Source organism: Micromonospora sp. C28SCA-DRY-2 (genome assembly GCF_030519475.1).
Lineage (GTDB): Bacteria > Actinomycetota > Actinomycetes > Mycobacteriales > Micromonosporaceae > Micromonospora.
In genome coordinates this window covers 1-111437 of the sequence record NZ_JAUMKD010000010.1, presented here as the reverse complement: position 1 = coordinate 111437, position 111437 = coordinate 1, and the positions used below count along the sequence as shown (strand labels likewise).

Annotated in this window: 118 protein-coding genes, 1 tRNA gene, 1 pseudogene and 1 riboswitch (1 of these 121 running past the window's edge); of the genes and pseudogenes, 57 read left to right on the top strand and 63 right to left on the bottom strand. The window is 74.9% G+C overall.

The genetic code is table 11. The features are described from left to right. Together Q3W71_RS29190 and Q3W71_RS29185 are read right to left on the bottom strand one after the other, a co-directional pair. Window positions 1-908, bottom strand: partial view of a hypothetical protein gene (locus Q3W71_RS29190; protein WP_302922681.1) — the 5' portion only. It extends 265 nt beyond the left edge of the window; only the first 908 of its 1173 coding nucleotides appear in the window; it begins with the start codon at window positions 906-908; the stop codon falls past the left edge of the window. A 57-nt stretch (window positions 909-965) separates the two neighbouring features. Next, window positions 966-2315 carry an MFS transporter gene (locus Q3W71_RS29185; protein WP_302922680.1) on the bottom strand — a complete coding sequence of 450 codons (1350 nt, stop codon included), beginning with the start codon at window positions 2313-2315 and terminating at the stop codon, window positions 966-968. A 78-nt stretch (window positions 2316-2393) separates the two neighbouring features. Here Q3W71_RS29185 and Q3W71_RS29180 point away from each other — a divergent pair, with 78 nt between their 5' ends. Genes Q3W71_RS29180 through Q3W71_RS29170 form a run of 3 tightly spaced genes read left to right on the top strand, consistent with a single transcriptional unit; the run spans window position 2394 to window position 5258 of the window. Beyond that, a complete protein-coding gene (locus Q3W71_RS29180) occupies window positions 2394-3035 on the top strand; it encodes a TetR/AcrR family transcriptional regulator (protein ID WP_368051363.1) in 642 nt (213 codons plus the stop codon). A 58-nt stretch (window positions 3036-3093) separates the two neighbouring features. After that, window positions 3094-4437, top strand: a complete 1344-nt coding sequence (locus tag Q3W71_RS29175) for an NAD(P)/FAD-dependent oxidoreductase (protein ID WP_302922678.1) — start codon at window positions 3094-3096, stop codon at window positions 4435-4437. Continuing rightward, the gene (locus tag Q3W71_RS29170) at window positions 4434-5258 is read left to right on the top strand and encodes an SDR family oxidoreductase (protein ID WP_302922677.1); all 825 of its coding nucleotides are present in this window, start codon (window positions 4434-4436) and stop codon (window positions 5256-5258) included. Before Q3W71_RS29175 ends, Q3W71_RS29170 begins: the two co-directional genes overlap by 4 nt. A gap of 21 nt (window positions 5259-5279) precedes the next feature. On the opposite strand, the gene Q3W71_RS29165 is transcribed toward Q3W71_RS29170, so the two are convergent. Then, window positions 5280-5930: a LysE family translocator gene (locus Q3W71_RS29165; protein ID WP_302922676.1), complete on the bottom strand. Its 651-nt coding sequence runs from the start codon at window positions 5928-5930 to the stop codon at window positions 5280-5282. 219 nt (window positions 5931-6149) lie between these two features. On the opposite strand from Q3W71_RS29165, the gene Q3W71_RS29160 reads away from it, so the two are divergent. After that, window positions 6150-6698, top strand: coding sequence for a GNAT family N-acetyltransferase (locus tag Q3W71_RS29160; RefSeq protein WP_302922806.1), 549 nt, complete (start codon window positions 6150-6152; stop codon window positions 6696-6698). A gap of 79 nt (window positions 6699-6777) precedes the next feature. Further along, window positions 6778-7257: a DUF1992 domain-containing protein gene (locus Q3W71_RS29155; RefSeq protein ID WP_302922675.1), complete on the top strand. Its 480-nt coding sequence runs from the start codon at window positions 6778-6780 to the stop codon at window positions 7255-7257. Window positions 7258-7278: 21 nt separating this feature from the next. Here the strand turns inward: Q3W71_RS29155 and Q3W71_RS29150 are convergent, their stop codons facing one another. Then, a complete protein-coding gene (locus Q3W71_RS29150) occupies window positions 7279-7845 on the bottom strand; it encodes a hypothetical protein (RefSeq protein WP_302922805.1) in 567 nt (188 codons plus the stop codon). A 339-nt stretch (window positions 7846-8184) separates the two neighbouring features. On the opposite strand from Q3W71_RS29150, the gene Q3W71_RS29145 reads away from it, so the two are divergent. Next, the gene (locus Q3W71_RS29145) at window positions 8185-9018 is read left to right on the top strand and encodes a nitroreductase/quinone reductase family protein (RefSeq protein ID WP_302922674.1); all 834 of its coding nucleotides are present in this window, start codon (window positions 8185-8187) and stop codon (window positions 9016-9018) included. A 49-nt stretch (window positions 9019-9067) separates the two neighbouring features. Here Q3W71_RS29145 and Q3W71_RS29140 read toward each other — a convergent pair whose 3' ends face one another. Continuing rightward, window positions 9068-9739 carry a response regulator transcription factor gene (locus Q3W71_RS29140; protein ID WP_302922673.1) on the bottom strand — a complete coding sequence of 224 codons (672 nt, stop codon included), beginning with the start codon at window positions 9737-9739 and terminating at the stop codon, window positions 9068-9070. Further along, window positions 9736-11001, bottom strand: coding sequence for a sensor histidine kinase (locus tag Q3W71_RS29135; protein WP_302922672.1), 1266 nt, complete (start codon window positions 10999-11001; stop codon window positions 9736-9738). Before Q3W71_RS29135 ends, Q3W71_RS29140 begins: the two co-directional genes overlap by 4 nt. Before the next feature lie 125 nt (window positions 11002-11126). On the opposite strand from Q3W71_RS29135, the gene Q3W71_RS29130 reads away from it, so the two are divergent. From Q3W71_RS29130 to Q3W71_RS29100, 7 genes are all read left to right on the top strand, one after another. Continuing rightward, window positions 11127-11624, top strand: coding sequence for a PH domain-containing protein (locus Q3W71_RS29130; RefSeq protein ID WP_302922671.1), 498 nt, complete (start codon window positions 11127-11129; stop codon window positions 11622-11624). Then, window positions 11621-13354: a PH domain-containing protein gene (locus tag Q3W71_RS29125; protein WP_302922670.1), complete on the top strand. Its 1734-nt coding sequence runs from the start codon at window positions 11621-11623 to the stop codon at window positions 13352-13354. The genes Q3W71_RS29130 and Q3W71_RS29125 overlap by 4 nt, the downstream gene beginning before the upstream one ends. 117 nt (window positions 13355-13471) lie before the next feature. Continuing rightward, the gene (locus Q3W71_RS29120; RefSeq protein WP_302922669.1) at window positions 13472-13837 is read left to right on the top strand and encodes a nuclear transport factor 2 family protein; all 366 of its coding nucleotides are present in this window, start codon (window positions 13472-13474) and stop codon (window positions 13835-13837) included. A 140-nt stretch (window positions 13838-13977) separates the two neighbouring features. Further along, a complete protein-coding gene (locus tag Q3W71_RS29115) occupies window positions 13978-15228 on the top strand; it encodes an NAD(P)/FAD-dependent oxidoreductase (RefSeq protein WP_302922668.1) in 1251 nt (416 codons plus the stop codon). Window positions 15229-15238: 10 nt separating this feature from the next. Continuing rightward, window positions 15239-16189, top strand: a complete 951-nt coding sequence (locus Q3W71_RS29110) for a sigma-70 family RNA polymerase sigma factor (RefSeq protein WP_302922667.1) — start codon at window positions 15239-15241, stop codon at window positions 16187-16189. A 334-nt stretch (window positions 16190-16523) separates the two neighbouring features. Further along, window positions 16524-17090, top strand: coding sequence for an SUKH-4 family immunity protein (locus tag Q3W71_RS29105; RefSeq protein WP_302922666.1), 567 nt, complete (start codon window positions 16524-16526; stop codon window positions 17088-17090). Window positions 17091-17398: 308 nt separating this feature from the next. Then, the gene (locus Q3W71_RS29100; protein WP_302922665.1) at window positions 17399-17710 is read left to right on the top strand and encodes a hypothetical protein; all 312 of its coding nucleotides are present in this window, start codon (window positions 17399-17401) and stop codon (window positions 17708-17710) included. 170 nt (window positions 17711-17880) lie between these two features. Here Q3W71_RS29100 and Q3W71_RS29095 read toward each other — a convergent pair whose 3' ends face one another. Further along, window positions 17881-18348 carry an HNH endonuclease gene (locus tag Q3W71_RS29095; RefSeq protein ID WP_302922664.1) on the bottom strand — a complete coding sequence of 156 codons (468 nt, stop codon included), beginning with the start codon at window positions 18346-18348 and terminating at the stop codon, window positions 17881-17883. 141 nt (window positions 18349-18489) lie between these two features. Between Q3W71_RS29095 and Q3W71_RS29090 the strand changes: the two genes are divergently transcribed. The 3 genes from Q3W71_RS29090 to Q3W71_RS29080 all read left to right on the top strand — a co-directional run bounded on the left by Q3W71_RS29090 (window position 18490) and on the right by Q3W71_RS29080 (window position 23124). Continuing rightward, window positions 18490-19137, top strand: coding sequence for an ABC transporter ATP-binding protein (locus tag Q3W71_RS29090; RefSeq protein WP_302922663.1), 648 nt, complete (start codon window positions 18490-18492; stop codon window positions 19135-19137). An 85-nt stretch (window positions 19138-19222) separates the two neighbouring features. Next, complete coding sequence (locus Q3W71_RS29085) at window positions 19223-22249, top strand: FtsX-like permease family protein (RefSeq protein ID WP_302922662.1); 3027 nt, start codon at window positions 19223-19225, stop codon at window positions 22247-22249. Next, window positions 22246-23124 carry an ABC transporter ATP-binding protein gene (locus Q3W71_RS29080; RefSeq protein ID WP_302922661.1) on the top strand — a complete coding sequence of 293 codons (879 nt, stop codon included), beginning with the start codon at window positions 22246-22248 and terminating at the stop codon, window positions 23122-23124. The genes Q3W71_RS29085 and Q3W71_RS29080 overlap by 4 nt, the downstream gene beginning before the upstream one ends. A gap of 140 nt (window positions 23125-23264) precedes the next feature. On the opposite strand, the gene Q3W71_RS29075 is transcribed toward Q3W71_RS29080, so the two are convergent. After that, window positions 23265-24719 (bottom strand): hypothetical protein, encoded by a 1455-nt coding sequence (locus Q3W71_RS29075; RefSeq protein ID WP_302922660.1) that lies wholly within the window; start codon window positions 24717-24719, stop codon window positions 23265-23267. Window positions 24720-24859: 140 nt separating this feature from the next. On the opposite strand from Q3W71_RS29075, the gene Q3W71_RS29070 reads away from it, so the two are divergent. Next, window positions 24860-25363: a DinB family protein gene (locus tag Q3W71_RS29070; protein ID WP_302922804.1), complete on the top strand. Its 504-nt coding sequence runs from the start codon at window positions 24860-24862 to the stop codon at window positions 25361-25363. Window positions 25364-25375: 12 nt separating this feature from the next. On the opposite strand, the gene Q3W71_RS29065 is transcribed toward Q3W71_RS29070, so the two are convergent. After that, window positions 25376-26917, bottom strand: a complete 1542-nt coding sequence (locus Q3W71_RS29065; protein ID WP_302922659.1) for a glycosyltransferase family 39 protein — start codon at window positions 26915-26917, stop codon at window positions 25376-25378. 85 nt (window positions 26918-27002) lie between these two features. On the opposite strand from Q3W71_RS29065, the gene Q3W71_RS29060 reads away from it, so the two are divergent. Next, window positions 27003-27398 (top strand): cupin domain-containing protein, encoded by a 396-nt coding sequence (locus Q3W71_RS29060; protein WP_302922658.1) that lies wholly within the window; start codon window positions 27003-27005, stop codon window positions 27396-27398. 22 nt (window positions 27399-27420) lie between these two features. Here Q3W71_RS29060 and Q3W71_RS29055 read toward each other — a convergent pair whose 3' ends face one another. Next, window positions 27421-28638 (bottom strand): MFS transporter, encoded by a 1218-nt coding sequence (locus tag Q3W71_RS29055; RefSeq protein ID WP_302922657.1) that lies wholly within the window; start codon window positions 28636-28638, stop codon window positions 27421-27423. Window positions 28639-28706: 68 nt separating this feature from the next. On the opposite strand from Q3W71_RS29055, the gene Q3W71_RS29050 reads away from it, so the two are divergent. The 5 genes from Q3W71_RS29050 (at window position 28707) to Q3W71_RS29030 (ending at window position 31408) form a co-directional block, all read left to right on the top strand. Further along, complete coding sequence (locus Q3W71_RS29050; RefSeq protein WP_302922656.1) at window positions 28707-29204, top strand: MarR family winged helix-turn-helix transcriptional regulator; 498 nt, start codon at window positions 28707-28709, stop codon at window positions 29202-29204. A gap of 52 nt (window positions 29205-29256) precedes the next feature. Next, entirely contained in the window at window positions 29257-29775 is a 519-nt protein-coding gene (locus tag Q3W71_RS29045; RefSeq protein ID WP_302922655.1) for a DUF2087 domain-containing protein, read from the top strand. A gap of 53 nt (window positions 29776-29828) precedes the next feature. Continuing rightward, window positions 29829-30302, top strand: a complete 474-nt coding sequence (locus Q3W71_RS29040) for a MarR family winged helix-turn-helix transcriptional regulator (protein WP_302922654.1) — start codon at window positions 29829-29831, stop codon at window positions 30300-30302. A gap of 75 nt (window positions 30303-30377) precedes the next feature. Beyond that, a complete protein-coding gene (locus tag Q3W71_RS29035; RefSeq protein WP_302922653.1) occupies window positions 30378-30800 on the top strand; it encodes a DUF6069 family protein in 423 nt (140 codons plus the stop codon). A 182-nt stretch (window positions 30801-30982) separates the two neighbouring features. After that, window positions 30983-31408, top strand: a complete 426-nt coding sequence (locus tag Q3W71_RS29030; protein WP_302922652.1) for an Hsp20/alpha crystallin family protein — start codon at window positions 30983-30985, stop codon at window positions 31406-31408. 55 nt (window positions 31409-31463) lie between these two features. Here the strand turns inward: Q3W71_RS29030 and Q3W71_RS29025 are convergent, their stop codons facing one another. After that, window positions 31464-32444 (bottom strand): YafY family protein, encoded by a 981-nt coding sequence (locus tag Q3W71_RS29025; protein WP_302922651.1) that lies wholly within the window; start codon window positions 32442-32444, stop codon window positions 31464-31466. Window positions 32445-32553: 109 nt separating this feature from the next. Between Q3W71_RS29025 and Q3W71_RS29020 the strand changes: the two genes are divergently transcribed. Continuing rightward, window positions 32554-33552, top strand: coding sequence for a tyrosine-type recombinase/integrase (locus tag Q3W71_RS29020; protein WP_302922650.1), 999 nt, complete (start codon window positions 32554-32556; stop codon window positions 33550-33552). 14 nt (window positions 33553-33566) lie between these two features. On the opposite strand, the gene Q3W71_RS29015 is transcribed toward Q3W71_RS29020, so the two are convergent. Genes Q3W71_RS29015 through Q3W71_RS29000 form a run of 4 tightly spaced genes read right to left on the bottom strand, consistent with a single transcriptional unit; the run spans window position 33567 to window position 37325 of the window. Next, window positions 33567-33938: a VOC family protein gene (locus Q3W71_RS29015; RefSeq protein WP_302922649.1), complete on the bottom strand. Its 372-nt coding sequence runs from the start codon at window positions 33936-33938 to the stop codon at window positions 33567-33569. A gap of 54 nt (window positions 33939-33992) precedes the next feature. Continuing rightward, window positions 33993-34478 carry a cation:proton antiporter regulatory subunit gene (locus Q3W71_RS29010; protein WP_302922648.1) on the bottom strand — a complete coding sequence of 162 codons (486 nt, stop codon included), beginning with the start codon at window positions 34476-34478 and terminating at the stop codon, window positions 33993-33995. Between the two features lie 2 nt (window positions 34479-34480). Next, a complete protein-coding gene (locus tag Q3W71_RS29005; protein WP_302922647.1) occupies window positions 34481-36004 on the bottom strand; it encodes a potassium/proton antiporter in 1524 nt (507 codons plus the stop codon). A gap of 28 nt (window positions 36005-36032) precedes the next feature. After that, entirely contained in the window at window positions 36033-37325 is a 1293-nt protein-coding gene (locus Q3W71_RS29000) for an ArsB/NhaD family transporter (protein ID WP_302922646.1), read from the bottom strand. 590 nt (window positions 37326-37915) lie between these two features. Between Q3W71_RS29000 and Q3W71_RS28995 the strand changes: the two genes are divergently transcribed. From Q3W71_RS28995 to Q3W71_RS28985, 3 genes are all read left to right on the top strand, one after another. Continuing rightward, complete coding sequence (locus tag Q3W71_RS28995) at window positions 37916-38872, top strand: HAMP domain-containing sensor histidine kinase (RefSeq protein WP_302922645.1); 957 nt, start codon at window positions 37916-37918, stop codon at window positions 38870-38872. Then, window positions 38869-39516: a response regulator transcription factor gene (locus Q3W71_RS28990; protein ID WP_302922644.1), complete on the top strand. Its 648-nt coding sequence runs from the start codon at window positions 38869-38871 to the stop codon at window positions 39514-39516. The genes Q3W71_RS28995 and Q3W71_RS28990 overlap by 4 nt, the downstream gene beginning before the upstream one ends. A gap of 67 nt (window positions 39517-39583) precedes the next feature. Beyond that, window positions 39584-40042, top strand: a complete 459-nt coding sequence (locus tag Q3W71_RS28985; RefSeq protein WP_302922643.1) for a hypothetical protein — start codon at window positions 39584-39586, stop codon at window positions 40040-40042. Between the two features lie 19 nt (window positions 40043-40061). Here the strand turns inward: Q3W71_RS28985 and Q3W71_RS28980 are convergent, their stop codons facing one another. The 4 genes from Q3W71_RS28980 to Q3W71_RS28965 form a co-directional block, all read right to left on the bottom strand. Then, the gene (locus Q3W71_RS28980; protein ID WP_302922642.1) at window positions 40062-40778 is read right to left on the bottom strand and encodes a thymidine kinase; all 717 of its coding nucleotides are present in this window, start codon (window positions 40776-40778) and stop codon (window positions 40062-40064) included. Window positions 40779-40826: 48 nt separating this feature from the next. Next, entirely contained in the window at window positions 40827-42221 is a 1395-nt protein-coding gene (locus tag Q3W71_RS28975) for an MFS transporter (RefSeq protein ID WP_109904943.1), read from the bottom strand. 17 nt (window positions 42222-42238) lie between these two features. Continuing rightward, window positions 42239-43006, bottom strand: a complete 768-nt coding sequence (locus Q3W71_RS28970; RefSeq protein WP_302922803.1) for a glycerophosphodiester phosphodiesterase — start codon at window positions 43004-43006, stop codon at window positions 42239-42241. Between the two features lie 229 nt (window positions 43007-43235). After that, window positions 43236-44012, bottom strand: a complete 777-nt coding sequence (locus tag Q3W71_RS28965; RefSeq protein ID WP_302922641.1) for a 1-acyl-sn-glycerol-3-phosphate acyltransferase — start codon at window positions 44010-44012, stop codon at window positions 43236-43238. Between the two features lie 210 nt (window positions 44013-44222). On the opposite strand from Q3W71_RS28965, the gene Q3W71_RS28960 reads away from it, so the two are divergent. From Q3W71_RS28960 to Q3W71_RS28950, 3 genes are all read left to right on the top strand, one after another. Continuing rightward, window positions 44223-45638, top strand: coding sequence for a cytochrome ubiquinol oxidase subunit I (locus Q3W71_RS28960; protein WP_302922802.1), 1416 nt, complete (start codon window positions 44223-44225; stop codon window positions 45636-45638). 15 nt (window positions 45639-45653) lie between these two features. Next, window positions 45654-46652 (top strand): cytochrome d ubiquinol oxidase subunit II, encoded by a 999-nt coding sequence (gene cydB, locus Q3W71_RS28955; RefSeq protein WP_302922640.1) that lies wholly within the window; start codon window positions 45654-45656, stop codon window positions 46650-46652. Between the two features lie 65 nt (window positions 46653-46717). After that, complete coding sequence (locus tag Q3W71_RS28950) at window positions 46718-47755, top strand: nitronate monooxygenase family protein (RefSeq protein WP_302922639.1); 1038 nt, start codon at window positions 46718-46720, stop codon at window positions 47753-47755. A gap of 107 nt (window positions 47756-47862) precedes the next feature. Here the strand turns inward: Q3W71_RS28950 and Q3W71_RS28945 are convergent, their stop codons facing one another. Continuing rightward, window positions 47863-48321 carry a hypothetical protein gene (locus Q3W71_RS28945; RefSeq protein ID WP_302922638.1) on the bottom strand — a complete coding sequence of 153 codons (459 nt, stop codon included), beginning with the start codon at window positions 48319-48321 and terminating at the stop codon, window positions 47863-47865. A 93-nt stretch (window positions 48322-48414) separates the two neighbouring features. On the opposite strand from Q3W71_RS28945, the gene Q3W71_RS28940 reads away from it, so the two are divergent. Beyond that, window positions 48415-48873 (top strand): MarR family winged helix-turn-helix transcriptional regulator, encoded by a 459-nt coding sequence (locus tag Q3W71_RS28940; RefSeq protein WP_302922637.1) that lies wholly within the window; start codon window positions 48415-48417, stop codon window positions 48871-48873. Window positions 48874-48930: 57 nt separating this feature from the next. Here the strand turns inward: Q3W71_RS28940 and Q3W71_RS28935 are convergent, their stop codons facing one another. From Q3W71_RS28935 to Q3W71_RS28925, 3 genes are all read right to left on the bottom strand, one after another. Next, a complete protein-coding gene (locus Q3W71_RS28935) occupies window positions 48931-49623 on the bottom strand; it encodes a hypothetical protein (protein ID WP_302922636.1) in 693 nt (230 codons plus the stop codon). Window positions 49624-49696: 73 nt separating this feature from the next. Then, window positions 49697-50149: a peroxiredoxin gene (locus Q3W71_RS28930; protein WP_302922801.1), complete on the bottom strand. Its 453-nt coding sequence runs from the start codon at window positions 50147-50149 to the stop codon at window positions 49697-49699. Between the two features lie 43 nt (window positions 50150-50192). After that, on the bottom strand, window positions 50193-51026 hold the full coding sequence (locus Q3W71_RS28925; protein WP_302922635.1) for a patatin-like phospholipase family protein: 834 nt from the start codon (window positions 51024-51026) through the stop codon (window positions 50193-50195). A 76-nt stretch (window positions 51027-51102) separates the two neighbouring features. On the opposite strand from Q3W71_RS28925, the gene Q3W71_RS28920 reads away from it, so the two are divergent. The 4 genes from Q3W71_RS28920 to Q3W71_RS28905 all read left to right on the top strand — a co-directional run bounded on the left by Q3W71_RS28920 (window position 51103) and on the right by Q3W71_RS28905 (window position 54630). Further along, window positions 51103-51831, top strand: a complete 729-nt coding sequence (locus Q3W71_RS28920; RefSeq protein ID WP_302922634.1) for an SDR family oxidoreductase — start codon at window positions 51103-51105, stop codon at window positions 51829-51831. 12 nt (window positions 51832-51843) lie between these two features. Then, the gene (locus Q3W71_RS28915) at window positions 51844-52581 is read left to right on the top strand and encodes a trans-aconitate 2-methyltransferase (protein WP_302922633.1); all 738 of its coding nucleotides are present in this window, start codon (window positions 51844-51846) and stop codon (window positions 52579-52581) included. A gap of 25 nt (window positions 52582-52606) precedes the next feature. Further along, entirely contained in the window at window positions 52607-52855 is a 249-nt protein-coding gene (locus Q3W71_RS28910) for a hypothetical protein (protein WP_302922632.1), read from the top strand. A 179-nt stretch (window positions 52856-53034) separates the two neighbouring features. Beyond that, window positions 53035-54630: a beta-N-acetylhexosaminidase gene (locus tag Q3W71_RS28905; protein ID WP_302922631.1), complete on the top strand. Its 1596-nt coding sequence runs from the start codon at window positions 53035-53037 to the stop codon at window positions 54628-54630. 52 nt (window positions 54631-54682) lie between these two features. Here the strand turns inward: Q3W71_RS28905 and Q3W71_RS28900 are convergent, their stop codons facing one another. Then, entirely contained in the window at window positions 54683-55138 is a 456-nt protein-coding gene (locus Q3W71_RS28900; RefSeq protein WP_302922630.1) for an Lrp/AsnC family transcriptional regulator, read from the bottom strand. A gap of 93 nt (window positions 55139-55231) precedes the next feature. On the opposite strand from Q3W71_RS28900, the gene Q3W71_RS28895 reads away from it, so the two are divergent. The 4 genes from Q3W71_RS28895 to Q3W71_RS28880 all read left to right on the top strand — a co-directional run bounded on the left by Q3W71_RS28895 (window position 55232) and on the right by Q3W71_RS28880 (window position 58436). Continuing rightward, the gene (locus Q3W71_RS28895) at window positions 55232-56083 is read left to right on the top strand and encodes an LLM class flavin-dependent oxidoreductase (protein ID WP_302922629.1); all 852 of its coding nucleotides are present in this window, start codon (window positions 55232-55234) and stop codon (window positions 56081-56083) included. Continuing rightward, the gene (locus tag Q3W71_RS28890) at window positions 56080-56529 is read left to right on the top strand and encodes a nucleoside deaminase (RefSeq protein ID WP_302922628.1); all 450 of its coding nucleotides are present in this window, start codon (window positions 56080-56082) and stop codon (window positions 56527-56529) included. Before Q3W71_RS28895 ends, Q3W71_RS28890 begins: the two co-directional genes overlap by 4 nt. Before the next feature lie 108 nt (window positions 56530-56637). Beyond that, window positions 56638-57777 carry a sensor histidine kinase gene (locus Q3W71_RS28885; protein WP_302922627.1) on the top strand — a complete coding sequence of 380 codons (1140 nt, stop codon included), beginning with the start codon at window positions 56638-56640 and terminating at the stop codon, window positions 57775-57777. Further along, window positions 57774-58436 carry a response regulator transcription factor gene (locus tag Q3W71_RS28880; RefSeq protein ID WP_302922626.1) on the top strand — a complete coding sequence of 221 codons (663 nt, stop codon included), beginning with the start codon at window positions 57774-57776 and terminating at the stop codon, window positions 58434-58436. Before Q3W71_RS28885 ends, Q3W71_RS28880 begins: the two co-directional genes overlap by 4 nt. Before the next feature lie 87 nt (window positions 58437-58523). Here Q3W71_RS28880 and Q3W71_RS28875 read toward each other — a convergent pair whose 3' ends face one another. Both Q3W71_RS28875 and Q3W71_RS28870 read right to left on the bottom strand, forming a co-directional pair. Then, complete coding sequence (locus tag Q3W71_RS28875) at window positions 58524-58940, bottom strand: DUF6223 family protein (protein ID WP_302922625.1); 417 nt, start codon at window positions 58938-58940, stop codon at window positions 58524-58526. 428 nt (window positions 58941-59368) lie between these two features. Continuing rightward, window positions 59369-59908, bottom strand: a complete 540-nt coding sequence (locus tag Q3W71_RS28870) for a DUF1062 domain-containing protein (protein WP_302922624.1) — start codon at window positions 59906-59908, stop codon at window positions 59369-59371. Window positions 59909-60424: 516 nt separating this feature from the next. On the opposite strand from Q3W71_RS28870, the gene Q3W71_RS28865 reads away from it, so the two are divergent. Then, entirely contained in the window at window positions 60425-61198 is a 774-nt protein-coding gene (locus Q3W71_RS28865; RefSeq protein ID WP_302922623.1) for a maleylpyruvate isomerase family mycothiol-dependent enzyme, read from the top strand. A 582-nt stretch (window positions 61199-61780) separates the two neighbouring features. Here the strand turns inward: Q3W71_RS28865 and Q3W71_RS28860 are convergent. Both Q3W71_RS28860 and Q3W71_RS28855 read right to left on the bottom strand, forming a co-directional pair. Beyond that, window positions 61781-62212, bottom strand: coding sequence for an ATP-binding protein (locus tag Q3W71_RS28860; RefSeq protein ID WP_302922622.1), 432 nt, complete (start codon window positions 62210-62212; stop codon window positions 61781-61783). 46 nt (window positions 62213-62258) lie between these two features. Further along, window positions 62259-62318: pseudogene (locus tag Q3W71_RS28855) on the bottom strand (hypothetical protein); the annotation flags it as partial. A gap of 54 nt (window positions 62319-62372) precedes the next feature. On the opposite strand from Q3W71_RS28855, the gene Q3W71_RS28850 reads away from it, so the two are divergent. Both Q3W71_RS28850 and Q3W71_RS28845 read left to right on the top strand, forming a co-directional pair. Next, complete coding sequence (locus Q3W71_RS28850) at window positions 62373-63377, top strand: tyrosine-type recombinase/integrase (protein ID WP_302922621.1); 1005 nt, start codon at window positions 62373-62375, stop codon at window positions 63375-63377. Then, a complete protein-coding gene (locus tag Q3W71_RS28845; RefSeq protein WP_302922620.1) occupies window positions 63374-64390 on the top strand; it encodes a hypothetical protein in 1017 nt (338 codons plus the stop codon). Before Q3W71_RS28850 ends, Q3W71_RS28845 begins: the two co-directional genes overlap by 4 nt. A 1-nt stretch (window position 64391) precedes the next feature. Here Q3W71_RS28845 and Q3W71_RS28840 read toward each other — a convergent pair whose 3' ends face one another. The 3 genes from Q3W71_RS28840 to Q3W71_RS28830 form a co-directional block, all read right to left on the bottom strand. Continuing rightward, window positions 64392-65024 (bottom strand): fasciclin domain-containing protein, encoded by a 633-nt coding sequence (locus tag Q3W71_RS28840; RefSeq protein ID WP_302922619.1) that lies wholly within the window; start codon window positions 65022-65024, stop codon window positions 64392-64394. An 80-nt stretch (window positions 65025-65104) separates the two neighbouring features. Beyond that, window positions 65105-67210, bottom strand: coding sequence for a M14 family zinc carboxypeptidase (locus Q3W71_RS28835; protein WP_302922618.1), 2106 nt, complete (start codon window positions 67208-67210; stop codon window positions 65105-65107). 131 nt (window positions 67211-67341) lie between these two features. Further along, window positions 67342-68121: an endonuclease/exonuclease/phosphatase family protein gene (locus Q3W71_RS28830; protein ID WP_302922617.1), complete on the bottom strand. Its 780-nt coding sequence runs from the start codon at window positions 68119-68121 to the stop codon at window positions 67342-67344. Between the two features lie 246 nt (window positions 68122-68367). On the opposite strand from Q3W71_RS28830, the gene Q3W71_RS28825 reads away from it, so the two are divergent. The 3 genes from Q3W71_RS28825 (at window position 68368) to Q3W71_RS28815 (ending at window position 71782) form a co-directional block, all read left to right on the top strand. Continuing rightward, window positions 68368-69141: a TSUP family transporter gene (locus tag Q3W71_RS28825; protein ID WP_302922616.1), complete on the top strand. Its 774-nt coding sequence runs from the start codon at window positions 68368-68370 to the stop codon at window positions 69139-69141. 42 nt (window positions 69142-69183) lie between these two features. Beyond that, window positions 69184-69960, top strand: a complete 777-nt coding sequence (locus tag Q3W71_RS28820; RefSeq protein ID WP_302922615.1) for a GNAT family N-acetyltransferase — start codon at window positions 69184-69186, stop codon at window positions 69958-69960. A 244-nt stretch (window positions 69961-70204) separates the two neighbouring features. Beyond that, on the top strand, window positions 70205-71782 hold the full coding sequence (locus Q3W71_RS28815) for a VWA domain-containing protein (RefSeq protein WP_302922614.1): 1578 nt from the start codon (window positions 70205-70207) through the stop codon (window positions 71780-71782). Between the two features lie 53 nt (window positions 71783-71835). Here the strand turns inward: Q3W71_RS28815 and def are convergent, their stop codons facing one another. Further along, window positions 71836-72345, bottom strand: coding sequence for a peptide deformylase (gene def / locus Q3W71_RS28810; RefSeq protein ID WP_302922613.1), 510 nt, complete (start codon window positions 72343-72345; stop codon window positions 71836-71838). Between the two features lie 10 nt (window positions 72346-72355). Then, the gene (locus tag Q3W71_RS28805) at window positions 72356-73144 is read right to left on the bottom strand and encodes a TetR/AcrR family transcriptional regulator (protein ID WP_302922612.1); all 789 of its coding nucleotides are present in this window, start codon (window positions 73142-73144) and stop codon (window positions 72356-72358) included. Window positions 73145-73224: 80 nt separating this feature from the next. Here Q3W71_RS28805 and Q3W71_RS28800 point away from each other — a divergent pair, with 80 nt between their 5' ends. Together Q3W71_RS28800 and Q3W71_RS28795 are read left to right on the top strand one after the other, a co-directional pair. Then, window positions 73225-74184, top strand: a complete 960-nt coding sequence (locus tag Q3W71_RS28800; RefSeq protein WP_302922611.1) for an ATP-binding cassette domain-containing protein — start codon at window positions 73225-73227, stop codon at window positions 74182-74184. Then, window positions 74181-74993, top strand: coding sequence for an ABC transporter permease (locus Q3W71_RS28795; protein ID WP_302922610.1), 813 nt, complete (start codon window positions 74181-74183; stop codon window positions 74991-74993). Before Q3W71_RS28800 ends, Q3W71_RS28795 begins: the two co-directional genes overlap by 4 nt. 119 nt (window positions 74994-75112) lie before the next feature. On the opposite strand, the gene Q3W71_RS28790 is transcribed toward Q3W71_RS28795, so the two are convergent. Next, window positions 75113-75595, bottom strand: a complete 483-nt coding sequence (locus tag Q3W71_RS28790; RefSeq protein ID WP_302922609.1) for a MarR family winged helix-turn-helix transcriptional regulator — start codon at window positions 75593-75595, stop codon at window positions 75113-75115. A gap of 42 nt (window positions 75596-75637) precedes the next feature. Here Q3W71_RS28790 and pip point away from each other — a divergent pair, with 42 nt between their 5' ends. Further along, window positions 75638-76588 (top strand): prolyl aminopeptidase, encoded by a 951-nt coding sequence (gene pip / locus Q3W71_RS28785; RefSeq protein ID WP_302922608.1) that lies wholly within the window; start codon window positions 75638-75640, stop codon window positions 76586-76588. Between the two features lie 97 nt (window positions 76589-76685). Here pip and Q3W71_RS28780 read toward each other — a convergent pair whose 3' ends face one another. Further along, entirely contained in the window at window positions 76686-77309 is a 624-nt protein-coding gene (locus tag Q3W71_RS28780; protein ID WP_302922607.1) for a YdeI family protein, read from the bottom strand. Window positions 77310-77445: 136 nt separating this feature from the next. Next, window positions 77446-78666 carry a chorismate-binding protein gene (locus tag Q3W71_RS28775; RefSeq protein WP_302922606.1) on the bottom strand — a complete coding sequence of 407 codons (1221 nt, stop codon included), beginning with the start codon at window positions 78664-78666 and terminating at the stop codon, window positions 77446-77448. Window positions 78667-78762: 96 nt separating this feature from the next. Here Q3W71_RS28775 and Q3W71_RS28770 point away from each other — a divergent pair, with 96 nt between their 5' ends. Then, the gene (locus Q3W71_RS28770) at window positions 78763-78963 is read left to right on the top strand and encodes a DUF5999 family protein (protein WP_088993863.1); all 201 of its coding nucleotides are present in this window, start codon (window positions 78763-78765) and stop codon (window positions 78961-78963) included. Between the two features lie 124 nt (window positions 78964-79087). Here the strand turns inward: Q3W71_RS28770 and gcvP are convergent, their stop codons facing one another. After that, complete coding sequence (gene gcvP / locus Q3W71_RS28765) at window positions 79088-81907, bottom strand: aminomethyl-transferring glycine dehydrogenase (RefSeq protein ID WP_302922605.1); 2820 nt, start codon at window positions 81905-81907, stop codon at window positions 79088-79090. 74 nt (window positions 81908-81981) lie between these two features. Then, window positions 81982-82079: riboswitch (glycine riboswitch) on the bottom strand. Window positions 82080-82178: 99 nt separating this feature from the next. Here gcvP and Q3W71_RS28760 point away from each other — a divergent pair. Next, a complete protein-coding gene (locus Q3W71_RS28760; RefSeq protein ID WP_302922604.1) occupies window positions 82179-82535 on the top strand; it encodes a nuclear transport factor 2 family protein in 357 nt (118 codons plus the stop codon). A gap of 100 nt (window positions 82536-82635) precedes the next feature. Here Q3W71_RS28760 and Q3W71_RS28755 read toward each other — a convergent pair whose 3' ends face one another. After that, window positions 82636-83565 carry an NAD-dependent protein deacetylase gene (locus Q3W71_RS28755; protein ID WP_302922603.1) on the bottom strand — a complete coding sequence of 310 codons (930 nt, stop codon included), beginning with the start codon at window positions 83563-83565 and terminating at the stop codon, window positions 82636-82638. Window positions 83566-83668: 103 nt separating this feature from the next. Here Q3W71_RS28755 and Q3W71_RS28750 point away from each other — a divergent pair, with 103 nt between their 5' ends. After that, on the top strand, window positions 83669-84328 hold the full coding sequence (locus Q3W71_RS28750; protein WP_302922602.1) for an NAD(P)H-binding protein: 660 nt from the start codon (window positions 83669-83671) through the stop codon (window positions 84326-84328). 54 nt (window positions 84329-84382) lie between these two features. Here the strand turns inward: Q3W71_RS28750 and Q3W71_RS28745 are convergent, their stop codons facing one another. Further along, window positions 84383-85198, bottom strand: a complete 816-nt coding sequence (locus Q3W71_RS28745) for a TetR/AcrR family transcriptional regulator (RefSeq protein WP_302922601.1) — start codon at window positions 85196-85198, stop codon at window positions 84383-84385. A 52-nt stretch (window positions 85199-85250) separates the two neighbouring features. Here Q3W71_RS28745 and Q3W71_RS28740 point away from each other — a divergent pair, with 52 nt between their 5' ends. Both Q3W71_RS28740 and Q3W71_RS28735 read left to right on the top strand, forming a co-directional pair. After that, the gene (locus Q3W71_RS28740) at window positions 85251-86228 is read left to right on the top strand and encodes an ATP-binding cassette domain-containing protein (protein ID WP_302922800.1); all 978 of its coding nucleotides are present in this window, start codon (window positions 85251-85253) and stop codon (window positions 86226-86228) included. Then, window positions 86225-87046, top strand: coding sequence for an ABC transporter permease (locus tag Q3W71_RS28735; RefSeq protein WP_302922600.1), 822 nt, complete (start codon window positions 86225-86227; stop codon window positions 87044-87046). The genes Q3W71_RS28740 and Q3W71_RS28735 overlap by 4 nt, the downstream gene beginning before the upstream one ends. Window positions 87047-87122: 76 nt before the next feature. On the opposite strand, the gene Q3W71_RS28730 is transcribed toward Q3W71_RS28735, so the two are convergent. From Q3W71_RS28730 to Q3W71_RS28660, 15 genes are all read right to left on the bottom strand, one after another. Then, a complete protein-coding gene (locus Q3W71_RS28730) occupies window positions 87123-87809 on the bottom strand; it encodes a DivIVA domain-containing protein (RefSeq protein ID WP_302922599.1) in 687 nt (228 codons plus the stop codon). A gap of 160 nt (window positions 87810-87969) precedes the next feature. After that, the gene (locus tag Q3W71_RS28725) at window positions 87970-89148 is read right to left on the bottom strand and encodes a globin domain-containing protein (RefSeq protein ID WP_302922598.1); all 1179 of its coding nucleotides are present in this window, start codon (window positions 89146-89148) and stop codon (window positions 87970-87972) included. A gap of 2 nt (window positions 89149-89150) precedes the next feature. Further along, entirely contained in the window at window positions 89151-89549 is a 399-nt protein-coding gene (locus Q3W71_RS28720; RefSeq protein WP_302922597.1) for a group 1 truncated hemoglobin, read from the bottom strand. 622 nt (window positions 89550-90171) lie between these two features. Beyond that, window positions 90172-90768: a MerR family transcriptional regulator gene (locus Q3W71_RS28715; protein WP_302922596.1), complete on the bottom strand. Its 597-nt coding sequence runs from the start codon at window positions 90766-90768 to the stop codon at window positions 90172-90174. Window positions 90769-90974: 206 nt separating this feature from the next. Beyond that, the gene (locus tag Q3W71_RS28710) at window positions 90975-91439 is read right to left on the bottom strand and encodes a bifunctional nuclease family protein (RefSeq protein ID WP_088962140.1); all 465 of its coding nucleotides are present in this window, start codon (window positions 91437-91439) and stop codon (window positions 90975-90977) included. A 173-nt stretch (window positions 91440-91612) separates the two neighbouring features. Next, a complete protein-coding gene (locus Q3W71_RS28705; RefSeq protein ID WP_302922799.1) occupies window positions 91613-92314 on the bottom strand; it encodes a MerR family transcriptional regulator in 702 nt (233 codons plus the stop codon). Between the two features lie 50 nt (window positions 92315-92364). Then, entirely contained in the window at window positions 92365-92817 is a 453-nt protein-coding gene (locus tag Q3W71_RS28700) for an FHA domain-containing protein (protein ID WP_030503922.1), read from the bottom strand. 214 nt (window positions 92818-93031) lie between these two features. Continuing rightward, window positions 93032-93412, bottom strand: a complete 381-nt coding sequence (gene gcvH, locus Q3W71_RS28695; RefSeq protein WP_302922595.1) for a glycine cleavage system protein GcvH — start codon at window positions 93410-93412, stop codon at window positions 93032-93034. A 56-nt stretch (window positions 93413-93468) separates the two neighbouring features. Further along, window positions 93469-94479, bottom strand: coding sequence for a DUF881 domain-containing protein (locus Q3W71_RS28690; RefSeq protein ID WP_302922594.1), 1011 nt, complete (start codon window positions 94477-94479; stop codon window positions 93469-93471). An 11-nt stretch (window positions 94480-94490) separates the two neighbouring features. Next, window positions 94491-94823, bottom strand: a complete 333-nt coding sequence (locus tag Q3W71_RS28685; protein WP_007460356.1) for a small basic family protein — start codon at window positions 94821-94823, stop codon at window positions 94491-94493. Then, complete coding sequence (locus tag Q3W71_RS28680) at window positions 94820-95749, bottom strand: DUF881 domain-containing protein (RefSeq protein WP_302922593.1); 930 nt, start codon at window positions 95747-95749, stop codon at window positions 94820-94822. Before Q3W71_RS28680 ends, Q3W71_RS28685 begins: the two co-directional genes overlap by 4 nt. Next, window positions 95746-96384 (bottom strand): CDP-alcohol phosphatidyltransferase family protein, encoded by a 639-nt coding sequence (locus Q3W71_RS28675; RefSeq protein ID WP_302922592.1) that lies wholly within the window; start codon window positions 96382-96384, stop codon window positions 95746-95748. The genes Q3W71_RS28680 and Q3W71_RS28675 overlap by 4 nt, the downstream gene beginning before the upstream one ends. A gap of 292 nt (window positions 96385-96676) precedes the next feature. Beyond that, window positions 96677-97144, bottom strand: coding sequence for a MarR family transcriptional regulator (locus Q3W71_RS28670; RefSeq protein WP_302922591.1), 468 nt, complete (start codon window positions 97142-97144; stop codon window positions 96677-96679). A 55-nt stretch (window positions 97145-97199) separates the two neighbouring features. Beyond that, window positions 97200-98378, bottom strand: coding sequence for a PP2C family protein-serine/threonine phosphatase (locus Q3W71_RS28665; protein WP_302922590.1), 1179 nt, complete (start codon window positions 98376-98378; stop codon window positions 97200-97202). Window positions 98379-98508: 130 nt separating this feature from the next. Next, window positions 98509-99255 (bottom strand): SAM-dependent methyltransferase, encoded by a 747-nt coding sequence (locus tag Q3W71_RS28660; RefSeq protein WP_302922589.1) that lies wholly within the window; start codon window positions 99253-99255, stop codon window positions 98509-98511. 119 nt (window positions 99256-99374) lie between these two features. Here Q3W71_RS28660 and Q3W71_RS28655 point away from each other — a divergent pair, with 119 nt between their 5' ends. The 3 genes from Q3W71_RS28655 (at window position 99375) to Q3W71_RS28645 (ending at window position 101060) form a co-directional block, all read left to right on the top strand. Next, on the top strand, window positions 99375-100256 hold the full coding sequence (locus Q3W71_RS28655; RefSeq protein WP_302922588.1) for a universal stress protein: 882 nt from the start codon (window positions 99375-99377) through the stop codon (window positions 100254-100256). Between the two features lie 121 nt (window positions 100257-100377). Beyond that, window positions 100378-100590, top strand: a complete 213-nt coding sequence (locus tag Q3W71_RS28650; protein ID WP_302922587.1) for a phosphatidylethanolamine-binding protein — start codon at window positions 100378-100380, stop codon at window positions 100588-100590. Beyond that, window positions 100587-101060: a hypothetical protein gene (locus tag Q3W71_RS28645; protein WP_302922586.1), complete on the top strand. Its 474-nt coding sequence runs from the start codon at window positions 100587-100589 to the stop codon at window positions 101058-101060. The genes Q3W71_RS28650 and Q3W71_RS28645 overlap by 4 nt, the downstream gene beginning before the upstream one ends. A gap of 1 nt (window position 101061) precedes the next feature. On the opposite strand, the gene Q3W71_RS28640 is transcribed toward Q3W71_RS28645, so the two are convergent. Next, a complete protein-coding gene (locus Q3W71_RS28640; protein ID WP_302922585.1) occupies window positions 101062-101268 on the bottom strand; it encodes a hypothetical protein in 207 nt (68 codons plus the stop codon). A 131-nt stretch (window positions 101269-101399) separates the two neighbouring features. On the opposite strand from Q3W71_RS28640, the gene Q3W71_RS28635 reads away from it, so the two are divergent. Continuing rightward, window positions 101400-102053: a hypothetical protein gene (locus Q3W71_RS28635; protein ID WP_302922584.1), complete on the top strand. Its 654-nt coding sequence runs from the start codon at window positions 101400-101402 to the stop codon at window positions 102051-102053. A 6-nt stretch (window positions 102054-102059) separates the two neighbouring features. Here the strand turns inward: Q3W71_RS28635 and Q3W71_RS28630 are convergent, their stop codons facing one another. The 8 genes from Q3W71_RS28630 to fdh all read right to left on the bottom strand — a co-directional run bounded on the left by Q3W71_RS28630 (window position 102060) and on the right by fdh (window position 111353). After that, a complete protein-coding gene (locus Q3W71_RS28630; RefSeq protein WP_172899328.1) occupies window positions 102060-102230 on the bottom strand; it encodes a hypothetical protein in 171 nt (56 codons plus the stop codon). 89 nt (window positions 102231-102319) lie between these two features. Continuing rightward, entirely contained in the window at window positions 102320-102517 is a 198-nt protein-coding gene (locus Q3W71_RS28625) for a hypothetical protein (RefSeq protein WP_167189573.1), read from the bottom strand. 55 nt (window positions 102518-102572) lie between these two features. Beyond that, window positions 102573-104333: a selenocysteine-specific translation elongation factor gene (selB, locus tag Q3W71_RS28620; RefSeq protein ID WP_302922583.1), complete on the bottom strand. Its 1761-nt coding sequence runs from the start codon at window positions 104331-104333 to the stop codon at window positions 102573-102575. A gap of 3 nt (window positions 104334-104336) precedes the next feature. After that, entirely contained in the window at window positions 104337-105644 is a 1308-nt protein-coding gene (selA, locus tag Q3W71_RS28615; RefSeq protein WP_302922582.1) for an L-seryl-tRNA(Sec) selenium transferase, read from the bottom strand. Window positions 105645-105661: 17 nt separating this feature from the next. Further along, window positions 105662-105757, bottom strand: a tRNA-Sec gene (locus tag Q3W71_RS28610). 45 nt (window positions 105758-105802) lie between these two features. Further along, window positions 105803-106972: an NrfD/PsrC family molybdoenzyme membrane anchor subunit gene (nrfD, locus tag Q3W71_RS28605; RefSeq protein WP_302922581.1), complete on the bottom strand. Its 1170-nt coding sequence runs from the start codon at window positions 106970-106972 to the stop codon at window positions 105803-105805. Beyond that, window positions 106969-108048: a 4Fe-4S dicluster domain-containing protein gene (locus Q3W71_RS28600; protein ID WP_302922580.1), complete on the bottom strand. Its 1080-nt coding sequence runs from the start codon at window positions 108046-108048 to the stop codon at window positions 106969-106971. The genes nrfD and Q3W71_RS28600 overlap by 4 nt, the downstream gene beginning before the upstream one ends. Further along, window positions 108045-111353, bottom strand: a complete 3309-nt coding sequence (gene fdh, locus Q3W71_RS28595) for a formate dehydrogenase (protein WP_302922579.1) — start codon at window positions 111351-111353, stop codon at window positions 108045-108047. The genes Q3W71_RS28600 and fdh overlap by 4 nt, the downstream gene beginning before the upstream one ends. Window positions 111354-111437 lie beyond the last annotated feature (84 nt).

Sequence of the window (111437 nt, the reverse complement as noted above, 5' to 3'; positions counted from 1 at the left end):
CGAGCGGCGGTGTCCACCGCCGCCTGCCGCGCGGCGTCGGCCTCGCGGGCCGCGGCCTCGGCGCGTTCCCGGGCCCGGTCGGCCCGCTCGTGGGCGCGTACCGCGTCGGCGGCGCCGGCCCGGGCCCGCGCGGTGTCGGTGCGGGCCTGCTCGATCTGGCGGCGGACGTCGGTGACCTCGGCCTCCCACCGCTCGGCGCGGTCGGCGGCCTCGGCGGCGGCCCGGGTGGCCCGGTCGGCGTCGGCGCGGGCGGCGTCGCGTTCGGCGGTCAGGTCGGTGACCCGGTGCCGCTCGGCGTCCCGCTCCGCGCGCACGGCACGCAGCTCGTGCCGGGCCGCGTCGCGGTCCCGCTCGGCCTGCGTCCGCAGCGCCTCGGCGGCGCTGGCCGCCCGGCGGGCCTCGTCCCGGGCCGCCTCGGCCTGTTCCGCCCGCTCGGCGTCCCGGCCGGCCCGGGCGACGGCCTGCTCGGCCCGTTGGCGGGCGGCGTCCCGGTCGGCCAGCGCGGCCCGCGCCTCCTCGCGGGCCCGGGCGGCGGCCGTGGTGGCCTGGTCGGCCTCGTGGCGTGCCTCGTCGCGTTCGGCGTGCGCGGCGGCCACCTGGGCGGCCGCCTCGGCGCGTGCCTCGGCCAGCTGCCGTTCCACCCCGACCGGGGACAGCTCGGCGTGCAGCGCCTCGCTGAGGGTCTGCACGATCTGGTCGAGCCGGTCCACCGCCTCCCAGGTGCGGGCCACCTGCCCGGGCAGGCCCGGCGCGTTGCGGTGCCGCATCCGGTTGTTGCGCGAGGCCCGCTGGCAGGCGCCGTCGTTGTCCCGGCAGTAGCGGAACGGCCGGCCCGCGCCGGCGCGCTGGGGCACCGGCCGTCCACAGTGCGCGCACGGGCGGGTCTCGACGTTGGGCTCGGCGTCCATCGAGGGCGAAGTCTAGTGCCGCGCCGGCCGGCGGCTCCCCGCCGGTGGGCCGGCCGGTCAGCTCCCGGCGCGGGCGAGCCGGTCCAGGGTGTAGCGGCGTTGCAGCAGCATCGCGACGAGCATCGCCGCGGCGGGCAGCAGGCCGAAGCCGTAGCGGACGGCGGCCAGCGCCGAGTCCGGCTGGACGACCGTCTCGCCGGCCGCCGACGCGACGAAGCCGCCGCCGGCCAGGCAGAGCGCGTAGAGGTACGGGCCGAGTGCCGCGCCGGTGGCCTCGGTCGCCGTCCAGACGCCGGTGTAGGTACCCGCGCCGACCCCGGCGCCGGCCCGGATCACGTCCGGCACCATGGAGAACGGCAGCAGCTGCATGCCGGCGAACGCGACGCCGAGCACCGCCACCGCGCCGACCAGCAGCGGCAGCCCGGCCGGGCGACCCACCGCGAGCACCAGCGAGCCGGCGGCGAACGCGCCCTGCGCGGCCAGCAGCGCCCGCTGCTTGCCCACCCGGCGGGCCACCGCCAGCCAGGCCGGGGTGACCAGCAGCGCCGGCGCGACGAACGCGGCGACCAGCACGGTGGTCAGCCCGGCCCGACCCAGCTCGTACTCGGCGTAGTAGGGCACACCGGCGAGGACCAGGTGGGTGGTGGTGGACATGGCCAGGTACGCGGCGACCAGCCAGCGGAACTGCCGGTCCCGCAGCGCCGCGCCGAGCGCCCGCCAGCCGCCCTCGTGGGCCGGCGCGACCGCCGCCGCGGCCCGGCGCAGCCGGCCGATGCCGGTCACCCCGACCAGCATGGCGGCGAGCATGCCGGCCGCGAGCAGCAGGCCCATCCGCTGGTAGCCGCCGCGGGTGGCGTCGTCGCCGCCGGCCAGCAGCGGCGCCAGCAGCCCGGACACCAGGATGCCGAGGGTGAGCACCACCATCCGGAACGCCATCAGCCGGGTCCGCTCGTGGTAGCCGATCCGCAGGTCGGCCGGGGTGGCCAGGTAGGGCACCTGGTAGGCGGCGAAGAGCAGGTTGCCGGCGACGAAGGCGACCGCGACCCAGGCGGCCGCGGGGGCGCCGGTCAGCCCGCCGGGCACCGCGAAGAGCGCGACGAACGCGACCGGCAGGGCGCAGCCGAGCAGCAGCAGCCGGCGCCGGTCGCCCCGGCGGGCCTGTTCGACGTCGCAGCGGTGCCCGATCCACGGGTGCAGCAGCACGTCGGCGACCTTCGGCAGCAGCAGCGCCAGGCCGGCCAGCCACGGCGCCACGGCGAGCACGTCGGTGAGGAAGTAGAGCAGCAGCAGGCCCGGGACGGTCACCCAGACGCCCATGCCGAGCGAGCCGGTGGCGAAGCCGGCCAGCGGCCCGCGCGGCAGCGTGGTCCCCTCGCCGGTGGCCGGCTGCTGGTCGAGCCCGGTCATCGCCGCCTCCTGTCCGGGCCCGCGCCCGCGCCAATCCAACGGATGCTGGATTGTAGGGGCAGAATGGCGGCCATGACCATGCCCCGACGCCGCCCGGGCCGGCCCCGGCGGGAGGAGACCCGTCCGACCCGCGAGCTGGTACTCACCGTGGCCACCCGGCTCTTCGCCGAGCGGGGGTTCGACGCCGTCGGGCTGCGCGACGTGGCGGCGGCCGCCGGCGTCGACGTGGCCACCGTCTCGCACCACACCGGCACCAAGGCGCAGCTCTACGACGCCTGCTTCGCCCGGGTCTTCGCCGCCGAGCGGGAGGTGCTGGAGGCGGCGGCCGAGCGGGCCCGCGCGGCGCTGCCGGCCGGGCCGCCGGCGGCCCGGCGGGCCCTGCACGACCTCGTCGACGTCTTCGTGGACTTCCTGGAGGACCGGCCGGAGACCACCGCGCTGTGGCTGCGCCGCTGGCTGGAGCCGCACCGGCACGCCGAGCTCGACGAGCGGTACGCCGCGCCGCTGTACCGGCTGGTGGCGGAGCTGCTCACCGCCGCCGCGTCGGCCGGCGCGCTGGTCGAGCCGACCCCGCACATCACCGTGCGCAGCCTGGTCTGGGCGGTGCACGGGCACGTGGTGGCCCTGGCCGCGGCGCCGTCGGGGGCCCGGGAGCGGCGGGAGTTCCGGATGTTCGTGCACCGGTTCCTGGACGGGCTGTACGGACCGGCCGGCTCTTGACGGCGGACCCCGGCCCGGCCATTATCCATCAGTCGTTGGATTAATGTCGGGAGGCGGGATGGTCGGGCAGCCGACAGTGGCGGTGATCGGCGCCGGGGCGGCCGGACTGGCGAGTCTCAAGGCCCTCGCCGATGCCGGCGTGCCGGCGGTCTGTTTCGAGGCCGCCGACCGGGTCGGCGGCCTCTGGGTGTACGGGGCGCCCGGCTCGCCGGCGTACCGGACGCTGCACCTGAACACCAGCCGGCGGCGCACCGAGTTCGCCGACCACCCGATGCCCGACGACTGGCCGGACTACCCCGACCACACCCGCATCGCCGGTTACCTCGCCGACTACGCGCACCGGTTCGGGCTGCTCGACGCCGTCCGGCTGCGGCACACCGTCGACCGCGTCGTCCAGGACCCCGGCGGCACCTGGACGGTGCACGCCACCGGGCCGGACGGGCCGGTCACCGTCACCGTCGAGGCGGTGGTGGTCGCCAACGGCCACAACCGGGTGCCCAAGCCGCCCAGCCCCGACTACCCCGGCACCTGCACCGCCGAGCAGTGGCACAGCCACGACTACCGGGGGCCGGAGCAGCTCGCCGGCCGGCGGGTACTGGTCGTCGGGGGCGGCAACTCGGCGATGGACATCGCCGTCGACGCCTCGTACGCGGCCACCCGCACCCTGCTGTCGCTGCGCCGGGGTGTCTGGGTGGTGCCGAAGTACCTGCTCGGCCGCCCGTCGGACACCCTCAACGGGGCGCTGGCCCGGCGGCTGCCGTGGCGGCTGCGGCAACGGATCAGCCAGCTGACCCTCACCGCCACCGTCGGCCCGCCCACCCGGTACGGCCTGCCCGCCCCCACCCACGGCTTCCTCCAGGACCACCCCACCCTCTCCGACGGGCTGCTGTCCCGGCTCACCCACGGCGACATCGAGGCCCGCCCCGGCATCGCCCGCTTCGACGGCGACCGGGTGGAGTTCACCGACGGCCGCAGCGACGAGATCGACCTGGTCGTCTGGTGCACCGGCTACCGGGTGGAGATCCCGTTCCTCGACCCGGCGCTGCTCGGCGACGGCGCGGAGACCCTCCCGCTGTACCGGCACGTGTTCCATCCCGACGCGCCCGGTCTGTTGTTCGTCGGCCTGATGCAGTCGACCGGGGCGGCGTTCCCCCTGGTCGAGGCGCAGGCCCGACTCGTCGCTGGCTACCTCGCCGGCCGGTACGCGCTGCCCGACCCGCGGGCGCAGCGGGCCGCCTGCCGGGCCGAGCTGCGGGCGGCCACCGCCCGGTGGGGCCAGCGCCGGCCGGCGATGCGGGTCGACTTCGACGCCTACCTGGGTGAGCTGGGCCGGGAACTGGCCGCCGGGGCGCGCCGGGCCCGCTCGACCGCCCCGGCGGCGCGCGCCGGAGCCCGGCCGTGAGCCGGCTGGCCGGCCGGCGGGTGCTGGTCACCGGGGCGGACGGCACCTTCGGGCGGCACCTGGGCGCCGCGCTGACCGCCGCCGGGGCCCGGGTGGTCGGGCTCGACCTGCACGGCGCGCCGGACGCCGACATCCCGGTGCTGCGCTGCGACCTGACCGACCCGGCGGCCGTGCCGCCGGCGGTACGCGCCGCCGTCGACCGGCTCGGCGGGTTGGACCTGCTGGTCAACAACGCCGGCGTCGGCGGCCCGGCCCCCGCCGAACTGCCGCCCGACGCGGTGGTGCGCCAGCAGCTCGAGGTGAACCTGCTGGCCGCCTGGCGGACCACCGCCGCGGCGCTGCCCGACCTGGTCACCGCGCGCGGGCGGGTGATCTTCGTGGCCAGCCGGATGGCCGTGCTGCCGCTGCCGCTCGCCGCCGCGTACGGGGTCAGCAAGCGGGCCCTGGTCGCCTACGCCGACGCGCTGCGCCACGAGGTCGGCACCCACGTCGGGGTGAGCGTGGTCTACCCGAGCATGGTCTCCTCGCCGATCCACGACAGCACCGCCGAGGCCGGGCTGTCGCTGCGGGGGGTGTCCCGGCTGGAGCCGGTGCAGGGGGTGGTCCGGGCGATCCTGCGGGCCGCCACCGCCCGCCGGGCCCCCCGGGACGTGGCCACCACCGGCCGGGGCCGGCTGGAACTGGCGCTCGCCCGGCACGCGCCCGGGCTGGCCGACCGGCTCGTGCGCCGGACCGTGGCCGCGCGGATCGCGGCCGGCGACCTGGACGCCGCGCCGCTGGCCGCCGGCATGGTCCGCCGGCACCACGACACCGCCCGCTGACCGGCGCGGGGGCCGGCCGGGTCAGGGCGTGGCGACCGCGGCCCGGGACCGGTCGGCGGCGATGCGTACCGCCAGGCCACCCAGCACGGTGCCCATCACCCAGCGCTGGACCCGCAGCCACAGCGGCCGGCGGGCGAAGAACCCGGCCAGGGTGCCGGCGCCGAGCACGATCAGCGCGTTCACGGTCAGCGCGACGGTGATCTGGGTCAGGCCGAGCAGCAGGCTCTGCGCGGCGACGTGGCCCCGCTGCGGGTCCACGAACTGCGGCAGCAGCGACACGTAGAGAATCGCGATCTTCGGATTGAGCAGGTTGGTGACCAGCCCCATGGTGAACAGTCGGCGGGGCCGGTCCGGCGGCAGCGGCGCGGGGTTGAACGGCGACCGCCCGCCGGGGCGCAGCGTCCGCCAGGCCAGCCAGAACAGGTACGCCGCGCCGGCCAGCTTCACCGCCGTGTAGAGCGCCGGCACCAGGACGAAGATCGTGGCCAGGCCGGCGACCGCGGCGGTCAGGTAGACGGCGAAGCCGGCGGCGACCCCGAGCAACGAGATCAACCCGGCCCGGCGGCCCTGGGTCACCGACCGGGACACCAGGTACACCATGTTCGGCCCGGGCGTGAGCACCAGGCCCAACGCGACCAGCCCGATACCCACCAGCGCGCCCGTACCGACCATCACAGACCCCCCGTCGACTGGACCGACCCTATGCCCGGGTGGCCGGCCGGCCGAGGGCCACCCGGGATCCGGTGGCCTGAACGGCACACCGGCGCCCGGCAGGGGCGCAACCGGGCGCGCGGCGGCGACACCGGCACAGGCGCAACCGGGCGCGCGGCGGCGACACCGGCCGGGGCAGCCGCTGTTGGCGCCGGCGGGCAGACTGGGCCGGTGACGATCATGCTCCGGGCGCCGGCGTCCCCGGCCGCGCCCGAACTCCTCCTGCGCCCGTGGCGGGCCGAGGACGCCGACGCGCTGGTCGAGGTCTACCGGGATCCCGTGCTGCGCCGGTGGACGACGGTCCCGGTGACCAGCCACGCGGCGGCGCGCCGGTGGCTGGCCGCCACCCGGGAGGGCTGGGACAGCGGTCACCGGTACACCTTCGCCGTGCTGGAACCGCTGCGCGACGGCGACCGGCTGGTGGCCAACGTGGTGCTCAAGCGGCTCGCGCCGGGACGGGAGAACGCCGAGGTGGGCTACTGGACCGCCGCCGCGGCCCGGGGGCGGGGGATCGCCCCGCGCGCCCTGGAGGCGGTGACCCGGTGGGCGTTCGACCGGTTCGCCGCCGCCGGCCTGACCCGGCTGGACCTGCTGCACCAGGTGGACAACCCGGCCTCGTGCCGGGTGGCGGAGAAGACCGGCTACCGGTTCCAGGAGGTGCTGCCGGCCCGGCCGCCGTTCCCGCGCGACGGGCACCGGCACGCCCGGTGGGCCGGGTCACCGGCCTGAGGGTGGCGGGAATGCCCGCTCCGCCCGATACGCTGCGCCTCCCGACGGCCGCGATACGGTGGGCTGCGGGAGGTGGCGGGTGAACGGCTGGGAAGCGAGCGTCGAGGCGCAGATCCGCTCGGCCCAGGAGCGGGGCGAGTTCGACAACCTGCCCGGCATGGGCAAACCGATCCCCGGCCGCAACCTGCCCTACGACGAGTCGTGGTGGATCAAGAGCTTCCTGGAGCGGGAGGCGCTCCCCAGCGACCTGCTGCTGCCCACCCCGCTGCAACTGCGCCGCAAGGCCGAACAGGTGCCCGACGAGGTGCGGGGCCTGCCGACCGAGGAGGCGGTGCGGTCGTACGTGGCCGACCTGAACGCCGAGATCTTCGCCTGGCTGCGCAACCCGGAGGGGCCGCGGGTGGTGGTCCGCCCGGTGAACGCCGACGACGTGGTACGCCGCTGGCGCGAGGAGCGCCGACCGGCCGCCACCGCGCCGGCCGCCCCGGCACCCGCACCCGCCGCCGCGCGGCGTACCCGTCGCGGGTGGTGGCCGCCGTGGCGCCGCCGCGCCGGGTAGCCCGCCCGCACGGCGGGGGAGTCAGTCCAGCGCGGCCCGCCAGGTCCAGGACGTCCGCCGGGGCCGTCCCGGCAGCTCACCCCGACCGGTGAGCCAGAGCAGCACCGCCGCCGGGGGCCCGTCCGGGGCGTCCGGGAACAGCCGGCCGATCACCGCGGCGCTGAGCTCGTCCGGCGGTTGCCAGGGCACCCCCAGCCCACGGGTGATGTCGTGGGTGTGCAGCAGCGTCTCGGCCACGCCCATGGCGGCGAACCCCGCCGGGTCGCACGGCCCGTAGTGCCAGGCCCGGCTCTCCGGCGCGGCGGCGTCGACCGCCGCGCGCAGCAGCGCGCCGCAGGCGGTGACCACCCGCAGCACCTCCCGGGGCGCGGCGTCGGAGGCCACGACGAGGTCGAACGGCAGGTAGCCGTCCGCCGGCCGGCCCGCCACCTGACCGGCGTAGCCCAGCAGGTCGTGTGCCACGTGCGCGGCGGTGGTCCAGCAACTCCAGGTCAGGTCGCCGGCGGGCACCCGCCAGTCCCGCCCGTCGTACGGGCCCAGGACGGCGGTCATCCCGGCCACCGCGCGCGCCACGTCGGCCCCGGTCATCGGCATGTCCCGACGGTGCCAGCGGTACGCGCCCCGGCACAACCGGGAAAAGATCGTTGCCGGCCGGCGCGGGCGGCAGTAGGGTCGGCACCGTGACTGCCGGGTCGGCCATGGGCCACGAGCGGACAGGGCACCCGGCGACGTCGTGACCCGGGGGCGGGCCCGCGGCCCGCCGATCCCTGCCGACAGTTCCGCCGCCGCGCGCGCTCGCGCGCCGTCCCCGCGCCTGACGCCGGGTGACCACGACTGTCCTCGCCTCCCGCGCCGGCCCGACCGAGGCTCGGCGCGACCTCCGTGCGGCCCATCGATCGGCCGCACGGCCTCGACCGGAAGCAGCGCATGCCCAACGACTTCAACCAGCAGATCATCGACGAGTTCCGGGCCAACTCCGGCCGGGTCGGCGGCCCCTTCGCGGGCGGCCGGCTCATCCTGCTCACCACCACCGGGGCCCGTACCGGCGCCCCGCACACCACCCCGGTCGGCTACCTGCCCGACGGCGGGGAACGCATCCTGGTGATCGCCTCCGCCGGGGGCGCGCCGCGCCACCCCGACTGGTACCACAACCTGGTGGCCGACCCGCGGGCCACCGTCGAGGACGGCGTCTTCACCTACCAGGCGCGGGCCGAGGTGCTGATCGGCGCCGACCGCGACCGCGTCTTCGCCCGTGCCGTCGAGGCCGACCCGGGTTGGGCCGCCTACCAGGAGAAGACGACGCGGGTCCTCCCGGTGGTGGCGCTGTACCAGGTGGCCGGCGGGCCGCCCAACGCCCCGTCCCTCGGCGCGGGGCTCAAGCTGCTGCACGACGCGTTCCGGCGGGAACTCGCGCTGATCCGCGCCGAGGTGGCCCGCTCCGGGCCGGGGCTGGGCGCCCAGCTACGGATCAACTGCCTGACCGTCTGTCAGGGACTGCACCACCACCACACCATGGAGGACACCGGCCTGTTCACCGCCCTCGACCAGCAGCGTCCCGACCTGGCCGCGACGCTGGCCCGGTTGCGGGAGGAGCACCGGCGGGTGGCCGAGCTGGTGGAGCGGCTGCGCGCGGTGCTCGCCGACGCCACCGCCGACCCGGTCCAGCTGCGCCGGCAGGTCGACCGGCTCACCGACGAGCTGGAACGCCACCTGACCTACGAGGAGGAGCAGCTGATCCCCGTCCTCGACGGCGCCCGCTGAACCGGCTGGCCCCCGGCACCGGCTGACCACGACCGGCCGCGGTGGCGGCTCAGTCGTCGGCGGCGTCGTGGGCCAGCAGGGCCAGCTGGATCCGGTTGGTCATGTCCAGCCGGGTCAGCGCGCTGGAGATGTGCGCCTTCACGCTGCCCACCGAGAGGAACAGCCGGCCGGCGATGTCGGCGTTGGACAGTCCCTCCGCCACCGCCCGCGCCACCTGCCGCTCGCGCTCGGTGAGCAGGGCGAACCGCTCCCGGGCGCGGCGCCGCCGCTCGTCGACCGGGTCGCCACCGGCGGCGACCCGGTCGATGAGGGCGCGCGCCACGGTGGGGGAGAGCACCGGCTCCCCGGCGGCGGCCCGGTGCACGGCGTCGACGATCCGCTCCGGCGGCGTGTGCTTGACCAGGAACCCGGCCGCGCCGGCCCGCAGCGCCTCCAGCACGGTGGCGTCGGCGTCGAAGGTGGTCAGCACGATGACCGCGGGCCGGTGCCCGGCCCGGCTGCCCAGGTTCCGGGTAGCCGCGATCCCGTCCAGCACCGGCATGCGGACGTCCATCAGCACCACGTCCGGGCGCAGCCGGGCCACCGCGTCGACGACGTCGGCCCCGTCGGCGGCCTCGCCGACCACGTCGAGGTCCGGGGCGCCACCGAGCATCAGGCGCAACCCGGTACGCACCAGCGCGTCGTCGTCGACGAGCAGGACACGGATCCGGTCCGCTGTCACGTCGGCCAGGATAGCCGGGTGGTCAGCCGGAACGAGCCGTCGGCGACGCCGTGCTCGATGGTGCCGCCGTCGAGGGCCACCCGCTCGGCGAGCCCGGTCAGGCCCGCCCCCGCGCCCGGCAGCTCGCCGGTGGGCGTACCCGGCAGGGGATTGGTGACCGACGCGACCACGCCGGTGTCCGGCCCGGCGTCCACCCGGACCGCCACCTGCGCGCCGGGCGCGTGCTTGCGGGCGTTGGTGAGTCCCTCCTGGACGGTCCGGTAGACGGTGCGCTGGGTGGCCGGGCGCAACGCCTCGGCGGCGCCCGGGGCGCACTCCATCTCGAAGCTCACCCGCTGGCCCGCGGCCCGGGCCTCGGCGACCAGCCGGGGGATGTCGGCCAGCCGCGGCTGCGGCGCCACCCGTTCCCGGCCGTCCCCGCCGTCGGTGCGCAGCACCGCGAGCACCTCGCCCAGCTCGTCCAGCGCCCGCACGGCCGCCTCCCGGATCACCTCGACCGCCTGGCCGATCTCGGCGGCTTCCAGCGGCCGACCGACGCCCGCCTCGGCCTGCGCCGTGCGGTACGCCAGGCCACCGGCGTGCACCGACAGCAGCGAGATCCGGTGTGCCAGCACGTCGTGCATCTCCCGCGCGATGCGTTCCCGCTCACCGCGGCGGGCGTCGGCGAGCCGGCGGTGGTGCTCCTGCCGTTCCCGCTCGGCGTCGCGGCGCAGGCTGGCGATCAGCTGCCGGCGGGCTCGGGTGGCCATCCCCCAGCCGAGCGGCACCAGGTACATCATGCCGACCAGCGCCACCGAGGCGACCACGCCGGTGCCGGGGGCGGGGTGCAGCGCCCCGAAGATCAGCGCTGGCACCAGGTAGCCGGCGGTGGCCAGGGTGGCGGGCAGCCAGTCGCGGCGCACCGCCACGGTCAGCACCGCGACCATCGTGGCGCCCACCGCGGTGCCGGCGACGTAGAGCGCCGGCACCAGCGCGACGGCCAGCGCCATCGGGAACCGGCGCCGCCACCACAGGGCCAGGCACGCGGCGGCGCCGACCCACGGGTCGACCGCGAGCATCCAGGCCGGGACCGCCGCGGCGTAGTAGGGCGGGTCCTCGCTCCACACCGACAACCCGACCAGCGCCGCCGCCGCGACCAGCGTCGCGTCCACCACCCAGTCCCGGACGGTACGCCGCTGCCGGGCGCCGGCGGCGTCGAGGGTGGCCAGCTCGGCCGGGAGCAGCCAGCGTGGCGACGTCCGGCCGGTGCGGGTCGCGCTCATGGGGTGAGCGTAGAAAGGCGGCGCCGGCCGGGCGGCTGCCCATCGGCCACCATTTCTGGCCGATCGGCCACCGGTCTGGCCCGTCGGCAGGTGTCCGGGGCGGCGCCGGCCCCCACGATGAGGCGATGACGGGATCGACGGTACGGCTGCGCCCGCCCCGGCACCGGGTGGAGCGGCGGGCGGTCGGGTGGTGGACGGTACGCGCGGTGCTCGGCGCGGCCCCGGTGCTGGCCGCGCTGGCGGCGGCGTACGCGGTGGCCGGGTCGACCCGGCCGTGGTCCGGTCCGGCGCTGGTGGTCACGGTGCTGGCGGCGGCCGGTTACGCGGCGGTGGTGCCCTCCTGGCGGTACGCGGTGCACCGGTGGGAGGCCACCACCGAGGCGGTGTACGCGTCCTCGGGTTGGTTCGTGCGGGAGTGGCGGGTCGCCCCGATGTCCCGCATCCAGACCGTGGACCGGGTGCGCGGGCCGTTGCAGCAGATGTTCGGGCTGGCCACGGTGACCGTGACGACCGCCTCCGCGCACGGCCCGGTACGGCTGGTGGGATTGGACGCGGAGGTGGCCGCGCGGACCGCGGAACAGCTCACCGAGTTGGTGCGGCAGACACCGGGGGACGCGACGTGACCGGGTGGCGGCGGCTGGACGTACGCATGGTGTGGGTGGACGTGGTCCGCAGCCTGCTGTCGCTCGCGCCGACCGGCCTGGCGGTGGGGGTGTTCCGGGTCGAGGCGCGGCTGTCGACGCTCTGGCCGGTGCTGGCGGTCGCCGTCGTCGGTGTCGCCCAGGCCGGGCACGACCTGCTGCGGTGGGCGAAGACGCGGTACCGGGTGACCGGGGAACGGGTCGAGCTGCGCACCGGCCTGCTGGTGCGCTCGCACCGCTCGGTCCGCCGGGACCGGATCCGCAGCGTGACCGCGACGGCGACGCTGCGGCACCGGCTGGCCGGGCTGCGGGTGGTGACCGTCGGCGCCGGCCTGCCCGGTGCGGAGGGGGAGGCGGCGCTGCGGCTGGACGCGGTCAACGTGCGGACGGCCGAACGGCTGCGCCGGGACCTGCTCGGCGGCGAGCCGGTCGCACCGCCGGGTGACGGGGCGGCGCCCGGCGACGAGCCGGCCGAGCGGGACGGGTCGCCGCGCTCCGGCTCGCCAGTGCGTGACGCGGCCGCACGGGGCGGGCCGCGCGATGCTGACGCCCGGGCCGGGCTGCGTGACGCCGACGACCCGGCGACCGACGGTGCGACGCCGAGCGGCGCCGGGGCCCGGCCGGCGGGAGCCGCGCGCGGCGGGGGAGCGGTCGCCGGCGACGCCCGGGTCCTCGCCCGGATCCGCTGGTCCTGGCTGGTGCACAACGTGGTCAACGTCTGGGCGTTCGTGATGGCGGCCGGCCTGCTCTGGGGCGCGTACTGGACGGCCGGGTCGTTCGGGTTCGACGCCGCGGGCGCGGTCGCTGAGCTGCTGGACTGGCGCGCGCTCGGGCTCGGCTGGTCCGCCGTGATCGCCGTCGCCGCGGCGGGGGTGCTCGGGGTGGCCGGCATGGCGGTGGCGTTCGTCGCCGAGTTCTGGGACTTCCGGCTGACCCGGGTGCGCACCGCGGCCGGCAGCGTGCTGCGTACCAGCCAGGGCCTGTTCAAGACCCGCGAGGTCGACCGGGACGACGACCGGCTGCGCGGCGTGGAGATCTCCGAACCGGTGCTGTGGCGGTGGATGGGCACGGCGGACACCAACGTCATCACCACCGGCCTGACGGTGTGGAGCATGACCCCGGCCACCATTGTGCTGCCGCGCGGCCCGGTCCGGGTGGCCCGTTCGGTGGCCGCCGCGGTGCTCGACGCCGACCCGAACCCGTTCGAGGCGCCGCTGCGCGGGCACCCGCCGGCCGCGCTGCGCCGCCGGCTCGGCTGGGCGGCGCTGGTGGTGGCGGCGCTCACCGGGGCGCTGGCCGGGCTGGGCGCCGTCCTCGGCCTGCCCCGGTTGTGGCTGGCCGGGCCGGTGTCGGCGCCGCTGGTGGCGGTGGCCGCGGTGGTGGCGTACCGGGCGTTGGGGCATGCGACGGTCGGCGACCACCTGGTGGTCCGGTCGGGGCTGGTCAGCCGGTCCACCTCGGCGCTGCGCGGCGGGGCGGTGATCGGCTGGCAGGTGCGGCAGAGCGTGTTGCAACGCCGGCTCGGCCTGGCGACGCTGACCGCCACCACGGCCGCCGGCCACGGCCGGTACGCGGCGGTCGACCTCGCCGCCGCCGACGTGGTCGCCCTGGCCGAGCGGACGCTGCCCGGCCTCCTCGCCCCGTTCGCCACCGCACCGCCGGACCAGGACCCGTCGCTCCCGCCGGCTCACCTGGCCCGTCCAGCGGCTTGACCGTGCTGCGGCGCTGCCTGCTCGGGCCGACGGAGACGTTCCCCGCCTCCGTCACACCTGGCGGATAGCGTCGCTGGGTCTGCCGTCCCGGGCAGACCCAGCGAGGGGAGACCGCCCATGTCGCGCAACACCGAAACCGTCGAGACCTACCTGGACGGCTTCCGCAGGAACGACCACGCGCAGATCCTGTCCTGCCTGACCGACGACATCGAGTGGACGGTCTTCGGCGCGTTCCACCTGAAGGGCAAGGAGGCGTACGACGCCGCGATCGAGGGACCCGGTTTCGTGCCGCCGCCCCGACTCGAGGTGGTCCGGATGGTGGAGCAGGGCGACACGGTCATGGCGGAACTCGTCGGTTCGGTGCGGCGCGACACCGGCGAGGAGATGCGGATGTCGATGGCCGAGGTGTTCGTGATGCGCGACGGCAAGATCGCCGAGCGGCGCGCCTGGGTGATCGAACTGAAGGAGAACGACCACCGCTGACGGCGCCCGACTCCTGCCCGTGGCCCACGGGGCGCCGCGCTCATGGCGCTTTGTGGCCCGCGCCACAGCCCGCTCCTGTCAGCAATCGGGGCGCTGCTCCGCTCAACTCGCGAGAGCACGCGAACAGACAGGAGCGACACATGAGGCACCGCATCGTCGTCCTCGGCGCCGGCTACGCCGGGGCCTTCGTGGCCGGGAACCTGGCCCGCCGGCTGTCCCCGGCCGACACCGAGGTCACCGTGGTCAACGCCGAGCCGGACTTCGTCCAGCGGCTGCGGCTGCACCAGCTCGCGGCCGGCCAGGAGATCGCGGCTCCGAAGCTCGCCGACGTCTTCGCCGGCACGGGGATCCGGCTGCGCCTGGCCCGGGTCACCGCCGTCGACCCGGAGCGCCAGGTCGTCGCCGTGGCCGACGCCGACGGCGGTGGCGAGCTCGGCTACGACACGCTTGTCTACGCCCTCGGCAGCCACGGCGACCAGCGCGGTGTCCCCGGCGCGGCGGAGCACGCCTTCGACGTCGCCGCCCGACCCTCGGCGCTGCGCCTGCGCGAGCGCCTGGACAACCTGGGCGGGCGGGACGGCGGCGGGAGGGTGCTGGTCGTCGGCGACGGGTTGACCGGCATCGAGACCGCCACCGAGATCGCCGAGTCCCGGCCCGGCCTGTCGGTGGTGCTGATCGCCCGCGGCGAGCTGGGCGCCCGGCTCTCCGCCGGAGCCCGCAGCCACCTGCGCCGCGCCTGCGAGCGGCTGGGCATCGGCGTCCTGGAGCACACCCGGGTCGAAGCCGTCGAGGCAGCGCGGGTGCTCTGCGCCGACGGCACCGCCCTAACCTCGGACGCCACCGTGTGGACGGCCGGGTTCGCGGTCGCCCCCATCGCCGCCGCCAGCGGGCTGGAGGTCACCGAGCAGGGTCGGATCGTCGTCGACCGCACCATGCGGTCGGTGTCGCACCCGAACGTCTACGCCGTCGGCGACAGCGCCCACGCCATCGGCGACAACGGCCGGCCGCTGCCGATGTCCTGCGCCTCGGCCGGCTACACCGGCAAGCAGGCCATCGAGGCGATCGTGGGACGCCTGACCGGCGGCGGGGTCGCGACCACCAAGCTGGCCTACCCGGGCAACCACATCAGCCTGGGGCGGCGGGACGGCATCCTGCAACTGGTCGACGGCGAGGCGCAACCGAAGCCGACGTACCTGGGCGGCCGGAAGGCCGCGCGGATCAAGGCGGGCGTCCTCAGGCTCTCGCTCTGGGCCACCGCGCACCCGACCTTCGGTGTGCCCCGGCGCAGGCGCCGTCTGGCCGCCGCGGCGGATGGGTCCGCCGGGAAGGGCGCACGAGTCGCCGGGCCCGGTGCTGACGCGTCCGTCCGGGGCGGTCGGGTTGCCGCCTAGGGTGGTCCGGGTGGACAGCACCGCCGCCGATCGCTTCGACGCCAGTCGGTTCGAGGCCAGCCGGAACCGGCTGGCCTCGCTGGCGTACCGGCTGCTCGGCTCCGCCGCCGACGCCGAAGACGCGGTGCAGGACGCGTTCCTGCACTGGCAGGCCGCCGACCGGCAGCGGATCAGGGTGCCGGAAGCATGGCTGACCAAGGTCGTCACCAACCTGTGCCTCGACCGGCTCCGCTCGGCACAGGCCCGCCGCGAACGCAGCGTCGGCTCCTGGCTGCCCGAACCGCTCCTCGACGGCGATCCGATGCTCGGCCCGGCCGACACCGTCGAGCAGCGCGAGTCGGTCTCCCTGGCCGTGCTGACCCTCCTGGAGCGCCTGTCACCCGTCGAGCGGGCCGTCTACCTCCTGCGCGAGGCGTTTTCGTACAGCCACGCGGAGATCGCCGAGATCCTCGACATCACCGAGTCCGCGAGCCAGCAGCACCTGCACCGGGCCCGACGGCGCGTCACCGTGGCGCGTCCCGGCGGCGAGGTCGACCCGGCAGCCGCCCGCAGGATCGTCGAGGAATTCCTCGCCGCCGCCTATTCGGGCCGCACCGAACGGCTGGTGGCGCTGCTCACCGACGACGCGACCGCGATCTCGGACGGCGCCGGGCTGACCGGGACGCTGCAGCGGTACGACACGCCGCAGCGCATCGCCGCCGTCGCCCGGGCCGGCTTCAAGCCCACACCCGCGAAACGGCGGTTCGCCGGCGGCACGCCCGCCATCCACTACGCGCTCGTCAACCACGCTCCCGCGATCCTCGCCGTGGTCGGTGACCGGGTCGTCGGCGCCGTGGCGTTCGACGTCGCCGACGGCAGGATCGCGACCGTGCGCGGCATCGCCGCCCCCACCCGCCTCGTCCGCCTCGCCGAAGCCTGGCGGCGGCACGAGCCGGATCCGCCGCTCATCCCCGAGTGGTGACCGGGCGGCACTCGCGGTGAACCACCGCGGGCTTCCGACGGCCACCAGCCGCGGGTGACTGCGTGCGGCGGGTTGGCGTCCGGAGCGGTGACCGACCGTGCCCGGCAATCCCGTCGATCGCCGCCCTGGCACGCCGCTGCGCGGTCAGCGGCGAATTATCGGATTACCAGTAACAGCAATCCGGTAAAGAGACCGGACATTGGGGACGACCGTCTGTGCACCATAATGACTGTTCTTGTGCGTAAGGACGTAGGCTGGTGTAAGCCGTACCTGAAAGGTCCACCACGTCGGTCACGCTCAATTCCGCCCAGCCCAGGAAACTATGATCATTTCCGTGCTCTTCGAGATCTCCCACGGCGAGATGGTGGCGTCCCTCGGCGAAGACGCCGTCTTCGTCGCGCCCCCCGGTTCTCTGGGTGACGTTCCGGAAGACCTCTCCGCGGCACGGTTCCTCTACTCCACCGGAATCCCGGCCGGCGTGTTCCAGCCTCAGCGGTGTACGGAAGCCGGGCGGTTTCCCCTCGTCGGCGACAAGGTCGACCTCGCACACCACGAGAACGCCCCCGCCGGCTGCGCGTCCTGGCCGGTGTTCGGCTGGCTCCAGGTGGCCCACCTGGCCCTCGACCCGGCGACCGGATCGGTCCACGGCTTCTGCGAGGACGGCGGCCCGGTCCGATCCCTCCACGCCGACCTCTCCTCGCTTGCCTACCTCGCCTTCTCGCTGCATCGCCTCCTTCGGGAGTTCGACTGGCGCGACGGCGAGGACGAGGACTTCGCACGCCTCGAGGAGGCCGTGGAAGGCGTCCGCGCCGCGGTGGAGGAACGGGATCCACTGCCCTTCCAGGGCGACAGTCTCTGGCTGCCCGTGCTGGACGAGATGGCCTCCGGCATGTGGTCCTGAGGCGTCGCCCATCGCGCCCGACGCGGCGACGACGTGGGCGGCTCGATGGTGGTCCAGGGTCACCCGGCCGCGCAGCGGGGCGCCGGGGTGCCGGTGGGGGACCGTGACCGTGGTCCAGTAGTCCGGGAGTGCCATCCCCACCGCCGGGGGGCGGTTCGGGTCGGCCGCGTCCACCACCACCGCCGCCGCGACCGGTTCGGCGTCGGACCACGCCGCCGCTGACGGCGGCCCCGCCGGGGTCGGAGCGGGAGGGTCGAGTACCACGTTCGTGGTATGCCGGTGCGGGGATGGTTGCGTACCGTGACGCCATGCGGCCTTCGGTGGCGGATGTCGGGCTGGCGGGTCTCGCCGGGACGGCGCGCGTGGCGGCCGCCCCGGTCCTCTTTCCCCTGGTGCTGGTAGCACTCGGGGTGATGCTGCTCCGCCTGCGGGCGGCCCCCGTGGCGATCGGGGTGCTCGTCCTGGGCGGCGTGGCGTTCCCGCTGAGCCGGATCACCAGGGAGGCGTCGATCGCGCACGTGGCCGATCTGCTGCTGCTCCTGCCGTTCCTCTACCTCGGCATCCGCTCCCTGCGCCAGGCATCGCGCCGGCCGGCACCGGGCGCGGTGGTCCCCGCGTGAGGCAGCGCCCGGCATCGCTGACCGCGTCGGCGATGCCGGGCGGGTGAGCACCCGTGCTGGCGCGGCCCGCCGCCGCGGGCGCTCACCGTCCGCGGGACCGGTTGGCGAAGTCTCGCTGGGCCGAGCGGACCACGGCGGCCAGCCATCGGCCGGGAACGCGAAGGAGGGCGTCAGGGAGTCGGCCGGCCGGCGCCGGCGCGTGCCTCGGCGACCCGGGCCGCCTGGCGTGCCCGCCACCGCTGCTGCGCGTCCCGGTTGCAGATCCGGCACACCTTCCGGTAGCGGCCGGTCGCCGGATCGACCTCGCGGTCGTGCCCGTTGCGGCACGTCGAGCGCTGCCGCCGGCCGCGGCAGGTCTCGGCGTGGGTGACCTGGCGCAGGTGGGTCGGCTCGATGCAGTCCGGCACCCCGCACAGGTGCCGCACCTCGAGGGCGGGGTCGTACCCGCCGACGAAGACGGCGAAGGCGGCGACGTGCGCCCACGCCCGACCGGCGAGCTTCTGGTGCACGCCGCGCCGGCTGCCGTAGCCGCGGACGACCAGGCAGCCGTCGTCCCGCCGTACCGCGCGGCACAGCAGATAGGCGCGCAGGGTCTCCTCGGTGAAATGCCGCGACAACCCGGTCACCTGCGACAGCACCCGGCCAGGATAGGGCGGTGGTCGGACGGCCGGCGACGACGGCCCCGGAACCGGGTGGGCCAGGGCCCGCGGGCCTGTTGTGCGGCGTACGCCCGGCGTGGCAGGCTGCTTGGCGCCCGGCCCCGGAGGTGGCGGAATCCCATGCTGGCCATCCACGATGTGTCCCTCGGATACGGCGACGACCCGCCCGTGCTGCGGGGCGTCTCGGTGGCGGTGCGCCCGGGTCGGGTGCTGGCGGTCACCGGATCCTCGGGCGCCGGCAAGACCACCCTGCTGAACGCGATGGCCGGGCTGCTCCGGCCGCGCGCCGGCGCGGTCACCGTGGACGGCGAACCGCTGCGCGACCGCGACCACGCGGTGGCGCGCGGGATCGTCCTCGTCCCGCAGGACAACGGCCTGGCCCCGATCCTGACCGCGGCGGAGAACGTGCAGGTGGTCCTCGTCGCCGGGGGCATGGGTGCGGCGCAGGCGCGCCGGGTCACCACCGGGACGCTGGACCGGTTGGGTCTGTCCGGTCAGGCCGACCAGCTGGTCGAGGAACTGTCCGGCGGCCAGCAGCAGCGCACGGCGATCGCCCGCGGCCTGGCCCTGCGCGGCGGCGTCCTGCTCGCCGACGAGGTGACCAGCGAACTCGACGCGGGCAACCGGCAGCGGGTGCTGGACCTGCTGCACGACGAGGCCGACCGGGGCGCGGCGGTCGTATTCGCCACCCACGACCCGGAGGTGGCCGCCGCCTGCGCGGCGGAACTGCACCTGGCCGACGGCGCGGCGGAACTCCGACGCGGCTGACCCCCGAGTGCCCGGGTAACCGGCTGGTATCGATCCGTGTCCGCGGGCCGTCCGGCGTTCCCGCCGCTGACTAGCATGAGCGTCCATGCTGGCCGTCATCGCGGGAGCACTCGCCGCCCGCCGGGCGCAGGCGTTGGCGGTGCTCCTGCTCGCGGTGCTGGCCAGCGCCGGGGCCGCGGCCGCACCGATGTACGTGGCCGCCGCCGGCCAGGCCCTGGCGAGCCAGGAACTCGCCGCCGCCGGGCCCGACGAACGCCGGCTCCGGTTCAGCTCCATCGCCGAGTACCCGGGGATTCCCACCGATCCCGGCGTCGCGGCGTTCCGCGGCCAGGTCGAGCCGTTCGCGGCGGCCGGCTTCGAGGTCGTCCTCGGCGCGCAGGCCGCCGGCATGGCCGCCGGCCCGGCCGGCACCGTCTCCTCGACCCTCGTCTTCCGGCAGGGGATCTGCGAGCGGGTCGCGGTGACCGGGACCTGTCCGGGTCCCGCCGCCGCCGGCGAGCTTCCCGAGGTGATGGTCAGCACGAACACCGCCGGCCAGCTCGGGGTGACCGCCGGCGGCGAGGTGACCTTCGCCGGGGTGCCGCTGCGGGTGACCGGCGTCTACCGGCCGCTCGACCCGACCGCTGCGTACTGGCTCGGCGGGGAGTACCTGCCGCCGCCCGCACCGGGCCCGCCGCCGGTGTCCGCCGTCGGCAGCGCGCGGGACGCCATCTTCACCGGCGGAGCCGCGCGGCTGGCCGACGAGGACGCCATCCTGCAACGCCCCACGGCCGACCTGTTCGTCACCGAGCGGCTGGTGCGTTCCGGATCGGTCGACGACCTGCGGTCCGCCGTCGCGACCGCGGCCCGCACCGCCGGGCGGGACCGACTCGGCACCAGCACCAGCCTGCCCGACCTGCTGCACCGCGTCACGACGCAACGGGGTCAACTGGCGGTCGGCGTGACCCTGGGCGCCGGGCTGCTGGTCCTGCTCTGCTGGTTGGTGCTGTTCATGGCGGTCAGTTCGGCGGCCGACCTGCGCCGACCCGAACAGGGACTGCTGCTGTTGCGCGGCGTGCAGCGCCGACGCCTGTGGACGCTGGCGGTCGGTGAACACGCCGTGCCGGCGCTGGCCGCGATCCCGCTGGGCTGCCTGGCCGGGCTGGCCGCCGCCGACCTGCTCGCCGCGCACACGCTGACCGGCGAGCCCGCGGTGGCGTTGGACGCCACCGCGGTCGGCTACGCCACCCTCGCCGCCGTCGGTGCGCTCGCCGCGGTGCTGCTGGCCCAGTCCCGCAGCCTCTCCGCGCCGGTGGTGGACCTGCTGCGCCGGGTGCCCTCGCGGGTCCGTGGCTGGCGGGCGAGCGTCGGCGACGTGGTGGCGCTGTCGGTCGCCGTGGCCGCCGTGGTGCAGTTGCGCGCCGGCGGGGCACCGTCCGGGCTGGCGCTGCTGGCGCCGGTCGTCGGTGCGCTCGCCGTGGGGGTGCTGCTGGCCCGGCTCGCCATGACCGTCGGGGCGGCGGTGGGCGGGCGGCTGCTGGCCCGGGGCCGCGCCGCCACCGGTCTCGCCCTGCTGCAGGTGGCCCGGCAACCCCGCTTCCGGCCGCTGATCGCGCTGCTCACGGTGGTGGTCGCGATGCTGGCGTTCACCGCTGCCACCCGCGAGCTGGCCACCGCCGCGTACGCGGACCGGGCGACCGTCGACGTCGGCGCCGCCCGGGTGGTCGGGGTCGACGCGCTGTCCCGCAAGCACCTGTTGGACGCGGTCCGGGCGGTGGATCCCGAGGGGCGGTTCGCGATGGCCGTGGTGGCGAGGAGCACGACCAGCCGGGGCGACCTGCCGCTGCTCGCCGTCGACTCCGGCCGGCTGGCGGCGGTCGCCGCCGCCCACCCGTCGTACGGCGTGGCGCTGTCCGACATCGCCCGCGAGCTGCGCCCCCGGCCACCGGCCGAGCCGGTGGAGCTGCGGGGCCGGTGGCTGACCGTGGTGGTCGACGTCGACTACGACGAGGTCGCCTACGCCGGCGCCGAGCCCCGCCTCTTCGTCTCGGTCGCCAGCCGGTCCGGCACCCGCCGGATCGCCGCCGAGCGGCCGCTGGACACCGGCCGGGCCGCGTACCGGGTGCCGGTGCCCGAGTGCGGGTCGCCGTGCCGGCTGGTCAACTTCGAGCTGACCGTCCCGCTCACCCCCCGGCCGGTGCGGGTCCGGTTCGAGGAGCTGCGCGCCGGTGACGGCGACACGGTCCGGCTGACCGCCGCCGACTTCGCCCAGGGGACCCGGTGGCGGTCACCGGACATCCGCGACGTCTCGCTGACGGCCATCGGCGGCGGCGGTGAGCCGGGACTGGTCCTGGACGTGCCGGAGGGCCGCTGGTCGGACCCGATCGCCGTGGCCGTGGCGGACGCGCCCGACCTGCTGCCCGGCTGGCTGGCCCGCTCGGCGGGCACGAACCTCGGCTCGATCCGGTACGACGCGCTGGACTCGAACCCGGCCACGGCGGTGGTCGCCGGACACGCCGACCGGCTGCCGCGGTTCGGGGAGTCCGGCATGGTGCTGGACCTGGAGTACGCCGACCGGCTCGCCGTCGGCGGGCAGAGCGGCGTCGAGGAGGTGTGGCTGGGCCCGGCGGCGCCCGCCGACGTGCGCGACCGGCTGCGGTCGCAGGGCCTGGTCGTGTCGGCCGAGCGCACGATCGGCGCCGAGCGCCGGGATCTCGCCAGCCAGGGTCCGGCGTTGGCATTGGGGTTCAACCTCTTCGCCGCGCTGGCCGGGGTGCTGATCGGAGCGGCCGGCCTGGTCGCCATGGCCGCGGCCGAGCAGCGCAACCGGGTCGCCACGATGGTGGCGCTGCGCCGGCAGGGCCTGCCCCCGCGGGCGGTCCGCGGCGGGTACGGCTGGCCGGTCGCCGTCGCCACGGCGGCCGGTGTGCTCGCGGCCGGGGCGATGTGGCTGCTCACCCGGCACGGGCAGCGGCTGTTCAGCGACGGCCGGTCGCCCGTGCCGATACCGGACTGGCCGGCCGCCGGCGGGTTGCTGGCGGTCACGGTGCCCGCGATCGCCCTCTTCGCGCTGACCGCGGTGGTCCTCGGCCGGCTCCTCGCCGCCTCGGTACGCCGGCGGGCCGGCCGGTGACCGCGCCGCCGCCCGACGAGGGCACCCCGGTCACCTGCCACCGGCTGATCCACATCTACCCGACCGGTTCGGGGGACGTGGTCGCGCTGTCCGGGGTGGACCTGCACATCGCCGCCGGTGAGATGCTGGCGCTGGTCGGCCCGTCCGGCTCCGGCAAGTCCACGCTGGTGGCGATCCTCGGTGGCCTGATGCGGCCCAGCGCCGGTCGGGCGTACGTGGGCGAGCACGACCTGTCGCGGCTGTCGGCCCGGCAGCTCGCCGCGTTGCGCGGCGCCGTGGTGGGCACGGTGTTGCAGGGCGCCGAGCGCAACCTGCTGCCGTACGTGTCGCTGAAGCGCAACGTCTGGTTGGCGCAGCGATCCGCGGCGCGCCTGCCCGGGCGCCGGCTCGACCCGCCGGAGGCGATCCTGGAGCTGGTCGGCCTGGCCGGCGCCGGCCGGCGGCGCGTTGGCGAGCTGAGCGCGGGGCAGCGGCAGCGGGCGGCGCTGGCGCAGGGGCTGGCGGCCGGGCCCGGGCTGCTGCTGGTCGACGAGCCGACCAGCCAGCTCGACGGGCCCGGCCGGGACGAGGTGCTCGCGGCGCTGGAGACGGTCAACGCCGAGCGGGGTACCACAGTGGTCGTGGTGACCCACGACGGCGAGGTGGGCGCCCGGCTGGGGCGGGCCGTCACGATCCGGGACGGCCGGGTGGGCGCCGAGGGCCGCGACGGCCGGGAGTTCGCGGTGGTGGCCGGGGACGGCACCCTCCAGCTGCCGCCGGAGACGCTGGCGGCGTTCCCGCCCGGCACGCTGTTCGCGGTCGAGCACACCGACGGCACGGTCACCCTGCGCCCGGAGGTGAACCCCGCGCCCGCCCCGGACCGCCGCACCCGCTGACCCGACCGCCGGACGACGACCGTGACGCGACGGCCGTGACGCGACGGCCGTGACGCGACGACCGTGACGCGACGGCCGTGGCCGCCGGGGCCGGTTCCGGTTGCCCGGGCACCCCGCCGGCTGATCCGCGAACCGGCGGGTCAGGTCCGCGCGCCGCCGAGGCCGAGCAGCACGGCCAGGCCGAGCGCGCTGCGCGGGGCGTACGGCACCCGCCACAGCCCGCCGTGCGCGGCCCCGTACGCCTCGTCCTGCCACGGGTGCGGCTGGGCCGGTGCGCCGGTGCGCAGGTCGTGCACGAGCAGCGCGGCCATCAGCGTGTTGCTGGTGGCCGGCTCGAAGACCTCGATGCCGAACCGGTGCGCGCCCGCGTACGCGGCGGCGAGCGCCCGGTTGCGCAGCACCGAGCGGGTGCGGGTGGGCGGCGCCACCTTGAACGACACGGTCGCCCCGGCGTCCCGGGCCACCGTCGCCCGCCACCGCTGCAACCGCTTGGCCAGCGCGTAGTTGGGGCCCTGCTGCGGCACCAGGCTGTCGTTGACGCCGGGGTCGGCGTCCGGCGGGTAGTTGCGGTGCAGCAGCCGGCCGCCGGAGGCCACCCGCAGCGACCGGCGGAGCACGCCGCGGGCCGCGTAGCCGCGCTCGGCGTGGCGTACCGCGTCGCCGGGGACGGCGAAGACGTCGGTGGGGGTGGCCAGGAAGGCCAGCGCCACGTCGTCGCGGCACTCCTGCAGGTGGCGGGTGAGCGCGTCGACAGCGGTGGCGACCCGGACGTTGGTGGCGCCGTCGGCGTAGACGTAGTTGCCGAGCACGAGCCGACCGTCGATGCCGAGCAGCCAGTCGGCGACCTGCGGCAGGCGGTGCAGCAGGTCGGCGCCGGCGTGCTCGGCGAGCGCGGTGTCGTCGGTGCCGGCGGGCACCGGCACGTGCAGCCGCCCGCCGTGACGCTGGGTGGTCTGCAGCAGCCGCCGCCAGATCTCCGGTCGGGGCAGGTCGACGGCGACCACGTCGCCGCCCCAGCGCAGCACGGACGGCAACGGGCCCATCTCGGCGCCCGCGCCGAGCACGACGATGCGCTGGTCGCGCAGGTCGAGCCAGTCCGGGTTGGCCGCGACGGCACGTACCGCCTCGGCGCAGGACGGCTCGACGACACCGGCGGTGACCCAGGCGTCGAGCCGGCGCAGCAGCTCGTCGCCGCGCAGCCGCCTGCCCCGGTAGGGCAGTGTCAGCTCGCGGTCGGGGTCGCCGGTGCCGGTGACCGTCGCGGTGCGCAGCGGCGCGACGCCGGTGGGGGCGGTGAAGAGATCACCGAGGCCGATCTCGGTGCCGTCGTCGCGGACCACCGTCATCCGCCGGTGCAGCGAGGCGAGCCCGTCCCGGGCGATCGTCACGGCGGCGTCCCGGGAGAGCAGGCCGGCCTCGACGAGCCGCCGGAAGTGCCCGAGGTAGCCGTGCCGCCAGTTCGTCTCGTGCTCGGCCGAGCGTGCGCCCACCGGGTCGGCGGCGCGCAGGGCGTCGGCGACCACCGCGCGGCCGAGCGCGGAGGTGCTGCGCCCGGCGTCGGTCTTCGGGAACACCACCCCGGTCGGACCCTCCACGGCCACCGCCTCCCTCGTCGTCGGGTGCCACTCTGCCGCACCCGGCGTCGCCGCGCAGCGCCGGGATCCGCGATCGGGGACGCCCGTCGGCTGGCCACCGACGCCGCCGCGCCGCAGCGGCGGACAATGGCCCGGTGACGATGCCGTTTCCCGAGCCCACCGCCCCGGCGACCAGCCGCGCCGAGGTGTTCCTGCGCTACCTCGACTACTTCCGGGAGACCCTGCTGGCCAAGGTCCGGGCGCTGCCCGAGGAGGAGCTGCGGCGCAGCCGGCTGGCGTCCGGCTGGACCCCGCTGGAGCTGGTCAAGCACCTGCGGTTCGTGGAGCTGCGCTGGATCGAGTGGGGGTTCCAGGGCCGCGACGTCGCCGAGCCGTGGGGCGACCGGCGCGGTGACCGCTGGCACGTCGCCGCCGGGGAGACCCGGGACGAGCTGGTCGCCGCGCTGCGCGCGCAGGGTGCGCACACCACCGCGGTGGTCAACGCCACCGACCTGGCGGCGGTCGGCGCGCCCGGCCCGCGGTGGGCCGGCGCCGACCCGGCGACCCTGGAGCGGGTGCTGTTCCACCTGGTCCAGGAGTACGCCCGCCACCTCGGGCACCTGGACATCGTCGCCGAGTTGGCCGGCGGCCCGACGGGGGAGTGAACCGGCGACCGGTCAGCCGCGGTGGCGTACCTCGGCGTCCCAGAACTGCGCCCACGGGCGCCGCAGCCCCCGGCAGACCCAGATCGGGCCGCCGTTCTCGTCGTTGTCCACCTCGACCCGCTGGTCCACCCGCCCGGCGAGGGTGACCTCGGTGAACCAGCCGCGCAGCCGGTCGGGACGCTGCCACCCGACGGCGATCACCACGTCGGCGCCCTCCGGCGGGCGGCCGAAGTCGGCCATGCTGTTGTGGCCGGAGTACGCGGCGGGCAGGCCACGCGCCGGGCCGTAGCGGGCCACCGCGCCCGCCTCGCCGTAGTTGCCGGTGAGGATCACGGCCCGCTCCCGCTGGTCGGCGGGGAGGCCACGGTGGACGGTGGCGAGGGAGTCGGCGAACGCGGGCCAGCCGATCGTCTCGCCGGCGTCGTAGTTGACAGCGACCACCACCTCGGGCAACCGCTGCGCCGGCAGGGTGGGCAGCAGGAGGACCGCGCTGCCGGCGACGGTCAGCGCGGCGCCGGCCGCCAGCAGGCCGCGCCGCCACCGGGCCCGGGCCGCCCACCCGGCGGCGACCACCGCCCCGGCGGCGGTGAGCACCAGCAGCAGCGGCGCGTCGTAGTAGCCCTTGCCGCCGGCGGCCAGCACCACGGCGACCACCACCAGCCACGCCCAGCCCACCGCCCGGTACGCCCGCCAGCCGGGTCGGCGCAGCAGCGCCACCAGCCCGGCCACCCAGATCGGCACCGCGTACGGGCTGATGATGACGAACTGCAGGACGAGCGCGTCGAGGCGGCCGCTGTAGGAGCTGTCCCCGTCGGCGATCGAGGCGGCCACCGACAGTTGCGGGAACCCGTGGCTGGCCTGCCAGACCAGGGTGGGCGCGGCGAGCAGCGCGGCCAGCGCGGCGGCGGCGAGCACCCAGCGGTCGCGCAGCAGCCGGCGCGGACCGGCGACGGCCACCCCGGCGAGCAGCCCGGCCGCGAGCAGGGCGGGCAGCAGCTTGTTGAGCATCCCGACGCCGACGGCCAGCCCGACGCCGAGCGCCCAGCGGCTGTCGCCGGTGCGCAGCAGCCGAACGGCGCACCACGCCGCGGTCAGCCAGACCAGCACGTCGACGGTGGTGGTGCTGAGCAGGTGCCCGGGGGCGAGGACGATGCCGGAGGTGGCCGCGAGGAACGCGGCGAGGGTCTGCCCGCCGCGTCCCGCGCCGAGTTCGCGGGCGATCGCCGCGGTGAGCAGCACCGCGGCGCCGGCGATCAGCGCCGACGGCGTCCGCAGCGCGAGCAGGCTGCCCGGGGCGACGGTGTCGGCGAGCCGGGCCAGGGCGGGCACCAGCGGGCCCTGGTCGACGTAGCCCCAGTCGAGGTGCCGGCCGCAGAGCAGGAAGTACAGCTCGTCGCGGTGGTAGCCGTAGCGGGTGGCGAGCAGCAGCAGCACCGTGCTCGTGGCGGCGGCGACCAGCCACGGACCGCGGGCGCGCGGACCGGGCGCGGGTGGCTGCTCCGGGGTCGGCTCGTCGGGGGTGCGGGCGGCGACGTCGGTGACGGGTTCGGCCACCCGCCCATCATCGCCCGCCGATGCCACCGCCGGTTGCCCCGCGACGCGGGCTGACGCGGTCGGTCTCGCCGGGCAGGATGGACGGATGAGAGCCGAGCCGATCGACCTGGCCGCCGCGCTGGCCGGGTTCACCCAGCTGTGGAGCCCCCGGATCGTCACCCGGGTCAACGACTACGACGTGCGGATCGCCAAGGTGGCCGGCGAGCACGTCTGGCACACCCACGACGACACCGACGAGTTCTTCCTGGTGCTGGAGGGCGAGTTGCGCATCGCCTCGCGCGACGGGGAGGGCGGCGCCGAGCGGGAGGTGGTGCTGCCGCGCGGTTCCGTCCACGTCGTACCGCGCGGGGTGGCGCACCGCCCGTCGTCGCCGGGGGGCGCGTCGATCCTGATGTTCGAACCGGCGGGCACGTCCAGCGTCGGGGACCGGCACGACCCGGTGCCCGACCACGTGGACGCCACCACCGGGCACCCGCTCTGAGCCACCCCACACCCGCGCCGGGTCACCGCGCGGCGGCCGCCAGGTCGTCGCGCGGGGCGAGGGTCAGCCGGCGTACGCCGGGCACGGCGGCGGTGCCGGCGCAGGCGACCAGCACCAGCAGGCCGGCCGTGAGCAGCGGCGCGGGGTCGCCGAAGGTCCGCGCCGCGACCGGCGCGAGAGCGTAGCCGAGCGGCGTCGCGGCCAGCGAGACCAGCCAGTCGTACGAGGTGACCCGGGCGAGCACCCGCGGCGGGAACTCGTGCTGCACGACGGTCTCCCAGACCGGGTTGAGGTAGCCGAGGGCGGTCAGCGCCAGCCCGTACGCGGCGATCACCAGCGGGGCGGGGGCGGCGACGGCCAGCAGCGCCAGCGGCGCCGCGTAGCCGGCCAGGGCGAGGTTGGCCAGCAGCACCGGACGGCGGGGTCGCACCCGCGCGGCCAGCAGCGACCCGGCGAGCATGCCGACCGCCCCGGCCTGCAACAGCAGCACCCAGACGCCCTCGCCGCCGAGGCGGTGCACGGCCACCGCGGGGCCCAGGGTCATCAGCACGGCCGCGGCGCCGTTCCACACGCCGTGCGCCACCAGGCTGGTCCAGTACCAGTCGCGGGCGCGCACCGCCCGCCAGCCGTGCACCAGGTCGGCGCGCAGGGACGGGGCGGGCAGCGGCACGTGGCGGATCCGGACGGCGGCCAGCAGCGCGGCGCTGACCGCGAACGAGGCGGCGTCGAACAGGAAGGCCCAGCCCGGCCCGGCGGCCCAGATCAGCGCGCCGGCCAACGCCGGTCCGGCGAGCCGGCTGGCGTTGGCGGTGACGCCGACGAGCGCGTTGGCCGGTTGCCGCTGGGCCGGCGTGACCGTGGCGGCGACCAGGGGTGCGGCGGTGGGCAGGGCGAACGCGCCCGCGGCGCCGCCGACCGCGGTGGCCACCGCGATCGGGGCCAGGGCCGGGTCACCGAGGAGTTCGACGCCGACGACCAGTTGCGCGGCGCAGCGGACCAGGTCGGCCGCGATCGCTACCCGGCGCGCGTCGAACCGGTCGGCGAGCACACCGCCGAGCGGCAGCAGCAGCAGCCGGGGAACGGTGGCGCAGGCGAGCACCAGGGCCAGCGCGCCGGGGGAGCCGGTCGCGCGGAGCACGGCCAGGGCCAGGGCGGCGGGCACCACGGCGTCACCGACGGCCGAGACGGTACGGCTGAGGAAGAGCAGCCGGAAGGAGCGGACGCGCAGGGGATGGGTCACCGGAGGAAAGTACTTCGACATCGAACCTTTCGTCAACGAATATTTCGTCGTTGACGTACGCTCTCCGCATGACCGCCCGCGATCAGGTCGACCGGCACGTGGAACGCTGGCTGCCGGTCCTGCCCGACCTCGACCCCGACATCGAGGGCGCGGTCACCCGGATGCAGTTCCTCACCCGGCACCTGCGCACCGTGAAGCAGCGCGCGCTCGCCACGCTCGACCTGCAGGGGCACGAGTACGACACCCTGCACGCGCTGGCCGGCCGCGGCGGTCGCGCCGCCCCGTCCGACCTGGCCCGCGACCTGGCCATGGCGCCCGCCTCGGTCACCGCCCGGGTGGACGCGCTGCACCGGCGGGGGTTCGTCCGGCGCATCCCGTCCGACGTCGACCGGCGCCGGGTCGACGTCGAGCTCACCGACGCCGGCCGGGCCGCCTGGCGGGGGGCGATGGACGTGCGGGGCGCCGAGGAGCAGCGGCTGCTGGCCGCCCTCGATCCCGAGCAGCGGCGACTCCTGGCCGACCTGCTGCGCCGGGTGGTCCTGGTCGCCGAGCGGCCGGCCGACTGACACCGGGGAAATCGTCTGGCGCCGCCCTACCGCCGCTGGCAGGGTGGCCGGCATGACGGCACAGGTTCTGGCGGGGGCGCTCGCCGACGACATACGGCGACAGGTCTTCGCGGCCATCGTGCTCGGCGCCGCGGACGCGCCGGCGGTGGCCGGGCGGACCGGGCTGGCGGCACGGCCGGTCGTCACGGCGATCCGCCGGCTGCGCGACGCCGGCCTGGTCACCGGCGACGACGGCGACCTGCGGGTGGACGCGGACCGGCTGCGCGAGGCGGCCCGCACCGACCCGCCGGCCCGGGCGGCGCGGGAGCCGGCGGAGAAGATCCTGCGCACGTTCCTGCGCGACGGGGTGCTGGTCGCCCTGCCGGCGCAGCGCGGCCGGCGCCGGGTGCTGCTGGCGCACATCGCCGGCAGCTTCGACCCGGGCGTGCGCTATCCGGAGCGGGCGGTGGACGACGCGTTGCGCGCCTGGTGTGCCGGTGGCGGCTCGGACCACGTCACCCTGCGGCGCTACCTGGTCGACGAGGGCCTGCTCGCCCGGGAGCAGGGCGTCTACTGGCGCAGCGGCGCCTGATCGTTCGCCGGCGAAACGATCCCGTCACGGAACATCTTGTTAGCCTCGGGGGCATGACCTCGTGCTCGCCCGGTGGCACCCGGGACCTGATGTTCCTGCTCTCCTGGGCCAGTCACGCGCTGACCGAGGAGCTGGCCGCCGGGCTGGCCGAACTGGGCATCTCACCTCGGGCCCACTACGTGCTGCTGATGGCCCGGCCGGGTGGGCTCACCCAGCGGCAGCTCGGTGACCGGTGCGGGGTCGACAAGACCACCATGGTCGTGACGCTGGACCAGTTGGAGGCCGCGGGCCTGGTCCGTCGCCAGCCGTCGCCGAGCGACCGGCGGGCCCGGCTGGTGGAGGTCACCCCGGAGGGCGAGAAGGTGCTGCACCGGGCACAGGAGATCGCGGCGGGCATCCACCGGGACGTGCTCGCCTCGTTGCCGGAGGCCGACCGCGCGGTGTTCCTGCGGTCGATCGAGGCGCTGGTGGCGGGGCGGCTGGCGGGCGGCGGGGCGTGCGGCCCGGGTAGCCGCCCCGGATTTTAGTTCCGAATGAGATAGTCTCGATCAAGACGATCTGCTACGGTCTCAGTTGTTCGCGTCCCCGACCGAGGAGCAACCATGACCGCCACCGCGTCGTCCACCACCACCACCGCCACCCCCGCCCCGTCCCTGCGTCGCCGCGCGCTCGGCATGGCCACCGCCGTCGTGGCCTGCGTGCTCATCTGGGCCGTCGGCGCGATCGCCGGCGTCGACTACACAGTGCGGAATCCGGGGCAGCCGGCGATGGAACTCGGCCCCGCCGCGATCGTCACGGTGTCGCTCGGCTCCGCCCTGCTGGGCTGGGCGGCGCTGGCCGTGCTGGAGCGACTGACCCGGCGGGGGGCCGCTGTCTGGACGGTGCTCGCGGTGGTGGTGGCGCTGCTCTCGCTCTTCCCGGTCGTCGCCACCGACGCCACCGGCGGCGCCAAGGTCGCCCTCGGCGCCATGCACCTGGCGGTGGCGGCGGCACTGATCGCCCTGCTGCCGGCCCGCCGTCGCTGACCGCCGCCGGCACCCGCGGCGGCGCCCGCCGCCTCCCGCCCGGTACGGCCACGCCGAGGACCGGTTCGAAAAGCTCCTGCCGAGTTGACGACTGTCGCTTCCCGCGCTATCACAGAAGAGGAAGTTGAGTCACCCAGACTCAACCTGACACCTTCGGCCAGGAGAACCGAGGAGGCACGACCATGCTGATGCGTACCGACCCGTTCCGTGAGATCGACCGGCTCGCCGAGCAGTTCTTCGGCACCACCGCCCGGCCGGCCATGATGCACATGGACGCCTACCGCGACGGCGACTACTTCTACGCGGCGTTCGACCTGCCCGGCGTCGACCCGGACAGCATCGACTGCACGGTGGAGCGCAACGTGCTGACCGTCCGCGCCGAGCGCCGCCGGCCCACCGGCGACAAGGTCGAACTGGTCGCCGCCGAGCGCCCGATGGGCACCTTCAGCCGGCAGCTGTTCCTCGGCGACACCCTCGACACCGACAAGCTCGAGGCCGGCTACGACAACGGCGTGCTGACGCTGCGCATCCCGATCGCCGAGCGGGCCAAGCCGCGGCGGATCAGCATCACCGCCAACGGCAACGGCCGCAAGCAGATCAACGCCTGACCGCTTCCGGGGCGGGTCCGCGCGCCGGGCCCGCCCCGAGGCGTGCCCCCGGGGCTCAGGGCGCCGGGGCGTACATCTCGGCCAGCGCCCGCGCGGTGCCGACGAACCGCTCCCGCAGCTCCGCCGGGGCCAGCACCTCCACCTCCGCGCCGAGCTTCAGCAGCTCGATGTGGCCGTGCCGGACCGACTCGATCGGCACCGTGGTGCGCAGCCAGCCGTGCTCGTCCGGCGGGCCGGCCGCCGCCCGCGCCGCCCGGGCCATCGCCGGCGGGAAGACGTACCCGGTCAGCTCCAGCGCCGCCGTGGTCATCCGTACCGTCGCCTCGGCCCGGTAGACGCCGCGCTCGTAGCGGTCGGCGTGCTCCTGCCAGCAGCGCCCCAGGTCGAAGTCGTCCGGCCGGTCGAAGTGCTCGTCCAGGACGGTCAGCTCGAGGATCGCGCCGACCCGGTAGGTGCGCACGTCGCCGCCCGCGTCGGCGACCAGGTACCAGCGACCGGCCTTGAGCACCACGCCGAGCGGCGCGAGCAGCCGGGTCACCTCCCGGGGCGCCTTCCACCGCCGGTAGCGCACCTCGACCCGGCGGTCCTCCCACACCGCCCGGGCCAGCGCGGCCAGGTGCGGGGTGGGCTCCGGCTCGCGGAACCAGGTCGGGGCGTCCAGGTGGAACCGCTGCCGGATCCGCTCGCCCCGATCGGCCAGCTCGGCCGGCAACGCGGCGCGCAGCTTCAACTCCGCGGTGGCCAGCACCGAACCGAGTCCCAGCTCGGCCGCCGGGCCCGGCATGCCGGTCAGGAACAGCGCCTGCGCCTCGTCGGCGGTGAGCCCGGTCAACCGGGTCCGGTAGCCGTCGAGCAGGCGGTAGCCGCCGGCCGGCCCGCGGTCGGCGTAGACCGGGACGCCGGCGGCGCCGAGCGACTCGACGTCGCGGTAGACGGTGCGCACCGACACCTCCAGGGCGTCGGCCAGTTCCTGCGCGGTCATCCGGCCCCGGGCCTGCAGGAGCAGCAGCAGGGAGACCAGCCGACTCGCGCGCACCGCCCGACGCTACCTCCGGCCCGGCGGCGGGCCGGGCGGCGGGGTTGTCGCCGAACCGGTCGGGCGCGCCTCGTCGCGATTCCCACCCCGGGCTGAGAACCTTTTTCACATGATCTCCTCGGACGTCCCGGCGCTGCCCCGGCCGCCGGCCCCGCCCGCCCTGCCCGGGGGTCCCACCGACTTCACCGAGGCGTGGCTGCGCAACCGGCGACTGAGCGAGCACACCCGCGACGCGTACCGGCGGGACATCGCCGGCTGGCTGGCCTGGTGCGCCGACCGGGAACTGGACCCGCTGCGGGCCAGCTTCCTGCACGTCAACGAGTACGGCCGGACGCTGGAGTCGACGCTGGCGGTGCGCAGCGGCCGCCCGCTGACCCCGGCCACCGTGGCGCGCAAGCTCTCCGCGCTGTCCAGCTGGTACGACTTCCTCGCCAAGCTGGGCGCGGTGCCGGCCAACCCGGTGGCCGGCGCGGACCGGCCGCGCATCGACCGGGACCACTCGGCCACCGTCGGGCTCACCCCGGAGGAGGTCGACGCGCTGCTCGCCGCCGCCGAGGCCGACACCGGGCCCACCGCGGCGCGCAACCGCGCAGCCATCGCGCTCCTGGCCGACCTCGGGCTGCGGGTCGGCGAACTGGTCTCCCTGGACCTGGCCGACCTGGGCGCCGAGCGGGGGCACCGCAGCGTCCGGTTCGTCGGCAAGGGCGGCCGGGCCCGCCGCCGGGCGCTCACCCCCGGCACCGCGTACGCGGTGGACGCCTACCTGGCCCAGCGGGCCGCCGCCCAGGGGGTGCCGGTGGCCGAGTTGGCCGGGCCGCTGCTGGTCACCGCCAGCGGCGCCCGGCTCGACCGGCACTCGGTGTTCCGGCTGGTGCGCCGGCTGGCCCGGACCGCCGGCATCCCGGCCTGGGCGAGGCTGTCGCCGCACTCGCTGCGGCACGCCTTCGCCACCACCGCCCGCGCCGAGGGCGTCCCGCTGGAGGACGTCCAGGACGCGATGGGGCACGCCGACCCGCGCACCACCCGCCGCTACGACCGGGACCGGCACAACCTCGACCGCGACCCGGCGTACGTGATCTGGGCGGCCCGGTCCCGCCGCCGCGGCTGACCGGCCCGCCGGCTTCAGCCCTGCGGGCGGGGGCAGATGCAGAACGGCTGCCCGATCGGGTCGACGAGCACCACCCACCGCCCGTCGCCGGGCTGGAACTCCGGCTTCGACGCGCCCGCGGCCAGGAACTCCTGCTCGGCGCCGGCCAGGTCGTCGACGTACAGGTCGAGGTGGTAGCGCTTGCCGCCGGAGGCGTCCGGCCAGGACGGCGGGCGGTAGCCCTCGACCAGTCCGAAGCCGATGGCCACGCCACCGCTGCTGATCATGGCGTACTCGGGCTGGCTGTGGGTGACCTCCCAGCCGAGCACCCGGTGGTAGAACGCGGCGTGTGCGGCCGGGTCGGAGCTGTCGAGGTTGACCATGGCGAGATCGGCTGTCACTGTCATGCCGGCCAGCCTGCCGCAGGTACCTGACATCCTCTGGCAGGTACCCGCGGCGGGTCATGGTTCGCCGGGGGTGATCCGGCGGCTCAGCGCGCCGACGTCCGCCGGGGTGCCGGCGACCAGCAGGGCGTCACCGTGCGCGAGCCGGTGGGCCGGCCCGGGCGCGGTGATCGTCCGCCCGTCCCGGAGCACGGCGACCACAGTGACGCCGGGGACGTCCGCGAGCACGTCCCGCAGGGCGCGGCCGCCGTACGGCGAGGCGGCGGTCACCGGTACGGCGGCCACTGTCAACTCCCCGGCCCGCTGCTCCAGTTCGGGGACGTGGTCGATGGTGGCGATCGGGTGCAGCAGTTCGGCCAGTTCCCGCGCCTCGGCGGCGGTGAGGGTCAGCGACCGCTCGACGGTGTCCGGGTCGCCGGGCGCGTAGAGGACCAGGTCGCGCCGCCCGCCGTGCAGGTGCAGCACGCCGAGCGCGGCTCCCTCGACGGTGCGCAGGGTGTAGCCGACCCCGAGGCCGGGCAGCGCGGTGCGTTCGATCCGCATGGTCATCTCCTGTTCGCTGTCGGGACGCGATCGGGGTGCCCGGTCTCGCCGAACCAGCCGGCCAGCCGCCCGGCCCGGGCGACGGCGCGCAGCCGCCGCTCGGTGGCCTCCCGCACCCGTGGGGTGGTGAGCACGACGAGTTGGTCGCCGACCCGTAGCCGGGTGTGCTGGTCGGGCACGAAGGTGTCCGGGCCGCGTACCACCAACGTGGTCGCGGCCGGCGGCGGCAGCCGCAGTTCGGGCAGGTAGACGCCCTGCAACCGGGAGCCGGGCTCGACGGTGACGTGGATCAGGTCGGCGTCCATGGCGTCCAGCGGCGCCAGTTCGACCTGCAGGTCGGGCCCGAGGCGGTGCGGCGCGAGCCGGAGCCGCCGGGCCAGCCAGGGCAGGGCCGGGGCCTGGATCACGGTGAAGACGACGACCAGCAGGAACACCACGTTGAACACCTGGTCGCTGCCGGGCGCGCCGGTGACGACCGGGATGGTGGCCAGCACGATCGGCACCGCCCCGCGCAGCCCCGCCCAGGACAGGAAGACCTGTTCGCGCAGCGGCACCCGGAACGCGGCCAGCGACACCAGCACCGACGCCGGCCGGGCGACCAGCAGCAGCGCGGCGCCGACCACCAGCGCCGGCACCGTGCTCGCGGGCAGCTCGCTCGGGGTGACCAGCAGCCCGAGCATGACGAACAGGCCGATCTGGGCGATCCAACCCAGCCCCTCGGCGACCGACCGGGTGGCCCGCCGGTGCGGCAGGCCGGCGTTGCCGAGCACCAGGCCGGCCAGGTACGCGGCCAGGAATCCGCTGGTCTGGGTGAGCCCGGCGACCGCGTAGGCGAGCACGCCGCAGCCCACGATCGCGATCGGGTGCAGCCCCGAGGTGGGCAGCGTGAGCCGGCGCAGCACCCACACCCCGACCGTGCCGATGATCAGGCCGATCACGCCGCCGGCGGCGAGCTGGACGAGCATCGCGGCCAGCAGCGGCAGCGGCGCCACCGCGTCCAGGGTGGCCGCGCTGAACGTGAGCACCAGGATGAACGTCGGCGCGTCGTTGAGCCCGGACTCGGCCTCCACCAGGCTGGTGAGCCGCTTCGGCAGCGGCACCGACCGCAGCACGGCGAAGACCGCCGCCGCGTCGGTGGAGGACACGATCGCGCCGAGCAGCAGCGCCGTCTGCCAGCCGATGTCCAGCAGCAGGTACGCCGCCGCCGCGGTGACCCCGACGCTGACCAGCACGCCGATGGTGGCGAGCACGGTCGCGGGCGCCAGCACCGGCCGGACGTCCTTCACGTCGGTGGTCAGCCCGCCCTCGACCAGGATCACCGCGAGGGCGGCCATGCCCAGTGCCTGGGCCAGCGCGGCGTCGTCGAAGGGCAGGCCGAGCCCGTCCTGCCCGAGCAGCAGACCCACCCCGAGGTACGCCAGCAGCACGGGCATGCCCAGCCGGGCGGCGAGCCGGGCCGCGGCGACGCTGACCAGGAGGACGCCGGTGCCGATGGCCAGCGTCACGTACAGCTGTGTCAGGGTCACCGCGGCCCCCTCTCCGCCTCCCGTGCGGTCATGCGAAGTAGCGCAGCCACACGTAGCCCCAGGCGATCAGCGTGGTCAGCACGGTGGTGGCGATGCCGTACCGGGTGAACTGCCAGAAGCTGATCGGCTCCCCGGCGCGGGCCGCGACGCCCAGCACGACGATGTTGGCGCTGGCCGCGACGGCGGTGCCGTTGCCGCCCAGGTCGGCGCCGAGGGCGAAGGACCACCACAGCGCCTGCCCGGTCTGCGGGTCGGCCTGGCTGGCGATGTCCGCCACGATGGGCGCCATCGTCGCCGTGTACGGGATGTTGTCGAAGAACGCGCCGAGCACCGCCGAGCCGAAGATGAGGCTGGTCGCGCCGGCGAACCAGCTGTCGCCGATGGCGCTGGTCGCCCACTGCCCGACCTGTTCGATGACCCCGGTCTCGGTCAGCCCGGCGACCATCACGAACAGCCCCAGGAAGAACGTCAGCGTGGGCCACTCCACCTCGGCCAGGTACTTCGCGCTGTCGGCCCGGGTGACCAGCACCATCACCCCGGCGCCGAGCAGCGCGACGATCGCCACGTCGACCCCGGTCACGGTGTGCAGCGCGAAGCCGACCATGACCAGCACCAGCACGCCCAGGCAGCGGGTCAGCATGGCCGGGTCGGTGATCGCGGCGCGGGCGTCCATGTCGCGGACCGCCGCGAACCGCTCCGGGTGGTACTCGAAGGACCGGCGGAACATGAACCGCGCCAGCACCAGGAAGGCCAGGAACATCACCACGGTGATCGGGGCCATGTGCACCAGGAAGTCGTTGAAGCTCAGTCCGGCGCGGCTGCCGATGATGATGTTCGGGGGGTCCCCGATGAGTGTCGCGGCGCCGCCGATGTTGGAGGCCAGCACCTCGGCGATCAGGTACGGCGCGGCGGAGATGCCCAGCCGGCGGCAGACCGAGATGGTGATCGGGGCCACCAGCATGACGGTGGTGACGTTGTCCAGGAACGGGGACGCGAGACCGGTGATCCCGACCAGCAGCGCCATCAGCCGGTACGGCCGCCCCTGCGAGCGTTGCGCCGCCCAGATCGCCAGGAACTCGAAGACCCCGGTCTGCTTGACCACCCCGACGATGATCATCATGCCGAAGAGCAGGAAGATGACGTCCCAGTCGATCCCGGCGTGGTGCGCGTAGAACACGTCCGAGCCGGGGACCAGGCCGAGCAGGGCCATCAGGCCGGCCGCCCCCAGCACCACCGCCACCCGGTTGATCTTCTCGGTGGCGATGAACATGAACGCCACCGCGAAGATCGCGATGGCGGCGATGGCGGGCCAGGCGCTCACCGGCGCCGGCCCGGCGGGCCGTGCCGGCCGTGGTGCGTGCCTTCGGGTGGCGTGGCGGGTGGTGTCGTCGGTGCGGCTGGCACCAGCACTGCGGTCACGAGTACCTCCGGTGGGGTGGACGACCACGACCCCTCCCGGCGGCGCGGGGACCGCCGGGAGGGGGCGCCGGGGAGGGTGGCGGGGTCGCGGGCCGGACGGCGTGCCCGGCGTCGTGCTGCCAGTTCAGCCGCCCGGGGCGCCGACCGACCATCGGGTCTGACACCCATTTGGCGCCGGTGCCGGCCTGTAATCGGCCGCCCCGGCCCGCGGGCACCGGCGTCGCGTCGGGTACCGCGGGGACCGGCCGGCAGCGGTCACCCACGCCGGTCGGGCGTGGCATGCTGGCCCTGACCCCGGCCGCGCGGCGCGGCCGTGGCGCCACCGGCGGTGCGGCGCCTCCTCGGGCGGGGTGTGGGTGGGCCACGGCGGGCAAATGGGTGTCGCCACGCATGGACACCGGCCGCCGGCGCCGGACAGGCTGGCCCTCCGGTCCCGGACCGACCTGCGGTCCGGCCGGCCACGGCGGCGGGTCGGGGAAAGGGGGCGTACCGGTGTCGCTGTTCTGGCGGATCTTCCTGCTCAACGCCGCCGTGCTGGTCACCGCCACGCTGCTGCTGCTCGGCCCGGTCACGGTCTCCACCCCGGTGCTGCTCACCGAGGCGGTCGTGCTGACCGTGGGGCTGGTGGCGATGCTGGTCGCCAACGCCGCGCTGCTGCGGGTGGGCCTGGCGCCGCTGCGCCGACTGGCCCGCGCCATGACCACCATCGACCTGCTGCAACCCGAGCCGCGCCTGGCGCCCGTCGGCCCCGGCGGCACCGCCGAGCTGATCCACGCCTTCAACGCCATGATCGACCGGTTGGAGGCGGAGCGGGCCGCCAGCGCCGCCGCCGCGCTCTCCGCCCAGGAGGCCGAGCGGCGCCGGGTCGCCCAGGAACTGCACGACGAGGTCGGTCAGACGCTGACCGCGGTGCTGCTGGAACTCAAGCAGGTGGCCCGGCACGCCCCCGAGCCGCTGCGCGGGCAGCTGACCCAGGTGCAGGAGACCACCCGCGACAGCCTCGACGAGATCCGCCGGATCGCCCGCCGGCTGCGCCCGGGGGTGCTGGAGGAGCTGGGCCTGGTCAGCGCGCTCAAGGCGCTGGTCACCGAGATCACCGGGCACACCGACCTGGCCGTGGGGCTGCACCTCGCCGCCGACCTGCCCGCCCTCGGCGGCGACGCGGAGCTGGTGCTCTACCGGGTGGCCCAGGAGGCGCTGACCAACACCGTCCGGCACGGCAAGGCCACGACGGTCGAGCTGACGCTGGAGCACCGTCCGGGCACGGTCCGGCTGCGGGTCCGCGACGACGGGCGGGGCATCGGCGCCGCGCCCGAGGGCGCCGGCATCCGGGGCATGCGCGAGCGGGCCCTGCTGATCGGCGCCCAGCTGAGCGTGGGCCCGGCGCCGGGCGGCGGCACCGAGGTGCGGTTGACAGTCCCGGTGGCCGAGCGGGGTGGTGGATCGTGACCACCCGGATCCTGCTCGCCGACGACCACGCCCTGGTCCGCCGCGGCGTGCGGCTGATACTCGACAGCGAGCCCGACCTGACAGTGGTGGCGGAGGCCGGTGACGGGGCGGAGGCGCTGAGCCTGGCCGCCACCGAGCGCCCCGACCTGGTCATCCTGGACATCGCCATGCCCCGGATGACCGGGTTGCAGGCCGCCCGGGAACTGGCCCGCCAGCAACCGGACCTGCGCATCCTCATCCTGACCATGTACGACAACGAGCAGTACTTCTTCGAGGCGCTGAAGGCCGGCGCGAACGGCTACGTGCTCAAGTCCGTCGCCGACCGGGACCTGGTGGAGGCGTGCCGGGCCGCCATGCGCGACGAGCCGTTCCTCTACCCGGGCGCGGTCAACGCGCTGATCCGCAACTTCCTGGAGCGCAGCGCGCAGGGCGGCGACCCGCCGGCCCGGGCCATCACCGAGCGCGAGGAGGAGATCCTCAAGCTGGTCGCCGAGGGCCACTCCTCGAAGGAGATCGCCCGGCTGCTGTTCATCAGCGTCAAGACGGTGGAACGGCACCGGGCGAACCTGCTGCAGAAGCTCGGCCTGCGCGACCGGCTGGAGCTGACCCGCTACGCCATCCGGGCCGGCCTGATCGAACCGTGAGTCCCGGCGGCGCCGCCGGGCGGCTTTCCCGGGCACGGGCGGCGATGATTCTCTACCGTCGACAGATATGGGCGGTGAGCAGCGGTGGAGCCGGCCGGCCCGGCGGCGCCGCCCGCTGCGCGCCGGCCTGGTCTTCGCCGGCATGGGCGTGGCGCTGTGCTGCGTCGGGGTGGCCGGGCTGGGCGCCTGGAACGTGCAGGTGGTGACCCGGGCCAGCGGGCCGGTACGGGAGACCGCCGACGAGTTCCTGCGGCAGGTGACCGCCGGGGACACCGACGGGGCGTACGAGCGGTTGTGCGCCGACGCGCGCACCCGGTGGAGCGAGATCGGCTTCACCAGCTGGGTGCGTACGCCGCCGGTGGTCAGCGACTACGAGATCGTCGACGTGTCGGTGGCCACCCGGCGGGGGCGCCCGCACGGCACGGTGTCGGTGAAGCTGACCCGCGACAGCGGCGCCACCGAGGAGCGCACCCTGTCCGTGGTGAACGAGGACGGCGGTTGGCGGGTCTGCGGCGACCCGTACTGACCCGGGCCGGGCAGGATGGTCAGCTGCTGCGTGGGCCGAGGTCGCCGGCGCGGTAGTGCCGCCGGCAGAGCACCTGGTAGCGGACCTCGGCGGTGTCCACGGTGTCGCCGATGACGACCTGCGCGCCCTCGCGGACCACCCGCCCGCCGACCACCCGGGCGTTGAGCAGCCCCTCCCGGCCGCACCAGCAGAGCACCTCGACCTGGATGCGGGCCACCTCGTCGGCCAGTTCGAACAGCCGCTGCGCGGCGGGGAACAGGCAGGAGCGGAAGTCGGTGGCGAGGCCGAAGGCGTACACGTCGACGTCGTAGCTGTCGACGAGTTCGGCCATCTGCTCGACGTGCTCGACGCTGTAGAAGCTGGCCTCGTCGCAGATCAGGTAGTCCACCCGCACCCCCTCGGCCCAGGTGTCGCGGACCAGCGCGCGCAGGTCGAGGTCGTCGGTGACCTCGACGGCCTCGTGGGTCAGGCCGATGCGGGTGGTGACCCGCGGGCCCAGCGACCGGTCGATGCGGGTGGTGACCAGGCCGCGGCGGCCCTGCCGGGAGTGGTTGTAGTTCATCTGCAGGGCCATCGTGGACTTGCCGCAGTCCATCGGCCCCCAGAAGAACTTCAACGCCGCCGCGTGCAGCGGCCGCCCGTCCACCCCGCGCGCCGCCGCGCAGCCCGCGGGCGTGTCGTGCGGGCCGGGCAGCGGGCGGGCCAGGCAGGTCAGGGCGGCGGCGTCGTCGGTCACGGTCGGGCAGCCTAACCGATCGACCCGGCCGGATCCGCCGGGTGCCGGTCAGAGCACCCGGGGCGGGGTGTTCCCGGCGGCGACGATGGCCCGGCGGATCGGCACGGCCAGCAGCAGCAGGAACCCGACCACGAAGAAGATCAGCAGGGAGACCAGGCCCACCCGGTAGGAGGAGGTGAGCTGGAAGACCAGGCCGAACGCGAGCGGGCCGAGCCAGCTGGTGCCCTTGTCGCTGATCTCGTAGAAGCCGTAGTACTCGCCCTCCTTGCCGGCGGGGATGAGCTGGCTGAACAGCGACCGGCTCAGCGCCTGGCTGCCGCCGAGCACCAGGCCGATGGCGGCGCCGAGGACCATGAACGGCAGCGGCGCCTCGGCCGGCAGCCGGAACGCGGCGACGATCACCCCGGTCCACAGCACGAGGCTCAGCAGCACGGTCTTCCAGGCGCCGATGCGTCGGGCCAGGGCGCCGAGGCTGAGCGCGCCGCCGAAGGCGAGGAACTGCACCAGCAGGATGGTGGTGATCAGCGTGCTCTGCCCCAGCCGCAGCTCCTCGGTGCCGTACTGGCTGGCCAGGGTGATGACGGTCTGGATGCCGTCGTTGTAGACCAGGAAGGCGAGCAGGAAGAACAGCGTCAGCGGGTACGCCTTGATCTCGCGCAGGGTGCGGCCGAGCTGGCGGAAGCCGTCGGTGAACACGTTGCCGCCGGCGCCGGCCAGCGCCGCGGCGGTGGGCCGCTCGCGCAGCCAGCGCAGCGGCACCAGGGTGAACAGCGCCCACCACACGCCGGCCGACACGATGGACCAGCGGGCCAGGTCCAGCGTGCGCTGCGGGTTGCCGTCCTCGCTGAGCAGGGTGACCGCGACCAGGTTGCCGGCCAGCAGCAGCCCGCCGCCGAGGTAGCCCAGCGCCCAGCCCCGGCTGGAGATGCCGTCGCGTTCGTCGGGTCCGCCGAGCTGCGGCAGGAACGAGTTGTAGACCACGATCGCGGCACCGAAGCTGATGTTGGCGATCAGGAACAGCGCCCCGCCGAGCAGGTAGCGGTCGCCGGTGACGAAGGCCATCGCCACCGTCGCCCCGGCGCCGGTGAACGCGGCGCCGCCGAGCAGCCGCTTCTTGTGCAGGGACCGGTCGGCGATCGCCCCCATCACCGGGAGCACGAAGACGGTGAGGAACACCGACAGCGAGATCAGGTACGGGTAGTACGAGCCGGCCGCGACCTTGATGCCCAACGGGTAGACGAAGCCGTCGCAGCTGTCCGCGCCGAGTTCGCAGCCGGCCGCCAACTCGGTGACGGTGGTCAGGAACGGGCCGAGGAACACCGTGATGACGGTGGTCTGGAAGGCGGAGTTGGCCCAGTCGTAGACGTACCAGCCGGTGCGTTCGCGGCGGGTGCTGGCCGGGGCGGGGGCGTCGCCCACGGTGGGGGTGGCGGTCTCGGCCATCGGGTCCTCGTCGGGGGTCAGGCGGCCCAGTGGCCGCGGCTGCGGTAGACGTCGCGCAGCACGCCGACGTGATCGGTCATGATGCCATCCACCCCAAGATCAAGTAACTCGTGCATCTCGGTGGGTTCGTCGATCGTCCAGACGTGCACCTGCAGGCCGAGGCGGTGGCAGTAGGCCAGGAACCGGCGGTCGACCACACGGATGCGCCCGTAGCGCACCGGCACCTGCGCGGCGACCACCGACGGCGGCAGCCGCAGCGACCGCCCGTGCAGCGAGGCCATCCGCAGCCGGGCCACCCCGCGCATGCCGAGACCGGTGGCGACCCGGCCCCCGGTGAGCGCCCGCATCCGGGCCAGCCGGGCGTCGCTGAACGAGGCGAGCAGCACCCGGTCACCCGCGCCGGCCCGCGCCACCGTGGCCACGGTCGGGTCGACACCGCCGTCGGCCTTGACGTCGATGTTGAACCGCACCTGCGGCCAGGCGTCGAGCACCTCGTCGAGGCGGGGCACCACGGCGGCGCCGCCGACCCGTACCGAGGCGAGGTCGGCCCAGCGCAGCGCGGCGATGCGCCCCCGCTCGCCGGTGACCCGTTCCAGGGTCGGGTCGTGGAAGATCACCGCCACGCCGTCCGCGGTGGCGTGCACGTCGGTCTCCACGTACCGGTAGCCGAGGCCGATCGCGCGGGCGAACGCCTCGGTGGTGTTCTCGTCGCCCTCGGCGGCCCCGCCGCGGTGGGCGAACGCCAGCGGCGCGGGCGCGTCCAGGTAGGGGTGGGCGGTCAGCACGCAGCGCAGTATGCCGGCACCGGGTGGCGCGCGGGTGACCGGGCGGCGGCGGGTCCGCGCCGCCACGCCACGCACCGTCGGACCGGGGTGAGGCCAGGTCCGGCGTGCGGCATCGGCGGACCGGCGGCAGCAACCGGGCGATGCCCGGTGAGCGCGGCGTGCGCGCCGGCGCCACCCACGGCGGTCGGGCCGGCGGGACCGCGCCACCCGTGCCGGCCCACCCGGCCGCTCAGGCCGGTGGGCGGCGGCGGTGGGAGCGGCTGGTGTCGGCCGGGCGGCCGGGGTCGACGTAGCGGGGACGGTCGGGCTCGTCCGGGCGCAGCGGGGCCAGCTCGTCGGTGAGCGCGTCGATGATCCGGTCGGTGGCCCGCCGGGCCGCCCCGGGGACGCCGTGGGCGAGGTCGGTCAGCTCGACCGGCCGGCCGAAGTGCACCCGGATCACCGGGCGGCGCAGCACCGACCGGGCGAGCCCGCGCAGCAACCCCTTCGGGGCGCGGTAGGGCACCACCTCGTGCGCTCCCCACTGGGCGACCGGAATCACCGGTGCGCCGCAGGCCAGGGCCAGCCGGGCGGTGCCGGTCTTGCCGCGTTCGGGCCACATGCCGGGATCCAGGCCGATCCGTCCCTCGGGGTAGACCAGGATCACCGACCCGCCGGCGACCGCCGCCGCCGCGTCGTCCAGGGCCTGGTGCACGGCGCTGGTGCCCCGCTCGACGCGGATGTGCCCGGCGCGGCGCATCGCCGCCCCGACGACGGGCGCGCGGAACAGCCCGCCGGTGGCCATGATCCGGGGGGCGACGCCGGCCGCCCGGCAGGCGGCGGCCATCACCACCGGGTCGAACGGGCTGATGTGGTTGGCGGCCAGGATCAGCGGCCCGCGCCGCAGCTGCGGCGGGACGCCGCCGGTGACCTCCAGCCGGGCCAGCAGGGCGACGACGACGCGGGCGAGCAGCTGGGCGGCGCGCCAGATCAGCGGCGGCTGCCAGGGGGAGTGGGCGGTTTCCATCAGCGCGCAATGGTCGCACGGTCGGGCCCGGGCCCGGGGGTCAGGGCGGGGCACGGTCCGCCGGGACGGGGGCGTGGGCGGGGGCCGCCCGGCCGGGGTGATCAAGGTCATTGGTCCCGGTCCGGTTCGGGACCCCCGACCCTGCCGATCCGTCTACGACCGGCAGTAGTATTTACTACGTCTCGTAGTATGACAGCCTGGGGGTTGCAGGTGGACGCGTTGGACGTCGCCCGCTGGCAGTTCGGTGTCACCACCGTCTACCACTTTCTCTTCGTACCGCTGACCATCGGCCTGTCCGTGCTGGTCGCCATCCTGCAGACGCTGTGGCACCGCACGGGCAACGAGAAGTACCTGAAGCTCACCAAGTTCTACGGCAAGCTCTTCCTGATCAACTTCGCGATGGGCGTGGTCACCGGCATCGTGCAGGAGTTCCAGTTCGGCATGAACTGGAGCGACTACTCGCGCTTCGTCGGCGACATCTTCGGCGCCCCCCTCGCGATCGAGGCGCTGGTCGCCTTCTTCCTGGAGTCGACCTTCATCGGCCTGTGGATCTTCGGCTGGGACCGGCTGCCCAAGCGACTGCACCTGGCCGCCATCTGGGCCGCCGCGATCGGCACCAACCTGTCCGCCTACTTCATCCTGGCGGCCAACTCGTTCATGCAGAACCCGGTGGGCTACCGGATCAACCCGGAGACCGGCCGCGCCGAACTCACCGACTTCCTCGCGGTGCTGACCAACAAGGTCGCCCTGGTCACCTTCCCGCACACCATCGCCGGGGCGTTCCTGGTCGCCGGCTCGCTGCTGGTCGCCGTCGCGCTGTGGCACCTGATCCGCAACCGCGACTCGGCCGACACCCCGGCCTACCGGTTCGCCGCCACGTTCGGCTCCTGGGTCACCCTGGTCGCCACCGCCGGCGTGGTCGTCACCGGCGACATCCAGGGCAAGATCATGACCGAGGTGCAGCCGATGAAGATGGCCGCAGCCGAGGGCCTCTACACCACCGAGAGCCCCGCCTCGTTCTCCGTGCTCACCGTCGGCAGCCTCGACGGCAGCCGGGAGCTGTTCGCCATCAAGATCCCGTACCTGCTGTCCTGGCTGGGCACCGGCGACCCCAACGGCACCGTGCACGGCATCAACGACCTGCAGGCCCAGTACGCCGCCCAGTACGGCGCCGGCAGCTACACCCCGATCATCCCGGTCACCTACTGGAGCTTCCGCTTCATGATCGCCTTCGGGCTGGCCGCCGCCGCGATCGCGCTGCTGGTGCTCTGGAGCCAGCGCAAGGGCCGCACCCCGACCAGCAGGTGGCTGCTGCGCGCCGGCCTGGTCATGCCGCTGCTGCCCCTGGTGGCCAACTCGTTCGGCTGGATCTTCACCGAGATGGGCCGCCAGCCGTGGATCGTCTTCGGCGAGATGCTCACCCGTGACGGCGTCTCCCGCAGCGTCTCGCTGACCGAGGTGCTCACCTCGTTCACCGCGTTCACCCTGATCTACGCCACCCTCGCGGTGATCGAGGTGAAGCTGCTGCTGCGCTACGCCAAGGCCGGCGTGCCCGACGTCAGCCCGGCGACCGAGATCGACGACAGCCACGACGACGCCGAGCGCCCGCTCGCCTTCGCCTACTGACCACCGGAGACCACCGTGGAACTCACCACCATCTGGTTCCTGCTCGTCGCCGTCCTGTTCACCGGCTACTTCATCCTGGAGGGCTTCGACTTCGGCGTCGGCATGCTGCTGCCCGTGCTCGGCCGCGACGACCGGGAACGCCGCGTGCTGATCAACACCATCGGGCCGGTGTGGGACGGCAACGAGGTGTGGCTGATCACCGCCGGCGGCGCGATGTTCGCCGCCTTCCCCGAGTGGTACGCCACCCTCTTCTCCGGCTTCTACCTGCCGCTGCTGCTGATCCTGCTGGCGCTGATCGCCCGCGGCGTCGCCTTCGAGTACCGGCACAAGCGGCCCGAGCCGTCCTGGAAGCGGCGCTGGGACGCGGCCATCTTCTTCGGCTCGCTGGTGCCGGCCGTGCTGTGGGGGGTGGCCTTCGCCAACATCCTGCGCGGCGTGCCGCTGGACGCCGAGCACGAGTACGTCGGCGGCCTGCTCGACCTGCTCAACCCGTACGCCCTGCTCGGCGGGGCGACCACGGCGGCGCTGTTCCTCACCCACGGCGCGGTCTTCATCGCGCTGAAGACCGTCGGTGAGGTGCGCGAGCGGGCCGGCGCCCTCGCGGTGCGCCTGGGCGTCGGCGCCGCGGTGCTGGCGGTGGCGTTCCTGACCTGGACGCTGGGCATCCGCTCCAGCACGGCCGCCGTCGTGCTCGCCGTCGCCGCGGCGCTGGCCCTGCTCGGTGGTCTCGCCGCCGCCCGGGTACGCCGGGAGGGCTGGGCGTTCACCGGCACCGCGGTGGCGATCGGCCTGGCGGTGGCGACGCTGTTCGCGGCACTGTTCCCGAACGTGCTGCCGTCCACCCTGGACGCGGCCGGGACGCTGACCGCCAGCAACGCCGCCTCCACCCCGTACACCCTGAAGATCATGACCTGGGTGGCGGTGGTGTTCACCCCGATCGTGCTGGCCTACCAGGGCTGGACGTACTGGGTGTTCCGCAAGCGGATCGGCGTGGCGCACATCCCGCAGCACTGACCCACCCCCGGCCGGCCCGCCCGCTCCCCGGGGCGGGCCGGCCGGCGCCCGGCTAGGGTGAGCCGGTGACCGGCGCACCCTGGCGCGACCTGTTCGGCTGCGCGACCCCGCTGCTCGGCGCCCCGATGGCCGGTGGCGCCACCACCGGCGCCCTGGTGCGGGCGGTCGCCGCGGCCGGTGGCTTCGGTTTCCTCGCCGCCGGCTACCGCACCGCCGAGGCGGTCGCCGCCGACCTGGCCGACCTGCGCGCCACCGGCACGCCGTGCGGGGTGAACCTGTTCGTGCCCGGCCCCCGCGAGATCGACGAGGCCACCTTCCGCGCCTACGCCCGCCGGATCGCCGCCGAGGGCGAGCCGTACGGGCTCGACCTGGCCGCCGCGGCCCCGGTGCACGACGACGACCACTGGGCCGACAAGATCGACCTGCTGCTGGCCGACCCGGTGCCGGTGGTCAGCTTCACCTTCGGGCTGCCCGATCCGGCGGCGGTGGCCGCGCTGCGCCGGGCCGGCTCCCGGGTGCTGGTCACGGTGACCTCGGCCGACGAGGCGCGCGCCGCCGGCGACCTCGGCGTCGACGGCCTCGTCGCCCAGGGCACCGAGGCCGGCGGGCACAGCGGCACCCACACGCCGCGCCGCCCCGCCCCGCCGCTGTCCACCGGTCCGCTGGTACGCGCCGCGGTCGCGGCGACCGGCCTGCCCGTGGTGGCCACCGGCGGGGTGGCCGGCCCGGACGACGTGCGTGACCTGCTCGCCGCCGGCGCGGCCGCGGTGGCGGTCGGCACGCTGCTGCTGCGTACCGACGAGAGCGGCGCCAGCCGCACCCACCGCGACGCGCTGGCCGACCCGGCCCGCACCGGCACCGTCGTGACCCGCGCCTTCACCGGCCGGCCGGCGCGCGGGCTGCGCAACGCCTTCATCGACCGGTACGAGCCGGACGCGCCGCTGGGCTACCCGGAGCTGCACCACCTGACCCGAGGGATGCGGGCGGCGGCGGCCGCGGCCGGGCACCCGGACCGGGTGCACCTGTGGGCCGGCACCGGCTACCGGCACGCCACCACCGGCCCGGCCGCCGCCGTGGTGGAGCGGCTGACCGCGACGCTCTGACCCGGCGGCGCGCCGGCCGGGCCCCGGGGCGGGCCGAGCGCGGCCGTGGTGCGGCCCGCACGCCGCCGCGAGCGGCGGCCCTGCGCCGCGGGGGTGACCGGCCCGGGTCACGCCGCCGTGGGCGCGTCGTTCCCGGTCGCCGCCAGTTCGGCGTCGGCCCGCTGCTTGAGCAGGGTGAGCACGCGCCCGGCCACGGCCAGGTCGGCGGCCGGGATGTCCGCGTACAGCCGGGCGGCGATGACGGCGACCACGTCCGCGACGCGGCGCTGCACCTCGCGGCCGGCGTCGGTGAGCGCCAGTGCGGCCCCGCCGTCGGGCAGCGCCCGCAGCAGCCCGCCGGCGACGAGGTCGTCCACCGCGGTCAGCACCACCGACCGGTCGACCTTCAGCGCGCCGGTCAACCGCTCGACGAGGTGCGCAGGGACGACGGTCCCGCCCTCGGCGGCGACGGCGTTGAGGGCGAGGGACTGGTGGAAGGTGAGGCCGAACCCGACCAGCTCGCGTTCGAGCACGGCCCGGGTCGCGTAGTGGGCCTGGCCGATGACCTGGCCGTTGACGGTGGTCATGACGATCCTCCTGATGTTGGCAGAGCCAATGTTGGCGCGGCCAACGATAGCGGGATTCGTGGGTCCTGCCAACAACCGGGTTAGGCTCTGCCCATGGACCACATCGGCGAGTCGGAAACCCCCACCCGGCTGCGTACCACCCCCAGCTGGCTGCTCACCCAGACCGCCGCCCACGCCGGCCGGCTGGTCAGCGAGGGATTCGGCGGCATCGGGGCGCGCGGCTACCACTACCGGATCCTGGCCGCGCTCGACGAGTTCGGCCCGGCCAGCCAGGCCGACCTGGGCCGGCGCGGCGGCATCGACCGCAGCGACGTCGTCGCCACCGTGAACGAACTCGTCGCGAAAGACCTCGTGGTCCGCGCGCCCGACCCGGCCGACCGGCGCCGCAACGTCATCACCATCACCCCCGCCGGGCAGCGCGAGCTGCACCGCATGGGGGAGACCCTGGCCGCCGTCCAGGACGCCCTGCTGGCCCCGCTCACCGCCACCGAACGCGGCCAGCTCACCCGCCTGCTCGGCAAGCTGCTCACCCACCACCGGCAACGCCACTGACCGGCGAAACGCCGGTGGGGCGGACGGCCACCGCCACCCGCCCCGCCACCGGTCGGCTCAGTGCGCCTCGCGCAGCTCCGCCAGCCGGGCCTCGATCTCCGCCAGCTCGGCGCGCAGCCGCTCGGCCTGCTGCTCGGCCTCGGCCCGTTCGGCGGCCAGGATCTGCTCCACCGCCTCGTGCACCCCCGGCACGTCCACCAGCGCCACCATCCGCAGCGCCTCCGCCGGCTTCACCACGTACGGCTTCGCGAGGGCCTTGCTGCCCTGCTGCGCCGCCACCGTCCACTCGCCGTCGGCGTAGGCCAGGGTGACCGTCAACCCGGCCGGTCCCTTCGGCTTGGCCGCCTTGGCCGCCCGGCGCGCCGGCTTGGCCGCCTCCACCGTCTGCACGCTCGACTCCTCCCGCCGCGCCGGTCGCGGCGCCGGCACCCGGTCCAACACGAACTCCGGCTCCGCCGGCGTGACCGGCGGCTCCGGCTCGGGCTGCGGCTCCGCCGCCGCCTTGCGCCCGGCGCCCCGGGGCGCCACCGCCACGTCCGCGGGGGAGAACGGCAACTCGTCGCGGCCGAACCGCACCACCACGAACTCCTCCGACACCGCCGGGTCGGTCAGCTCCACCACCTGGCCGACCTGCCCGGCGATCTGCCCCGCCGCGGCGGTGAACACCACCTTCGGCTTACGGCCGGCCGCCAGCGCCTCCCGGAAGCTGCGCACATCGTCGTCGGACAACCCCTGGCCAGCGGCACCCATCAGCAACCTCTTCCGTACACCTGTTTGATGCCTGCCTTGATACCAGCCGGCTGCGACAGCGCCGCGCCGGGGATCACCCACCCAGCGCCCGCAACGCCCGGTCCGCGTGCCCGGTCATGCTCAGCTCACTGTGGACCACCTCGAACAGCCGGCGGTCGGTGCCGATCACGAACGTGACCCGCCGGGTGCTCAACGGGCCCAGCGGCAGCCGCCGCCGCACCCCGAACCGCTCGGCCACCGCGCCGTCGGCATCCGACAGCAGCGGGTAGTCGAACCCGTGCAGCCGGGCGAACTCCGCCTGCTTCGCCACCGGGTCACGGCTGATCCCCACCCGCTGCGCGCCGAGCGCCGCGAACTGCGCCGCCAGGTCCCGGAAGTGGCAACTCTCGGCGGTGCAGCCACGGGTCATCGCCGCCGGGTAGAAGAACAACACGACCGGGCCGGCCGCCAGGAACTGCGACAACCGCCGCTGCGTGCCCGTCTGGTCCGGCAGCGCGAAGTCCTCCACCACGTCCCCGACACCCAGCACCGCGCACCTCCACCCTCGACACCGACGCGGCGCGTAGAGGTCAACCCCACACCGCGGCCACCTGGTCACGCACCGCCGCCGCCTGCGCCCGCCCGGCCCGGGCCGCCGCCGCCCGCCGCGCCGGGTCCAGCACGTTGCGCCCGATGGCCGCCCGCGCCGCCGCGTCCGGCGACACCACCGCCACCCGCGCCCCCGCCGCCCGCAACGCCGCCACCTGCGCCGACAACCGGGGCATCGGCCCGAACGCGGCAGCGGTCGGCGCCAGCACCACGACCCGGTCCGCGCCCCGGGCCAGGTCCGCGTTCGCCGCCGAGCGCATCCCGCCGTCGATGAACCGCCGCCCACCGATGGTCACCGGCGGCCACACCCCCGGCACGGCGCAACTGGCCCCCACCGCGTCCACCAGCGACACCCCGCTGTCGGCGTCGAAGACCACGAACTCACCCGACGCCGCGTCCACCGCGGTCACCAGCAACCGCCGCGCCGGCCAGTCCCGCTGCGGCAGCCGCGCCTCGATCACCGCCCGCCGCGACGCCTCCGACGGGGTACGCGCGGCCACCGCCATCGCCCCGATCCGGGCCCGCGACCGCACCGCGTCCCGGGTACGCCCGCCCGCCCACACCAGCCGCGCCACCGCCGCGAACCCGAACCGCGCCGCCGCCTCACCGCCCGGCGGCGCCAACTGCGCCTGGTACAACTGCTCGACCGGGCGGCCCGAGCACACCTGCGCGCCCACCACCGACCCCGCCGAGGTGCCCACCACCAGGTCCGCCCCGGCCAGCGCGACACCGCTGTCGGCCAGCCCGGCGAGGATCCCCAGCTCCCAGGCCACCCCGGTCACCCCACCGCCGCCCAGCACCAACGCCCGTGTCATGTGATGTTCCCCTCCCCGCCGGCCCGTGCCGGTCACGGTAGCGTCGGCGCAGCGGCAACGGCAGGGGAGAGGTGCGTTGGATCCGGTCACCGTCATCACCGGCGGCAGTCGCGGCATCGGTGCCGCCACCGCCCGCCGGCTCGCCCGCGCCGGGCACCACGTCGCGCTGTCCTACCGCCGCGACCGCGCCGCCGCCGCCGCCGTCCTGGCCGACCTGCACGCCGCCGGCGTACGGGCCGTCGCGGTGCCCGCCGACACCCGCGACCCCGACCAGGTCACCGCGCTGTTCGACGCCGCCGCCGAACTCGGCGAGCTCACCGGCCTGGTCAACAACGCCGGCGTGACCAGCCCGATCGGGCCGTTCACCGACCTCGACCCGGCCGACCTGCGCGAGGTCGTCGACGTCAACCTCATCGGCTACGTCCTCTGCGCCCAGCAGGCCGCCCGCCGGATGGGCGGCGGCGCCGCCATCGTCAACATCTCCTCCGCCGCGGCCACCCTCGGCAGCCCCGGCGAGTACGTCCACTACGCCGCCGTGAAGGCCGCCACCGACACCCTCACCACCGGCCTGGCCAAGGAACTCGCCCCCCGCGGCATCCGGGTCAACGGCGTCGCCCCCGGCATCATCCGCACCGACATCCACGCCCTGTCCGGCATGCCCGACCGCCCCGACCGGGTCGCCGGGCGGATCCCGCTGGGCCGCGCCGGTGAACCCGACGAGGTCGCCGCCGCGGTGGCCTGGCTGCTCAGCCCGGAGGCCTCCTACACCACCGGCGCGGTGCTGCGGGTCGCCGGCGGCCTCTGACATCATCGGCCCATGACCGGAGTCTTCGGTGACGTCGCCGACCTGTACGACGACGCCCGTCCGGGATACCCGGCCACCATCGCCGAGGCCATCCGCGCCTACCACGGCGGCGCCCCGACCCGGGTGGTCGAGCTCGGCGCCGGCACCGGCAAGGCCACCGAGGTGCTGCTGCGCCTCGACGCCCCGATCACCTGCGTCGAACCCGACCCGCGGATGGCCGCCGTGCTGGCCACCCGCTACCCGCAGGTCACCGTGGTCGGTCAAACCTTCGAACAGTGGCAGCCGCCCGCCGGGGGCGTACCGTTGATCGCCTGCGCGCTGGCCTGGCACTGGCTCGACCCGGCCACCCGCAACCAGCGCGCCCACGCCGCGCTCACCTCCGGCGGCACCCTGGCCGTCTTCGGTCACAAGTACGGCTACGCCGACCCGGCACAGGGCGCCGCCGTCGACGCCGCGCTGCGCGCCATCGACCCCACCGTCCAGGAACGACCCGCCGGCTGGTTCGCCCACGACATCACCGACAGCGGCCTGTTCACCGATATCCGGGTCGACACCGTGCACCGCGACATCCCGCTGCGCACCGACGGCTACCTGCGCCTGCTGCAGACCTTCGGCCCGTACCGGCAGCACCCCGCCGAGCAGCAGGCCCGCGCGCTGACCGCGCTACGGTCCGTGGTGGACGGCTTCGGCGGCACCGTGGTGCTGCGCCTGTGCACCACCCTGGTCCTCGCCCGCCGGCCACACCGGTAGCCGAGGGGTCGGTGAGGATCGCGGCATGCCCCTGCTCGTCCCGCCGCCGCTGGTGCCCGGCACGATGGCGCGACTGCCGCAACCCGAGATCGATGCCGACGGCGTACGACTGCGACCCTGGCGGCGCAGCGACCGGGCCGCCGTGGTCGCCGGCTACGCCGACCCGGTGATCCGCCGCTGGCACTGCCGGTCGATGACCGACGACGAGGCCCGCGCCTGGATCGACGGCTGGCACGACATGCACCTGCACGCCCGCCTGCGCGACGACCCCTGACCACGGGCCGACCCTCCGCGCGCGCTGCCGCCGCCGAATCCGATCGAGGCGGTGCGGGCCCTCGGGGAGCCGCCGAACGGAACCACAACGATAAGGAAGGTTTACAGTTCGGGTGTGACCCGGGTAGCGTCCAGGGCTGATCGACAACCACCGATCACGACGAGCGCCTGGAGGTATCCGTGCGTCGCCGCCACACCCTCACCCGCCTACTGGCCACCGCCGCCCTCGCCCTGCCGATCGCCCTGCCCGCCGCGCCGGCCGTCGCCGCACCGCCCACCCCGACCCGGCAGCTGAGCGACGTCATCCCCGCACCCGTCGAGACCCGCCCCGACGCCCGCGGCACCTTCACCCTCGGCCCGCTGACGGTCATCCGCACCGCACCCGGCTCCGCCGACGCCTGGCGGGTCGGGCGCCAACTCGCCGACACCCTGCGCCCCGCCACCGGCTACCCGCTGCCCGTGCTGCCCGTCCGCGCCACCCCGCTGCCCGAGATCGCCCTGCTCCTCGGCGGCGCGGAAGCCGGCGTCGGCCAGGAGGGATACCAGCTCGACGTCACCCGCCGCGGCGTCACCATCCGCGCGAACACCGCCGCCGGACTCTTCGCCGGCACCCAGACCCTGCGCCAACTGCTGCCCGCCGAGATCGAGGCGGACCACCGGCAGCGCACCACCTGGACCGTCCCCGGCGGCCGGATCGTCGACCACCCGCGCTTCGCCTACCGCGGCGCCATGCTCGACCTGGCCCGGCACTTCCACACCGTCGACGAGATCACCGCCTACATCGACCTGCTCAGCCAGTACAAAATCAACTACCTGCACCTGCACCTGACCGACGACCAGGGCTGGCGCATCCAGATCGACTCCTGGCCGAAGCTCACCACCGTCGGCGGCGGCCCCGGCACCGGCGTCGACGGCGTCGGACCCGGCTACCTCACCAAGGCCGACTACAAGGCCGTCGTCGCCTACGCCGCCGCGCGGCACATCACCATCGTCCCCGAGATCGACATGCCCGGGCACACCAACGCCGCCCAGTCCACCTACGCCGAACTCAACTGCGACGGCGTCGCCCCGCCGCCGCGCACCGACATCGCGGTCGGCTACAGCTCCCTGTGCATCCACGACGAACTGACCTACCGCTTCGTCGAGGACGTCATCCGCGAGGTCGCCGCCATCACCCCCGGCCCCTTCCTGCACATCGGCGGCGACGAGGCCCACGCCACCACCGACGAGGACTACCGCACCTTCATGCAGCGGGTACTGCCCCTGGTCGCCAAGTACGGCAAACGCGCCTCCGGCTGGAACGAGATCACCCAGGTCGACCCGCCGACCGACGTCGTCGCACAGTTCTGGGGGACCGGCACCACCAACGCCGACCTCGCCGAGGCCGCCGCCCGCGGCAACAAGGTCGTCATGTCCCCGGCGAACAAGGCCTACCTCGACATGAAGTACGACCGCACCACCCGCCTCGGACTGTCCTGGGCCGCCTACATCGAGGTACGCGACGCGTACGACTGGGACCCGGCGCAACGGGTGACCGGCGTGGGGGAGCAGGCCGTCCTCGGCGTCGAGGCCCCACTCTGGTCCGAGACCCTGCGCACCCTCGACGACATCGAGTACATGGCCTTCCCACGGCTACCCGCCATCGCCGAACTCGGCTGGTCCACCGCCGCCAGCCACGACTGGGAATCGTTCCGCACCCGGCTCGGCGCCCAGGCACCCCGCTGGCGCCTGCAACAGGTCGACTTCTACCCGTCCCCGCAGGTGCCGTGGCGCTGACCCACCGACCCCGCGGGTCCGGACCGCACCCGGCCCGGACCCGCGGGCACCATCACGACCCCGGCCGGCCCACCGGACCACGGTAGGGCAGCGTCTGGCTGTAGACGATGTTGGTGGTCGTGCTGCCGAACCGGGCCAGCTCGTTGACCAACTCCTCCAGGTGCACCATCGACGTGGCGGCCACCTTGAGCGAATAGCAGTCCTCGCCGGTGGTACGCAGGCACTCCAGGATCTCCACGCGCTCCCCGAGCAGCCGGTGCAGCGGCTCGTGCCGGCTGCCGGGATACTTCAGACGCACCACGGCGAGCACCGGATAGCCGACCTTCACCAGGTCGACGTCGGCCCGGTAACCGGCGATGACCCCTGCCGCCTCCAACCGCTTCACCCGTTCGGTCGTCGCCGAGGCACTCAGGTTCACCCGTCGCCCCAACTCGGTGAGCGGCACCCGCCCGTCCCGCTGCAGCTCCCTCAGGATCGCCCAGTCCGTCGCGTCGAGACTCTCGGCCATCCGGGAAAACTACCGGCAGATCCACTACAGAAACGCCCACCCCCCGGCCGAACTCTGTTCAACCAGCCCGGCACCGCCGAATAGCCTGAACCCGTGAAGATCGGCGTCAACGTCCCCAACTTCGGGCCCGGCACCAACCCCGACGTGCTGCGCCGCTGGGCGCAGACGGTGGAGGGCCTCGGCTTCGACCTGCTGATGGTCTCCGACCACATCGCCGTGACCGCCGACGTCGCCGAGCAGTACCCCGCACCCTTCTACGAACCCTTCACCACCCTCGCCTGGCTGGCCGCCGTCACCGACCGGGTCCGGCTCGGCACCACCGTCCTCGTCGCCCCGTACCGGCACCCGCTGCTCACCGCCCGCATGGCCGCCAACCTCCAGCAACTCAGCGGCGGCCGACTCGTCCTCGGCGTCGGCGTCGGCTGGGCCCGCCAGGAGTTCGCCGCCCTCGGCATCCCGTTCCAGCGCCGCGGCCGGCTCACCGACGACCACCTCTCGGCGATCCGCGACGCCTGGGCCGACGACACCGACTACCGCGGCGGGCCGATACCCATCTGGATCGGCGGCAACAGCGACGCGGGCCTGACCCGGGCCGTCCGCTTCGGCGCCGCCTGGCATCCACTGCGCATCACCCTGCCCTGGCTGCGCGAGGCGACGCGGCGACTGACGGCCGTAGCCGACCAGCAGCGGCGACCCGTCCCCACCCTGGCACCCCGCATCGCGCTACGACTGACCACGACACCGGTCACCGGCCCCCAACGCCTCGCCGGCGAGGGCACCATCGCACAGATCGTCGACGACCTCGACCAGCTGCGCCTCCTCGGCGCCGACACGGTCGTGCTCGACCCCTTCAACGGCGACCCGGACGAGACCCACCGGCCACGGACCGCCTGGCAGGCGCTCGCCACCGTGGCCGCCCACTGGGACCAGACCCACCACCGATGAACGGAGCAACAGTGCACCCCGACGACGACCGTCACCTCCGCAGAGCCATCGCCCTCGCCGACGCGGCACGGCAGGCGGGCAACCCGCCGTTCGGATCCCTGCTGGTGGGTCCGGACGGCACGGTGATCGCCGAAGACCGCAACACCTCCATCACCGACAACGACATCACCGCCCACCCCGAACTGAAGCTGGCCCGGTGGGCGGCCGCGAACCTGACCCCCGAGGTGGCGGCGGGCACCACCATGTACACCAGCTGCCAGCCCTGCGGCATGTGCACCGGCGCGCTCGAACGCTCCGGCCTCGGCCGCGTCGTGTTCGCCCTGGCCACCACCCAGCTCGACAGCCTCAAGTCACCCAGCTTCACCGCCGGCCCGCGGCCCGTACCCCAGCACGGCCCCGCACTGTTCGACGAGGCCCGCAAACCGGTCGAGGGCTACTACCGCTGACCCACCACCCGCGACGAGAACCGCGCGGCCCGCCGACCCGGGCCCGCCACCGCTGGCAACGACACCGCGGCCTTCTCCGCCCCGACCCGACGGTCTAGGCTTCGGCCCATGTCGAGCTGGCGATGGCACGGCCGGGCCACCACCACCGCCCTGCCGCTCGCCGTCGGCCTGGTCGCCCTCGTCGGCCTGCTCGCGCAGTCCCGCGGCATCGACACCACCGCCGACGCGCTCGCCCTGCTCGCCGTACTGGCCGGCACCGCCGCGCTGTACCCGCGCCGCCGCCACCCGGTGGCGGTGGGCGTCGTGGCCCTGGCCGCCGTCAGCGCGTACGGGGCGCTGCTGCACCGCCCCGGCCCGATCATGCTGGTCTTCGTCGTCGCCCTCTACACCGTCGTCGACGAAGGCCACCTCGCGGCCGCCATCGGCCTCGGCGTCGCCTCCGTGCTCGCCTTCGCCGCCGCCGACAGCTACGACAGCAGCACCGCCAACGGAGCCACCCTGCTGCACGCCGGATGGCTCGTCGCGGTCATCGTCGGCGTCACCCGCAACCGCCGCGCCTACCTCGCCGAGGCACAGGCCCGGGCGCTCGCCGCCGAACAACGCACGGCGGAGGAAGCCCGCCGCCGCGCCACCGAGGAACGGCTGCGCATCGCCCGCGACCTGCACGACGTGCTCGGCCACCACCTCTCACTGATCAACGTGCAGGCCAGCGCCGCCCTGCACCGGCCCGACCCGGCCCGCTCCGCGCAGGCCCTCACCGCCATCAAACAGGCCAGCAAGGAGACCCTGCGCGAGCTGCGCACCGCCCTGGGCATCCTGCGCCAGGACGGCGAGGCACCCACCCGACCCGCGCCCGGCCTGCACCGCCTCGACGAGCTGGTCACCACCGCCGGCCGTTCCGGCCTCGCCGTCCGCACCGAGCTGACCGAGCCCCGGCCGCTGCCGCCAGAGGTCGACCTGGCCGCGTACCGGATCCTGCAGGAGGCCCTCACCAACGTGACCCGGCACGCCGGCGCCACCACCGCCGTGATCCGCGTCCGCCCCGACCACGACGACCTGCTGGTCGAAGTCGACGACGACGGCACCGGCACACCCGGCCCGCCCGGCAACGGCATCCTCGGCATGAGCGAGCGAGCCCGCGCCCTCGGCGGCTCGCTCACCACCGGCCCCGGCCCGCACGGCGGCTTCCAGGTCCGCGCCCGCCTGCCGCTGCGCCCCGACCCGATACTCAGCGGAGCGAACCCGTGATCCAGGTGCTGCTCGCCGACGACCAGACCCTGGTCCGCGCCGGCTTCCGGTCCATCCTCGACGGCGAGGATGGCATCCAGGTGGTCGGCGAAGCCGCCGACGGCGCCGAAGCGGTGCGGCTCGCCCGCCAACTCCGCCCCGACGTCGTCCTCATGGACATCCGGATGCCCGGCCTCGACGGCCTGGCCGCCACCCGGGAGATCACCGCCAGCTCACCGGTGCGCGTCATCATCCTGACCACCTTCGACCTGGACGACTACGTCTACGGCGCGCTGCGCGCCGGCGCGAGCGGCTTCCTGGTCAAGGACACCGAACCGGCCGAACTGATCCACGGGGTGCGGGTGGTGGCCCGCGGCGACGCGCTGATCGCACCGGCGATCACCCGCCGGCTGATCGCCGAGTTCACCGCCCGGGCCACGCACCCCGACCCCGGCCCCCGGCTGAACGCGCTCACCGAGCGGGAACGCGAGGTGCTGACGCTGGTCGCCGCCGGCCTGTCCAACGACGAGATCGCCGCACGTCTCGTGCTCAGCCCGGCCACCGCCAAGACACACGTCAGCCGGATCATGACCAAGACCCAGGTCCGCGACCGGGCCCAACTGGTGATCCTCGCCTACGAGTCCGGCCTGACCGTCCCCGGCTGGCTCACCCGCTCCTGACCCGGCCGAACCACGCCAGCGCCGACCCGGCTGAACCCCGTCGACGGGCGCCGACCCGGCGCACGGGCCGGGTCGGCGCCCCTTCGGTCAGCCGGCGCGGCGGGAGCGGGCCAGCGCCAGCCCACCGAGGACGACCGCGACCAACCCGACCAGCAGGGCCAGGTAGGCTCCACCCCGCCCGTTGCCGGTGCCGATGCCACTGTCCGACGTAGCCACCACCAGCCCACCGAGGGCGATACCCAGCAGACCCGCCACCAGGCTCACGCGGGCGCCGAGCCGACCGGCGCCGAGCCGACCCGCCGGGCGGGCCAGCGCCAACCCGCCGACGATCGCGCCGGCCAGCCCCAGCACGGCGGCCACGCTTGCGCCCAGCCGCCCGGCACTCATGGTGTAGACATCGGCCGCGACCGGCTGGGTCGAGGCGTGCGCGGCCGCCGGCGCGGCGAACCCCACACCCCCGATCAGAGCGGCGGTGGCGGCGGTGAGCAGGTGACGGACGGACATCGGGGTGATCCCTTCGTTGCATGACCGGTACAGGCGGCAGCGTATGGATCAGCCGGGCCCGGAGTCGTCATGCCGGAGTTGCCGAAACGCCTACCACCCCGGTTGTACGCACCCCGCCCGGCACACCACCGGGGTTGTCTCCGGCGAGGGGCGGCATCGACCACCGTCGAAGCCCTTCGCGAAGCGCCTCCGCGGGGAAGACCCGGGACCGATGCAGGAGCATCGATCCCTGGCCGTATACGCAGCGTCACGAATCCCACCTCCGCGCCGCGCGCGAGGTGGTGCTCCTGGCAGTTCACCGCCACGCTGCTGGCCCGGGAACTGCCCTGGTGCACACCGCCCGCGGTGACGGGGGACAGGGGAGACCCGGTGGGCCGGGCGACAGGGGTGCGGCCGGGCGGGCACCTGGCCCGCCCGGCCGCTGCCGGTTAGTCGCCGGCCATCACGGTGAACGTGAATCCGGCGCTCGTCCGACGGCTCAGCGGAACGTCGCACTTGACCCGACGCCGTACGTCGTTCCTGCTGAGGCCGAGCCCGTGCGCGATGAGCCGCTCGGGGCGCACCGGCACCGGATCCTCGAAGACGACCTCCACCCGGACCGGCCACGCCTCGTCGCGCCACGCCGACGGGATGTCCAGCCGCCAGGCGTCCGTCCAGTCCAGCGTGAAGCGGTTGCGCCGGGCGAGCAGGGGATCCAGCAGCCTGGCGGCCACCAGGGCCGGATCGTTGACGTGGTAGCCGTGGAGCTCGGCCGGATCGAAGGAGGTGACCGGCGCCCGCTCACGCACGGTGAGCTTGCTCGTCCGATCGCAGGACACGCAGCGGACCAGCAGCCACACGTCCAGCAGGTTGCCGTTGGCGTTGACCCGGAACCTGCCGTCGCCGGTGGTGGCCGACCCGGACCGGCAGTCCACGCAGCGCAGCGACAGCAGCGGCAGCCTGGTCCGACGAACGACCCAGGGCAGCACGGTATGAGGTTGTGAAGACATGAACTCTCTAGACCTGATCTCTCGAGACCCGACACGAGGCCGATTACGCGCGGCCTCGAACGCTGCATGACCGGGCGCACGAGGGCAGCCCGGCGGAACCGACGGGAGCGTCGGCTACCGGTGAGCGGAAGAAGGTGTCAGGTCTAGAGAGCAGGCGGGGTCACGCGGTTATGTCCTCTGTCTTCACGGCGACGGGCCGTCGGCAACCTACGGGAGCGCGCGGGGAACGCTCAAACCGTTTTCTGACCGGAGCGCCGGCTAGGAGTGCGGATTGCTGGGAGTGACTTCGTGGGCCAAGCAGCGAGTTGTAGCGGGCCTGGTGGTTGCGCTGGTGCTCTTGGCTCAGATGGTAGGTCCGTAGCGGTCGAAGTCGCCGTTGGCGAGCAGTGCGCGGAGTTCAGGACGGCTTCGGCGCCGGCGCTCCGCCCGGCCGTCGACGCGTTCGTCCGACAAATTCGCTACCCGGCGGCCGGAGCGCAGTGCTAGACAACCGACGTGCAAAACATCTTGGAGTTCCCCGAGGTCCTGCGGCTGATCGAAGACCGCTCGGCCGCGTTCCGCGCCGCGATCGCGTCCGCCCCCGACCTTGACGTTCAGGTCCCGACCTGCCCGGACTGGACGCTGCGCGAACTGGCGCAGCACCTCGGCGACGGCCGTCGCCGCCAGGCCGCCATCGTCGCGGCGGGCCCGGGCGCTGAGCCCCCGGCTAGGACGGACCCGAAGGGCGCCCCGACCGCGCCCCGCGACCGCGAAGCCCTGGACGCCTGGCTCGCCGAGTCGACCGCACTCATGCTCGACGCGATGCGCGAGGCCGGCCCGGACCGCGGCTGCTGGACCTGGTGGGGCCGCTCGCAGGCCCCGGAGACCAGCGGAGCCGTGGCCCGGCACCAGATCCAGGAGATCGCCGTCCACACCTACGACGCCCAGCTCACCCAGGGGGCCGCACAGCCGCTGCCGACGGACGTCGCGGTCGAGGGCGTCGACGAGTTCCTGACGACCGTCGCGGCGACGACCGTCCCCTGGCCGTTCAAGCCGGCGACCATCGACCTGCACACGACCGAGGGCCGCTCCTGGCGCCTGACCCTCAACGCCGACGGCGTCCGCTGCGACGACCTCGCCGCCGACGCGGAACCGGGCGACATGGCGATGCGAGGCACAGCGAGCGAAATGGTCCTCTACTTCTACGATCGCGTCCCGCTCGACGGCCTGGAGACCACCGGCGACACCGAGCCGATGGAGCAGCTCGCAGACTGGGACCCGAACGCGTAAAGCGCGCACTTGTGACGTATCTGTCGGTTGTGCGCGCGCTCCTGGGCGCGCCACTGGGCCGGGGGTTGCGGACATCGCGCGGCTGCGGGCAGGTTGCGGGCCTGCTGTTCAAGGGCGAAAGGCGCACCTGCGGGCGGCTCGCGCTCGACTGGGGACGGTGCGCGGCGGGTGCAGATTGCTGGGACCGGCCTGGTAGATCAAGCAGCGAGTCGGTAGCGGGCCCGGTGGTTGCGCTGGTGTTCTTTTCGAGGTGGGAGTGTCCGGTAACGGTCGAAGTCGCCGTTGGCGAGCGGGGCGCGGAGTCTCAGGACGGCTTGGCGCCGGCCAGTGAGCCGTTCGGCGGGGCGGTGACGTAGACGACGGGGGTGCGGTCGCCGCCGGGATAGCGGGCCCGGCCTCGCAGTTCGTGCAACCGGCCCAGCTGTTTGATCGCGGTGGTCTTGCCGGTCGCCGCGGCGCATCAGCTCAGGACGGTTGAGAACAACATCGGTGCCGCTGACCCGGGTGAAGTTCCAGGTCATCCGTCCAGCGGCAGCGATTCGATAATGTACATTATGTCAAGTAACCGGATCCGGGCCTCCCTCACCGGGGCGGTCCCAGGTACGCCGCCACCGCGGCGGCGCGTCGCTCGACCGGGCCGGGTGGGACGTCGACCAGGTGGTAGCCGTGCTCCGCGTACACCCGCTCGTGCACGCGGGCGAACTCCAGCGCCTCGGTGTAGCTGATCCGGCGGGCCGCCGTCGGCGTGACGAAACCCAGTGGCCGCACCAGGAACACCCGGCGCTGGTAGATCCCCTCCCGGGCCGCCCGCTCGACCTCCGCCGCCAGCACCTCGCCGACCGGCCGGCGCAGGAACCGGGCCAGCGCGAGCGTGCACAGTGGTGAGCGGTCGTACACCTGCACCGGGCCGCGTGCCCCGGTCTGGCGCGCCCGCTGGAGCCGGGTGACGGCCTCGACGAAGTCCGGCTCCGCCCACGGCTCGGCCACGCCCCGGGCCTGCCCCGCCGCGATCACGTCGGGTGGCCGCCTCGGCGACGACCGGATATCCCCGCCGGCGCAGTTCCTCGGCGATGCTGGTCTTGCCCGCTCCCGGAGCGCCGGTCAGCACGTACCGTCGCATCCGCGCCCTCCCCTGAGCTGTCGACGAACGCGAAAATCATGCATAATATCCCTTATGCATGACAAACAGGACGAATCGGTGCAACAGCTGATCGAGGAGTTCCTGACCGCCCGGGCCACCCGCAAGCCGTCCCCGCACACGCTCGAGGCGTACCGGCGGGACCTGCGCACCGTCGCGGCCCTGGCCGGCGAGCTGGTCACCCCTCCCCTCCCCCTGGATGCTTTGCGCATCAGCGCCCTCACTCCCCGGCTGATGCGCGCGGCGTTCGCCCGGTACGCCGCCCCGCGCGCGGCGGCGTCGGTGCACCGGGCCTGGTCCACCTGGAACAGTTTCTTCTCCTTCCTGGTCGCCGACGGGGTGGTGGGCGGCAACCCGATGCCGGCGGTGGACCGGCCCCGGGCGCCGCTCCCCCGGCCCAAGCCGCTGCGCGGGGCGGACACTCCGGAGCAGTTGTTGACCGCGGTGGCCCGCGAGCACGCCCGGCAGCGTGACCCGTGGCCGGAGCGGGACGTGGCGGTGCTGGCGTTGGCGCTCTGCGCGGGGTTGCGCCTGTCGGAGCTGCTGGCGCTGCGGGTGGGCTCGCTGGCGGGCCGGCCCGGTGAGCGGCGCGTCGACGTGGCGGGCAAGGGCGGGCGGCCGCGGGTGGTGCCGATCGAACCGGAGCTGGACGGGGTGCTGGTGGCCTACCTGGACAGCCGGGCCCGACGGTTCGGGGCGCGCACGGTGCGGCCGGACGCGCCGCTGCTGGTGGACCGCCGCGGCGAGCCGCTGCGCCGGGGCGGGCTGCAGTACCTGGTGGAGTCATGTTACCGGCGGGCGGGCATCACCGACCGGGTGCCGCCGGGGGCCCGGTTGCACGCGCTGCGGCACACCTTCGCGACCCGGTTGGCCGAGGACGGCGCGAGCGCCGCGGAGATCATGCGGTTGCTGGGGCACGCGTCGTTGGCGTCGTCGCAGGCGTACATCGAGGTGACGGCCGGTCAGCAGCGGGACGCGGTGCGGGCCAACCGCACCAACCGGGTGTTGGCGGGGCTGGTGCGCGGGGAGCTGCCGCGGTGAGGGTGGGCGCGGCGCGCGCGGTGGCGGCCCGGTGGGTGCGGGAGTACGCGGCGCGGGAGCCGGGTGTGCGGGGCGCGTTGCTCAGTGGTTCGACGGTGGGCATGCCCGCGGACGCGGTGCTGCCGCCGTGGTCGGACGTGGACGTGCTGGTGGTGCGGGACGCGCCGGCCGGGAAGCTGGGCAAGTTCCGCTGGGGCGGGGTGTTGCTGGAGGTGACGTTCCTGACCTGGGCGGAGCTGGGTGCGCCGGAGGAGGTGCTGGGGTCGTTCGTGTTCGCCGGGTGTGTGCGGGCGGGCGCGGTGCTGGCGGATCCGACGGGGCGGTTGGCGGCGGCGCACCGGCGGGTGGCGGCGGAGTTCGCCGAGCCGCGGTGGGTGCGGCGGCGGTGTGCCGGGGTGCGGGAGCGCGTCGAGCGGGGGTTGCGGGAGCTGGACGCCGCGGCGCCGTTGCACGAGCAGGTGACGGCGTGGCTGTTTCCGACGTCGTTGACGGCGGTGCTGCCGCTGGTGGCGGGGTTGGTCGAGCCGACGGTGCGGCGGCGTTACGTGCGGGCGGCGCAGCTGCTGGCCGCATGTGGGCTGGCGGGGCGCTATCCGGGTCTGTTGGCGCTGTTGGACGGTGGCGGGGTGGGTCCGGCGCGGGTGCGGGAGCATCTGGCCGGGTTGGCGCGCACGTTCGACGTGGCGGCCGAGGTGGCGCGGACGCCGTTCTTCTTCAGTGCCGACATCACGCCGGCGGCGCGGGTGGTGGCGGTGGACGGCAGCGCGGCGTTGGTGGCGGCGGGGTGGCATCGGGAGGCGATGTTCTGGATCCTGGCGACGTACGCCCGGTGTCACGCGATCCTGGCGGCGGACGCGCCGGAGTGGGGTGCGCGGTTGCTGCCGTTGTTCGAGGCGGCGTTGGCGGATCTGGGGGTGGCGTCGGCGGCGGATCGGCGGCGGCGGGCGGACGCGGTGCTGGCGTACCTGCCCGGGTTGTGGGAGACGGCGGAGCTGGTGCTGGCGCGGCGGTGACTCAGTGGGCGCGGTGGCCGGTGCCGTCGGCGGTGGTGGGCAGGGGGCCGAGGACGGTGTCGACGATGTGGATGCGGGCGCGGGCGGCCTGGTAGTCGGCGCAGACGGCGTCGGCCTTGCCGCCGAAGCGGGTGGTCGGGCCGGTGCGGGTGACGGTGAGGGTGGTGCCGTCGAGGGTGCGGGTGGTGCCGGCGGCGGCGAGTTCGTCGACGGTGTGGGCGCCGGCGATGAGGTGCGCGGTGACGAGGGTGCGCAGTTTCTGGTGGTCCCGGGTCATCAGGGTGTCCCAGGTGTCGTCGGAGAACTTGGCGGCGAAGGCGTCGTCGGTGGGCGCGAGGATGGTGATCCCGCCGGTGGTGTCGAGGCCGGTGAGGGCGCCGCTGGTGCGTAGCGCCGCCTCGAAGGTGGTGAGGGTGGGCATCCAGGTCAGGGCCGCCTCGGCGGGTTGGCCGGCGAGGAAGGTGGGGTTGCCGGGTTCGCTGCCGGTGGGTAGGGCGGCGCAGAGCGGGCCGGTGACCGCGACGGCGGTGGCCGGGGCCGGCGCGGGGCGGGCGCTGTCGTCGGCGGTGCAGGCGGTGGCGGCGAGCAGCAGGGCCGCGGCGGCGAGGGCGGGTGCGGTGCGGGGGTGCGGCACGGCGGCCTCCACGGGGTGTGGTGGTGCCGGCAGGGCGGCGTGCCGCGCCGCCCTGCCGGCACCGGGTTACCGGGTGGGTGTCACAGGGCCGCGCACTGGTCGGTGCGGGGTCCGTGGACGGTGTTGGTGATGCCGAGGTTGATCGGTGCGGGGGCGTTGCCGGCGCAGGTCAGCGGGCCGCGGACGGTGGTGCCGGCGAGCAGCGGCGTGTCGGCGCCGGTGGTGTTGCGGGCCAGGTCGACCGGGCCGGTGACGGTGACGTCGATCAGGGAGATCGCGTCGGTGGTGCCGGTGATCCGGACGGGGCCGGTGACGGTGCTGTCGGCGAGCAGGACGCCGGCGGCGCCGGTGGCGGTGACCGGGCCGGTGATGGTGCTGCCGGTGGCGACGAGGGTGGCGCCGGGGCGGACGGTGACCGGGCCGGTGACGGTGGCGCCGGCCAGGCAGGCGAAGCCGGTGACGGTCAGGGGTCCGGTTCGCTTGCCGGTGAGGGTCGGGTAGACGCGTTCGCCGTCGGTGAGGTTCTCCACGCCCTGGGCGTCGAGCAGCAGCGGGATGAGGCCGCGTTCGGGTTGGTTGAGGGGTACGTAGTAGCTGTCGCCGGTCTTGACGACCTTCCAGCCGTGCGCGGCGAGGCGTTGGGCGACGGTGGTGCCGGTGCCGCCGGGTCCGTCGGTGCGGGCGCCGTGGTACTGCTCCTCGGTGAGCCGGTAGGCGCACGGCGGGTTGTCGAGGATGAGGTCGGGTCGGGGGGCGTCCAGCGGTGGTGGGCTGTCGCCGGGGTGCGGCGCCGGGTGGGCGGGGATGGGTCGGGAGCCGCGGAAGACCAGCCGGCCGGTGTTGGCGGCCTGGCCGGTGATGGCCTGGGCGCGGGCGGTGGTGATGTCGGCCAGTTGGGCGCGGTGGTAGTCGAGGAACTGGTGGAACGTCCACAGCGCCGAGTAGGTCTTGCGGCGCCGGTTGTTGGCGGTGTTGCCCTCGTCGGGTCGGGTCTGGCCGCCGGAGCTGCGCAGTTCGAGCAGGCTGTTGACGACGTTCTTCAGGCCGAGGGTGTTGCGCAGGATGGTTTCCTCGCTGAGGCCGACGTTGCCGCCGCCTTCGCAGCCGTAGGGGCAGGCCCACCAGCCGGCCTGGGCGCCCTCGCGGTACATGTGCCCTTCGATCATGTCCTGGGACTCGTCGAAGATGGACTGGGCGACGTTCTGGTGGCGGGGCGGCAGCATGGGCAGGTCGCCGGCGCGGGAGTTGCCGTACTCGTGGCCGTCGTAGCCGGCGACGGGCCGGTAGTCGCGGATCATGGCGACGTACGCGGCGGTCTCGGGTTGGCGGATGAGCGAGTAGTCGCGGTTGAGGTCCTGGCCGGTGGAGTTGCCGCGGGTGTTGGCGGCGCGGCCGTCACCGTTGATGGTGGGCACGATCAGGACGGTGGTGTGGCTGAGCAGGTCGGTGACGCGCTGGTCGGTGCTGAAGGCGAGTTGCCGGGCCATGATGAGGCAGGCTTCGCGGTCGCCGGGTTCGTTGCCGTGGACGTTGCAGTTGATGGCGACCGGTGCGGTGGCGGCGACGGCGGCCGGGGTGGCCGGCGGGGTCGGGTATCCGATGACGAACATGTTGATCGGCCGGTCGCGGACGGTGCGGCCGATCTCGACGACGCGGACCCGGTCGCTGAGTTGGTCGATGGCGGCGGTGTAGGCGTACTCGTCGGTGTCGCTGGTGTACTGGGCGGCGCGGGTGGTCTCCCACTGGGTGCGCAGCTGTTCGCCCGGGGTGTCGGGGTTGCCCCAGGGTGCGGTGGTGGTGCCGGCGACGGGCTCGGACCAGGGCTGTTCGGTGGTGCCGATGCGGGCGCGGACCCGCCAGCGGAACCGGTCGCCGGGGTGGAAGCCGGCGTCGGCGAAGGTGGGTGAGGTCTGGTTGATCTGCCGGTTGGGGCGCCAGATGCCGACGATGGTGGGCGGGCCGGTGGGGGTGTCGGTGGCGTCGACGGCGGTGCGTTCGATCTGGTAGTCGGTGGCGTCGGGGACCGGCTGCCAGGCGAGGGTGGCGTATCCGTCGGCCTGGTCGACGGTGAGGTCGGTGACCTGGTGGGGTGCGGGGGTGTCCTGCTGTCGGGCGCTGGCCGGGGTGGCGACGAGGCTGACGGCGAGGAGCGTGGACAGTGCGATGAGGATGTTTCGGCGTCTCACGTGGCCTCCATGGCGAGGACTGGTTGACCGTGACGCGGTTTGGACCAGCATGATCGGCATGGATCACTGACGCAATGAGCTTGAGGAATTCTTGTGGTAAGGGGTCGTGGCCCGAGTTGCCGCTGACCGGTTCAGCCGAGGTCGACCAGCAGGGGGCGGTGGTCGGAGATGGTGGACAGTGGGGTGTGCACGCCGGTGACCGGTGGTAGCTGGTCGATGCCCTGCCGGTCGGCGAGGACGTGGTCGAGTTGCACCCGGGGTTGCCCGGCGGGGTAGGTGGGGCGGCGGCCCAGGGGTCGCCAGCCGGAGACGAGGCGGGCGGCCCAGGCGGGCAGGTTCAGGTCGCCGAGCAGGATGCGGGGGGCGGGCAGGGTGCGCAGGGCGCGGACGACCTGGCGCAGCTGGTGGGCGTTCCAGCCGGGGACGAAGGACAGGTGGGTGGCGGCGACGGTGAGCGGGCCGTGGGGGGTGTCGAGGATCGCGGCGAGCAGCACGCGGGGTTCGTCGTGGAGCAGGACGAGCCCACCGCCGGGGCCGGGGACGTAGACCGGTGAGCGGACCGGCGCGGGGCGCAGCCGGGTGACCCGCCAGCCGCGTACCGGGTGGCGGCTGACCAGTCCGATGCCGTAGCAGGGTTCGCCGTGCCCGTCGTCGTCGTGGGTGAGGGGGCGGAACGTCTCGCCGGGGGTGCCGACGACGGCAGCGGCGAAGCGGTGTTCGGGGGCGTCGAGGGCGCGGGCGGCGATGGCGGTGAGGTCGAGTTTGCCGCTGCGGCTCTGGTCGCGGTCGACCTCCTGCAGGGCGAGGATGTCGGCGTCCAGGGCGGTGACGGCGGCGGTGAGGCGGTCGGGGTCGACCAGGCCGTCGGTGAGGGAACGGCCGTGCAGCAGGTTGAACGTGGCCAGGCGCACGTTTGCACCCTACGATGCCGTGGCACAGTTGCCCGGTGCTCAGGGTGTTGCTGTGTTCGGCGCTGCTGTTCGTGGCGGTCGGCGCGGTGGGTGTCTGGCTGCGCCGCCGGCGCGGCCGCTGAGGTGCTCTCTCCCGCCCCGATGTCAGCCGGCCGGTTCGCGCCGCGTCGGGCGGGGTGTCGGTGCTGGTGAGGCTGGCCACAGACGGTCTCGTCGCCGGGGTGCCGGTGGGAAGAATGGCGGCCCGTGGACCCCGTATCGCTGACCACCCTGCTCGCCGCGGCCGCCATGGCCGGCTGGGTCGACGCGGTGGTGGGCGGCGGCGGTCTGCTGCTGTTGCCGGCGCTGCTGGTGGGGGCGCCGGGGGTGCCGGTGGCCACCGCGCTGGGCACGAACAAGCTGGCGGCGATCGCGGGGACCACGACCGCGGCGGTGACGTACGCGCGGCGTACCAAGCTCGACTGGGCGGTGGCCGGGCCGGCGGCCGGGTTGGCGGTGCTCTGCGCCGGGCTGGGCGCGGCGCTGGCCGGCAGCGTGCCGGGGTCGGCGTACCGGCCGGTGGTGCTGGTGGTGCTGGTGTCGGTGGCGGTGTTCGTGTTGCTGCGGCCCCGGCTCGGGGTGGTGGCGGCACCGCAGCGGCGCACCCCGAAGCGGGTGGTGGCGGCGGTGGCGGTGGCCGGCGTGGGCATCGCCCTGTACGACGGGCTGATCGGCCCGGGCACCGGCACGTTCCTGGTGCTGGCGTTCACCGCGCTGATCGGCGCGGACTTCGTGCACGGCTCGGCGATGGCGAAGGTGGTCAACGCCGGCACGAACCTGGGCGCGCTGGTGGTGTTCGCGGCGACCGGGCACGTGTGGTGGCTGTTGGGCGCGGGCATGGCGGTGTGCAACATCGCCGGGGCGGTGCTGGGGGCGCGGATGGCGTTGCGCCGCGGCGCCGGGTTCGTGCGGCTGGTGCTGCTGGTGGTGGTGCTGGCGCTGGTCGGCAAGCTCGGCTACGACCAGTGGCTGGCCGGCTGACCGGCCGGCGGGCCCCGGCACCCGGTGTGTGATCATCGGCGGGTGCCGGTGCGCGCGGAACACGACCGGGCCGTCCTGGCGCGACTGCTGGGCCGGGATCCGGTGCTGCACGCCTACCAGTTGGGCGACCTGGACGACTTCTTCTGGCCGTACACCTCGTGGTTCCGCCGCGGCGACGAGGTGGCGTTGCTGTACCACGGCGCCGACCCGCCCACCCTGCTGGCGTTCGCCGCGCCGGCCCGGGTGCCGGCGCTGGCGGCGCTGCTGCGCGAGCTGGCGCCGGTGCTGCCGGCCCGGCTGTACGCGCACCTGTCCCCCGGTCTGGAGCCGGCGCTGGCCGGCGGGTTCACCCTCGGCGCGGCCGGCGGGCACCACAAGATGGCGCTGACCGACCCGGCCCGGCTGACCACGGTGACCCCGGCCGGGGTGGTGCTGCACGCCGGTGACCTGCCGGCGCTGCGCCGGCTCTACGCGGCCGCCTACCCGGGCAACTGGTTCGACCCGCGGATGCTGGACACCGGCCAGTATGTGGGGGTGCGCGACGGCGACGAGCTGGTGGCGGTGGCCGGGGTGCACGTGTACTCCCCCGCCTACCGGGTCGCGGCGCTGGGCAACGTCACCACCCATCCGCTGGTCCGCGGCCGGGGCCTGGCCGGGGCGGCGGTGGCCGCCCTGTGCGGGCGGCTGCGCGGCCAGGTCGATCACGTCACGTTGAACGTCAAGGCCGACAACACGGCCGCGCTGCGGCTCTACGACCGGCTCGGCTTCACCCGCGTCGCCGACTACGGCGAGTACACGCTGACCGCCCGGCTGTCCTGACCGACCGTTGTCGGTCGATGACGGACCGTCCGTCGGGGCGGGCGGGCCGGCCGGCGGTGCGGACCGGACGACCGGCCCAACCGTGACGCGAAACCCTCTCCGGCGGCACGTCCGGCGCTGATGCGAGGTCGGAAACCCGACGCTGACCTGGGCTTGTGTCGGACCGGCGGAAGCCGGCGGCAGCCCTAGCGTCGGGCGGCAGAGGCCGCGCGATCCGGGCGCGGCGGAGCTGAGGGAGCAACGCATGGCAACAGCAGCAGGACCGCGGCGACGATCACGCTGGGTGATCGTGGCGGCCGGTGTGACGGCCGCGGTGACCGGGTTGGCGACCCCCGCGCTGGCCGCGCCCGGGGTGAGCCCGGCAACCGTCGACCGCGACGCCGACCCGGGCACGTCGATCCCGGTGGCGAAGGTGGTCTCCACCCCGCCGATCCCGCCGAAGCCCGACGTGGTGCTGCTGGTCGACACGACCGGCAGCATGGGCGGGGCGATCGCCAACGTCCGCACCAACCTGCAACAGGTCATCACCGACGTGCGCACGGCGCAGCCCGGCGCGCACTTCGCGGTGGCCTCCTACCGCGACACCGGCGACGGCGCCGAACTGTTCCGGGTCCGGCAGGACCTCACCGACGACGCCACCGCGCTGCAGGACGCGGTGGACGGGCTCGCCGCCGGCGGCGGCGGGGACACCCCGGAGGCGTGGGTGAACGCCCTGGTAGAGGTCTCCGAAGGGGCGATCGGCTACCGGACGGGCAGCAGCCGGATCGTGGTGCTGGTCGGAGACGCGCCCAGCCACGACCCGAGCAACGGGCGCACCGCCGCGCAGGCGGCCGCGGCGTTGCAGGCCGACGAGGCCCGGCTGCTGGCGGTGAACGTCTCCGGCGGCGGTGGCGGCCTGGACGCCACCGGGCAGGCCAGCGCGCTGGTCGCGGCCACCGGCGGCCAGCTGGTGGGCAGCTCCCCCGACACGGTGACCGCGGCGATCCTCGCCGGCCTGCGCGACCTCGACGTCACGGTCACCCCGACGGTGACCGGCTGCGACCCGGGGCTGTCGGTGGGCTTCGACGCGCCGTCGCGGACCCAGCAGTCCGGCACCGACGTGCCGTTCGCGGAGACCGTCACGGTGGCGGCCGACGCCGCCCAGGGCGCGGTGCTGCACTGCACGGTGCAGTTCCTGCTCAACGGCCTCTCCGGCGGGCCGGCGTTCACCCAGCGGATCGCCGTGCGGATCAACGACGTCACCCCGCCGGTGGTGGTCGTCGACGACCGTACGGTGGAGGCGACCAGCCCGGCCGCCGCGGTGATCGACTACCCGGCCTCGGCCACCGACAACGTCGACGGGCCGCTGACCCCGACCTGCGCGCCGCCGCCGGGGGCCACGTTCCCGCTCGGCGCCACCACTGTCACCTGCACCGCCACCGACGCGGCCGGCAACACCGGCAGCGACACCGCGGTGATGCGGGTGGTCGACACCACCGCGCCGGCGACGGGGTGCGTGCCGACCAACAACCCCGGCGGCGACAACACCCCCGGCTCGGACAACCCGGACGGCTTCTACCAGCTGACCTCCACCGACATCGTGGACACCGCGGTGGAGGTGTTCATCGGCGACGCCGCGGACCCGACGGTGCGGTTCGGCCCGTTCCCGGCCGGCACGAAGATCAAGCTGGTGCAGGCGCCGGGCGCGCAGTCGCGGGTCAAGGACGGCACCGGCGACATCGACTACAAGGTGACGTTGCGCGGTGACGCGGTCATCACCGGTGTCGACGACGCCGGCAACACCTCGACAGCGGTGTGCCTGGTGGCGCCCCCGCCGAAGTGACCGGCCGCGGGGGCGGTCGGCTGGCCGCCCCCGCACCCGTCACCGGACGCGGGTCAGCCGCGCCGGGTGGGCGAGTCGAACTGGCCAGCGCGGATCTCCCGCAGCGCCCGGCGGCGGACGTCACCGCGCAGGGTGTCGACGTAGAGCCGGCCGGTCAGGTGGTCGGTCTCGTGTTGCAGGGCGCGGGCCAGGAACCCGCTCCCGGAGATGGTCAGCGGCTCGCCGTGCTGGTCGAAACCGTGCGCGGTGGCGTGCAGCGCCCGCCGGGTCGGGAAGTAGAGCCCGGGGATGGACAGGCAGCCCTCGTCGTCGTCCTGGGTTTCCTCGGACAGCTCCAGGGTCGGGTTGACCAGGTGGCCGCGGTGGCCGTCGGCGTCGTAGACGAACACCTGGGCGCTGACCCCGATCTGGTTGGCCGCCACGCCGGCGCGTCCGGGCGCGCCGAGCAGGGTGTCCATCAGGTCGCTGACCAGGGCGCGCAGTTCGGCGTCGAAGCTGGTCACCGGCTCGCACGGGGTGCGCAGCACCGGGTCGCCGATGATCCGGATGGGCCGCATCGTCATGCCGGCAAGATTATCCGGCGGCCGGCGGGGCGCCACCGCCCGGGCGGTCGCGGATCAGCACCTCGATGCCGTCGAGGATGCGGTGCAGCCCGAACTCGAAGGCGCGCGCCGGGTCGCCGGCGGCCTGGTACTCCTCGCCGGCGGCGGCGCCGACCCGCGCGGCGACCGGGAAGCGGCGCGGGTCCATCGCCTTCTCCAGGTACGGGGCGTGCGCCTGCCACCACTGGTCCTCGGTCATCCCGGTGCGCTCGGCGGCCTGGGCGGCCTCCACCGCGCCGCGTACCGCGCCGTGCACGAACCCGGAGATCAGCGTGACCACGGCGTCCATCTCCAGGTCGGTCAGGCCGATGCCGTCGACGGCGCGCAGCTCGTACTCGTAGCGGGCGATCACGTTGGGGCCCAGCGGTGGGCGGGTGGTGGCGACCTGCAGCAGCCAGGGGTGGCGCAGGTACAGCGCCCGGGTCTCCCGGGCGATCTGTTCGAGCCGGCCCCGCCACCCGCCGGGCACGTCCTCGGGGCGGGCGGTCTCGCCGTAGACGGTGTCGAGCATGACGTCGAGCAGTTCGCCCTTGCCCGGCACGTACGTGTAGAGGCTCATGGTGCCCACCCCGAGGCGCTCGGCGACCCGGCGCATGGACAGCGCGGCGAGCCCCTCGGTGTCGGCGACCTCGATCGCGGCCCGGACGATCCGGTCGACGCTCAGGTCGGGCCGCCCCTTGCGGCTGACCCGTTCCCGGGTGCGCCACAGCAGGGCGAGGCTGCGGGCCGGGTCGCCGGTGCCGCTGTACTCCGTCGTCACCCCCGGCACTTTACCGTCGCCTGTACCGTACGTCGTACGGTACGCTGTACGGCGCGCCGATTCGGGAGACGGGAGCGCTGATGCACATCGACACACCGGCCATCGAGGCCGACGGGCTGCGCAAGCGGTACGGCGACACCGAGGCCCTGGCCGGGCTGGACCTGGCGGTGCCGGCCGGGCAGGTCTGCGCCCTGCTCGGCCCCAACGGGGCGGGCAAGACCACCGCGGTGCGGATCCTCACCACCCTGCTGCGACCCGACGCCGGCCGGGCCCGGGTCGCCGGGCACGACGTGGCGCGCCACCCCGACCGGGTGCGCGCCGCGATCGGCCTGGTCGGGCAGCACGCCGCGGTCGACGAGGTGCTTAGCGGCCGGCAGAACCTCGTCCTCTTCGGCCGGCTGCACCACCTGCCGGCGCGCGCCGCGCGGGCCCGCGCCGACGAACTGCTCGACCGCTTCGGCCTGGCCGACACCGGCACCCGGCCGGTCTCCGGCTACTCCGGTGGCATGCGCCGCCGGCTCGACCTGGCCGCCAGCCTGGTCCTCGCCCCCGGCGTGCTCTTCCTCGACGAGCCCACCACCGGGCTCGACCCGCGCGGGCGCAGCGAGGTGTGGGACGCCGTACGCGACCTCGTCGCCGAGGGCACCACCGTGCTGCTGACCACCCAGTACCTGGAGGAGGCCGACCAGCTCGCCGACAGCATCCGGGTGATCGACGGCGGCCGGGTGGTCGCCGCCGGCACCCCCGACCAGCTCAAGAACGACCTCGGCGGCGACCGGCTCGACGTGGTGTGCGACCGCGCCGCCGATCTCGACCGGGCCGCCGCCCTGGTCGCCGCCGCCACCTGCGCCACCCCGAGCGTCGACCCGGCCGCGCTGCGGATCAGCGTCCCGGTCGGCGACCGGGTAGCCGCGCTGGCCGCCGTGCTGCGCGCGCTGGACGGCGTCGGCGTCGCCGACGTGGCCGTGCGCCGCCCCACCCTCGACGAGGTGTTCCTGCGCCTCACCGACACCTCGACCACCCGGAAGGTGACCGTATGAGCAGCCTCACCCTCGCCCCGCACCGGCTGCGCTGGGCGGTCACCGACAGCGCCGTGCTCACCGGCCGGGCGCTGCGGCACTGGGCCCGCCAACCCGGGCAGCTGGTCGTCGGGCTGCTCTTCCCCGTGCTGCTGGTGCTGATGTTCGGCTACCTGTTCGGCGGGGCGATGTCGGTGCCCGGCGGCGGCGACTACCGCGAGTTCCTGCTGCCCGGCCTGTTCGCCATGACGATGGCCTTCGGCATCGAGGCCACCTACGCGGCGGTGGCCACCGACACCGCCCGCGGGGTCACCGACCGGTTTCGGTCGCTGCCGATGGCCCCGTCGGCGGTGGTGACCGGCCGGGCCGCCGCCGACCTGCTGCACTCCGCCGCCGGCCTGGCGGTGATGCTCGGCTGCGGCTGGCTGGTCGGCTGGCAGTGGCGCAACGGCCTCGCCCCCGCGCTGGCCGCGGTCGGGCTGCTCCTGCTGCTGCGGGTCGCGCTGATCTGGGTCGGCATCTACCTGGCGCTGCTGCTGCGCCGGCCCGAGTCGGTGGTGGCGTTGCAGATCCTGGTCTGGCCGGTCGGGTTCACCTCCAACGCGTACGTGCCGCCGGAGACGATGCCGGGCTGGCTGGCCGCGCTGGCCGAGTGGAACCCGCTGTCGGCGACGGTGGCGGCCGGCCGGGAACTGTTCGGCAATCCCGGCTGGGGCGGTGAGTCGTTCGCCGCGCAGCACGCCGTCGCCCTCGCCGTGGTCTGGCCGTTGCTGCTGATCGCGGTGTTCCTGCCGCTGTCGGTGCGCCGCTACCGGCGGCTGAGCCGCTGACCGGCCGCCGTGGGGGTGCCACCGACGCCGGTGGCGCCCCCGCGGTCGTCCCCGGCGTCCGTGGCGGCCGGCCAGGTCGGGCATCGGGCGGCCGGCGCCGCAGGCCCGGTCGACGCAGGTCAGCGCGGTGGGGGCAGGCCGGCGTCGGCGATGCGCCGGCGCAGGGGCCGGCGGTCCACCGCGGCGAGCACCGCGCGCAGCAGGTCGGCCAGTGGCACCGGCAGTTCGGCGTCCAGGTCGCGCAGCGCAGCGGTGGTGGCCGCCCACTCGGCCTCGATGACCGGCAGCAGCTCGCGGGCCCGGTCGGTCAGGTGCACGATCCGGTGCCGGGCGTCCGCGCCGGGGGCCAGCTCGACCAGGCCGGCCCGGGCCATCTGCGCAACGGTCTGGCTGGCCGCCGAGTGGGTGACCCCGACCCGGCGGGCCAGGTCCCGGATGGGCAGCGGCCCGTCGGCGACCAGCACCCGCAGCGGCGGGGAGAACCGGGGCCGGTAGTCGGCCAGGCCCCGCTCGGCGTAGACGGCGGCCACGTCGCCGTCGAGCACCTCCAGGACGTGCCGCAGCAGCGTCCCCACCGCCTCCCGGTCCGGCAGTTCCGTCACCCCGCTAATGTAACAGCGCTGTTGTATCTGAGGGAGGACGGGATGTACGAAGCGGTGGAGCCGTACGCGCATGGGCTGCTCGACGTGGGCGACGGCCAGCTCGTGTACTGGGAGACCTGCGGCAACCCGGAGGGCAAGCCGGCGGTGGTGCTGCACGGCGGCCCCGGCTCCGGCGCCACGCCGGGCTGGCGGCGCTACTTCGACCCGGCCCGCTACCGGGTGGTCCTGTTCGACCAGCGTGGCTGCGGCCGCAGCCGCCCGCACGCCGCCGACCCGGCGGTCGACCTGTCCGTCAACACCACCGACCACCTGATCGCCGACATCGAGCGGCTGCGCGCGCACCTGGGCGTGGACCGCTGGCTGGTGCTCGGCGCGTCCTGGGGCTCCACCCTCGGCCTGGCCTACGCCCAGCGCCACCCGGAGCGGGTCAGCGAGCTGGTGCTGTTCAGCGTGGTCACCACCAGCCGCCGGGAGGTCGAGTGGATCACCCGGGAGATGGGGCGGATCTTCCCGGCCGAGTGGGTCCGCTTCCGCGACGGGGTGCCCCCGGCCGACCGCGACGGCGACCTCGCCGACGCGTACGCCCGGCTGCTGGCCGACGCGGACCCGGCGGTGCGCGAGCGGGCCGCCCGGGACTGGTGCGCCTGGGAGGACACCCACGTCGGCACCGTCCCCGGCCACCGCCCCGACCCCCGCTACGCCGACCCGGTGTTCCGGATGGCCTTCGCGCGGCTGGTCACCCACTACTGGCGGCACGCCGCCTTCCTGCCCGACGGCCAGCTGTTGGGCGAGGCGGGCCGGCTCGCCGGCATCCCCGGGGTGCTGCTGCACGGCCGGCTCGACATCAGCAGCCCGCCCGAGATCCCCTGGCGGCTGGCGCAGGCGTGGCCGGACGCCCGCCTGGAGCTGCTGGACGCCGCCGGGCACGGCGCCGGCCACGGCATCGGCGCCCGGGTGCTGGCCGCGCTGGACGGGTTCGCCGACCGCCGCTGAACGCCGCACACCCGGGTGCTCGGCGCCCCGGCCTCCGGTGGGCTGAGACCCGCCCGCGGTCCCGCGCCCGTGCCGGCCGGACGACCGCGGGCGGGTCTCAGTCGTCGAGGGTGCGCCGCTGCGGGTGGATCGTCTCGCCGCGGGCGAGCATGTCGACGAACTGGGCGATCCGCCGGGCCCGGGTGTCGGCGCGCTTGGCGCTGCCGACCCGGTACAGGACGGCGTACCGGTTCTGGGCGGTGAGGATGTCGAACATCGCCCGTGCCCGGGGCTGCGCGGCCAGCGCGGCGGCCAGGTCGTCGGGCACCTGGGCGCTGGCCTGCCCCGGGTAGGCCGCGTCCCACCGGCCGTCGGCCCGGGCGCGCTCGACCTCGGCCATCCCGGCCGGACGCATCCGCCCTTCGTCGATCAGCCGGGTGGCGAGGTCGACGTTGCGCGCCGACCACGGGCTGCGGGCCCGCCGCGGGGTGAACCGTATCCGGTAGGTGTGCTCGTCGCGGCGCCCGGCCTGGCCGTCGATCCAGCCGTGGCAGAGCGCCTCCTCGAGCGCCTGGTCGTAGCTGAGGCTGGTCGGTCGCGTCGTGCCCTGCCGGGCGAGCACCAGCCACACCGCCGCCACGTTGTCGTGGTGCGCGGCCAGCCACTCCCGCCACGCAGCGGCGTCGGCCACCACCAACTCCGCCACCTGGTCTCCTGACCCCACCCCGACCTCCTCACCCACAACCGCACCCTCGACACCCTCCGTTGATCATGAGGTTGGCCGTGCGGGAACGGACATCTCACCCCGCCAACCTCATGATCAACGCGAAAGGCGACCCGGCGGCCACCGTACCGGGGGGCACCGACAGGGAAGGGGGTCAGCGGGCGGCGAGGGTGGCGCGGACGGGGGCGGTCTTGGCGGCCGCCTCGGCGACCTCGGCGTCCGGGTCGCTGTCCCAGGTAATGCCGCCGCCGGCCCAGACGTGCACCCGGTCGCCGTCGGCGGCGGCGGTGCGGATGGTCAGCCCCAGGTCGATCCGGCCCGGCGCGACCCAGCCGAGCGCGCCCATGCTGGCGCCCCGGCCGACCGGCTCCAGGGCGGCGATCCGGTCCAGCGCGGCGAGCTTCGGCGCGCCGGTGACCGACCCGCCGGGGCAGACCGCGCGCAGCAGGTCGGCCAGGCCGAGCCCGTCGGCCACCGCCGCGGAGACGGTGGACTCGGCCTGCCACAGGTCGCACCAGCGGCGTACGGCGAACAGCTCGTCCACCCGGACGGTGCCGGTGCGGGCCAGCCGGGCCAGGTCGTTGCGTTCCAGGTCGACGATCATCACGTGTTCGGCGCGTTCCTTGGCCGAGGCGAGCAGTTCGGCGCGGCCGGCGGCGGTGGCCGGGCGGGTGCCCTTGATCGGGCGGGTGACCAGCCGGCCGTCGGCCAGCTCGACCAGGGTCTCCGGGGAGGCGCAGCCGATCGCCCAGCCGGCGCCGGCGAGGGTGCCGCCGTAGCGGGCGCCGGGCAGCGCGCCGAGGCGGGCCAGCGCCGGCAGCGGGTCGCCGGCGTACCGGGCGGCGGCGTGGCCGACCACGTTGACCTGGTAGACGTCGCCGCGACCGATGGCCGCGCGCACGGCGCGCACCGCGTCGGCGTGCTGGCCGGGCGTCCAGCTCTCCGCCCAGTCGCCGAGCCACCAGCCGGCCGGCGGCGGCGCGGGCGCCGGCGGCGTCGGGGTGTGGCCGTAGACGACCACGGCGACCTCCGGCAGGTCGGCCGGGTTGGCGGCGCCGGGCGGGCCGCCGGCCAGCAGCGCGCCGGCGGCGGCGGAGACGTAGAGCGCGGCCCCGCACGCCCCGGTCGGGTCGTGCCGGGCGGCCGGGCGGGCCAGGTCGTGCAGCGGCACGCCGTGGGCGGCGAGGAACTCCTCGGCGCGGGCGGCCGGGTCGCCGCCGTCGGCGGGCCGCCACTCCCACCGGGCGCGTTCGACCAGCGTACGGCGGCAGCCGGCGGGCGCCGCCGGCACATCGATCAGCCTCTCGCTTGGGAGCGTTTCCACGCCGTCCGGCCCAATCTGCCTCGTCCGTTCAGTGGATTTCCCGTCGACCACGCGCACATCTGCTCGATGTTGGCCACTTTCGCTTGGTACTGTGCGTCACTGGTCATGTGAACCATGACACAGTGCCCCCACAGTCCGGAGAACCCGATGTGCCAGCACCAACCCACCTGCCCCTCCGCCGAGGCGACCGACCGGGAGGCCGCCCGGGTCATCGCCTGCTTCCCTGAGCAGGGCTGGAGCCTGCTCTGCAACGGTGTCATCGTCTTCGAGGACACCGGTGAACTGCTCCCCGACGGCCGCACCATCGCCCCGCACCGCGGGCCCGCCCGGCACGCCCTTGTCGCCTGACCTGTCACGCTCCGTCACGTAACTCTTCGCGTCGGCCCAGGCTAGTCCCCCGGTCGGGACACTCGCCGGCAGGTCGGCGTACCCGCCGGGGCGGCACCCATGACCGCCCCGGCGTCCCGCGACGTCAGCTCTCGAACGCCTCCGGCGACGGGCACGAGCAGACCAGGTTCCGGTCGCCGTACGCGCCGTCGATCCGCCGCACCGGCGGCCAGTACTTCCCGACCCGGTCCACCCCGCCCGGGTACGCGCCCACCGACCGCGGGTACGGGTGCGGCCAGTCGTCGCCGCTGACCATCGCCGCGGTGTGCGGCGCGTTCGCCAGGGGGTTGTCGCCGGCCGGCCACTCCCCCGCACCCACCTTGTCGATCTCCGCCCGGATGGCGATCATCGCGTCGCAGAACCGGTCCAGCTCGGCCAGGTCCTCGCTCTCCGTCGGCTCCACCATCAGCGTCCCCGCCACCGGGAACGACATGGTCGGGGCGTGGAAGCCGTAGTCGATCAGCCGCTTCGCCACGTCGTCCACGCTCACCCCGGTCGCCCTGGTCAGCGGCCGCAGGTCGAGGATGCACTCGTGCGCCACCAGGCCCTTGTTGCCGGCGTACAGCACCGGGTAGTGGGCGCGCAGCCGCGCCGCCACGTAGTTCGCCGCGAGCACCGCCACCCCGGTGGCCCGGGTCAGCCCGGCCGCGCCCATCATCCGCAGGTACGCCCACGGGATCGGCAGGATCCCCGCCGACCCGTACTTCGCCGCCGAGATGGCCGGCCGGCCGTCGACGTGACCGCCCAGCGGGTCGCCGGGCAGGAACGGCGCCAGGTGCGCCCGCACCGCCACCGGGCCGACCCCCGGCCCGCCGCCGCCGTGCGGGATGCAGAACGTCTTGTGCAGGTTCAGGTGCGACACGTCCGCCCCGAACCGGCCCGGCTTGGCGAACCCGACCAGCGCGTTGAGGTTCGCGCCGTCGACGTACACCTGCCCGCCGGCCTCGTGGACCTTCGCGCACAGCTGCGCGATGCCGGTCTCGTACACCCCGTGCGTCGACGGGTACGTCACCATGATCGCGGCGAGCGCGTCCCGGTGCTTGTCGATCTTCGCGTCGAGGTCGACCAGGTCGACGTTGCCGTCGGCGTCGCAGCCGACCACCACCACCCGCATGCCGGCCATCACCGCGCTGGCGGCGTTGGTGCCGTGCGCCGACGACGGGATCAGGCACACGTCCCGGTGCCCCTCACCCCGCGAGGCGTGGTACGAGCGGATGGCCAGCAGCCCGGCCAGCTCACCCTGGGAACCGGCGTTGGGCTGCACGCTGACCGCGTCGTAGCCGGTCACCTCGGCCAGCCAGCCCTCCAGCTGGGCGATCATCTCCCGGTAGCCGGCGGTCTGCTCCGCCGGCGCGAACGGGTGGATGTGGGCGAACTCCGCCCAGCTCACCGGCTCCATCTCGGTGGTCGCGTTGAGCTTCATCGTGCACGAGCCGAGCGGGATCATGCCCCGGTCCAGGGCGTAGTCGAAGTCCGAGAGCCGCCGCAGGTAGCGCAGCATCGCCGTCTCGGAGTGGTGGCTGCGGAACACCGGGTGGGTGAGGAAGTCCGAGGTGCGGGCCAGCGTCGCCGGCAACGCCGGGTCGCCGGCGCCGGCGAAGGCGGGCACGCCGAACGCCGCCCACACCGCCTCCAGGTGCGCCACCGTGGTGGTCTCGTCGCAGGCGATGCCCACCCGGTCGGCGTCGACCAGCCGCAGGTTCACCCGCCGCTCGGCCGCGGCGGCGACCACCTCGGCCGCGCGGCCGGGCACCGTCGCGGTGACGGTGTCGAAGAACGCGGCGTCCGCGACGTCCACCCCGCCGGCGCGCAGCCCGGCCGCGAGCCGCGCCGCCATCTCGTGGGTACGCCGGGCGATGGCCCGCAGCCCGTCCGGGCCGTGGTAGACGGCGTACATGCCGGCCATCACGGCGAGCAGCACCTGCGCGGTGCAGATGTTGCTGGTCGCCTTCTCCCGCCGGATGTGCTGCTCGCGGGTCTGCAACGCCAGCCGGTACGCGGGGTTGCCGTCGGCGTCACGGGACACCCCGACCAGCCGGCCGGGCAGCATCCGCTCCAGCCCGGAGCGGACCGCCAGGTAGCCGGCGTGCGGGCCGCCGAAACCCATCGGCACGCCGAAGCGCTGGGTGGTGCCGGCGGCGATGTCGGCGCCGATCTCCCCCGGCGGGCGCAGCAGGGTCAACGCCAGCAGGTCCGCCGCCACGGTGACCAGCGCCCCGGCGGCGTGCGCCGCCTCGACCAGGGCGGCCTGGTCGCGGACCGCCCCGGACGCGCCCGGGTACTGCAGGTGCAGACCGAAGAACTCGCCCGGCAGCTCGTCGGCGGCCACGTCCAGCACCCGCACCTCGATGCCGAGCGGCTCGGCCCGGCTGGCGATCACCGCGATGGTCTGCGGCAGGGTGTCGGCGTCGACCACGTACACCGGGCTCTTGCTCTTCGACGCCCGGCGGGCCAGGGTCATCGCCTCGGCCGCGGCGGTGCCCTCGTCGAGCATCGAGGCGTTGGCGGTGGCCAGGCCGGTCAGGTCGGTCACCATGGTCTGGAAGTTCAGCAACGCCTCCAGCCGGCCCTGGCTGATCTCCGGCTGGTACGGCGTGTACGCCGTGTACCAGGCCGGGTCCTCCAGCACGTTGCGGCGGATCACCGCCGGGGTGTGCGTGCCGTGGTAGCCCAGGCCGATCATGGACACGGCGACGGTGTTGCGGGCCGCCAGCGCGCGCAGCTCGGCGATCGCCTGCTGCTCGGTGGCCGGCGCCGGCAGGTCGAGGGTGCCGTGCCAGCGGATCACCTCCGGGATGGCGGCGTCCATCAACTCGTCGATCGAGCCGTATCCGACCGTTTCCAGCATCCGGCGCTCGTCGTCCGGATCGGGGCCGATGTGGCGGGCGGCGAACTGCTCTGTCATGGGCTGCGCTCCCGGGAGGCGAGGTCGACGGGTCGGCCTCCCCCTGAGTCGCGCCCGCGCAGCGCTCCACAGTGCCTGCCCCCGCGGTCCTTTTGCCTGAGAGGTTCCGGGGAGGATATGCCCCTTCGGCGCCGCCCGTGCTGCTGTGGGCGGTCTCTCCCGCGTGGGTGGTACCGGCGAAGGTCAACGCTACCAGCGTCGGTGTTTCGGGCCGATGTCGTACCCCCGTCCCCGATCATGGAGGTAGTCGCGCACACCGCAGGAGGTGCCCATGACCGAGCCGGCGACCAGCCCGGACGACCTGGGGCGATTCTTCGTCGCCCGCGCCAACGCCCGCGACGTCGAGGGTCTCGTCGCCCTCTACGAGCCCGACGGGGTGTTCGCCACCCCCGCCGGACCCGCGGCCGGCGCCGACCAGATCCGGGCCGCGTTCGAGCAGATGCTCGCCGACGGCCCCACCTTCACCCCCGGCCAGCCGCAGCCCACCCTGTACGCCGGGGAGCTGGCGTTGACCTCCACCCGCCTCGATGACGGCTCGGTCACCGCGGAGGTGGCCCGCCGCCAGCCCGACGGCACCTGGCGCTGGGTGCTCGACCAGCCCCGCTTCGTCGCGCCACCGGCCACCTGACCGGCGTGCCGGCCTCGATCAGTTCCCGCCCGCCGCCTGACCCGGGCGACCGCGAGGCCGGTCGTGCGCCGCAGCCGCCCGACGGGCGGGTGCGCGAGGGCTAGCCGGCTGCCGCCGCGCCGACGGGCCCGGCCACCGGCCGGGCGCCCTCCGGTTCGGCGGGCCCGGCGGCCGGGCGGGAGCTGCCCGGGTCGGCGGGCAGGTCGCCGATGGTCCGGTCGGCCAGCGCGGGCAGCAGCCGGCCCAGCGGCGCGTCCACGGTCAGCGCCGCGTACCCGTCACCGCGGGTCTCCCCCTGGTTGACGATCACCACCGGGATGCCCAGCTTGGCGGCGCGCAGCACGAACCGCCGCCCGGACATCACCGTCAACGACGAGCCCAGCACCAGCAGCAGCCGGGCCCGGTGCACCAGGTCGAAGCAGTGCGCCACCCGCGGCGCCGGCACCGTCTCGCCGAAGAACACCACGTCGGGCTTCAGCGTGCCGGTGCCGCAGAAGGTGCAGTCCACCACCCGGAACCGGGCTACCTCGGCGTCGGGGAGCTCCACGTCGCCGTCCGGGTTGACCGCGTCGACCCGGGCGTCGAAGCCGGGGTTCGCCTCCCGCAGCCGCCGGTCCAGCTCCTCCCGGGAGGTCTGGTTGCCGCAGTCGAGGCAGACCACCTCGTCGAGGCGGCCGTGCAGCTCCACCACCGGCGCGCTGCCGGCGGCGGTGTGCAGCCCGTCGACGTTCTGGGTGATGACCGCCTCGACCAGGCCGGCGCGCTGCAACCGGGCCACCGCCCGGTGCCCGTCGTTCGGGGCCGCCCGGGCGATGGTCCGCCACCCCAGGTGGCTGCGCGCCCAGTAGCGCCGCCGCGCCTCGACGTCGCGGGTGAACGTCTGGTACGTCATCGGGGTGTGCCGGCGGGCCGCGCCGCTGGGCCCCCGGTAGTCCGGGATGCCCGACTCGGTGGACAGTCCCGCCCCGCTGAGCACCACGACACCACCGGCGCCCACCAGCTCGGCCAGCGCGTCGATCGTCTCGGTCACCCGTCCATGCTGCACCCGCCCGCACCCCGGCGACCACCCGCGGCGCGTCAGCGGGCGAGCCGGCCGACCCGCGCGGGCGGGGCGGGCCGGCTAGGTTGCAGGTATGCGCGTCGTCATCGCCGGAGGACACGGCAAGATCGCCCGGCTGCTGCTGCGGGAACTCACCGGCCGGGGCGACACCGCCGTCGGTCTGATCCGCAACCCCGACCACGCCGCCGCGCTGAGCGCCGCCGGTGCCCACCCGGTCGTGGCCGACCTGGAGCACCTCGGGGTCGACGAGCTCGCCGGGCACCTCGATGGCGCCGACGCGGTGGTCTTCGCCGCCGGCGCCGGCCCGGGCAGCGGCGCCGCCCGCAAGGACACCGTCGACCGGGCCGCCGCCGTGCTGCTCGCCGACGCCGCCCAGCGCGCCGGCGTCCGTCGCTATCTGCTGGTCTCCTCGATGGGGGTGGAGGGCGAACCGCGCCCCGGCACCGACGAGGTGTTCGCCGCGTACCTGCGGGCGAAGAAGGCCGCCGAGGACGACGTCACCGGCCGGGACCTCGACTGGACGGTGCTGCGGCCGGGCCGGCTCACCGACGACCCGCCGACCGGGCGGATCACCCTTCAGCGGCGGGCGCCCCGCGGCGCGGTCACCCGCACCGACGTCGCGCGGGTGCTGGTCGCCCTGCTCTACGCCCCGGCGACCGCCGGCATGATCCTGGAACTCGTCGGCGGGGACACCCCGATCGGCGAGGCGGTCGCCGCCGTCACCACATCCTGACCCCGTCGCCGGGCCGACCCGGGTCGCAGCGGCGCCGACACCCCAGCCGGGAAGCTACTGGGTCGCGCCTGACGCCCCGCCGCTGGTCGACCAGGAGCCTGCCCCTGGCCCGTCCCGCTCGTCGCGCCCCGCTCGGAGCGCCGCAGGCTCGGCCGTGGACGGCAGGGCCAGGGCGATGCAGTCCAGGACGCGCCGGAGCCCGTACCGGAACTGCTCGTCGCGGCTCAGGTGCGGCTGGCGCGCCTCCATCACGATCTTGGTGAAGATCGGGTACTCCCCGCTCTTCACCAGCCGGTCGACGTACGGGTAGCTGCGCGCCATCCACTCCGACTCGCTGAGCCCGCTGCGGCGGAACTCCTCGGCCGAGCTGATCTCCTCGCGGACGGTGCCCTCGACGTAGCCGTTCAGCATGCCCACGAGGCTGAGGTTCTCGTCGATGGAGACGAAGGGGTCGAGCACTCCCATCAGCCGTTCGATCAGGAGCAGCTGGTTGGGGCCGAAGCTGGGCAGTGACCGCTGCACGCCGGCGATCCACGGGTGTCTCAGCCACATGGCGCGCAGCCCGTCGGCGTAGCGGGTCAGGTCGGCGCGCCAGTCACCCGAGGGCAGGCCCGTGACGTCGATCTCGCCCATCAGCCGGTCGGCCATCAGCGCGACCAGATCGTCGCGGCTCGGGACGTACCGGTAGAGGGACATCGCGCCGGCGCCGATCTCGGCGGCGATCCGCCGCATGGTGGCGGCCTCCAGCCCTTCGGCGTCGGCGATCCGGACGGCCGCCTCGGTGATCTGCGCGCGACTGTAGACCGGCTTCGGCCCGCGGGCGGGGCGCTCGGGCCGCATCCAGATGTTCACGTACTCCGCGTCGGTCACCTCTCGCCCCTCCAGTTGCGTACATCGTACCCAGTAATCTAGCCTGGCCGCCATAACCGCGTACAACGTACCCAGTGGAGGGCTCGTGACCGATCCGATCGTGGTCGCCGAAGGGCTGCACAAGTCGTACGGCTCGACCCACGCCCTGCGCGGCCTGGACCTGACCGTCCCGAAGGGAACGGTCTGCGGCCTGCTCGGGCCCAACGGCGCGGGAAAGACCACAGCGGTGCGCATCCTGGCGACCCTGTCCGAGCCCGACGCCGGGCACGCCCGCGTCGCCGGACACGACGTCGTGCGCGAGGCGGGCGAGGTGCGCAAGCGGATCGGCCTCGCGGGCCAGTACGCCGCCGTGGACGAGAAGCTCACCGGCCGCGCCAACCTGCGCATGTTCGCGCGCCTCTGCCACCTGTCCCGGCGCGAGGCGCACCGGCGCGCCGACGAGCTGCTCGAACGCCTCGGTCTGGTGGACGCCGCCGATCGGCGGGTCAGCGGCTACTCCGGGGGCATGCGGCGCCGCCTCGACCTGGTCACCAGCCTCATCCTGCGCCCCGAGGTGCTCTTCCTCGACGAGCCGACCACCGGCCTGGACCCGCGCAGCCGCGGCGAGATCTGGGACAACGTCCGCGAGCTGGTGGCGCAGGGCAGCACGGTGCTGCTCACCACGCAGTACCTGGACGAGGCCGACCAGCTCGCCGACGACATCGCCGTCGTCGACCACGGACAGGTGATCGCCACGGGCACACCCGACGAGCTGAAGGCCACCATCGGCGACCGCCTCGACGTCGTCCTCGACGACCCCGCCGCCCTGCGCCCGGCGGTGACCGTGCTGAAAGCCCTGGCCGGGACCGATCCCACGACCAGCGGCGCCGACCGGCTCAGCGTCGCCCTCCCCGGTCGCGGCCTCCGGCTCGCCGAGATCGTCCGCGAGCTCGACCGCGCCGGCGTCGCCGCGGCCGACGTACGGCTGCGCCGCCCCACCCTCGACGAGGTGTTCCTGCGCCTCACCGACCGCAAGGAGCTGGTCCGATGACCGACCTCGCCCCGACGCTGGGCCACCGCCTGCGGTGGACGTTCACCGACGGGCTGACCCTGGTCGGCCGCGAACTCGGACGGCTGCGACACGATCCCGGCGAACTCGTCGCGGCGCTGCTCTTCCCGGCCGTCATGGTGGTGCTGTTCGGGTACGTCTTCGGCAGCGCGATCCAGGTGCCCGACGGCGGCGACTACCGCGAGTACCTCATGCCCGGCCTGTTCGCGATGGTGACCTTCGGCGCGGTCATGGGAGTGATGACGCGCACGGCCACCGACGCCTCCCGCGGGGTGATGGACCGGTTCCGTTCCATGCCGATGGCGCGCTCCGCGGTGCCGTTCGGGCAGACCGGCGCCGACCTGCTGACCGGCCTGCTGATGCTGGCCGTCATGGTGGGCGCGGGCCTGCTGGTGGGCTGGCAGCCGCATCGCGGCCTGATCCCCACCGCCCAGGCGTTCCTGCTGATGATCGTCCTGCGGTACGCGCTGAGCTGGGTGGGCGTCTGGCTGGGCCTGGCGGTGAAGAACGACCAGGTCGCCGACGCGATGGTGCCGCTGTTCCTGCCGTTCACGATGCTGTCGAACGCGTTCGTCCCGACCGACGGCATGCCCGGCTGGCTGCGCCTGCTGGCCGACTGGAACCCGGTGAGCGCGCTCACCGCCGCCGCACGGGAACTGTTCGGCAACCCGGGCGCCCCGCCCGCACACGTGGCCTGGCCACTGGCGCACCCGGTGACCGCCGTCCTGCTCTGGTCGGCCGCGCTACTGGTGATCTTCGTCCCGCTGTCGCTGCGCGCCTACCTGCGCAACGGACGCTGACCACCCCTCTGGCACCGGCACACCACGGGTTCACCGCGGCGGTGGCCGGCCCGCCGCTGGCGGGCCGGCCACCGGCTCAGCGCTGCTGGTGCCGGGGCAGGGCACCCTGCCCGGCGCCGGCGCGCACCGCCGTACCGCCCTGACCGACCAGCCGGTCCATGGTGCGGGCCAGGTGCTCGCTGCCGTCGTCCAGGTGCCGCGCCGCGGCCTGCATGTGGGAGATCATCATCTCGCCGTAGATGCGCAGCGCCTCCCGGGTGGCGACCCCGTCGTCGAAGCTCGACCCGGCCGCCGAGCGGTAGTCCTGCACCGCCCGCTCGGCCTCCTGCTTCGCCTCCTCCGCCGCCGCCTGCACGTAACTCTCGTACTGCACCCGGGCGTACTCGGCGACCCGCCGCGCGTAGTCGTGCGCCTGCGCGATGATCTGCTCGGCCTCCCGCTGCGCCGCCGAGAGCAGGTTCACCTCCTTCGCCGCCGGCAGCTTCGCCTCCGCCCCGGCACTCGGGATCACCCCGTGCCGGTGCAGCTCCACCCGGTCGGTGAGCCGCTCGTTCTCCGCCCGCAGGGTGGCGATCTGTGCGGAGAGCAGGTCCAGCTCGTCGGCCACCTGCATCCGGAACCGGTCCACGTCGGCCTGGTCGTAGCCGCGCCGGGTGAACGACGCGGACCCGAACTCCCACCGACGCACCCGGTCGGCCGTCATCCGTACCTGCACACCGCCGGAGACCTGCACACCGTCATACCGGCCGATCGGAGTCGTCAACGGGACCGCCTTTCGTTCGCGGCTGCGGGGCTCGCAAGCTCACTCCTCGCGCTCACCGTGCCGCCTTCCGTTCGCGCTGCGGGGCTCGCAAGCTCACTGCTCGCGCTCACCGTGCCGCCTTCCGTTCGCGCTGCGGGGCTCGCAAGCTCACTCCTCGCGCTCACCGGGAACCCCCGGAACTGTCAGGGGTGGACACCTGATCCACCGCGGTGCGCCACGCCGGGCCGTACCAGTGCTTGCCCAGCCCTTCGTGGTGCAACTGACCGGCGTGGTAGCCGGCCCGGGTCAGCGCCGCCGTCGAGTACGACACCATCTCGTCGGAACCGCACACGTACACGTGCCGGGACCGCCAGTCACCGTCGGCCAGCGCCCGGTCCACCGCGTGCACGAACTCCCCCGGCCGGTGCAGGTCCGTGCCCACCACGTAGGTCACGGTCAGCCACGGGTACGACGACGCCAGCTTGTCGATCGCGTCGTTGTCGTAGAACTCGGTGCGCGAGCGGGCCCCCACGTACAGGTCGACCTTGCGCCGCGAACCCTCCGCCGCGACCTGCTCCACCAGCGCCTTCACCGGCGCCCAGCCGGTGCCGCTGGCCAGCAGCAGCAGATCCGCGGAGCCGGCCGACCACAACGTCAGCCGGTCACCCACCGGTGCGGCCAGGTGGATCTGGTCACCCACCGCGCACCCGTACACCAGCCGCGACGACACCGCCCCGCCGGGCGCCGCCCGGACGTGCAGCTCCAGGGTGCCGTCGGCGCGCGGCGCGTTCGCCGGCGAGTAGTACCGCCACGACCGCACCGACGGGTGGGACACCCCGATCGACTGACCCGGCGTGAACGGCAACAGGTACTGCGGACGCAGCGTCAACACCGCCACGTCGAACGCCCGCCGCTCGTGCCCGACGATCTCCGCCACCCACCACGGCGGGTTGACCGCCTCGGCGGCCTGCGCGGCCTCGATCATCACCTGCGACACCAGCCCGTACGCGCCGGCCCAGTCCTGGGCCAGCTCGTCGGTCCACTGCTCGCCGAGGAAGTGCTGCAACGTCGCCAGCAGCGCCTCCCCGACCGCCGGGTAGTGCTCCGCGCGCACCGCGAACTTGCGGTGGTCGGCGCCGAGATCCTGCAGGAACCCGACCAGCCGGTCCACCTGGTCCACGTTGGACACGATGTGCCCCAGCGCGGTCACCAACCGGTCACGCTGCCCGGCCATGTTCGTCGGGAACATCTGCCGGGTCTCCGGGTGGGCCAGGAACAGCGTGGAATAGAAATAGAGCGGCACCTGGTCGCCGTGCGCGGCGACCAGGGACCAGCTCTGCTTGAGCCGGGCCGCGTCCACGCTCAGGCGCTCGCCGAGGTCCCGCTGAACACCACCTGGTCCTGCACCTGCGCCAGCACCGCCTGCACGTCGGCGATGATGTCGCCCGGCACGCCCAGCTCGGTCAGCGTCACGACCAGGTGCTCACCCACCTTGACGTAGTGCTCCACCGGGATCCGCAACGGCTGGTGCGCCTCGGCCAGGCCCCGCCCGGCGTACTCGTTCGGGCCGCCCAGCACCACGGTCAGCATCAACGCCAGATGCCGGCGCTGCGACGGCATGTCCACATCGGTGAAGTAGCCGGCCAGTTCCGGGTCGGCCAGCACCCGGTCGTAGAACAGGTCGACGGCGGCCTTCACCGAGTTGGCGCCACCGATGCGCTCGTAGTGGGAGGCGGGAGCGGTTTCTTCCGTAACCGTCACGGTCGTTCCTTCCGACGTGGAGGGGGGCGCGCGAGGGTGGCGCGTAGGGGCAACGGTCGGCCGGCGCGAGCAGCGCCTACGCAGGCGACACCCGAACCGGGGCGACCGCGTGAGGGACCATAGCGCGTCGCGTCGCCGCGGTCATCGCCCCCCTATCGGATTCCCGACACCCTCCACTACCCACCGTCACAATCGGACCGGACCGGCCTCCACGCCAGGCAACCGGCAGCACACCCAGGGTCACCGTCGATATGGCCGCAGTCATCGGCCGAACCCGCCACGGACCGGCGGCAACGGCCCCGCACCCGCCGCTGACCACCGCAGACACCCCGACAACCGATCGCCTGACCTGCGTCACCCGTCCCGGCAACCCGACCTCAGCCGCAGAGACGATCACCACACACCGAACGGCCAACCACCGCCGACGCCACCGGCGCCCACACACAGCGTCACCACGAAATATGCAACAAGCCTCGGCGCGTCGCGGGCACCGTGCGTCACAGACCCCGCGCCCGACCGCCGGGACCCCGCCACCGCGCGGTCAGCAGCACCCCCGACCGGCCCGGACGCTCCGCCGGCCGGAACCCTGGCGCGTCAGCGCCAGCTGGCCACCACGGACCGCTCAGCCGGCCCGCCGGCGCGCCCGCCGCGCCGCCAACTCGTCACCCACCGAATCCGGCGCCGCCGCCGGCGCATCCTGACCCGGCGTGGCCGCCGCCGGCTCAGCCGGCAGGTGCGACAACGAACCCTGGATCTCCTTGAACGCCCCACCGATCGCGATGCCGAACACGCCCTGGCCGCCCTGCAACAGGTCGACCACCTCCTCCGGCGACCGGCACTCGTACACCGTCGTCCCATCGGAGATCAACGTGATGCCCGCCAGGTCCTCCACCCCACGCGAGCGCAACGCCTCGATCGCCTTACGGATGTTCTGCAACGACACCCCGGCGTCCAGCAGCCGCTTCACGACCTTCAGGACCACCAGGTCCCGGAACGAGTACAACCGCTGCGTACCCGAACCCGAGGCGTCCCGCACACTCGGCACCACCAGCCCGGTACGCGCCCAGTAGTCCAACTGGCGGTAGCTGATCCCCACCGCGTGGCAGGCCGTCACCCCCCGGTAGCCCACCGAACCGTCACCGTCCGTCGCCACCTCCGGCGGCGCCACACCCGGCTCGTCCAGTTCCGTACCCGGATCGGGATCTCGCGGCTCGTGCATCCGGACAACCTCCCCGCCAGTGCGGTGACACGTCGTTTCCGGGACGTGCACCCCTCGACACGGCAACCCTATAGCCGCCTTCAGGGGTTACCGCGCAGGAACCGTCGCGACACGCCGCGCAGCCACGGGAAAGATCACCCACACCGCCGGGGCATCACCCACAGTGACCCCGACCGACATCACACCAGCCGCCCACCGGCGGCCGGTCAACCCGCGAAATCCTCCGGACGCACCTGCTCCAGGAACTCGCGGAACTTCTCCACCTCGTCCTCCTGCTCGTCCGGGATCACGATCCCCGCCTCACTGAGGACCTGCTCGGCACAACGAATGGGCGCACCCACCCGCAACGCCAACGCGATGGAATCGCTCGGCCGCGCCGACACCCGCACCCCGTCACCGATCAACAGATCGGCGTAGAAGACGTTCTCCTTCAACTCGGTGATCTCCACCGCCCGCAACGGCGCCTTCAACGCCGCCAACACGTCCCGCAGAAGATCATGAGTCAACGGCCGGGCCGGCTTGACCCCCTGCTGCTCGTAGGCGATCGCCGTCGCCTCTACCGCGCCGATCCAAATCGGCAAGTAGCGGTCCCCCTCGACCTCCCTGAGCAGGACGATCGGCTGGTTACTGGGCAGCTCCACCCGAACCCCGACCACGCTCAGCTCGCGCACCGCCGCCTCCGTGTCGTTGTCACCTACGCCGCACCGCGCCCTTCCCTGCACGGTACACGGACCGCGACACGGCCGTCCCACGCGCAATCCGCACCACGCCCGCGCCAGAAAGGGGTTACCCCGGCAAGCCTACGACACGCTTCCCGGGACAGATCTTTCCGCACACCCGCCGGTCACCGGCCCAACGTCGACCGCAACCCCACCCGCACCAACGCCGCGTGCAACTGCTGCGACAACGCCACCAACTCCCGCGCCGTCTCCGCCGCCCGCGCCCGCGCCGCCGGATCACTCTGCCGCGCCAACGGCGCCACCAACTGCGCGAACAGACCGACCTCCCGATCCGCCGCCGTCCGGTAACCCCGCAGATGCCGCGGCTGGAACCCGTACGCCGACAGACCCGCCACCGCCCGCGCGATGATCAACGCATCCGCGTCGTACCAACCCGGCGGATCCGACACCACCAACCCGAGCCGCTCCAGCTCCGCCAGCGTCGACTCGTCGATCCCGCTGCGCGCCACCAGATCGGCCCGACCGAGCCGCACCTGCGACGACTCGGCCGGCTCCGCCGACTCCCGCCCCGGCACCTCGCCACCAGGACCCACCGCCACCAACGTCGGCCGCTGCCGACCCGGCGCCTCCCCGGTCGCGTCCCACTGCGCCAGCTGCTCACGGATCACCCGCAACGGCAGGTACTGGTCCCGCTGCGCGGTCAGCACGAACCGCAACCGCGCCACATCGTCCCAGCTGAACTTCCGGTAACCCGACGCCGTACGCTGCGGCTCCACCAGACCCTCGGCCTCGAGGAACCGCAACTTCGAAATCGTGACGTCCGGAAAATCCACCCGCAACTGCGCCAGCACCTCGCCGATGCTCATCAACGGTTGCGCACGCGCCGCACCCGGCGACGTCGAGGCCGCAGGCTCGTTCACCCCCGGCCGGCCTCCCCCTCCGGGCGCGGACCGGCGATGAACACCACCCGGAACTTGCCGATCTGCACCTCGTCACCATTGCTCAACGTGGCCGCCTCGACCCGCTCCCGGTTCACGTACGTGCCGTTCAGGCTGCCCACGTCCCGCACCGTGAACGTCCCACCATCCCGGTGGAACTCCGCGTGCCGCCGCGACACCGTCACGTCGTCCAGGAAGATGTCACTGTCCGGATGCCGGCCACTGGTCGTCACATCGTGATCCAACAGGAACCGGGCACCCGCGTTCGGACCCCGCCGGACCACCAGCAGCGCCATCCCCGGCGGCAACGAACCGGACATCCGGCTCGGCACCACATCGGTGTCCGGCCCCTCCAGCACTTCGTCGAGCGAGCCGAGATTGAGCGTCGAAGTGACGTCGAGTGGGGGGAACTCGTCGTCTGGGCGCGTCATGGGACCACCTCACGGATCTGTTCGGTCGGCGTCGGGTGATGGCGGGTCTGGCCGCCGGGCCAATGAACACCCGGCGGCTGGCTCCCCGTGCCCGGAAAGGCGATTCCGCGACGCTCAACTATTGGGTTCTCGGTCGACTGGGCGAGCCTAGCCAGCGCCGAAATGCAGGGCAACCGGACGCGCGGACTCGACAGGCGCACCGGCTCGGGCACACTCAGCTCTCGGTGAGCTCGCGATACGCGCCCGCGGACAGCAGCCCGTCGACCGCCGCCGGATCGTCCGGGGTGATCTCCACCAACCAACCCGCACCGTACGGGTCAGTGTTGATCACCTCAGGGGTGTCGCCGAGCGCCTCGTTGCGCGCCGCCACCGTACCGCTGATCGGGGCGTAGATCTCCGACACGCTCTTGGTCGACTCGATCTCACCCAACGACTCACCAGCGGCCACCGCCGTGCCCGCCTCGGGCAGCTGGACATACACGATGTCACCCAGCGCGTCCTGCGCGAAATGGGTGATGCCGACCCGGACAGTGCCGCCGTCGCCACCGGAGACCCACTCGTGCTCAGCGGTGTAACGCAGATCCTCAGGAATCACCAGACGCGTCCCTCATCCATCGGTGCACCGGGCGCACCCGGTGCCGGCCGCGCCGGTCAGGAGACCGGACGGGCGTGTTCCAGCTTGATCGGCGCGTGCAGCGCCGAAACCTCGGCAGCCTCACGATCCTCAACGATCACGTTACCGCCGTCGCCGGCAACCGACGCCACCACCCCACCAGGAATGTTCAACGCCGTCCGCATCGTCGCCGGATCACCGATCACCGTGATCGTGTACGGACCCGTCAACCGCCGCCCGTCCACGATCAACGACCCGTCCTCGTCCAGGAAGTACGTCGACGCGATGATCCGCACCGCCGCCTGATCCCCACCCGAGATCTGCATCGCCTCCGCGCCCGCGCCCCGCAACTCCTGCACCGCGTCCAGCACCCGCGACGCCGAGATCGGCTTACCGCCCGCGACGAACCGCACCGACAACCCCGGCCCCGTCGCCGGCAACGTCCCCGCCAGGATCCCCAACTCGTCAGCCCGCCGGGTCGCCTCCTCCAACGCCGCCTGACGCCCCTGCTCACCCGACTGCAACTGCCGCTGGCTCTCCTCCAACGACTCGATGTCCTGCCGCAACCGGTTCGTCCGCGAATCCAGGTCGTACAGGATCCGGACCAGGTCCTCCTGCCGGGTCGCCGCCAACGTCGGATCCGTCGACGTCGTCTTCAACTGCACCACCAGGGTGAAGCCCAGCAACGCCAACAGCACAGCGATCATCACCCCGGCCGAGCTCAGCCGCGCCCGCGCCGACCGCACCGGCCCGGCCACCGCCCCCGCCGCGTCCGCCGCCGACCCGCCGGCGCTCCCGTCCGGCCCCTCGGCGGCCGCGGCACTCGCCCGGCTCAGGTCCACCGTCGCCGCCTCGCCGGCGCCGGCCGAGTCCTCCTCCACCGGCGGCGGCGCGTCCTGCCGCTCCGGCGGCCGCGGCGCCAACGGGCTCAACTCGTCCGGATCCGGCGCGTCCGGCCGCGGATCCGGCTCCCCCGCCGGCCCCGACGGGCGCGGCGGACCCGCCGGCTGCGGCCAGCCGGTCCCCGTCTCGGTGTGCTCGTCGCTCATCGCCTGTAAACCTACGCCCGGAACAGGTGCCGGCGGATCGCCGCGACGTTTCCGAAGATCCGCACCCCCAGCACGACCACCACACCGGTGGACAACTGACCACCCACGCCCAACTGGTCACCCAGGTACACGATCAGGCCCGCCACCAGCACGTTCGAGATGAACGACACCACGAACTGCTTGTCGTCGAAGATCCGGTCGAGCTTCGCCCGCACCCCGCCGAACACCGCGTCCAGCGCCGCCACCACCGCGATCGGCAGGTACGGCTGCAACGCCGCGGGCACCGTGGGATCGAGCCACACCCCGAGCACCACCCCGGCGAGCAACGCCAGCACCGCGATCATCGACCACCTCCGGAGGGGCTGGGGGACGTCCGGGAACCGGACGGTTGGACACCGGTGGCCGACGGCGACGGCGTCGGACTCACCGAAGGCTCCGCGTAGCGTAGCTGCGGCTCCGGCGCCGCCGGCAGGGTGAGGTCGTCGACCTTGCGCACCCCGAACGACAACCCGGTCTTCTCGGCCACCTCACGCATCAACAACGCCGACCGGCTCTCGTCGAACCGGCGCTTCATCGACCCCGGACCGATCGCCGACACCTCGTACGGCCCGGTCACCGGCCGGAAGTCCACCAGGATCGCCTCCCCGGCCGAGCGGATCGTCGACGTCGCCGTCAACCGCTGACCGTTGATCGCGATCGCCTCCGCCCCGGCGCTCCACAGGTCGTTCGCCACCGCCTGCAGGTCGCTGTAGAGCACCCGCGGCGGCCCGGCGCCCGCCCCGGTGACCGCGTCCTGCTTGCCCGGCGCGTCCGCCAGCCGCACCACCACGCCGTCGCCGCGCACCCGACCCATCCCGGTGCCCGCCTCCAGGTCCCGCAGCCGGGCCGCCTGCGAGCCGCTCAGCGCCAGCTCGCGCTGCCGGGCCACCTCCTCGCGCAACCGGTCGGCCTGGACCGCCAGCCGGTCCGCCTCGGCCTGCCGCTCCTTGATCTGGGCGACCAACCCGGACCGCGCCTGGCTACGCCCCGGCTCGTCGGCCAGGGTCTGCTTGTACGCCACCGCGAACAGGAACCCCAGCACCACGATGACCAGCAGGCTCACCGACCGGGCCGACCAGCCGCGCCACCCCGAGGGGCGCCCGCCCTCGCGCCGGCGCGCCGCCGCGTCCAGGTAACCGGGATCCAGCGGATTGCGGAACAACTCGGTGAGGAAGTCCGGGGCGTACACCCGCTCGGTGCGGCCCTGACCCTCGCGCGGCGTGCCGGTCACGCGCCCGCTCCCCCCGCCCGCACCGAGGTGACCAGGTGGCGCGCCTGCACCACGTAGAGGGCGCCGGCCACCCAGTAGAGCACCAGACCCCACCAGGCCAGGCCCCAGCCGACCGGGCCGGCGACCGCGGCCGCTCCCGGCACCGCCGAGGCCAGCAGCAGCACCGGGAACGCGGCCAGCAGCAGGAACGTGGCGGTCTTGCCGACGTAGTGCACCGGCGGCGGCCCGTACCCGTACCGGCGCAGCACCGCCAGCGAGCCGAGCAGCAGCAGCTCCCGGGCCAGCAGCGCGGCGGTGAACTGCCAGGGCACCACCTCGCGCGCGGTGAACCCGAGCAGCGTGGCGAGGATGTAGAGCCGGTCGGCGAGCGGGTCGAGCAGCTCACCGAGGCGGCTCACCTGGCCCAGCCGGCGGGCGATCCAGCCGTCCACCCAGTCGGTGGTGCCGCCGATGGCCAGCACCACGATCGCGGCCACGTCGGCGCGGGCGACCAGCAGCAGGTAGAGGAAGAGCGGCACGCCGAGCAGCCGCACGAAGCTGATCAGGTTGGGCAGCGTGAGGACCCGGTCGCCCGGAGCCGGGTCGGTGCCGCCCGAGGCCCCCGGATGCGCTGCCCCAGCCGGCCGACGCGACACCGAACCTCCTCCGCGACGCGTCGCGGCCGCCCGGCCGAGGTCGGGCGCTGCGGGACGCGTGCTGTCGGGCCGGCGTGCGCCGGCACCCGCTGCGGTCCCGGGACGGGACCTCCCCTGATTCGGCCCGCGATCGTCGTGATCACGGGCCGGCTGAGTTGCGCTGCCACTATATCGGGCCCTCGCCGCCGGTCCGGGTGCCGCCGAGCCCGGCTCGGCGCGGCCTGTCGGCGCTGTGACCGGCCTCACGTCGCGTAGAGCGTCCTAGGATACTGGTAGCGGCCGGAAGGCGTCCTCAGGCGCTCCGGGCCGACGGATCCGCCGCCGGCTCGGCGGCGGACGCGGCGGCCTGACCGAAGGCGAGCAGGCCCAGCAGCAGCTCGTGCTGCACCCGGCCGGGCATCCGGTCCAGCACGCTCTGCACCGCCTGGTGCCGGCGCTCCGCCAGCTCGCGCAGCAACTCCTGTGCCGCCGCGGTCGGCACCAGCCGGACCTCCCGCCGGTCGCGGGGATCGGCCACCCGGCGCAGCAGCCCGATCGCCTCCAGCCGGTCGCAGAGCCGGCTCGCCGACGACGGCACGACGTCCAGCAGCTCGGCCAGCCGGTTGACGGTGGTCCGCGGCCGCCCGGCGATCAGCGAGAGCACCCGCAGCTGGGTCGGCGAGACGACCATCTGGTGCCGGGAGACGGCCGAGTCCAGCACGCCGACCAGCGCCTCGGCGGCCGCGTCGATCGCGGCGGCGAGATTCGGAGGTCGCTCCACCCGGTGTCCCCTGCGATCGTCCCGCTCGTGTTCGGCCTCGGTGCGGCGACGGCAGTCAGTCGCCGGCCCGGCCGCCGGAACCGCGCCAGTCCAGACAGACCACGACCGCGTCGTCGCGCAGATCGGTGTCCGCATGCCAGGCGTGCAGTTCGCGCATCACCGTACCAACTGCCTCCGCCGGTGGCTGCAGCCGCGTGGACCGCATCGCGCGCGCCATCGCCTTCTCCCCGTACGCCTCCCGGTCGGCCGGCGCGGCCGCCCACACGCCGTCGCTGACCACGAAGAGCCGGTCCCCCGGCACCAGGTCGAACTCCTGCAGGTCGTACCGGGCTTCGGCGAACATGCCCAACGGCAGCTGCTGCTCCAGGCCGATCGTGTCGACCGCGCCGCCGCGCAGCCGCAGCAGCCGCGGCGAACCGGCGTCCACCGCCCGCACCCGGCCGGTGACCGTGTCCAGCTCCATCAGCAGCGTCGCCACGTAGCGCCGGCCCCGGTGCTGGTAGAAGACCGTGTCGGAGGCGAGTTCGGCCTGCTCGGTCAGGCTCCCACCGGAGCGCCGGGCGTTGCGCAGAGCGTTCACGGTCACCGCGGTCAGCAGTGAGGCGGACAGCCCGATGCCGGATCCGTTGAGCACGGTGAGGGTCAGCCGGTCGCCGTCGAGCGACCAGTCGAAGTGGTCACCCCCCACCGTGTACGCCGGCTCCAACTGGCCGGCGAGCTGGAACGCGTCGTGGCTGACCCCGCGACCCGGCAGCAGCTCCCACTGCATCTCCGCGGCCATGCTGAGCCGCTCCCGCCGGCGGGCCCGCCGGTAGCGGTCGGTCTCCCGGTCCGCCGCGCGCAGCACCACCGCCAGCTCACCGGCGACGTCCCCGACCCGCTCCACAGTGGCCGGACCGGGCGCGGCGGGGAACTCGACCAGCAGCACCCCGAGCCGCTCCCCCCACACCGACAGCGGCAGGTAGAGCCGGCACCGGCCGTCCCCGGCGCCGTCGAGCACCGGCTGCTGACTGCTGAAGCAGCGCTGCGCCATACCCTGGCAGGACAGGAAACCGGCCTCGGGCAGGTCCGGGTCCAGCACCGGCCAGAGCCCGCTGATCCGGTAGTCGGCGAGGAACACGTCCGTGCGCGTCGCGCCCAGGGTGGACCGGATGGCCCGGTCGGCGGCCTCGGCCACCTGGTCGGGCGGGGACTCGCGCAGCGCACGTGACAACCCGCCGGGCGCGTCCAACATGGTTCTCCTCCGGCAACACTTGCTGTACGGCAAGCATCATACGGAGGTCGCCGGCACCGCGCCGCGCGGGCGGCCGCCATCGTGATCAACCCGTCCCCGGCGGCCCGGGACCGGCTGCTCGCCGCGCGGCTCAGTCCGCCGGGCGGACCGCCACCGCACCGTAGAAGGCGTCCGGCACGTCGGCCGGCGGGCCGTCCGGGCGCCACCGGGCGATCGGCACGATGCCGTCGGCGGTGGGCCGCCACCGGCCCAGCAGCGGCGCGAACACCTCCGGCCGGCGCATCCGGAACGCCGGGCCCATCATCGCCAGGGCCTCCGGGTGGGCGGCCAGTTCGTCGGTGTCGAAGTCGATCGCGAGCCGGCTGCCCGGGGCGACGGCGCCGTACAGCTCGTCGAGGGTGCGGGCCAGCGTGTCGTCGTCGAGGAACGCGGCCAGCCCCAGGAAGACCACGCCGACCGGCCGCCTCCCCCACCCCGGCACGAACCGGTGCAGCTGCGCCGGGTCGACGGTGCCGATGTCGGTGGCGTCGCCGTAGCCGTAGCCGGCCCGGTCGCTGCCGGCCAGGATCCGCTGGCCGAGGCGGATGGTGACCGGATCCACATCGGTGTAGAGCACCGTCGCCTCCGTGGCCACCTCGTGCACGTTGCCCATGGTGGGCACCCCGGCGCCGAAGACCAGGAAGCTGTCCACCCCGTCGGCGACGATCGCCCGCACCGCCCGACCCAGGAAGGCACGCAACTCGCGGAAGATCGGCGCGCACGGCCCGTACGCCTGCTCGAAGGCGCGCGCCGCGGCCACGTCCACCGGGAAGTGGTGCTCCCCGCCGAGCCAGTGGTCGATCATCCGTGCGGTGCTCGGCTGGTCGGGTTCAACCATCGATGACGCTCCCTCCCCGGTGGTCGTCGCCAGCGTACCGACCGGACGTCCTGGGCGGTATCGCCCCGCCGGCGGCTCACCGGCCGCGATACTGACCCGGAACCGGTGGGAGGTGGACGGTGAACTCGGCGAACGGCGCGGCCGTGGTGGTCGGCGTGGACGGCTCGCAGCCGGCGCTGCGGGCCGTACGGCTGGCGGCTGCCGAGGCCGACCGGCGGGACCGGCCGCTGCGGATCGTGCACGGCTTCATCTGGCCGCTGCTGCACGTGCCGGTGCAGCCCCCGGCCGGCGGGCCGCCCGGCAGCGGCCTGCGGCAGCAGGCCGAGCGGCTGGTCGCCGAGGCGGTGGCCGAGGCCGAGGCGGCGGTGCCCGGCCTGCGGGTCTCCGGCGAGATCATCGACGGGGAGGCCGCGGCGGTGCTGCTCGGCGAGTCGCCGGCCGCCGCGATGATCGTGCTCGGCGACCGGGGCCTGGGCGGCTTCTCCGCGCTGGTGGTCGGCTCGGTGGCGGTGCAGGTCGCCTCCTACGCCGACTGCCCGGTGCTGGTCGCCCGCGGCAGCGACCGCGCCGACGGGCCGGTGGTGGTGGGCGTGGACGGCTCCGAGACGTCCCGGCTCGCGGCGGAGTTCGCGGTCGAGGAGGCGTCGGTCCGCGGCGCCGAGGTGCTCGCCCTGCACGCCTACCGGCACCCGGTCTCCACCGGCCCGGGCGACATGCAGCCGCTGGTCTACGACGACACCGAGCTGCGCTCCGACGAGCAGCGGCTGGTCGCCGAGGTGACGTCCGGGCTCGCCGAACGCTGGCCCGACGTGCCGATCGCCCGGCGGACCGTCCGCGGCCGCCCGGCGGCCGTGCTCAACGACGCCTCCCGCCAGGCGCAGCTGGTGGTGGTCGGCCGGCAGGGGCGCGGCGAGTTCACCGGGTTGCTGCTGGGCTCGGTCAGCCAGGCGGTGCTGCACCACGCCGACTGCCCGGTCGCGGTGATCCGCGCGCCCCGCTGAGCCGGGTCAGCGCGCCGACCGAGCGGGGGCCGGCCGCCCCGGCGAGCCGGGGTTGGCCCGCCGGCAGGCGGGTAGACGCACCCGGTACGCCGACGGGCGACAGCGACCGGAGGAGGCAGTGATGCCAGGACCACGGCCGGGCAGCAACGCGTACGACAAGCAGCGGGCGCGCATCCGGAACGCGATCGACGATTCCGGACGCCGGGTGCCGGACCGCAAGGCCAACGAGGTGGCCAACCGGATCCTGCAGGACGACCGGGGACAGCGGGGCATCGTGCGCGGCGAGCGGACGTACGGGCCCAAGGGCGAACGCGAGCCCGGAGACCCCAAGTGAGGGGGACGAGCCTGGCCGACGGGGTGATCGTCGGGGCGGTCGGCAGCACCGCGCTGAACATCGTGAGCTACCTGGACATGGTGGTCCGGGGACGCCCGGCGAGCAGTACCCCCGAGGAGAGCGCCGGCCGGCTGGCCGGGGTGGCGCACGTCGACCTCGGGTCCGGGGACCGGGCGGCCAACCGCCGCTCGGGCCTCGGGCCGTTGCTCGGCTACGGCGCGGGGATCGCCGCCGCGGTCGGCTTCGCGCTGCTCACCCGCGGCCGGCGGCAGCCGCTGCCACTGGCCACCGGGGTGCTCGGCGGAGGCGTGATGACGCTCTCCGACGGCGGCATGACGATGCTCGGCGTGACCGACCCGCGCACCTGGCGCCGCTCGGACTGGATCGCCGACCTGGTGCCGCACCTGGCGTACGGGTTGACGGCCGCAGCCACCTGGAACCGGCTGCGGCCGCCCACCGGACGGGGCTGAGTCAGCCCCGCCCGTCGCTCTCGTCGTCGGCCACCGGCTCCCCCGCCGGGCCGTACGGCGAGATCTGTCCCTTCGGCACCGGGCGCCCGGTGTCCCCCTTGGACGAGCCCCGGTTCAGCGGGTGACCGGTCGGCTTCGGGCCCTTGCTGTACTGGCTGGTGGCGCCCTTGTCGTTGCGCCGGAGCTCCTCCTGCTGCGGGTTGACCACGATGTCTCCTTCCGCTGGACGGCACCCGGCGGCGCCGCGTCCGCCACGGGTTACCCGCCGCCGCAGGCGCCATGCCGCAGCCGGACCGGCCGGCGAGGGGTGACCCGCCGCCGGCCGGGTACCCCCGGCAGATGGGCGACGACCGGACCGTGGCGCGGGTCCTGCTGGATCGGCGGGGACGCACGTACGCCGAGGAGGCCGGCATCCGGCTGGCCGACCGGCCGGCCCCGCTCTACCAGCTGCTGGTGCTCGCCACGCTGCTGAGCACCCGGATCCGGGCCCAGGTGGCGGTGGCGGCGGCCCGGGAACTGTTCGCCGCCGGCTACCGCACCCCGCAGGCGATGGAGGCGGCCAGTTGGCAGGACCGGGTGGACGCGCTGGGCCGGGGCCACTACCGCCGCTACGACGAGCGGACCTCGACGATGCTGGGCACCGGGGCCCGGCTCTGCCTGGACCGCTGGCGCGGCGACCTGCGCCGGCTGCACCGGGAGGCCGACGGCGACCCGGCCGGGCTGCGCCGGCGGCTCACCGAGTTCCCCGGCATCGGCCCCACCGGGGCGGACATCTTCCTGCGCGAGGCCCAGACGGTCTGGCCCGACGTGCGCCCGTACGCCGACCGGCGCGCGCTGGCCGGGGCGAAGCGGCTCGGCCTGCCCGCCTCGCCGGACCGGCTGGCCGGGCTGGTCGGCTCGGCCGAGTTCGGCCGGCTCGCCTCGGCGCTGGTCCGGGTAGCGCTCGGCGAGGAGTCCGCCGGCGAGGTCAGCCGCACGGCCGCCGCCGGCTGACCGGCCTCACTTCGTCGGTGTGTTCCCCGGCTTGGTGAGGTGCCAGACCAGCAGGGCCGCCAGCAGGGCGAGCACCACCAGGCCGCCGGTGACCCCGCCGCCCTCCTCGGGACTGCGGCCGGTGGTGCCGAAGTAGATCACGGCGAGCCCGGCGAGCACCGTGAGAAAGGTACGCATTCCTCGGTCCTTCACGTACCGCACCGTACGGGCGGGAACAGTCGGTCAACGGGCTTTTCCGGAACAATCCCCCGTTCGGGCGTAGCGCCTCAGTCGACCTCCAGGTCGTCGAGCGAGATCTTGTGCGACATCAGCCAGCGGGCCAGCGCCGACATCCCGAACAGCCACAGCGGGGCGGACTCGGTGGTGCCGTTGGTGGCGAAGATGGCGAACCGCAGGTCGGGCGCCCGGTACGCCTCGATCCGCCACTTGTGCTGCCGGTCCCGCCAGATCGCTGAAGGGTCCATGTGGTAACGCTAGGTGACCGCCGCGCGCCCGTGGGGCGGCTTGCCGGTGGCCGGGTCAGCCCGCGGTGACCACGACCCGGGCGTCGTCGGGCAGCCGGCGGGTGACCCCGCGGCGGTCCAGCAGCTCCAGCAGCGGCACGGCGACCCGCCGGGTGGTGTCCAGCGCCTGCCGGGCCGCGCTGAGCGTGAACGGCTGCGGCAGCCCGGCCAGCACCCGCACCGCCGCGTCGGCGGCGCCGGGCAGCAGCACCACGTTCTCGGCCAGCCGCAGCAGCGCCCCGGCGCGCACCGCGGCGCCGATCTCGCGCGGACCGAGGCCGAGGCCGGCGAGGTCGGCGGCCTCCGGGGCGCGGAACGGCCGGTCGGCGTACTCGGCCCGGAGGCGGGCCACGGCGCGGGCCACCGGCTCGGGCAGCGCGTCGGCCGCGGACGCGGTCACCCGCCCGGCGCGCAGCCGCAGCGGCGGGCGCACCAGGGCCTCGACCAGCGCCCGGTCGGGCAGGCCGAGTCGCCGCCGGAGCAGCTCGACCGGCGCGCCGGGCTCCAGCGGGTGTTCCCGGCCGTGGCGGGTGACCTCCTCGCCGAGCCGGACGGCGAGCTGCCGCCAGTGCTCCGGGTCGGCCAGCCAGTCCCCGGCCACCGGCGGGACGGTGACCTCGACCCCGGTGCGGACCAGGTCGCTGACCCGGGCCAGCCGGCGACGGCGCAGCTCCCCGGCCAGGTCGGGGCGGCCGTCCAGGTCGGCCAGCAGGGCGGCGCGGGCGGCCGCGGCGCCCCGGCGGGCCAGCGGTGGGGGCGCCACGTCCAGCACGGTCACCCCGCCGGCGACGTGGTGGCGACCGGGGTCGCGCAGCAGCGCCCGGTCACCGACCAGCAGCGGCAGCGGGCGGGCCAGCCGCAGCCGAGCGGTGTCCGGGCCGAGCGGGCGGACCCGGGCCGGCACGGCGGCGGAGCCGACGTGCAGGGTGAGGGTGGCCGGCAGGTCGGCGACCGGGTCACCGGCGAGCCGCACGTCGAGCAGGTCGGTCAGCCGGAACCGGCCGGGGGTGAGCAGCGCGTCCCCGCGGGCCAGCCGGTCCCGCGGGACGCCGCGCAGGTTCACCGCCACCCGCGCCACCGCGTCGACCCGCGCCGTCGCGGCACCGAGGCGGTGCAGGCCGCGCACCCGCACCGGCTCGCCGGTGGTGGCCAGTTCCAGCTCGTCGTCGACGCGCAGCCGGCCGGCGCCGAGGGTGCCGGTGACCACCGTGCCGCTGCCCCGGACGGTGAAGCAGCGGTCCACCCAGAGCCGCACCGCCGCGTCCGTCGCCGGCGCGGGCAGCCGGGCGGCCAGCCGGTCCAGCGCCGCCCGCAGCTCGGGCAGGCCGGCGCCGGTGACCGCGCTGACCGCCACCGCCTCCACCGGGCCGAGCGAGGTCGCGGCCAGCTCCGCCCGGGCCCGGGCCAACGCCGGCCCCGGGTCGGCCAGGTCCGCGCGGGTCACCACCAGCAGGCCGTACGACACCCCGAGCGCGTCCAGCGCCGCCAGGTGCTCGGCGGACTGCGGCATCCAGCCCTCGTCGGCGGCCACCACGACCAGCGCGGCGGGCACCGGGCCGACCCCGGCGAGCATGTTCGGCACGAACCGCTCGTGCCCGGGCACGTCGACGAAGGCGACAGTCCCGCCGGACGGCAGCGTGGTCCAGGCGAACCCCAGGTCGATGGTCATGCCCCGGCGGCGCTCCTCGGCCCACCGGTCCGGTTCCATCCCGGTCAGCGCCCGCACCAGCGTCGACTTGCCGTGGTCCACGTGCCCGGCGGTGGCCACCACCCACATGGCTCAGCCGTCCCCCGGCACCCGCAGCACGGCGGCCCGCACCGCGTCGTCGGCGTCGGCCGGCACGCAGCGCAGGTCCAGCAGCAGCCGGCCGCGCACCACCCGGCCGAGCACCGGCGGTTCGCCGGTGCGCAGCGGCTCGGCGTACCGCTCGGGCAGGCTCAGCGCCCACGAGTCCAGCTCCACGCCGGGGGCGCCGCCGCCGCCGACCACCGCGGCGGCCGGCACCACCTCGGCCTTGCAGCCGTCGGCGGCGAGCCGGTCGCGCAACCGCTCGGTCCGCTCCCGCAGGCCGCCGGCGTCGGCGTGCAGCGCCGCCCGGGTCGGGGTGGCCGGGTCGCCCACCGTGGCGGCCAGCGCGGCCAGGGTCAGCTTGTCCACCCGCAGCGCCCGGGCGAGCGGGTGCCGGCGCAGCCGCTCGACCAGGTCGGCCGCGCCGAGCAGCAGCCCCGCCTGCGGGCCGCCGAGCAGCTTGTCGCCGCTGGCGGTGACCAGCGCGGCGCCGGCGCGCAGGGTGCTCGCGGCGTCCGGTTCGTCGGGCAGCAGCGGGTCCGGGGCGAGCAGCCCGGAGCCGATGTCGGCCACCACCGGCACGCCGAGGGTGGCCAGCCGCCGCACCGGCACCGCCGAGGTGAAGCCGGTGACCTGGAAGTTGGACGGGTGCACCTTCAGCACGAACCCGGTGCGCGGGCCGATCGCGGCGGCGTAGTCGGCCAGCGTGGTGCGGTTGGTGGTGCCCACCTCGCGCAGCCGCGCGCCGGTGCTCTCCAGCAGGTCCGGCAGCCGGAACCCGTCGCCGATCTCCACCAGCTCGCCCCGGCTGACCACGATCTCGCCGCCGGATGCCAGCGCGGTGGCGGCCAGCACCAGCGCGGCGGCGCCGTTGTTGACCACGTGCACCGCGCCGGCGTCCGGCACGGCGGCCGCGAGGGCGTCCAGGGCGTCGCGGCCCCGCCGGGCCCGCCGGCCGGTGCGCAGGTCGAGTTCCACATCGGTGTGCCCGGCGGCGGCGACCACCGCGGCGACCGCGGCCGGCGACAGCGCCGCCCGGCCGAGGTTGGTGTGCAGCACCACCCCGGTGGCGTTGAGCACCGACCGGGGCGCCGGCGCGGGCAGCGCGGCGAGTGCGGCCTCGCGTACCTCGTCGGGGGCGATCTCGCCGCGGCGGGCCCGCTCCTGCGCCCGGTGGACGGCGGCCTTGACCCGGTCCCGGCCCAGCGTGCCGGCGGCGGCGACCAGCGCGGGGTCGGCGAGCAGCGCGTCGGTGCGCGGCACCCGCCGGCGCGGATCGGCGCGGCCGTCCCCTGTCACGTGATCTCCCCGCTGCTTGGCGGAGACGGACGGGAATCGAACCCGCCTGGCCCGGGTCCCGGACCACACCGGTTTTGAAGACCGGGAGGGGCACCAGCCGCCTGAACGCCTCCACCGAGCATTTGACCACAGCGGTGGCGGGCCCGCGCGGGGAAGGGTCAGTCCTGCACCGCCGCCCGGCGGGCCAGCCGTTCGCGCTGCGGCACCACCGTGTACTTCGGATCCCGCGCCGAGGCGACGCCGCCGTGGAAGATGCCGAACCGGGTCGCCACCGACGCCGCCAGCAGCGCCGCGCCGGAGAGCGCGGAGACCGCCCGGCTGCGCCCGCCGAGCAGCGCGCCGGCCACCCCGGCGGCGGTCAGCACCCGCCCGGCCCGCAGCAGCCGCCCCGCCCGGCCGATCCGGTACGGCTCGCTGAGCAGCCCGAGCCGGGTCTCCACCCGGTGCGAGCCGTACAGCTCCAGCGCCGCGCCGGCGACCGCCATCCGCCGCGCCGGCCCGGTCTGCCCGAGCGGCGCGGCGAGCAGACCCACGCCGGCGCCGCTGGCCAGCGCGCTGCCCGCGAAGATCACCGGCAGTTCCGGGTACGCCTCGTGCCAGGACGGCACGGCCGTGTCGGCCAGCAGCACCCCGGTGTACGTGGCCAGGGCCGGCGCGGTGGCCGCGGCGGCCAGCCCGGCGGCGTGCCCGACCGGCGGCAGCACCCGCCGGGCCAGCCCCGGCAGGCCGTCCTCGGGCAGCCAGGGCGCCGCCTCGGCGACCGCCGCCACGCCGGCCGCCGGGCCGAACGCGGCGAGGATCCAGGTGCCCACCGACATCGGCGAGGTCGGTTTGGCCACCCGCAGCATGTGGTGGAACCGGGCCGGCCGCCCCAGGTCCCGGATCAGGAAGCCGGTGCTGGCCCCGACCGCCGCCAGCGCGGCGAGCCGCCCGGCCCGGCGCAGCCCCGGCCGGCCGGTGAACTGCCCGCCCGCGGCCAGCAGCGACGAACCGGCCGCCAGGCCGCCGGTGAACAGGTAGGCGGCGATGTCCCACTTCCACACCGGCGGCTTCAGCACCGGCCGCCCGTAGTAGGAGGTGAACCCGGCCGCCGGGACGGTCAGCTCCTCGCCGCCGCGCCCCCGCCGGCCGCCCCGGCGCCGCTGCGTCGGTGCCCCCGACGGCACGGGCGCCAGCCGGGCGGCCTGCGCGGCGGCGTCGCTGCGCGGCGCGTCCGGGCGGAAGCTGGTGGCGTGGCTCTCGCCGGCCGTGGGGTCAGGGCCGCCGGCGGTGCCGGCGAGCCGGTCGCGGAAGCGGCGGAACCGGTCGCCGACCGGGCGGTCACTCACGAGGAACCTCCGACGAACGCGGCGACGGCGGCCGCCGCCATGGCCAACGCGGCCAGGCCGGCCCGCTTCCACATCTTCGGCAGGTCGCGGGTGGTCACCACCGGGTCCGGCGGCAGCCCGTACACCTCCGGGTCGTCGAGCAGCAGGAAGAAGGCGCCGTCGCCGCCGACCCCGTCGGTCGGGTCGTGCCCGTACAGCCGCGCCTCCGGCACGCCCCGGTCGTGCAGGGTGGCCATCCGGGCGGCGGCCCGTTCGCGCAGCTCCTCCAGCGGGCCGTACTGGATGGACTCGGTCGGGCAGGCCTGCGCGCAGGCCGGTGTCTTCCCGACACCGATCCGGTCGTAGCAGAGCGTGCACTTCCACGCCCGGCCGTCGCCCTTGCGCTGGTCGATCACCCCGTAGGGGCAGGCGGAGATGCAGTAGCCGCAGCCGTTGCAGATGTCCTCCTGCACCACCACCGTGCCGAACTCGGTGCGGAACAGCGACCCGGTCGGGCAGACGTCCAGGCAGGCCGCGTGGGTGCAGTGCTTGCAGACGTCGGACATCATCAGCCAGCGGAAGTCGGTGCGCCCCTCGGCGCTGCCGGTCCGCCCCGGCGGCCCGTCCCCGGGCATGCCGAGAAACTGGGTCCCGGCTGCCGTCGGCGTGGCGTCGCTCGACGGGCCGGCGGCCATCCGGGCCGCGGCGTCGGGTGACCCGGGCGGCACCCCCGGGTCGGTGCCGGTGGGGTTGCCGCTGCCGGCGGCCACCGCCGCCGACGAGGCGCTCACCGAGCCGCCGGTCGGGTTTCCGGCGAACGGGGGCGTCCGGTGGCCGGCCGGGCGGGCCTGCTCGACGAAGGCGACGTGCCGCCACGAGTTGGCGGTCAGCGCGCCGGTGTTGTCGTACGACATGCCCAGCAGGTCCAGCCCGGAGCCGGGCACGTCGTTCCACTCCTTGCAGGCCACCTCGCACGCCTTGCAGCCGATGCAGACGCTGGTGTCGGTGAAGAAGCCCATCCGCGGCGGGGCGTCCGACCAGCCCGCGTCCGGGGCCGGGTCCAGCGGGCCGTAGTAGCTGTTCGGGCCGGGGCTCATCGCGACCCTCCCCCATCCGGCCGGTGCTCGACGCCGGGGTGCGCGCCGGGGGTGACGGTGGGTGGGCGGGGACCGGGGTCGGCGCCCGGTTCCAGGCCGGCCCGGCGCCGGTAGTCGGCCACCAGGTCCAGCAGGGCCGGCCCGGTGGGGCGGCGGCCCGGTCGTACGTCGCAGGTACCGATCTTGCTCTCCTGGATCAGCACGTTCGGGTCGAGGGTGATCCCGAACAGGTCGTTGGCGGAGTCGCCGGTGACCAGCCCCTCACCGCCGAAGTGGTAGGGCAGCCACACCTGGTGGATGATCCGGCCGTCCACCCGCAGCGGGGTGAGCCGGTCGGTGACCAGCACCTTCGCCTCGATCACCGCCCGCCCGCTGACCAGGTGCGCCCAGCCCAGGTGGGCCAGCCCCACCTCGCCGGCCAGCTCCGGGGACACCTCCACGAACATCTCCGGCTGCAACTCGGCCAGCGGCCGGACGGTGCGGCTCATCCCGCCCGCGGTGTGGTGCTCGGTGAGCCGGCTGACCGTGAACACGTACGGGAACACCTGGCTGTGCTCCGCCGGCGGGCTGGGGTTCACCGAGTTCACCGGGTGCGTATAGACCTTGCGGGTCGGGTTGGCCTGCTGCCGGTAGAGCGGGTTGCGCACCGGCGACTCGGGCGGCTCGTAGTGCGTCGGCAACGGCCCGTCGATCAGCCCGCGCGGCACGTACAGCCAGCCCTTGCCGTCGCTCTGCATGACGAACGCGTCGTCGCCGGCGATCCCGGCCGGGCCGGAGGCGCCCTCCGGCGGCCGGTACGTCGGCGGTTTGGTCTTCTCGAAGTCCGGCACGTCGTAGCCGGTCCACTCGCCGGCCTCGGCGTCCCACCAGACGTACTTCTTCCGCTCGCTCCACGGCCGCCCCTGCGGGTCGGCGGAGGCGCGGTTGTAGAGGGTGCGCCGGTTCGCCGGCCACGCCCAGCCCCACTCGGCGGCCACCCAGTCCTGCTCGTGCCGGGACTTGCGGCGGGCGGCCTGGTTCACCCCGTCGGCGTACACCCCGGTGTAGATCCAGCAGCCCACGGCAGTGGAACCGTCGTCGCGGGCCTCGCTGAACGAGGCCAGCGGGCGGCCGGTCGCCACCTCGTACCCGTTGACCTCGCGCAGCACCGCCTCGGCGCTCGGCTCGGCCAGCGGACCATGCGTGGGGTAGTCCCAGGCCAGGTCGAGCAGCGCCCGGTCGCGGGGGTGCGGGGAGCCGGCCAGCTTCTCCCGCAGCTTGCGCCCGAGGTGGTAGAAGAACCACAGCTCGGAGCGGCAGTCGCCCGGCGGCTCGACGGCCTTCTCCCGCCACTGCAACAGCCGCTGGGTCTGGGTGAAGGTGCCCTCCTTCTCCACGTGCGACGCGGCCGGCAGGAAGAACACCTCGGTGCGGCACTCCTGCGGGACGATCTCACCGGTGGCCACCTCCGGGCTGTTCCGCCAAAACGTGGCACTTTCGATCATGAACAGGTCGCGGACCACCAGCCAGTCCAGGTTGGCCATGCCCAGCCGCTGCGCGCGACCGTGCGCCGAGCCCACCGCCGGGTTCTGACCGAGCAGGAAGTAGCCCTTCACCTTGCCGTCGATCATGTTCAGCACCTGCTGGTAGGTGCCGTGGTCGCCGGTCATCCGGGGCAGGTAGCCGTAGCAGAAGTCGTTCTCCGGCGTCGCCGCGTCCGCCCAGTACGCCTTGAGCAGGCTGGCGCCGTAGGCCCGCGCGTTGCCCCAGAACCCCTTCTGGCCCGGGTGCCGGATGCTGTCCACCCACTGGTCGAAGGTCGGGTGGTCGGCGTGGTGCGGCATCGGCAGGTAGCCGGGCAGCAGGTTGAACAGCGTCGGGATGTCGGTGGAGCCCTGGATGCTGGCGTGCCCGCGCAGCGCCAGCACCCCACCACCCGGGCGGCCCACGTTGCCCAGCAGCAGCTGGATGATCGCGCCGGTGCGGATGTACTGCACGCCGACGCTGTGCTGGGTCCAGCCGACCGAGTAGATCAGCACGCCGGTGCGCTCCCGACCGGAGTTCTCCGTCCAGGCCCGCGCCAGCTCCAGGAACTTCTCCCGCGGCACGCCGCAGGCCCGCTCCACCATCTCCGGGGTGTAGCGGGCGAAGTGCCGCTTGAGGATCTGGTAGACGCAGCGCGGGTGCCGCAACGTCTCGTCCCGCTGGTTCCGACCCGAGATGGGGCTGCCGTGCGACTCGTGCCGCAGCCCGGCCGCGGCGTCGCGCTCCTTGTCGGTCTCCTCCGCCGCCGTCCCCGCCTGGGTCTCCTGGCCGGCGTACTGCCAGCTGGTCCGCTGATACGTGCCGGTCTCCGGGTCGAACCCGGAGAAGAAGCCGTCCCCGTCCTCGGTGTCGACGAACTCCTCGCTGATGATCGTCGCCGCGTTGGTGTACGCCAGCACGTACTCCCGGAAGTCCAGCTCGTTGCTGAGGATGTAGTTCACCACCCCGCCGAGCAGGGCGATGTCCGAGCCGGCCCGGATCGGCAGGTACGTGTCGGCGAGCGCGCTGGTCCGGGTGAACCGCGGGTCGACGTGGAAGACCTTGGCGCCGCGCCGTTTGGCCTCCATCACCCACTGGAAACCCACCGGGTGGGCCTCGGCCATGTTCGAGCCCTGGATGACGATGACGTCAGCGTTCGCCACGTCCTGCTGGAAGTCCGTCGCGCCGCCGCGACCGAAGCTGGTCCCCAGACCGGGGACGGTGGCGGAGTGTCAAATCCGGGCCTGGTTCTCGATCTGGAGCGCCCCCATCGCGGTGAACAGCTTCTTGATGAGGTAGTTCTCCTCGTTGTCCAGCGTCGCCCCGCCCAGGCTGGAGATGCCCAGCGTGCGGTTGAGCGGCCGGCCCTCGCTGTCCACGTCCTCCCAGGTCTGCTCGCGCGCGGCGAGCACCCGGTCGGCGATCATGTCGAGCGCGACGTCGAGGTCCAGGTCCTCCCACTCCGTGGCGTACGGCCGGCGGTAGCGGACCTTCGTCTGCCGCAGCGGGCTGGTCACCAGGCTCTTGCTGGCCGCGCCCTTCGGGCAGAGCCGACCACGGGAGATCGGGCTGTCCGGGTCGCCCTCGATCTGGGTCACCCGGTCGTCCTTGACGTACACGCGCTGGCCGCAGCCCACCGCGCAGTAGGGGCAGACCGAGCGCGCCACCCGGTCGGCCGTCTCGGTACGCGCGGTCAGCTCGGCCGAGCGGGCCGACTGCGCCGCCGCGCCCCGCCCGAGCGGGTCGGTGCCGGTGAGCTGCCGGTAGACCGGCCAGCCCTCGATGAAGGTACGGATACCCACCCCGCCACCCCCCTTCGCCCGACGCCGACCCCTCGAACATAGGCCAGCCGACGCCCGCCCGCGACCGCTCCGACCGATCTTCAC

Bases quoted from the DNA above. Each gene is read 5' to 3' on its own strand.
- Q3W71_RS28815 (WP_302922614.1), top strand. From the start codon at position 70,205: ATGGCAACAGCAGCAGGACCGCGGCGACGATCACGCTGGGTGATCGTG.
- Q3W71_RS29060 (WP_302922658.1), top strand. From the start codon at position 27,003: ATGAGAGCCGAGCCGATCGACCTGGCCGCCGCGCTGGCCGGGTTCACC.
- selB (WP_302922583.1), bottom strand. From the start codon at position 104,333: ATGTGGGTGGTGGCCACCGCCGGGCACGTGGACCACGGCAAGTCGACG.
- Q3W71_RS29090 (WP_302922663.1), top strand. From the start codon at position 18,490: ATGCTGGCCATCCACGATGTGTCCCTCGGATACGGCGACGACCCGCCC.
- Q3W71_RS29135 (WP_302922672.1), bottom strand. From the start codon at position 11,001: ATGAGCGCGACCCGCACCGGCCGGACGTCGCCACGCTGGCTGCTCCCG.
- Q3W71_RS28685 (WP_007460356.1), bottom strand. From the start codon at position 94,823: ATGATCGCGGTGCTGGCGTTGCTCGCCGGGGTGGTGCTCGGGGTGTGG.
- Q3W71_RS28975 (WP_109904943.1), bottom strand. From the start codon at position 42,221: ATGGCCGAGACCGCCACCCCCACCGTGGGCGACGCCCCCGCCCCGGCC.
- Q3W71_RS29100 (WP_302922665.1), top strand. From the start codon at position 17,399: ATGCGGCCTTCGGTGGCGGATGTCGGGCTGGCGGGTCTCGCCGGGACG.
- Q3W71_RS28760 (WP_302922604.1), top strand. From the start codon at position 82,179: ATGACCGAGCCGGCGACCAGCCCGGACGACCTGGGGCGATTCTTCGTC.
- Q3W71_RS28770 (WP_088993863.1), top strand. From the start codon at position 78,763: ATGTGCCAGCACCAACCCACCTGCCCCTCCGCCGAGGCGACCGACCGG.
- gcvP (WP_302922605.1), bottom strand. From the start codon at position 81,907: ATGACAGAGCAGTTCGCCGCCCGCCACATCGGCCCCGATCCGGACGAC.
- Q3W71_RS29160 (WP_302922806.1), top strand. From the start codon at position 6,150: ATGCTCCGGGCGCCGGCGTCCCCGGCCGCGCCCGAACTCCTCCTGCGC.
- Q3W71_RS28650 (WP_302922587.1), top strand. From the start codon at position 100,378: ATGCCAGGACCACGGCCGGGCAGCAACGCGTACGACAAGCAGCGGGCG.
- Q3W71_RS28965 (WP_302922641.1), bottom strand. From the start codon at position 44,012: ATGGAAACCGCCCACTCCCCCTGGCAGCCGCCGCTGATCTGGCGCGCC.
- Q3W71_RS28715 (WP_302922596.1), bottom strand. From the start codon at position 90,768: ATGCACGAGCCGCGAGATCCCGATCCGGGTACGGAACTGGACGAGCCG.
- Q3W71_RS28690 (WP_302922594.1), bottom strand. From the start codon at position 94,479: ATGAGCGACGAGCACACCGAGACGGGGACCGGCTGGCCGCAGCCGGCG.
- Q3W71_RS28795 (WP_302922610.1), top strand. From the start codon at position 74,181: ATGAGCAGCCTCACCCTCGCCCCGCACCGGCTGCGCTGGGCGGTCACC.
- Q3W71_RS28630 (WP_172899328.1), bottom strand. From the start codon at position 102,230: ATGCGTACCTTTCTCACGGTGCTCGCCGGGCTCGCCGTGATCTACTTC.
- Q3W71_RS29040 (WP_302922654.1), top strand. From the start codon at position 29,829: ATGACCTCGTGCTCGCCCGGTGGCACCCGGGACCTGATGTTCCTGCTC.
- Q3W71_RS29180 (WP_368051363.1), top strand. From the start codon at position 2,394: ATGCCCCGACGCCGCCCGGGCCGGCCCCGGCGGGAGGAGACCCGTCCG.
- Q3W71_RS28915 (WP_302922633.1), top strand. From the start codon at position 51,844: ATGACCGGAGTCTTCGGTGACGTCGCCGACCTGTACGACGACGCCCGT.
- Q3W71_RS29035 (WP_302922653.1), top strand. From the start codon at position 30,378: ATGACCGCCACCGCGTCGTCCACCACCACCACCGCCACCCCCGCCCCG.
- Q3W71_RS28985 (WP_302922643.1), top strand. From the start codon at position 39,584: ATGGGCGGTGAGCAGCGGTGGAGCCGGCCGGCCCGGCGGCGCCGCCCG.
- Q3W71_RS28705 (WP_302922799.1), bottom strand. From the start codon at position 92,314: ATGAGCATCGGCGAGGTGCTGGCGCAGTTGCGGGTGGATTTTCCGGAC.
- Q3W71_RS28890 (WP_302922628.1), top strand. From the start codon at position 56,080: ATGAACGGAGCAACAGTGCACCCCGACGACGACCGTCACCTCCGCAGA.
- Q3W71_RS29175 (WP_302922678.1), top strand. From the start codon at position 3,094: ATGGTCGGGCAGCCGACAGTGGCGGTGATCGGCGCCGGGGCGGCCGGA.
- Q3W71_RS29010 (WP_302922648.1), bottom strand. From the start codon at position 34,478: ATGCGGATCGAACGCACCGCGCTGCCCGGCCTCGGGGTCGGCTACACC.
- Q3W71_RS28735 (WP_302922600.1), top strand. From the start codon at position 86,225: ATGACCGACCTCGCCCCGACGCTGGGCCACCGCCTGCGGTGGACGTTC.
- Q3W71_RS29020 (WP_302922650.1), top strand. From the start codon at position 32,554: ATGATCTCCTCGGACGTCCCGGCGCTGCCCCGGCCGCCGGCCCCGCCC.
- Q3W71_RS28700 (WP_030503922.1), bottom strand. From the start codon at position 92,817: ATGACGCGCCCAGACGACGAGTTCCCCCCACTCGACGTCACTTCGACG.
- Q3W71_RS29015 (WP_302922649.1), bottom strand. From the start codon at position 33,938: ATGACAGTGACAGCCGATCTCGCCATGGTCAACCTCGACAGCTCCGAC.
- Q3W71_RS29150 (WP_302922805.1), bottom strand. From the start codon at position 7,845: ATGACCGGGGCCGACGTGGCGCGCGCGGTGGCCGGGATGACCGCCGTC.
- Q3W71_RS29045 (WP_302922655.1), top strand. From the start codon at position 29,257: ATGACGGCACAGGTTCTGGCGGGGGCGCTCGCCGACGACATACGGCGA.
- Q3W71_RS28625 (WP_167189573.1), bottom strand. From the start codon at position 102,517: ATGGACCCTTCAGCGATCTGGCGGGACCGGCAGCACAAGTGGCGGATC.
- Q3W71_RS28600 (WP_302922580.1), bottom strand. From the start codon at position 108,048: ATGAGCCCCGGCCCGAACAGCTACTACGGCCCGCTGGACCCGGCCCCG.
- Q3W71_RS28910 (WP_302922632.1), top strand. From the start codon at position 52,607: ATGCCCCTGCTCGTCCCGCCGCCGCTGGTGCCCGGCACGATGGCGCGA.
- Q3W71_RS29030 (WP_302922652.1), top strand. From the start codon at position 30,983: ATGCTGATGCGTACCGACCCGTTCCGTGAGATCGACCGGCTCGCCGAG.
- Q3W71_RS28945 (WP_302922638.1), bottom strand. From the start codon at position 48,321: ATGACCACCGTCAACGGCCAGGTCATCGGCCAGGCCCACTACGCGACC.
- Q3W71_RS28660 (WP_302922589.1), bottom strand. From the start codon at position 99,255: ATGGTTGAACCCGACCAGCCGAGCACCGCACGGATGATCGACCACTGG.
- def (WP_302922613.1), bottom strand. From the start codon at position 72,345: ATGACGATGCGGCCCATCCGGATCATCGGCGACCCGGTGCTGCGCACC.
- Q3W71_RS29130 (WP_302922671.1), top strand. From the start codon at position 11,127: ATGACGGGATCGACGGTACGGCTGCGCCCGCCCCGGCACCGGGTGGAG.
- Q3W71_RS28940 (WP_302922637.1), top strand. From the start codon at position 48,415: ATGGACCACATCGGCGAGTCGGAAACCCCCACCCGGCTGCGTACCACC.
- Q3W71_RS29115 (WP_302922668.1), top strand. From the start codon at position 13,978: ATGAGGCACCGCATCGTCGTCCTCGGCGCCGGCTACGCCGGGGCCTTC.
- pip (WP_302922608.1), top strand. From the start codon at position 75,638: ATGTACGAAGCGGTGGAGCCGTACGCGCATGGGCTGCTCGACGTGGGC.
- Q3W71_RS29050 (WP_302922656.1), top strand. From the start codon at position 28,707: ATGACCGCCCGCGATCAGGTCGACCGGCACGTGGAACGCTGGCTGCCG.
- Q3W71_RS29185 (WP_302922680.1), bottom strand. From the start codon at position 2,315: ATGACCGGGCTCGACCAGCAGCCGGCCACCGGCGAGGGGACCACGCTG.
- Q3W71_RS29070 (WP_302922804.1), top strand. From the start codon at position 24,860: ATGCCGTTTCCCGAGCCCACCGCCCCGGCGACCAGCCGCGCCGAGGTG.
- Q3W71_RS29145 (WP_302922674.1), top strand. From the start codon at position 8,185: ATGCCCAACGACTTCAACCAGCAGATCATCGACGAGTTCCGGGCCAAC.
- Q3W71_RS28935 (WP_302922636.1), bottom strand. From the start codon at position 49,623: ATGGGTGCCGCTGGCCAGGGGTTGTCCGACGACGATGTGCGCAGCTTC.
- Q3W71_RS28665 (WP_302922590.1), bottom strand. From the start codon at position 98,378: ATGTTGGACGCGCCCGGCGGGTTGTCACGTGCGCTGCGCGAGTCCCCG.
- Q3W71_RS29120 (WP_302922669.1), top strand. From the start codon at position 13,472: ATGTCGCGCAACACCGAAACCGTCGAGACCTACCTGGACGGCTTCCGC.
- Q3W71_RS29085 (WP_302922662.1), top strand. From the start codon at position 19,223: ATGCTGGCCGTCATCGCGGGAGCACTCGCCGCCCGCCGGGCGCAGGCG.
- Q3W71_RS28885 (WP_302922627.1), top strand. From the start codon at position 56,638: ATGTCGAGCTGGCGATGGCACGGCCGGGCCACCACCACCGCCCTGCCG.
- Q3W71_RS28750 (WP_302922602.1), top strand. From the start codon at position 83,669: ATGCGCGTCGTCATCGCCGGAGGACACGGCAAGATCGCCCGGCTGCTG.
- Q3W71_RS28850 (WP_302922621.1), top strand. From the start codon at position 62,373: ATGCATGACAAACAGGACGAATCGGTGCAACAGCTGATCGAGGAGTTC.
- Q3W71_RS28900 (WP_302922630.1), bottom strand. From the start codon at position 55,138: ATGGCCGAGAGTCTCGACGCGACGGACTGGGCGATCCTGAGGGAGCTG.
- Q3W71_RS28925 (WP_302922635.1), bottom strand. From the start codon at position 51,026: ATGACACGGGCGTTGGTGCTGGGCGGCGGTGGGGTGACCGGGGTGGCC.
- Q3W71_RS28635 (WP_302922584.1), top strand. From the start codon at position 101,400: ATGGGCGACGACCGGACCGTGGCGCGGGTCCTGCTGGATCGGCGGGGA.
- Q3W71_RS28800 (WP_302922611.1), top strand. From the start codon at position 73,225: ATGCACATCGACACACCGGCCATCGAGGCCGACGGGCTGCGCAAGCGG.
- Q3W71_RS29165 (WP_302922676.1), bottom strand. From the start codon at position 5,930: ATGGTCGGTACGGGCGCGCTGGTGGGTATCGGGCTGGTCGCGTTGGGC.
- Q3W71_RS28875 (WP_302922625.1), bottom strand. From the start codon at position 58,940: ATGTCCGTCCGTCACCTGCTCACCGCCGCCACCGCCGCTCTGATCGGG.